Origin of the sequence: Brevibacillus sp. HB2.2 (assembly GCF_013284275.1) — a bacterium.
In the GTDB taxonomy this organism is placed as follows: Bacteria; Bacillota; Bacilli; order Brevibacillales; family Brevibacillaceae; genus Brevibacillus; species Brevibacillus brevis_D.
The window spans coordinates 57,672-165,469 of record NZ_JABSUV010000009.1 but is presented as its reverse complement, the minus strand read 5'-3'; the positions used below and the strand labels follow the sequence as shown (position 1 = coordinate 165,469).

General features: G+C 47.5%; 117 protein-coding genes and 1 riboswitch (1 of these 118 only partly in view). Of the genes, 25 read left to right on the top strand and 92 right to left on the bottom strand.

Features of this window, described 5'->3' with window-relative positions; translation table 11 throughout:
* The coding region (locus tag HP401_RS09050) for a YifB family Mg chelatase-like AAA ATPase (RefSeq protein ID WP_173604791.1) at positions 1-1,140 on the bottom strand (1,140 nt) is incomplete at its 3' end.
* Positions 1,141-1,446: 306 nt separating this feature from the next.
* Here HP401_RS09050 and HP401_RS09045 point away from each other — a divergent pair.
* Positions 1,447-1,755, top strand: a complete 309-nt coding sequence (locus HP401_RS09045) for a hypothetical protein (RefSeq protein WP_173604790.1) — start codon at positions 1,447-1,449, stop codon at positions 1,753-1,755.
* A 292-nt stretch (positions 1,756-2,047) separates the two neighbouring features.
* Here the strand turns inward: HP401_RS09045 and HP401_RS09040 are convergent, their stop codons facing one another.
* From HP401_RS09040 to HP401_RS08850, 39 genes are all read right to left on the bottom strand, one after another.
* Positions 2,048-2,194 (bottom strand): hypothetical protein, encoded by a 147-nt coding sequence (locus tag HP401_RS09040; RefSeq protein WP_173604789.1) that lies wholly within the window; start codon positions 2,192-2,194, stop codon positions 2,048-2,050.
* Positions 2,195-2,295: 101 nt separating this feature from the next.
* Positions 2,296-2,841, bottom strand: a complete 546-nt coding sequence (locus HP401_RS09035; RefSeq protein WP_173604788.1) for an RNA 2'-phosphotransferase — start codon at positions 2,839-2,841, stop codon at positions 2,296-2,298.
* A gap of 35 nt (positions 2,842-2,876) precedes the next feature.
* Positions 2,877-3,032, bottom strand: a complete 156-nt coding sequence (locus HP401_RS09030) for a hypothetical protein (protein WP_173604787.1) — start codon at positions 3,030-3,032, stop codon at positions 2,877-2,879.
* Positions 3,033-3,049: 17 nt separating this feature from the next.
* On the bottom strand, positions 3,050-3,241 hold the full coding sequence (locus HP401_RS09025) for a hypothetical protein (protein ID WP_015891874.1): 192 nt from the start codon (positions 3,239-3,241) through the stop codon (positions 3,050-3,052).
* Between the two features lie 175 nt (positions 3,242-3,416).
* Complete coding sequence (locus HP401_RS09020; RefSeq protein WP_173604786.1) at positions 3,417-3,971, bottom strand: NADAR family protein; 555 nt, start codon at positions 3,969-3,971, stop codon at positions 3,417-3,419.
* 40 nt (positions 3,972-4,011) lie between these two features.
* A complete protein-coding gene (locus HP401_RS09015) occupies positions 4,012-4,788 on the bottom strand; it encodes a nucleotidyltransferase domain-containing protein (protein ID WP_173604785.1) in 777 nt (258 codons plus the stop codon).
* Between the two features lie 96 nt (positions 4,789-4,884).
* Positions 4,885-6,735 (bottom strand): Ig-like domain-containing protein, encoded by a 1,851-nt coding sequence (locus HP401_RS09010; protein ID WP_173604784.1) that lies wholly within the window; start codon positions 6,733-6,735, stop codon positions 4,885-4,887.
* Positions 6,736-7,069: 334 nt separating this feature from the next.
* The gene (locus HP401_RS09005) at positions 7,070-7,447 is read right to left on the bottom strand and encodes a YraN family protein (protein WP_016743292.1); all 378 of its coding nucleotides are present in this window, start codon (positions 7,445-7,447) and stop codon (positions 7,070-7,072) included.
* A complete protein-coding gene (locus tag HP401_RS09000; protein ID WP_015891881.1) occupies positions 7,447-7,737 on the bottom strand; it encodes an EscU/YscU/HrcU family type III secretion system export apparatus switch protein in 291 nt (96 codons plus the stop codon). Before HP401_RS09000 ends, HP401_RS09005 begins: the two co-directional genes overlap by 1 nt.
* Positions 7,734-9,626 (bottom strand): hypothetical protein, encoded by a 1,893-nt coding sequence (locus HP401_RS08995; protein ID WP_173604783.1) that lies wholly within the window; start codon positions 9,624-9,626, stop codon positions 7,734-7,736. The genes HP401_RS09000 and HP401_RS08995 overlap by 4 nt, the downstream gene beginning before the upstream one ends.
* A 40-nt stretch (positions 9,627-9,666) precedes the next feature.
* A complete protein-coding gene (locus HP401_RS08990) occupies positions 9,667-10,443 on the bottom strand; it encodes a ribonuclease HII (RefSeq protein WP_173604782.1) in 777 nt (258 codons plus the stop codon).
* A gap of 86 nt (positions 10,444-10,529) precedes the next feature.
* Positions 10,530-11,423, bottom strand: coding sequence for a ribosome biogenesis GTPase YlqF (gene ylqF, locus HP401_RS08985; RefSeq protein ID WP_173604781.1), 894 nt, complete (start codon positions 11,421-11,423; stop codon positions 10,530-10,532).
* Positions 11,424-11,451: 28 nt separating this feature from the next.
* Entirely contained in the window at positions 11,452-12,015 is a 564-nt protein-coding gene (gene lepB / locus HP401_RS08980) for a signal peptidase I (protein ID WP_173604780.1), read from the bottom strand.
* A gap of 135 nt (positions 12,016-12,150) precedes the next feature.
* Positions 12,151-12,498 (bottom strand): 50S ribosomal protein L19, encoded by a 348-nt coding sequence (rplS, locus tag HP401_RS08975; protein ID WP_015891886.1) that lies wholly within the window; start codon positions 12,496-12,498, stop codon positions 12,151-12,153.
* Positions 12,499-12,664: 166 nt separating this feature from the next.
* Entirely contained in the window at positions 12,665-13,396 is a 732-nt protein-coding gene (gene trmD, locus HP401_RS08970) for a tRNA (guanosine(37)-N1)-methyltransferase TrmD (protein ID WP_173604779.1), read from the bottom strand.
* Positions 13,397-13,408: 12 nt separating this feature from the next.
* Positions 13,409-13,936, bottom strand: a complete 528-nt coding sequence (gene rimM, locus HP401_RS08965; RefSeq protein WP_173604778.1) for a ribosome maturation factor RimM — start codon at positions 13,934-13,936, stop codon at positions 13,409-13,411.
* Positions 13,914-14,369, bottom strand: a complete 456-nt coding sequence (locus tag HP401_RS08960) for a YlqD family protein (protein ID WP_015891889.1) — start codon at positions 14,367-14,369, stop codon at positions 13,914-13,916. The genes rimM and HP401_RS08960 overlap by 23 nt, the downstream gene beginning before the upstream one ends.
* Before the next feature lie 86 nt (positions 14,370-14,455).
* Complete coding sequence (locus HP401_RS08955; RefSeq protein ID WP_007719711.1) at positions 14,456-14,683, bottom strand: KH domain-containing protein; 228 nt, start codon at positions 14,681-14,683, stop codon at positions 14,456-14,458.
* A 23-nt stretch (positions 14,684-14,706) separates the two neighbouring features.
* Positions 14,707-14,979, bottom strand: a complete 273-nt coding sequence (gene rpsP, locus HP401_RS08950) for a 30S ribosomal protein S16 (protein ID WP_007719713.1) — start codon at positions 14,977-14,979, stop codon at positions 14,707-14,709.
* 112 nt (positions 14,980-15,091) lie between these two features.
* Positions 15,092-16,504 carry a signal recognition particle protein gene (gene ffh / locus HP401_RS08945; RefSeq protein ID WP_015891890.1) on the bottom strand — a complete coding sequence of 471 codons (1,413 nt, stop codon included), beginning with the start codon at positions 16,502-16,504 and terminating at the stop codon, positions 15,092-15,094.
* A gap of 10 nt (positions 16,505-16,514) precedes the next feature.
* A complete protein-coding gene (locus HP401_RS08940) occupies positions 16,515-16,853 on the bottom strand; it encodes a putative DNA-binding protein (RefSeq protein WP_016743283.1) in 339 nt (112 codons plus the stop codon).
* A 143-nt stretch (positions 16,854-16,996) separates the two neighbouring features.
* Complete coding sequence (ftsY, locus tag HP401_RS08935) at positions 16,997-18,004, bottom strand: signal recognition particle-docking protein FtsY (RefSeq protein WP_016743282.1); 1,008 nt, start codon at positions 18,002-18,004, stop codon at positions 16,997-16,999.
* A 45-nt stretch (positions 18,005-18,049) separates the two neighbouring features.
* Entirely contained in the window at positions 18,050-21,622 is a 3,573-nt protein-coding gene (gene smc, locus HP401_RS08930; RefSeq protein ID WP_173604777.1) for a chromosome segregation protein SMC, read from the bottom strand.
* Positions 21,623-21,882: 260 nt separating this feature from the next.
* Entirely contained in the window at positions 21,883-22,569 is a 687-nt protein-coding gene (gene rnc, locus HP401_RS08925; RefSeq protein WP_269446205.1) for a ribonuclease III, read from the bottom strand.
* 54 nt (positions 22,570-22,623) lie between these two features.
* Positions 22,624-23,865 carry a beta-ketoacyl-ACP synthase II gene (gene fabF / locus HP401_RS08920; protein ID WP_015891895.1) on the bottom strand — a complete coding sequence of 414 codons (1,242 nt, stop codon included), beginning with the start codon at positions 23,863-23,865 and terminating at the stop codon, positions 22,624-22,626.
* Between the two features lie 136 nt (positions 23,866-24,001).
* Positions 24,002-24,235 carry an acyl carrier protein gene (gene acpP, locus HP401_RS08915; RefSeq protein ID WP_005834336.1) on the bottom strand — a complete coding sequence of 78 codons (234 nt, stop codon included), beginning with the start codon at positions 24,233-24,235 and terminating at the stop codon, positions 24,002-24,004.
* 85 nt (positions 24,236-24,320) lie between these two features.
* Positions 24,321-25,061 carry a 3-oxoacyl-[acyl-carrier-protein] reductase gene (gene fabG, locus HP401_RS08910; protein ID WP_015891896.1) on the bottom strand — a complete coding sequence of 247 codons (741 nt, stop codon included), beginning with the start codon at positions 25,059-25,061 and terminating at the stop codon, positions 24,321-24,323.
* Entirely contained in the window at positions 25,055-26,005 is a 951-nt protein-coding gene (gene fabD / locus HP401_RS08905; protein WP_015891897.1) for an ACP S-malonyltransferase, read from the bottom strand. Before fabD ends, fabG begins: the two co-directional genes overlap by 7 nt.
* Positions 26,006-26,007: 2 nt before the next feature.
* Positions 26,008-27,024: a beta-ketoacyl-ACP synthase III gene (locus tag HP401_RS08900; RefSeq protein ID WP_173604799.1), complete on the bottom strand. Its 1,017-nt coding sequence runs from the start codon at positions 27,022-27,024 to the stop codon at positions 26,008-26,010.
* Between the two features lie 5 nt (positions 27,025-27,029).
* Positions 27,030-28,037 (bottom strand): phosphate acyltransferase PlsX, encoded by a 1,008-nt coding sequence (gene plsX, locus HP401_RS08895; protein ID WP_015891899.1) that lies wholly within the window; start codon positions 28,035-28,037, stop codon positions 27,030-27,032.
* A gap of 13 nt (positions 28,038-28,050) precedes the next feature.
* Positions 28,051-28,641, bottom strand: a complete 591-nt coding sequence (fapR, locus tag HP401_RS08890; protein WP_016743276.1) for a transcription factor FapR — start codon at positions 28,639-28,641, stop codon at positions 28,051-28,053.
* Positions 28,642-28,768: 127 nt separating this feature from the next.
* On the bottom strand, positions 28,769-29,737 hold the full coding sequence (locus tag HP401_RS08885) for an ABC transporter ATP-binding protein (RefSeq protein ID WP_173604776.1): 969 nt from the start codon (positions 29,735-29,737) through the stop codon (positions 28,769-28,771).
* A gap of 11 nt (positions 29,738-29,748) precedes the next feature.
* Positions 29,749-30,537: an ABC transporter permease gene (locus HP401_RS08880; RefSeq protein WP_173604775.1), complete on the bottom strand. Its 789-nt coding sequence runs from the start codon at positions 30,535-30,537 to the stop codon at positions 29,749-29,751.
* 4 nt (positions 30,538-30,541) lie between these two features.
* The gene (locus tag HP401_RS08875) at positions 30,542-31,321 is read right to left on the bottom strand and encodes an ABC transporter permease (protein WP_173604774.1); all 780 of its coding nucleotides are present in this window, start codon (positions 31,319-31,321) and stop codon (positions 30,542-30,544) included.
* Between the two features lie 184 nt (positions 31,322-31,505).
* Positions 31,506-32,267 carry a DeoR/GlpR family DNA-binding transcription regulator gene (locus tag HP401_RS08870; protein WP_173604773.1) on the bottom strand — a complete coding sequence of 254 codons (762 nt, stop codon included), beginning with the start codon at positions 32,265-32,267 and terminating at the stop codon, positions 31,506-31,508.
* A 151-nt stretch (positions 32,268-32,418) separates the two neighbouring features.
* The gene (rpmF, locus tag HP401_RS08865) at positions 32,419-32,589 is read right to left on the bottom strand and encodes a 50S ribosomal protein L32 (protein ID WP_005834357.1); all 171 of its coding nucleotides are present in this window, start codon (positions 32,587-32,589) and stop codon (positions 32,419-32,421) included.
* Between the two features lie 140 nt (positions 32,590-32,729).
* Positions 32,730-33,248: a YceD family protein gene (locus HP401_RS08860; protein WP_087346950.1), complete on the bottom strand. Its 519-nt coding sequence runs from the start codon at positions 33,246-33,248 to the stop codon at positions 32,730-32,732.
* An 84-nt stretch (positions 33,249-33,332) separates the two neighbouring features.
* Positions 33,333-34,400 carry a SepM family pheromone-processing serine protease gene (locus HP401_RS08855; RefSeq protein WP_173604772.1) on the bottom strand — a complete coding sequence of 356 codons (1,068 nt, stop codon included), beginning with the start codon at positions 34,398-34,400 and terminating at the stop codon, positions 33,333-33,335.
* Complete coding sequence (locus HP401_RS08850) at positions 34,397-35,191, bottom strand: patatin-like phospholipase family protein (protein WP_173604771.1); 795 nt, start codon at positions 35,189-35,191, stop codon at positions 34,397-34,399. The genes HP401_RS08855 and HP401_RS08850 overlap by 4 nt, the downstream gene beginning before the upstream one ends.
* Positions 35,192-35,338: 147 nt before the next feature.
* On the opposite strand from HP401_RS08850, the gene ylbJ reads away from it, so the two are divergent.
* The gene (gene ylbJ, locus HP401_RS08845) at positions 35,339-36,571 is read left to right on the top strand and encodes a sporulation integral membrane protein YlbJ (protein ID WP_173604770.1); all 1,233 of its coding nucleotides are present in this window, start codon (positions 35,339-35,341) and stop codon (positions 36,569-36,571) included.
* Position 36,572: 1 nt separating this feature from the next.
* Here ylbJ and coaD read toward each other — a convergent pair whose 3' ends face one another.
* Positions 36,573-37,052: a pantetheine-phosphate adenylyltransferase gene (gene coaD, locus HP401_RS08840; RefSeq protein ID WP_064200670.1), complete on the bottom strand. Its 480-nt coding sequence runs from the start codon at positions 37,050-37,052 to the stop codon at positions 36,573-36,575.
* A 47-nt stretch (positions 37,053-37,099) separates the two neighbouring features.
* The gene (gene rsmD, locus HP401_RS08835) at positions 37,100-37,666 is read right to left on the bottom strand and encodes a 16S rRNA (guanine(966)-N(2))-methyltransferase RsmD (RefSeq protein ID WP_015891910.1); all 567 of its coding nucleotides are present in this window, start codon (positions 37,664-37,666) and stop codon (positions 37,100-37,102) included.
* A gap of 444 nt (positions 37,667-38,110) precedes the next feature.
* On the opposite strand from rsmD, the gene HP401_RS08830 reads away from it, so the two are divergent.
* The gene (locus HP401_RS08830) at positions 38,111-38,254 is read left to right on the top strand and encodes a hypothetical protein (RefSeq protein ID WP_016743266.1); all 144 of its coding nucleotides are present in this window, start codon (positions 38,111-38,113) and stop codon (positions 38,252-38,254) included.
* Between the two features lie 123 nt (positions 38,255-38,377).
* The gene (ku, locus tag HP401_RS08825; RefSeq protein ID WP_173604769.1) at positions 38,378-39,337 is read left to right on the top strand and encodes a non-homologous end joining protein Ku; all 960 of its coding nucleotides are present in this window, start codon (positions 38,378-38,380) and stop codon (positions 39,335-39,337) included.
* 61 nt (positions 39,338-39,398) lie between these two features.
* Here the strand turns inward: ku and HP401_RS08820 are convergent, their stop codons facing one another.
* Positions 39,399-40,280, bottom strand: a complete 882-nt coding sequence (locus HP401_RS08820) for a cation diffusion facilitator family transporter (protein ID WP_087346970.1) — start codon at positions 40,278-40,280, stop codon at positions 39,399-39,401.
* A 247-nt stretch (positions 40,281-40,527) separates the two neighbouring features.
* A riboswitch (TPP riboswitch) is annotated at positions 40,528-40,640 on the top strand.
* A gap of 147 nt (positions 40,641-40,787) precedes the next feature.
* Between HP401_RS08820 and thiC the strand changes: the two genes are divergently transcribed.
* Positions 40,788-42,542 (top strand): phosphomethylpyrimidine synthase ThiC, encoded by a 1,755-nt coding sequence (gene thiC / locus HP401_RS08815; protein ID WP_173604768.1) that lies wholly within the window; start codon positions 40,788-40,790, stop codon positions 42,540-42,542.
* A gap of 15 nt (positions 42,543-42,557) precedes the next feature.
* Entirely contained in the window at positions 42,558-42,728 is a 171-nt protein-coding gene (locus HP401_RS08810) for a hypothetical protein (RefSeq protein WP_173362204.1), read from the top strand.
* Positions 42,729-42,777: 49 nt separating this feature from the next.
* Here the strand turns inward: HP401_RS08810 and HP401_RS08805 are convergent, their stop codons facing one another.
* Positions 42,778-43,107 carry a DUF1904 family protein gene (locus HP401_RS08805; RefSeq protein WP_064200666.1) on the bottom strand — a complete coding sequence of 110 codons (330 nt, stop codon included), beginning with the start codon at positions 43,105-43,107 and terminating at the stop codon, positions 42,778-42,780.
* A gap of 442 nt (positions 43,108-43,549) precedes the next feature.
* Positions 43,550-44,485 (bottom strand): ATP-dependent DNA ligase, encoded by a 936-nt coding sequence (locus HP401_RS08800; RefSeq protein WP_173604767.1) that lies wholly within the window; start codon positions 44,483-44,485, stop codon positions 43,550-43,552.
* 368 nt (positions 44,486-44,853) lie between these two features.
* Between HP401_RS08800 and HP401_RS08795 the strand changes: the two genes are divergently transcribed.
* Positions 44,854-45,738 carry a carboxylesterase gene (locus tag HP401_RS08795; RefSeq protein WP_173604766.1) on the top strand — a complete coding sequence of 295 codons (885 nt, stop codon included), beginning with the start codon at positions 44,854-44,856 and terminating at the stop codon, positions 45,736-45,738.
* 43 nt (positions 45,739-45,781) lie between these two features.
* Here HP401_RS08795 and HP401_RS08790 read toward each other — a convergent pair whose 3' ends face one another.
* The 4 genes from HP401_RS08790 to HP401_RS08775 are packed head-to-tail and all read right to left on the bottom strand — an operon-like array spanning position 45,782 to position 50,125.
* Positions 45,782-47,140 (bottom strand): GerAB/ArcD/ProY family transporter, encoded by a 1,359-nt coding sequence (locus HP401_RS08790; protein ID WP_173604765.1) that lies wholly within the window; start codon positions 47,138-47,140, stop codon positions 45,782-45,784.
* A 12-nt stretch (positions 47,141-47,152) separates the two neighbouring features.
* A complete protein-coding gene (locus HP401_RS08785) occupies positions 47,153-47,389 on the bottom strand; it encodes a hypothetical protein (RefSeq protein WP_064200662.1) in 237 nt (78 codons plus the stop codon).
* The gene (locus HP401_RS08780) at positions 47,382-48,548 is read right to left on the bottom strand and encodes a Ger(x)C family spore germination protein (protein ID WP_173604764.1); all 1,167 of its coding nucleotides are present in this window, start codon (positions 48,546-48,548) and stop codon (positions 47,382-47,384) included. Before HP401_RS08780 ends, HP401_RS08785 begins: the two co-directional genes overlap by 8 nt.
* A complete protein-coding gene (locus HP401_RS08775; protein ID WP_375140431.1) occupies positions 48,545-50,125 on the bottom strand; it encodes a spore germination protein in 1,581 nt (526 codons plus the stop codon). The genes HP401_RS08780 and HP401_RS08775 overlap by 4 nt, the downstream gene beginning before the upstream one ends.
* A 169-nt stretch (positions 50,126-50,294) precedes the next feature.
* Here HP401_RS08775 and ligD point away from each other — a divergent pair, with 169 nt between their 5' ends.
* The 3 genes from ligD to HP401_RS08760 all read left to right on the top strand — a co-directional run bounded on the left by ligD (position 50,295) and on the right by HP401_RS08760 (position 52,432).
* Positions 50,295-51,197: a non-homologous end-joining DNA ligase gene (gene ligD, locus HP401_RS08770; protein WP_173604798.1), complete on the top strand. Its 903-nt coding sequence runs from the start codon at positions 50,295-50,297 to the stop codon at positions 51,195-51,197.
* Between the two features lie 73 nt (positions 51,198-51,270).
* Positions 51,271-52,068 carry a prolipoprotein diacylglyceryl transferase gene (lgt, locus tag HP401_RS08765; protein ID WP_173604762.1) on the top strand — a complete coding sequence of 266 codons (798 nt, stop codon included), beginning with the start codon at positions 51,271-51,273 and terminating at the stop codon, positions 52,066-52,068.
* A 124-nt stretch (positions 52,069-52,192) separates the two neighbouring features.
* Entirely contained in the window at positions 52,193-52,432 is a 240-nt protein-coding gene (locus tag HP401_RS08760) for a hypothetical protein (RefSeq protein ID WP_173604761.1), read from the top strand.
* A 70-nt stretch (positions 52,433-52,502) separates the two neighbouring features.
* Here HP401_RS08760 and HP401_RS08755 read toward each other — a convergent pair whose 3' ends face one another.
* From HP401_RS08755 to HP401_RS08745, 3 genes are all read right to left on the bottom strand, one after another.
* Positions 52,503-53,522 (bottom strand): inorganic phosphate transporter, encoded by a 1,020-nt coding sequence (locus tag HP401_RS08755; RefSeq protein ID WP_087347000.1) that lies wholly within the window; start codon positions 53,520-53,522, stop codon positions 52,503-52,505.
* Positions 53,515-54,132, bottom strand: a complete 618-nt coding sequence (locus HP401_RS08750) for a DUF47 domain-containing protein (protein WP_007728239.1) — start codon at positions 54,130-54,132, stop codon at positions 53,515-53,517. The genes HP401_RS08755 and HP401_RS08750 overlap by 8 nt, the downstream gene beginning before the upstream one ends.
* Positions 54,133-54,291: 159 nt before the next feature.
* Positions 54,292-54,978 (bottom strand): GGDEF domain-containing protein, encoded by a 687-nt coding sequence (locus HP401_RS08745; protein ID WP_173604760.1) that lies wholly within the window; start codon positions 54,976-54,978, stop codon positions 54,292-54,294.
* 274 nt (positions 54,979-55,252) lie between these two features.
* Between HP401_RS08745 and HP401_RS08740 the strand changes: the two genes are divergently transcribed.
* The 3 genes from HP401_RS08740 to HP401_RS08730 all read left to right on the top strand — a co-directional run bounded on the left by HP401_RS08740 (position 55,253) and on the right by HP401_RS08730 (position 57,300).
* Positions 55,253-56,329: a type III polyketide synthase gene (locus tag HP401_RS08740; protein ID WP_173604759.1), complete on the top strand. Its 1,077-nt coding sequence runs from the start codon at positions 55,253-55,255 to the stop codon at positions 56,327-56,329.
* 2 nt (positions 56,330-56,331) lie between these two features.
* Positions 56,332-56,859 carry an isoprenylcysteine carboxyl methyltransferase family protein gene (locus tag HP401_RS08735; protein ID WP_173604758.1) on the top strand — a complete coding sequence of 176 codons (528 nt, stop codon included), beginning with the start codon at positions 56,332-56,334 and terminating at the stop codon, positions 56,857-56,859.
* Positions 56,860-56,979: 120 nt separating this feature from the next.
* The gene (locus HP401_RS08730) at positions 56,980-57,300 is read left to right on the top strand and encodes a hypothetical protein (protein ID WP_173604757.1); all 321 of its coding nucleotides are present in this window, start codon (positions 56,980-56,982) and stop codon (positions 57,298-57,300) included.
* Positions 57,301-57,316: 16 nt separating this feature from the next.
* On the opposite strand, the gene HP401_RS08725 is transcribed toward HP401_RS08730, so the two are convergent.
* The 4 genes from HP401_RS08725 to HP401_RS08710 all read right to left on the bottom strand — a co-directional run bounded on the left by HP401_RS08725 (position 57,317) and on the right by HP401_RS08710 (position 59,885).
* A complete protein-coding gene (locus HP401_RS08725; RefSeq protein ID WP_015891937.1) occupies positions 57,317-58,432 on the bottom strand; it encodes an aminopeptidase in 1,116 nt (371 codons plus the stop codon).
* A gap of 146 nt (positions 58,433-58,578) precedes the next feature.
* Entirely contained in the window at positions 58,579-58,761 is a 183-nt protein-coding gene (locus HP401_RS08720; protein ID WP_173604756.1) for a YozQ family protein, read from the bottom strand.
* Between the two features lie 120 nt (positions 58,762-58,881).
* Positions 58,882-59,385 (bottom strand): hypothetical protein, encoded by a 504-nt coding sequence (locus HP401_RS08715; RefSeq protein ID WP_173604755.1) that lies wholly within the window; start codon positions 59,383-59,385, stop codon positions 58,882-58,884.
* A gap of 74 nt (positions 59,386-59,459) precedes the next feature.
* Positions 59,460-59,885: a MarR family winged helix-turn-helix transcriptional regulator gene (locus HP401_RS08710; protein ID WP_015891940.1), complete on the bottom strand. Its 426-nt coding sequence runs from the start codon at positions 59,883-59,885 to the stop codon at positions 59,460-59,462.
* 387 nt (positions 59,886-60,272) lie between these two features.
* On the opposite strand from HP401_RS08710, the gene lepB (HP401_RS08705) reads away from it, so the two are divergent.
* Positions 60,273-60,833 carry a signal peptidase I gene (lepB, locus tag HP401_RS08705; RefSeq protein ID WP_173604754.1) on the top strand — a complete coding sequence of 187 codons (561 nt, stop codon included), beginning with the start codon at positions 60,273-60,275 and terminating at the stop codon, positions 60,831-60,833.
* A gap of 61 nt (positions 60,834-60,894) precedes the next feature.
* Here lepB (HP401_RS08705) and HP401_RS08700 read toward each other — a convergent pair whose 3' ends face one another.
* The 6 genes from HP401_RS08700 to HP401_RS08675 all read right to left on the bottom strand — a co-directional run bounded on the left by HP401_RS08700 (position 60,895) and on the right by HP401_RS08675 (position 67,448).
* The gene (locus tag HP401_RS08700; protein ID WP_173604753.1) at positions 60,895-61,716 is read right to left on the bottom strand and encodes a M15 family metallopeptidase; all 822 of its coding nucleotides are present in this window, start codon (positions 61,714-61,716) and stop codon (positions 60,895-60,897) included.
* Positions 61,717-61,798: 82 nt separating this feature from the next.
* Positions 61,799-62,689 (bottom strand): NAD-dependent epimerase/dehydratase family protein, encoded by an 891-nt coding sequence (locus HP401_RS08695; RefSeq protein ID WP_173604752.1) that lies wholly within the window; start codon positions 62,687-62,689, stop codon positions 61,799-61,801.
* Between the two features lie 26 nt (positions 62,690-62,715).
* On the bottom strand, positions 62,716-64,749 hold the full coding sequence (ggt, locus tag HP401_RS08690; protein ID WP_173604751.1) for a gamma-glutamyltransferase: 2,034 nt from the start codon (positions 64,747-64,749) through the stop codon (positions 62,716-62,718).
* Between the two features lie 168 nt (positions 64,750-64,917).
* Positions 64,918-65,997 (bottom strand): phosphodiester glycosidase family protein, encoded by a 1,080-nt coding sequence (locus tag HP401_RS08685; RefSeq protein WP_173604750.1) that lies wholly within the window; start codon positions 65,995-65,997, stop codon positions 64,918-64,920.
* Positions 65,978-66,484, bottom strand: coding sequence for a hypothetical protein (locus tag HP401_RS08680; RefSeq protein ID WP_173604749.1), 507 nt, complete (start codon positions 66,482-66,484; stop codon positions 65,978-65,980). The genes HP401_RS08685 and HP401_RS08680 overlap by 20 nt, the downstream gene beginning before the upstream one ends.
* Before the next feature lie 139 nt (positions 66,485-66,623).
* Entirely contained in the window at positions 66,624-67,448 is an 825-nt protein-coding gene (locus tag HP401_RS08675) for an RDD family protein (protein WP_173604748.1), read from the bottom strand.
* Positions 67,449-67,525: 77 nt separating this feature from the next.
* On the opposite strand from HP401_RS08675, the gene HP401_RS08670 reads away from it, so the two are divergent.
* Complete coding sequence (locus tag HP401_RS08670; RefSeq protein ID WP_173604747.1) at positions 67,526-68,506, top strand: stage II sporulation protein M; 981 nt, start codon at positions 67,526-67,528, stop codon at positions 68,504-68,506.
* Here HP401_RS08670 and HP401_RS08665 read toward each other — a convergent pair.
* Genes HP401_RS08665 through HP401_RS08645 form a run of 5 tightly spaced genes read right to left on the bottom strand, consistent with a single transcriptional unit; the run spans position 68,473 to position 73,496 of the window.
* On the bottom strand, positions 68,473-69,843 hold the full coding sequence (locus HP401_RS08665) for a DUF58 domain-containing protein (protein ID WP_173604746.1): 1,371 nt from the start codon (positions 69,841-69,843) through the stop codon (positions 68,473-68,475). The genes HP401_RS08670 and HP401_RS08665 overlap by 34 nt on opposite strands.
* Positions 69,794-70,714, bottom strand: coding sequence for an AAA family ATPase (locus HP401_RS08660; protein WP_173604745.1), 921 nt, complete (start codon positions 70,712-70,714; stop codon positions 69,794-69,796). Before HP401_RS08660 ends, HP401_RS08665 begins: the two co-directional genes overlap by 50 nt.
* Positions 70,715-70,722: 8 nt before the next feature.
* Entirely contained in the window at positions 70,723-71,847 is a 1,125-nt protein-coding gene (locus HP401_RS08655; RefSeq protein ID WP_173604744.1) for a DUF4350 domain-containing protein, read from the bottom strand.
* Complete coding sequence (locus HP401_RS08650; protein ID WP_015891952.1) at positions 71,840-72,466, bottom strand: DUF4129 domain-containing protein; 627 nt, start codon at positions 72,464-72,466, stop codon at positions 71,840-71,842. The genes HP401_RS08655 and HP401_RS08650 overlap by 8 nt, the downstream gene beginning before the upstream one ends.
* Complete coding sequence (locus tag HP401_RS08645) at positions 72,459-73,496, bottom strand: ABC transporter ATP-binding protein (protein WP_173604743.1); 1,038 nt, start codon at positions 73,494-73,496, stop codon at positions 72,459-72,461. Before HP401_RS08645 ends, HP401_RS08650 begins: the two co-directional genes overlap by 8 nt.
* Before the next feature lie 176 nt (positions 73,497-73,672).
* Between HP401_RS08645 and HP401_RS08640 the strand changes: the two genes are divergently transcribed.
* Complete coding sequence (locus HP401_RS08640) at positions 73,673-74,224, top strand: hypothetical protein (protein WP_309145118.1); 552 nt, start codon at positions 73,673-73,675, stop codon at positions 74,222-74,224.
* Between the two features lie 247 nt (positions 74,225-74,471).
* On the opposite strand, the gene HP401_RS08635 is transcribed toward HP401_RS08640, so the two are convergent.
* From HP401_RS08635 to HP401_RS08620, 4 genes are all read right to left on the bottom strand, one after another.
* Positions 74,472-75,620, bottom strand: coding sequence for a glycosyltransferase family 4 protein (locus tag HP401_RS08635; protein ID WP_173604741.1), 1,149 nt, complete (start codon positions 75,618-75,620; stop codon positions 74,472-74,474).
* 33 nt (positions 75,621-75,653) lie between these two features.
* Positions 75,654-77,483: a CotS family spore coat protein gene (locus tag HP401_RS08630; protein ID WP_173604740.1), complete on the bottom strand. Its 1,830-nt coding sequence runs from the start codon at positions 77,481-77,483 to the stop codon at positions 75,654-75,656.
* 182 nt (positions 77,484-77,665) lie between these two features.
* Positions 77,666-80,938 (bottom strand): DEAD/DEAH box helicase, encoded by a 3,273-nt coding sequence (locus HP401_RS08625; RefSeq protein WP_173604739.1) that lies wholly within the window; start codon positions 80,936-80,938, stop codon positions 77,666-77,668.
* A 100-nt stretch (positions 80,939-81,038) separates the two neighbouring features.
* The gene (locus tag HP401_RS08620; RefSeq protein WP_064200637.1) at positions 81,039-81,260 is read right to left on the bottom strand and encodes a hypothetical protein; all 222 of its coding nucleotides are present in this window, start codon (positions 81,258-81,260) and stop codon (positions 81,039-81,041) included.
* A 282-nt stretch (positions 81,261-81,542) separates the two neighbouring features.
* Between HP401_RS08620 and pdaA the strand changes: the two genes are divergently transcribed.
* Positions 81,543-82,328 carry a delta-lactam-biosynthetic de-N-acetylase gene (gene pdaA / locus HP401_RS08615; RefSeq protein WP_173604738.1) on the top strand — a complete coding sequence of 262 codons (786 nt, stop codon included), beginning with the start codon at positions 81,543-81,545 and terminating at the stop codon, positions 82,326-82,328.
* Between the two features lie 69 nt (positions 82,329-82,397).
* Here the strand turns inward: pdaA and aspA are convergent, their stop codons facing one another.
* The gene (gene aspA, locus HP401_RS08610) at positions 82,398-83,822 is read right to left on the bottom strand and encodes an aspartate ammonia-lyase (protein ID WP_015891960.1); all 1,425 of its coding nucleotides are present in this window, start codon (positions 83,820-83,822) and stop codon (positions 82,398-82,400) included.
* 159 nt (positions 83,823-83,981) lie between these two features.
* Here aspA and HP401_RS08605 point away from each other — a divergent pair, with 159 nt between their 5' ends.
* Together HP401_RS08605 and HP401_RS08600 are read left to right on the top strand one after the other, a co-directional pair.
* Positions 83,982-84,488 (top strand): Gmad2 immunoglobulin-like domain-containing protein, encoded by a 507-nt coding sequence (locus HP401_RS08605; protein WP_173604737.1) that lies wholly within the window; start codon positions 83,982-83,984, stop codon positions 84,486-84,488.
* Between the two features lie 361 nt (positions 84,489-84,849).
* Positions 84,850-85,596, top strand: a complete 747-nt coding sequence (locus tag HP401_RS08600; RefSeq protein WP_173604736.1) for a YwaF family protein — start codon at positions 84,850-84,852, stop codon at positions 85,594-85,596.
* Position 85,597: 1 nt separating this feature from the next.
* Here HP401_RS08600 and HP401_RS08595 read toward each other — a convergent pair whose 3' ends face one another.
* Positions 85,598-86,476, bottom strand: a complete 879-nt coding sequence (locus HP401_RS08595) for a LysR family transcriptional regulator (protein ID WP_173604735.1) — start codon at positions 86,474-86,476, stop codon at positions 85,598-85,600.
* A 145-nt stretch (positions 86,477-86,621) separates the two neighbouring features.
* On the opposite strand from HP401_RS08595, the gene HP401_RS08590 reads away from it, so the two are divergent.
* Positions 86,622-87,518 carry a DMT family transporter gene (locus HP401_RS08590; RefSeq protein WP_173604734.1) on the top strand — a complete coding sequence of 299 codons (897 nt, stop codon included), beginning with the start codon at positions 86,622-86,624 and terminating at the stop codon, positions 87,516-87,518.
* 123 nt (positions 87,519-87,641) lie between these two features.
* The gene (locus tag HP401_RS08585; protein WP_173604733.1) at positions 87,642-88,115 is read left to right on the top strand and encodes an SRPBCC family protein; all 474 of its coding nucleotides are present in this window, start codon (positions 87,642-87,644) and stop codon (positions 88,113-88,115) included.
* An 88-nt stretch (positions 88,116-88,203) separates the two neighbouring features.
* Here the strand turns inward: HP401_RS08585 and HP401_RS08580 are convergent, their stop codons facing one another.
* Positions 88,204-89,802: an amidohydrolase gene (locus HP401_RS08580; RefSeq protein WP_173604732.1), complete on the bottom strand. Its 1,599-nt coding sequence runs from the start codon at positions 89,800-89,802 to the stop codon at positions 88,204-88,206.
* Between the two features lie 222 nt (positions 89,803-90,024).
* On the opposite strand from HP401_RS08580, the gene HP401_RS08575 reads away from it, so the two are divergent.
* Positions 90,025-91,335 carry an MFS transporter gene (locus tag HP401_RS08575; RefSeq protein ID WP_173604731.1) on the top strand — a complete coding sequence of 437 codons (1,311 nt, stop codon included), beginning with the start codon at positions 90,025-90,027 and terminating at the stop codon, positions 91,333-91,335.
* Between the two features lie 174 nt (positions 91,336-91,509).
* Here HP401_RS08575 and HP401_RS08570 read toward each other — a convergent pair whose 3' ends face one another.
* From HP401_RS08570 to HP401_RS08550, 5 genes are all read right to left on the bottom strand, one after another.
* Positions 91,510-91,791: a hypothetical protein gene (locus HP401_RS08570; protein WP_015891969.1), complete on the bottom strand. Its 282-nt coding sequence runs from the start codon at positions 91,789-91,791 to the stop codon at positions 91,510-91,512.
* A gap of 281 nt (positions 91,792-92,072) precedes the next feature.
* Complete coding sequence (locus HP401_RS08565; RefSeq protein ID WP_015891970.1) at positions 92,073-92,423, bottom strand: YolD-like family protein; 351 nt, start codon at positions 92,421-92,423, stop codon at positions 92,073-92,075.
* Positions 92,420-92,791, bottom strand: coding sequence for a YhjD family protein (locus HP401_RS08560; RefSeq protein WP_173604730.1), 372 nt, complete (start codon positions 92,789-92,791; stop codon positions 92,420-92,422). The genes HP401_RS08565 and HP401_RS08560 overlap by 4 nt, the downstream gene beginning before the upstream one ends.
* The gene (locus tag HP401_RS08555; protein ID WP_173604729.1) at positions 92,788-94,029 is read right to left on the bottom strand and encodes a DNA polymerase IV; all 1,242 of its coding nucleotides are present in this window, start codon (positions 94,027-94,029) and stop codon (positions 92,788-92,790) included. Before HP401_RS08555 ends, HP401_RS08560 begins: the two co-directional genes overlap by 4 nt.
* Before the next feature lie 172 nt (positions 94,030-94,201).
* The gene (locus HP401_RS08550) at positions 94,202-95,071 is read right to left on the bottom strand and encodes an AraC family transcriptional regulator (protein WP_173604728.1); all 870 of its coding nucleotides are present in this window, start codon (positions 95,069-95,071) and stop codon (positions 94,202-94,204) included.
* A gap of 120 nt (positions 95,072-95,191) precedes the next feature.
* Between HP401_RS08550 and HP401_RS08545 the strand changes: the two genes are divergently transcribed.
* Together HP401_RS08545 and HP401_RS08540 are read left to right on the top strand one after the other, a co-directional pair.
* On the top strand, positions 95,192-95,554 hold the full coding sequence (locus HP401_RS08545; protein ID WP_173604727.1) for a VOC family protein: 363 nt from the start codon (positions 95,192-95,194) through the stop codon (positions 95,552-95,554).
* A gap of 5 nt (positions 95,555-95,559) precedes the next feature.
* On the top strand, positions 95,560-96,072 hold the full coding sequence (locus HP401_RS08540) for a GNAT family N-acetyltransferase (RefSeq protein WP_173604796.1): 513 nt from the start codon (positions 95,560-95,562) through the stop codon (positions 96,070-96,072).
* On the opposite strand, the gene HP401_RS08535 is transcribed toward HP401_RS08540, so the two are convergent.
* The 8 genes from HP401_RS08535 to HP401_RS08500 form a co-directional block, all read right to left on the bottom strand.
* Positions 96,044-97,543 carry a hypothetical protein gene (locus HP401_RS08535; protein ID WP_173604797.1) on the bottom strand — a complete coding sequence of 500 codons (1,500 nt, stop codon included), beginning with the start codon at positions 97,541-97,543 and terminating at the stop codon, positions 96,044-96,046. The genes HP401_RS08540 and HP401_RS08535 overlap by 29 nt on opposite strands.
* Positions 97,544-97,697: 154 nt before the next feature.
* On the bottom strand, positions 97,698-99,752 hold the full coding sequence (recG, locus tag HP401_RS08530; RefSeq protein WP_173604726.1) for an ATP-dependent DNA helicase RecG: 2,055 nt from the start codon (positions 99,750-99,752) through the stop codon (positions 97,698-97,700).
* Position 99,753: 1 nt separating this feature from the next.
* On the bottom strand, positions 99,754-100,638 hold the full coding sequence (sdaAA, locus tag HP401_RS08525) for an L-serine ammonia-lyase, iron-sulfur-dependent, subunit alpha (RefSeq protein WP_007728344.1): 885 nt from the start codon (positions 100,636-100,638) through the stop codon (positions 99,754-99,756).
* Positions 100,639-100,676: 38 nt separating this feature from the next.
* Positions 100,677-101,342 carry an L-serine ammonia-lyase, iron-sulfur-dependent subunit beta gene (gene sdaAB / locus HP401_RS08520; protein WP_173604725.1) on the bottom strand — a complete coding sequence of 222 codons (666 nt, stop codon included), beginning with the start codon at positions 101,340-101,342 and terminating at the stop codon, positions 100,677-100,679.
* A 190-nt stretch (positions 101,343-101,532) separates the two neighbouring features.
* Positions 101,533-102,024 (bottom strand): hypothetical protein, encoded by a 492-nt coding sequence (locus tag HP401_RS08515; RefSeq protein ID WP_309145117.1) that lies wholly within the window; start codon positions 102,022-102,024, stop codon positions 101,533-101,535.
* A 79-nt stretch (positions 102,025-102,103) separates the two neighbouring features.
* Positions 102,104-102,961: a DegV family protein gene (locus HP401_RS08510; RefSeq protein ID WP_173604723.1), complete on the bottom strand. Its 858-nt coding sequence runs from the start codon at positions 102,959-102,961 to the stop codon at positions 102,104-102,106.
* Positions 102,962-103,008: 47 nt separating this feature from the next.
* Positions 103,009-104,715 (bottom strand): DAK2 domain-containing protein, encoded by a 1,707-nt coding sequence (locus HP401_RS08505; RefSeq protein WP_173604722.1) that lies wholly within the window; start codon positions 104,713-104,715, stop codon positions 103,009-103,011.
* Positions 104,716-104,728: 13 nt separating this feature from the next.
* Positions 104,729-105,094: an Asp23/Gls24 family envelope stress response protein gene (locus HP401_RS08500; protein ID WP_007728362.1), complete on the bottom strand. Its 366-nt coding sequence runs from the start codon at positions 105,092-105,094 to the stop codon at positions 104,729-104,731.
* 249 nt (positions 105,095-105,343) lie between these two features.
* On the opposite strand from HP401_RS08500, the gene rpmB reads away from it, so the two are divergent.
* A complete protein-coding gene (rpmB, locus tag HP401_RS08495) occupies positions 105,344-105,532 on the top strand; it encodes a 50S ribosomal protein L28 (protein ID WP_005831020.1) in 189 nt (62 codons plus the stop codon).
* A gap of 99 nt (positions 105,533-105,631) precedes the next feature.
* On the opposite strand, the gene spoVM is transcribed toward rpmB, so the two are convergent.
* From spoVM to HP401_RS08470, 5 genes are all read right to left on the bottom strand, one after another.
* Positions 105,632-105,715 (bottom strand): stage V sporulation protein SpoVM, encoded by an 84-nt coding sequence (spoVM, locus tag HP401_RS08490; protein ID WP_005831022.1) that lies wholly within the window; start codon positions 105,713-105,715, stop codon positions 105,632-105,634.
* A gap of 23 nt (positions 105,716-105,738) precedes the next feature.
* Positions 105,739-105,912 (bottom strand): hypothetical protein, encoded by a 174-nt coding sequence (locus tag HP401_RS08485; protein WP_007728365.1) that lies wholly within the window; start codon positions 105,910-105,912, stop codon positions 105,739-105,741.
* A 189-nt stretch (positions 105,913-106,101) separates the two neighbouring features.
* Complete coding sequence (gene thiT, locus HP401_RS08480) at positions 106,102-106,662, bottom strand: energy-coupled thiamine transporter ThiT (protein WP_015891981.1); 561 nt, start codon at positions 106,660-106,662, stop codon at positions 106,102-106,104.
* A gap of 128 nt (positions 106,663-106,790) precedes the next feature.
* A complete protein-coding gene (locus HP401_RS08475) occupies positions 106,791-107,513 on the bottom strand; it encodes an amino acid ABC transporter ATP-binding protein (RefSeq protein WP_015891982.1) in 723 nt (240 codons plus the stop codon).
* Positions 107,506-107,798 carry the 3' portion of an amino acid ABC transporter permease gene (locus HP401_RS08470; protein WP_015891983.1) on the bottom strand. Its footprint extends 367 nt past the window's final position, so the window shows 293 of its 660 coding nt (coding positions 368-660); its start codon lies off the right edge, out of view — the gene reads right to left on this strand; it ends in the stop codon at positions 107,506-107,508. The genes HP401_RS08475 and HP401_RS08470 overlap by 8 nt, the downstream gene beginning before the upstream one ends.

Genomic DNA, 107,798 nt, shown 5'->3' with positions numbered 1-107,798 from the left:
TTTTGAGCGGTATTTGTAAATTTGTTGAGGAGAGCAAGAGCAGGTTTGCTTCTCTCGAGTACCAAAGAATCCACAAGGGCAAGGATTGCACGAACCGATTAACAGAATCCGAGCAGGAAAGGTAAAAACCTGCTTAGATCGTCCAATCGTGACAACCCCTGATTCCAGCGGCTGGCGTAGTACCTCTAATACATGTCGAGAAAACTCGGGCATCTCATCAAGGAAGAGGATCCCACCGTGAGACAAACTACATTCTCCCGGACGCGGGATTTGCGCACCACCGCCAATTAGTGCAGTAGCGGTAATCGTATGGTGCGGGGCACGAAAAGGTCTCTCCTCGATAAGCCCACTCTCCCGCTTCAATTGACCAGCAATACTGTATATTTTCGTCACTTCGTAAGATTCATGAATAGTCATGTTCGGCATGATACCAGGCAGGCAAGTAGCTAAAAGAGTTTTCCCTGAACCTGGTGGCCCCACCAATATTACATTATGAAATCCAGCTGCTGCGATCTCCAAGCCACGTTTTACAAATTGCTGTCCGTAAACATTGGCAAAGTCTGGGGGCAGCTGGTTGCCATTTGTCTTGCCTATCTCTAATTCTGGAAAAATCAAGTCTGATTTCTTACTATCAAGTCCTTCTTTCCAATAGTTCACTGCCTCCTCCAGATTGCTAGCAGGCAATACGGTAATGTCGACGAGCCGTGCTTCCGCTGCATTTTGTTCGGGGAGAATCACGTGAGTAAATCCTGCATTTTTAGCTTCTAGCAGAATCGGGAGTACACCCGTTACAGCGCGAAGAGAGCCGTCTAATGCCAACTCTCCTAGAACGAGGATTCTTTCTGGTCTAGGGAGCATTTGCTTCGAGGCTAGTAAAATTCCAAACGCTATAGCAAGGTCGAAACCTGAGCCTTCCTTGCGCTGGTCTGCTGGTGCTAGGTTGACGGTGATTCGCTGCATTGGGTAGTCGTAGCCTGCGTTGCGCAAGGCAGCACGAACTCGATCTCTCGCTTCTTTTACTGCGGAACCGCCAAGTCCGACCAAATCGAATTGAGGCAAGCCATTGGCTATGTCTGTTTCTACAGTGACGACCATTCCATCTATGCCGAGCACCGTGCCTGAATAACTGCATGCGTACATGTCCTCTCCCCCTCTAGTTATAGGGTAGGAAAAGATAGAGGGGGTGGGCAAGTAAATTGAGCTTTTGACCAAAGCATTTATGAAAATTTGTCTAAAGTCTTTATTTATGGACCTTCATTTGTATTGAGTATAGAACAGTAAAATGCTTTTATTGATGCAGACCACATCGTCACAGAATTATCCCGTAATTTTTCCCAAACTTGATGTACCCTCGCCCCAAACACCCGCCACTCCCCCATACCTTTCTGGAAAACTTTCACTCCAACAGGTATACTGCAAATAAACGGATAAGGAGTTGTTTCTATATTGATTTTTACTATTGATCCCCATCAAATTTCCATCCACTACGAGCACGCTGAACCTGTTCAGATCGACTGGGACGACGTTTACAGTGTCTCTTACTATAAAATCGATTGCATTGAGTACGAGATGGGTTACCTCGTTTTTGACTTGGTATTCGGCGAGTTCATTGAGATAAATGATAGTGATCAAAATTGGGAAAAAATCGTAAATGATCTCGAAAAATACTTACCCTCGCAAACAAGCGATTGGAGACATTCTTTGCAAAGTTGGTCGATCGACGACGGCATATTATATCTTTATGAAAAAGTGTGAAACGAAGGTGAACTGGATTGACCTGGAATTCATCACTTTATCGAACGATTTTGAACGTGTCTTATTGCTGAAACCATTTGAATACGATGGGGAAAACGATAATCGCTGGTCCTCGACATATAATGGGACGTCACCGTGCCAGATGGTTGTAATTACAGTTTACTCCTAATCAATGATTTTCCACTCATCGACTACGAACAAGACAAATACAATACATATTTTGTCATCTCGGTTCTGATTTCAAAATATGTAGCCGTCTTACGAAACGTCGTTGGAGAAGTTTACCTCACCCTCACTGCTTTTTCTTCAACTCATTCAGGAGTTCAATGATTCGTTGGTTTTGATCCACTTGCCTTACTATGTTCTGGTTCAGCTTCCGAATCGCGTCGTAGATTGCAAAAAGTCCTGCCAACAGTAGAAAGGCAAACATCCATTCCATGCGCTTTTTCCTCCTTATGATTATCATTGATACAAGAAAGACCCGCGTTCCGAATGCGAGTCTTTTCTCATGCTGTGTTGTTTCTTTTTTAGTAAATCCGTCTACTTCTGATAGACAGAGATGTATTCTTTTTGCACGTGATCTGCCAACCAAACGAGCTCATTTCCATGGTAAAACTTCACACCATCTTGCCAAGCTCGCCTCGCATCGATTCGCAAAAGGACGGGATGATCGTCTCGTCTTTTCCCAACCTGCTGTGCTGTTTGAACGTCTTCTGACAGATGCACGTACTGTCTTCCTTTTGGAACAAGGCCGCTAGCCAAAATAGAATCGAGGAATCTTTGCGGCGTGCCATGAAAAAGATACGCAGGCGGTTCTTTTTCTTCCTTGTGAATCTTTTGCGGCACTGAATGTCCATACAGGGCGCGAATTTTGCCTTGATTGATCTCATGACGCTTTTTTTCCGATAACGCAATCATCTTATGTAAATCTTCTTCGGTAACCGCTCGCCACTTGCGCTGTTCATGAAGTGACAAAAGCAATTGCTTGATAGGTACCCATCCTTGTTCGTCTAACTCAAGCTCATATTCATGAGGGGCATGACGAAGCGCATAGGACAATTCTTTACTCAATTTTTGATAATCCATCCACTCATCTCCCCTTACAGGTCATAGCTACTTCTTTACGTAAAAAAGTAACCGAGACTCACGATTGTAGCAATAAATAGGTGTACGATGAAATTTCCTGTCAGTCGAACCCAGAGCTGTTGGCTTTTCATCGTCCAAAATCCATAAAGGAAAGCAACGATGAGATACACCAGTACATAAAAGAAAAACACAAGACTGCTCTCCTTTTTTAGGACATTTCTTTCTTTATGTTCGCAATTAGCTTGTCAGCATTGTTTTCATCGTTATCAAACATAACCAGGTCTTGCAAGGCAATCCCATCAACGGATTGAATGGCTGTGGACATAGAATCGGCCAGTTGCTGCATATCAGCTTTGTCTGCTACTTCAACATCTAGAACCAGTACAAGTTTTTTCTTCATGGTGAAAATCCTCGCTTTACGATAAGTATGGATAGTGCGATTGAGTCATATCATCCCCATTATACAATAATAATCCGGTATACTTCGACCATGTCCAATAACAGCTTAATCCGGTATTTCTATATTTCTGCCGTCAAGCTCCTCCATTTATTTCTGCTGCAAACGAACAGTAGCTTCATTCGTCCTCCTCATCCAATTCTTCAAACTGCCATTCCTCTGGTACCGGAAAATAAGCGTCATACTCTTTCCGGGCATCCACACTCATTTCCTCTAGCCATGGCCAATAATGCATGAGATAGTCCTCACCAAATCCCATCCGCCAATACAAATTATAAGGATGCTCTTCTGGAAACACAATCCATGGCGGCAAGTAGAAATGCGGTTGGTACCCATCTAAGCTTTCACGCAATTCCATCCATAATCTTCCTAGTACGTCTGAATCGTTGCTCGTACAATCGATTAAGGTGGCATCCCCAGTAGAGAGCAGAATTTCACGGATGACAGGGTACTGTTCTACTTTTGCTTGTAATGCCTTGCGCATGATCTCTTTTTCTTGGGTAGTCCCTAAAAATTTCTTGGCTTGCAGATAGTGTTCCAAAGTTGTCCAAAGTTCCCCTTCCAACTCTATTGGGTGACTAGAGAAATTGGAGAAACAGCCGTAAGGTTTATCTGGTTGATCAAAGTGAATTTCGAGAGGTTGCTGTATACGTTTTCGAATATGATCCTTCATGAATATGTCCTCCCCCTCTATCATAACGAGCCCATCATGACTAACTGATTATCCACGCCTTCTGCAAATACTTCCGAAATATCTCATCCAGCTTTTCTGTTGGGTCCTCCAGATCATTTGTATATTGACTAGCCAGTGCAGTCAGATGCTCAATTTGTTCCTCAATAAAATGGTGCAGCTCTCCTATTCTTGGCTCCAAGTTCAACTCATCCCCAGCTATTTTTCTTTGGAGCAGCTCAGAAATTTTACTTTTTAATGTAGAATCGGTTATCAGCTCTGCAACCAGCTGATCAAATCCAATGGGGGGATTCGTATGATACTTTTCGATCCAGATGCACGCGAGGATCGGGCGTAACACATAGAAATATTTTTTGATTTTGACTTGCTCACCTTGCAGATAGTCCCGAAAATTCCCTTTGGCCATACTGAGGTAATGATGCAAGGAAGCCTTTGGCGAAAATACTTCTCCTTGCAACCTCGCCAGCTCATCTCGAAAGCCTAGTGTATCGAGATAAACGATGTCCGACACAAGCCATTCTTGTAGGGGTGGATTCGACTTTCGAAATAGCTTGAGCGCTTTTCGAATATCCCAGCCGTTTATATCTAAGAGGTCATTGATTGGTTCTTCCACTACATCCCGTTTGTCCTCAATGGACAAATACCATTCCGGTTTCTTCACATAGACAAAACGTACATCATAATCGCTATCCTTGGACGGAAATCCCCATGCCCGGCTCCCCGATTCAACAGCGAACAATACTTTTAAGTCATGCACTTGCTCGATTTCTTTTAACTTTTCCAAGATGATCTCTCTCAAGATTCATTCCTCCTCCACAACAAATGAAATGCTTTCCTTCCTCTTGGAAAAAAACTCGCTGAACCAGTTACGATTCAGCGAGTTTTTTGTCATCTATTATTTTACCGTTACTTCGATTTCCACTTCATAGCCTTTGTATTCAGCTGTAATAGTGGCCTTACCTTTCTTTTTAGCTTTTACCACACCGCTGCTGGATACGGAAGCTACGGAAGTTTTATCTGACTTCCATTTAGCTTTCGTGCTGCTGATGTCATCGCCATCATAGGTGAGCGTGATCTTTTCGGAGTCACCCTTTTTCATGGAAAGGCTAGTGTCATCTGCTTCCAGCTTGCCTGAGCTCTTGGTGCCAACTTTTACTTCAATTTCTACTTTTTCGCCTTTATACGTAGCTGTAATCGTTGCCGTACCTTTACCTTTTGCTGTAATTGTACCGCTGCTGCTAACTGTTGCTACGGAAGATTTAGAAGTCTTCCAGGTTGCTTTTGAATTGCTAATGGTGTCGCCATCATATCTCAGTTTTACAGTTTCTTTCTCGCCTTTTTTCAAGGTGATGCTCGTATCGTCTGCTTCCAGATCTCCTGAGGAGGAGCTATCGACACTCACGTCAATTTCTACTTTTTCGCCTTTGTATTGAGCAGTAATGGTCGCTTTACCTTTACCTGTTGCTGTAATCGTACCAGAGCTGCTTACTGTTGCAACTGAGGATTTGGATGTAGACCAAGATGCATTCGAGTTGCTAATGGTGGAGCCATCATATTTCAATGTTAATGTTTCTCTTTCCCCTTTTTTCAAGGAGATCGAGCTGTCGTTTACTTCCAGTTTACCGGAGTTGTTGTAATCAACCTTTACACGAATTTCGACCTTATCGCCCTTGTATGATGCTGTAATGGTAGCTGTTCCTTGGCCTTTTGCCGTAACGACACCATCATCAACTGTTGCCACGCTGGAGTTGGATGTTTTCCAAGTTGCTTTTGATCCAGACAATTTATCATCATCATATCTTAGCTGAATCGTGTCTCTGTCGCCTTTTTTCAGGGAGATGCTGGTTTCATCTGCTTCCAGTTTACCAGAACTGTCTGTATCTACGTAAACCTCAATTTCTACTTCGTAGCCTTTGTATTTTGCAGTGATCGTTGCTGTACCTTTGCTTTTTGCAGTAACGACACCATCATCGTTTACGGTTGCTACAGAGGACTTTGAAGTTTTCCAGGTTGCTTTTGAACCAGAAAGTTTATCGTCGTCATAAGTCAACTTAATGGTTTCTTTATCGCCTTTTTCCAATTTCAGTTTGGTAACATCTGCTTCCAGTTTACCGTCTGAATTTCCGCCGCCTTCAACATCAACGCGGATTTCTACCTCTTGGTCTTTGTAGCTCGCAGTAATAACTGTGCTTCCTTCGCCTACACCTTTAATGTCACCATCGTCAACAGTTGCTACAGTTTTATCCGCGGTTTTCCAAGTTGCTTTTGATCCAGGGATACTGCTGCCCGCAAATTTCAAACTAACGTTTGTCTTTTTACCTTTTTTAACAGAAACCTCTGTTTTCGTTGCTTCGAGAGTCTGCGCTCTGTCAACAGTCACTCTTACTGTAGCGCGATAACCGTTGTATTTAGCAGTAACAACAGTCGTTCCTATTTTCTTACCGTACACAATCCCATTGCTAACAGAAGCGATGCTGGAGCTGCCAATTTCCCAATCAACCAATGCGTTATCGATAGGGCTGCCATTATAAGTAAGGCGAATGGTTTCTGTATCTCCAATCGTGAGGTTCAAAGAGCCTGCGCTTGCTTTCAACCCATTAGTGCTTGCTACCATGCTATAAGCTTGAATAGATTGTGGTGTCGCAACTTGTGCAGAAGCAATGCCAGTAACTGAAAACTGAACAGTACAAATAGCTGCTACTGCTAAGGAGACGTTTTTCATTAGATTGTTCTTAATCTTTTTCATGTTTTTTACCTCCAAATTATTTCCTATACTTCTATTGACGAATGAGATGGAAAAATGTCACACCAAATCAGCTTTTTTTTGAAAAATATTTGTTTTTCTTTTAAACAACTGTTTATACCCCGGATTCATAAGCAAAATTGACACGAGTTATGGGCTTGTCTGTACGAATCGATCCTTTTCATCAAAAAAAATGCTTCCCAGCTTTTGAGCCGGAAAGCGGATATTGATGCTTGGAGGAGTTTCATCGCGTCGAGTACAGTACATAGTACGCTGGCTCTGCGACTGATGCTGTAGACGTATCCCCAATATATCCGTGGTCAAGAGCCCGTTTTTCCTAGAAAGCACTCTCATAATGCTCAATGACAGGCTTCATGAAGTCTTCACCTTGCGTTGATGCACCGGTGTAAATTGCGATGACATCAAAACGAAAGGTCGGGATTGGCTGTGCGCTTTTTTGCAAGTATTCGATGGCAAGCTCACGCAGCTTCTGTTTCTTCTTCCAAGTAATGGACTCGCCTGCCGTTCCAAAAGATTGGCTGCTCCTCGTTCGAACCTCAATGAAAACCAAGCATTTTCCGTCTAGAGCAATCAAATCCATTTCCCCACGTTTTGTTCGAACATTTCGATCGACAATGCGGAAACCCTTGTTCACTAAATATCCTTCTGCAAGCTGTTCTCCTCTTTGACCAAGAAGACGACGGCGATCACTCATTATTTGGTTCCTCCGCCTTTATCGATCCGATAGACAAAAGCAAGGATTTCTGCCACAACTTGATACAGCTCCGGCGGTATTTGTTGATCCAAATCCAGCTTGCCCAAAACCTCTACAAGTGATGGATCCTCCTGTACCGGTATATCATGCTCCTTCGCTGTCTTCAGTATATTATCAGCCACGTACCCTTTTCCTTTTGCCACGACCTTTGGCGCTTCCATGGTACCCGCCTGATATTTTAGTGCAACTGCCTGTTTGCGTTTTTGCTCTGAAGGGGATGGCGGCATCATACGCGAAGGTCAACCCCTTTATAGTCAGCCAGGATGGGGCCTTTGGTTTGAATCGGACTTGTCGACTTCACGCGCTCGGCCGGGACTGCCTGGACTCGCATAGCCGATAGATGGTAGCCAACGTCCTGTAATTGGTCAGCAAAACGATCCTTGGCCCCTTGAATGAGTGCTTCCACCCATGGCGTATCGTTAAAAATTTGCAGGTTAACGATTCGATTCACGATGCTTACATCAATCATCGTTGTCCCCATACTTTGGAGTTCCAAATGAAAGAAAAGACGACAGTTCTCCGGATCAAGCTGTCCAGAGCCTTTCTTTTTCGATTCGATTTGGACAAAAGCCGTCTCATCCCCTTCACTTTGGCGAATCGGAATTTGCATGACGATTTGAGACAAAGCTTGGTTAGAAGGCTGTACCATCATCAATTGTTGTCCGGTCACTTGTTGCAGCAATTGATCTGCTGCTTCACGCAAGCCGGATGGCATTGCCTGAGCTGGCGCTTGACTGATTTGCAGCAAGAGGGATTTAACTGTATCCATCTGCTTTAATGAATGCGAATCGATCGCTCCCTGTGAAAATGCCTGGCCCATCAATTCTCTCTCGTGGGTTACGCCTAAATGACGAAACAATTCAGCAATCGGGTTAGCAGCTGTGGCTCCATTCGCTGCACCAGCTGCTTGAGACATCATTTGTGGTACGACTTTTTGCCCCGCGTCGTTCACTACGGCCCTTTGCTCAGCCATCTGCTTGTTTTGGACCCGGTCCTGATTCATCTGTAATGACTGAGGAGTAGGCAAGGGCTCGTTTCGAGCAATCTTTGAATCGATGCTTGGACCACTGGTCTGGTTAGGCAGCAACTGATTACTCTTTCGGGTCATGGCGTTTTGCTGCGAGTCTACCTGTTTAGCGGCAGTGTTTGGTGTAGACACTGTCTCAGTAGAAACAGTTGACGAACCAGGTTGTGATGGCGTTGGTATGTTACTTGGAGCTACCATTGATGGTTGAGGCGATGTCTGAACTTGCGACGAAGGTTGACCACTCAGTGCAGGCAGTGGCTGTGTCTGGCTTGCCCCATTCGTGTTCTGCGAAGCACCTTGATTGGGCTGATTCCCTTGTGGCATTTGTCTGACTGCCAGTCCCTCGTCTGTTCCATCGTTGCCCGTGATAAGGAAAGGGAGTCCCGTCAACTTTTCTTTTAACTGACTAACAAGCTGTTTGACATCTCCCGTTGCTACATTAGCTTGTCCGGGGACCTGCTGTGATTGGCTTTGAGGCACCTGCCCTGTCATCTGCGAAGGCTGGCCCTCCCCTTCTAAAAAGAGCGAGGCTTGCTGAAGCAGGTTTTGTATGAGCTGCCCCATTGGCTTGTCCGATAAAAAAGCTTTGAGCCCTGCAATTGTATCAGGGGTCAGTGGCAAATTTCGTTTCATAGCAGTCATGAATGCCTCAATAGTGGCATTGTCTACGCCTAATCGCCCAGCAACGGCTGAAAACGCTTGTATGGTCTCCTTATTCACAGGAAGATTGGCACCAAGCAGCGCTTGCATGATCGCTTTGTTCTCTTTTGTATCGGCAATCCCTAGTGATCGCATTAGCCCTTCTAGAGATGCGTCTTTGCCAGCTCCTTCACCGGCACTATCCAAAACCTTCAACGTGACGACACCTGTTGATGGCTGGACTTGCAGCCAAGCTTTTTGGCCCGGTTCCAGACTTGCCTCCATTTTAGCCTGAACCTGCATTCCCCCGACTTGTACGAGCGCCATATTGTCCGGGTAATTCTTGATTACCGTGCCTTTAAACACTTGTCCGGGAGTAAGCTCAACCGGCTTCGGAGCGGATATGGGTGCTTTTTGCACGAATGATTGAATAAGTTGCGACGGGGAAAACATGCAGATCCTCCTCCTGTAGCTAGTATGTAACTAGCACTTGTTAGGCGTGTTCTCTTACACCAGTGAAAGTCTTGCGATGAATCGGTGTAGGTCCAAATCGAGCGATTGCTGCCAGATGCTCTGGGGTGCCGTAGCCTGCGTGTTTGTCAAAGCCATAGGCTGGATACTCTTCGGCATACTGGGCCATTAATCGATCACGGGTGACTTTCGCTACAATCGATGCGGCTGCAATTGAAACGCTTTTGGCATCTCCCCCGATAATCGGAACCTGCTCGCAATTCATTCCAGTTAGCTGTACGGCGTCAATCAGTAATACGTCTGGCGCGATACCTGCCTGTTGGATCGCCAGCTTCATCGCCTCTTTTGTAGCAGCTAGTATATTGATCGCATCGATTCTTGCTGCATCGACAATTCCGATTCCCACAGCAAGTGCATCTCTTTGAATGATTTCGCAAAATGCCTCCCGAGTAGATACGGGTATCTTCTTCGAGTCATTCAGGCCAGGCAAGTAAAAATCTTTTGGCAGACACACGGCACATGCAACAACTGGACCAGCCAATGGACCTCTCCCAACCTCATCAATCCCGAATATGTATTGAAGCCCCTTATCAAACATGGCTTTCTCATAGACGGTCATGTCCGTCCACATCTGTGCGAGCTTTTCTTGACGTGCAATCGCTGCCTCCGCCTGCTTCGCCAAAGCCTGTACACCTGCTCTTTTATCTTCTTTAAGCAATTGTAAAAAATCTTTGGGTACCTCGTCCAACTTTTCCATCGTCACTCGTATTTCTTTTATCGACATATCCGCTAGATTCATTGACTCATTTCTCCTTACCGATCCTCATAGTAAAAAACCTGCCTACCGTATATGTCGATAGACAGGTTTTTGATGGCTGGAAAGTTTTATTCTGGAAAAGATATTGGCTTACCAATCGGTTCGTCCATTTCCCAGTCAATCGGGCGCTCGACAGAGACCGTTCCCAGCTTGCCGGAACGCAGCTCACGCAGGAAAATTTCCGCTGCCTTGTCATAGTCGATATTTCCGCCAGAAACGAGGCATCCGCGCTTCTTCCCGATTTCTTCGAGCATTTCTACTCGATCCTCAGGCAATTCTTTTAGCTTGAAGCGTTCGATCAGGCGTTCCGGATAGTAGTGCATCATGTAGCTGATAACAAATAATGCTACCTCCGTAAAATCGATGAGCTCGTCTTTAATTGCCCCACTTGCCGCCAATCGCAGACCTACCATCTGATCTTCAAATTTCGGCCAAAGAATACCAGGCGTATCGAGAAGCTCCAGTGTATCGCCCATTTTCACCCATTGTTGCGCCTTGGTTACCGCCGGACGATCACCTGTTGCCGCTACCGAGCGTTTGGACAGGCGGTTAATGAGGGAAGACTTGCCGACATTGGGAATCCCCAAGATCATAATGCGAATGGCACGACCTTGCATCCCCCGCTCACTGCGCTTTGCCAGCATGTCAGCAGCTAGCTCCTTACACATTTCTGGCAGCTTGCTGACGCCTTTTCCACTCAGGGCATCAATCGGCAATGTGCGAATGCCTTGCTTGCGAAAATAAGCAATCCACTCATCTGTTGCCCGTTCATCCGCCAAATCTGCTTTATTAAGTAATATCAAACGTGGTTTATCACTGACAATCTCGTCAATCATCGGATTGCGGCTGGAAAGCGGCAGACGTGCATCGAGAAGCTCGATGACTACATCAATTAATTTCAGCTTTTCCGTTACTTGACGACGTGCTTTAGCCATATGGCCAGGAAACCATTGGATCGTCATGATGTCTCACCTACCTTGAAGCTTTACGTTATCTTGTCAAGCGAATTCCCGCAACCGGCCAAAAAGTAAATTCAGCTCTACCAACAACCGTACTGACGGCAACAGGACCGATGGCTCTGCTGTCATGACTGTTCAACCTGTTGTCGCCCATCACAAAGATATGGTCTGCTGGTATTTGGACCGGGGGAAAATCGTGGGTAAAGAACGGCTCTCCCTGCTGCTTCGCTTGTTCTTTTGATTGTGCAAGATACGGTTCCTCTATCACTTTGCCATTGACAAGCAGCTGATCGTTTTTGACCTCTACTGTATCACCCTCAACAGCAATGACTCTTTTGATGTAATCTCGCTCCTTTTCCGCATGGAACACGATGATTTCACCAGGCTTCGGATCTTGCAAAAAATAAATAGCCTTGTTCACAACTAATTTTTCGCTGTTATGTAATGTACTTTCCATGGATTCGCCTTCTACAATAAACGGGGCGAACAAAAAGGTACGAATGAAAAACGCCAAGATTAAAGCGATCCCAAGTGCCTTTATCCATTCCCATAGTTCATTTTTCTTCTTATGACTGGAGGTAATTTCTTCGCTCATGACTTACGATCCTCCCATGAAAGCTCGTCCAACCTTAGCTGTAACATATGTCAAGATGAACTATTTTATTTCAAGATCGTTAAATGGAAAAAAGAGGCCTGGCAAGCAGGCCAGTCCTCTTTCTAAGCGTTACGCTTATCGACGAATTTCTTTAATACGAGCTGCTTTACCTACGCGATCGCGCAGATAGTACAGTTTCGCACGACGTACTTTACCATGACGCACGATTTCGATCTTGTCGATCTTAGGCGTGTGTACTGGGAATGTACGCTCAACACCTACGCCGTAAGAAATCTTACGAGCTGTAAATGTTTCGCTGATACCTGTACCGCGACGGCGAATGCATACGCCTTCGAACAGCTGGATACGCTCACGCTGACCCTCGATAACCTTAACGTGTACACGAACAGTGTCACCAGGTCGGAACGCAGGAATGTCCTGTTTCAATTGCGCTTTTTCCAGTTCACGGATAATTTGGTTCATTTGAATTTCCTCCTTCCGATAGACGTTCTTACTCGTCTAACCCGTAGGTCCAGCTGCTTAGGCTGCGTTACGAGTAGCGGACCGCCTTAGTCAGCGGGCAAAATTGCCACAAGAAATATATTAACACAGCGGGCACAAAACTACAAGACTCTTCTCCTATTGTTCCCTACTTTTTTTCCTGTTCCAATTCAGCCAATAGCTTTTTCATTTCATCTGTCAGCGCCAGCTTTTCTAACAAATCTGGACGCCGTGCTTTTGTTCGACGCAGTGATTCTTTTAACCGCCAGCTTTCAATATTGGCGTGATGCCCTGACAACAGTACATCTGGCACTTTCCAGCCGCGAAATTCTGCCGGTCTTGTGTAATGAGGGTACTCGAGCAATCCTGTTGAAAAGGAATCCTCAACGGCTGATGTCTGGTTTCCCAACGCTCCTGGTTGCAAACGAACGACACTGTCAATGACGACCATCGCCGCAAGCTCTCCCCCAGTCAGAACGTAGTCACCAATCGAGATCTCATCCGTCACGAGATGCTCACGAATTCGCTCGTCGTACCCTTCATAATGACCGCAAATGAAGACAAGATGCTCCTCTTGCGCTAACTCTTCTGCCAGCTTCTGATGATAAGGCACACCCTGTGGACACATCAGAATCACTCGCGGTTTTTTCTCTCCCGTCAAGCCTTCTACGGCCCGGAACAACGGCTCAGGCTTCAAGACCATTCCTCCGCCACCGCCATAAGGGGTGTCATCTACCGTACCGTGCTTGCTCTCAGAGAAATCGCGAAAATTGGTGACGTGAAAATCAACCAGTTCTTTTTCGCTTGCCTTTCCCAAAATGCTGCCGGACAAAACACCTGTAAACATTTCGGGAAAGAGCGTAAAAATATCGATCCGCATCTGAAGTTCCTCCTACAACAAGCCTTCCATCAGATGGCAGACCACACGTTTGTTCGCGATGTCCACTTCCTTGATGCATTCATCGATATACGGCAGCAAGATTTCTCCGCGTTTTCCCTTCACTACCCACACATCGTTTGCTCCTGGCTGCATGACATCCACGATTTTCCCCAGTTCTTCGCCCTCGTCAGTTACTACGACGCAGCCGACGAGCTGATGAATGTAGAACTCGTCCTCTTCTAATTCCATCAGCGCTTCCGCTGGAATCTTCAACTCTCCGCCCTTGTACTTTTCGATATCGTTAATATGCTCATAGCCGTGAAAGCTCACAATCTCAAAATTTTTATGCGAGCGACGAGAAGCGATTTTCAATTTTAGTGGCTCACTGAGTGTCGGGTGGAACAAGTACAGCTCATTTCCTTTGCGAAAACGCTGGTCTGGAAAGTCAGTCGTTGGTGTTACACGCACTTCACCACGCAGGCCATGCGTATTAACCAGTTTGCCTACTCCGTAAAAGCTATTTTGGCTCAACGTGTTCATTCCCCTTTTCTTTGATCCCATTTTTCGTTTGTAACCGAATCTCATGTACCAGGCCATCTTTTATCATGATTTCCGTTCCGGACATCATTTCATCCCAGACATCGCCCTCTTGGATCGTGACAGGGCTTTGAACAGTCTGGTAATCGATCTCGCTTCCCTCCGGGAGATTTTCTACCTGCTGGAGGGTATATGTCAGGTGATCTATCTTTTCCTTGCGTCGACGCTCTTCCTGCGCGATTTTTTCCTGCGCCAACGCATATGTATCCGCAGACTTTTTCTTCGCCTCGGTTAATAGCTTTTTGGATTGAAACTGCCACTGCTCCCACTCTTTACGCTGCAAACGAAGTCGTTGGCTATACTGATCAATGAGAGCAGCCCGTGATGCTTCCGTAATAATCAGTTTAACCTGTACCGTCCGAAATATAGTAAGCACCTTCGCCACTCCTTTCGGAAAAACCATCATGGGTTATGAGCATCTTGGATACTAGAAAAAAGACTGGGAATGCTCCCAGCCTTTTCTCATACAATTTCAACCGTGACACGCTTGTCCGTTTCCACGGATGCGGCGATCACGACCGTGCGCAGGGCTTTCGCGATTCGACCTTGCTTGCCAATAATCTTCCCCATATCATCAGGGTGTACCGACAATTCAAAGACGAGAGTTCGCTCTTTGTCCACTGCGTTAACACGAACCTCATTCGGATGATCGACGAGAGCTTTAGCGATCGTTTCGACCAGCGCTTTCATCATCAAACCTCCAGATGACCGACTTATTTGCCGTATTTGGTTTCGTGCACTTTAGCCATAACGCCTTCTTTGGAGAGAAGGTTACGAACGGTGTCAGTTGGAGCTGCACCATTCAGGATCCATTGTACCGCTTTGTCGGTATCAATTTTCACCACTGCCGGTTGTGCAACCGGATTGTAGTAACCGATTTCTTCAATGAAACGGCCATCGCGTGGGGAACGGGAGTCAGCTACTACTACACGGTAGAAAGGAGCTTTCTTGGAACCCATACGCTTCAGACGGATTTTTACTGCCATGTTGTGTCACCTCCTGTATTAATCAACGCGAGAAGAACATCTGCGTTGGTGCTACTATATCTGAACCATCGCGTCCAGCTGACAAGTCAGTGTCGCGAGAGATCATGCCTACTTACTTGAACGGTGGCTTGAAGTTAAAAGGTAAGTTCATCCCGCCCTGGTTGTTGCCTCCGCCTTTTCCCATGAAAGGTAATCCGAAGCCTTTTTTCTTCGACTTCTTGACCATCTTATCAGCAGCGCCTGAGAATTGCTTCATCATCTTTTTCATTTCCTCGAACTGCTTGAGGAAGCGATTGACTTCTTGAATACTCGTTCCGCTTCCGCTTGCGATACGCTTGCGACGGCTGGCATTCAATAAATCAGGATTCGCGCGCTCTTGTTTGGTCATGGATTTGGCGATCGCTTCAACGCGGGCAATCTGTTTTTCATCCACGTTCATTTTGCCCTTCATCTTGTTCATTCCTGGCAGCATGCCGAGAATGTCTTCAAAAGGACCCAGGTTGCGAAGCTGCTGCATGGAATCCAAGAACATGTCGAAGGTAAACTCACCTTGACGCATTTGGCGTTCCATATCGCGTGCTTTGTCTTCATCCACGGATGCCTGTGCTTTTTCAATCAGGCTGAGTACGTCCCCCATACCCAAAATACGGGAAGCCATACGATCCGGATGGAACGGTTCGAGCGCATCCAGCTTTTCACCCATGGCCGCGAATTTAATCGGCTTGCCAGTGACAGCTTTGACGGATAGTGCCGCACCGCCTCGGGTATCACCGTCGAGCTTTGTGAGAACCACACCAGTTAGTTCGAGCTGGCTATTAAAGCTCTCTGCTACATTGACGGCATCTTGACCTGTCATCGCGTCCACGACGAGCAAAATCTCATCGGGCTTGGTTACCTCGCGAATCTGTTTCAACTCGTCCATCAGCGCTTCGTCAATATGCAGGCGACCTGCGGTATCGATGAGGACTACGTCGAGATGATTCGTCTTCGCGTGTTCAATCGCTTGGCGAGCGATTTCGACAGGACTGACTTGATCACCGAGAGTGAAGACGGGAACATTGAGTTGCTCCCCTAAAACCTGAAGCTGCTTGATCGCAGCAGGACGGTAAATGTCTCCCGCTACCAGAAGCGGCTTGCGGTTTTGCTTTTGCAAATACTTGGCCAGCTTACCGGTTGTGGTTGTTTTACCTGCCCCTTGCAGACCTGCCATCATGATGACGGTCGGCGGGCGGTGCGCCATCGTGAGCTGAGCGACGTTGCCACCCATCAGAGCGACCAGCTCTTCATTCACGATCTTGATCACCATTTGACCAGGCGTCAGGCTTTTCATAACTTCCTGACCGACTGCGCGCTCCTTGACACGAGCAACGAAGTCTTTTACTACTTTAAAGTTAACGTCTGCTTCCAGCAGGGCCAGACGAACTTCACGCATCGCTTCATTCACGATGGTCTCGTCTATTTTCCCTCTGCCGCGCAGTTTGTCAAACGCGTTTTGCAGCCGATTGGCTAAGCTCTCAAACGCCATGCGAGCCCTCCTAATCCATCTCTGACAGTTGGTGGAGCAAAGTGTTCAGCTCGTCTCTTGTCTCGCTCTCCGAAAGCTCATTTACAAGTTCGTTCATGCGATTCAACACGTCCATGCGTTTTTCATGACGTTCAGCGAGGCGAAGCTTCTGATCATATTCAAACAGTTGCTTCTCTGCCCGCTTGATATGATCATAAACAGCTTGGCGGCTGACCTCATGCATCTCGGCAATTTCTCCGAGCGATAAATCGTCCAGATAATACAGCTCAAGATATTCTCGCTGCTTGCCCTTGAGTAGCGGCGCGTAAAAGTCAAACAAGAGATTGACTTGATTGGTCTTTTCTAACATGAAACCAATCCTTTGCTATGAGGTACTCGTTTCAAACTGTAAAGACTTTTTCTTTACAGCACGTAGATTATAGTACCTAATTCCACACCTAGTGTCAAGGTTTTTTATTGACATCATTTTTTTATCTTTGAAACACTATGTTTTTACGCATTTTCCTGCTCTTCTGTTTCATCTTTTTGAATCAATCCAGCGAATAACGCATGAACAAATTGCTCAGGATCAAACTGCTGCAAGTCATCCATTCTTTCACCCAACCCTACGTATTTCACCGGAATGTTTAGCTCGTTGCGAATCGCAATGACGATACCGCCCTTTGCTGTACCATCCAGCTTGGTCAGGACTAAACCTGTTACTCCAGCAGACTGTCCAAACGTTTTCGCCTGCGAAAGCGCATTTTGCCCTGTCGTAGCGTCCAAAACTAGCAAAACCTCGTGCGGAGCTCCTGGCAATTCGCGTTGCAATACGCGGTGTACCTTCGCCAGCTCTTCCATCAGATTGACTTTATTTTGCAAGCGGCCTGCGGTATCGCACAACAGCACATCAACCTGTCGGGATTTCGCTGCCTGAATCGCATCGTAGATCACTGCAGCTGGATCAGAGCCTTGCTGCTGCTTGATTACGTCAACTCCTACACGCTCTCCCCAAACCTCTAGCTGTTCAATCGCTGCTGCACGGAACGTGTCACCTGCTGCCAACAGCACTTTTTTATTTTGCTGCTTGAACATATGTGCCATTTTACCGATTGTGGTCGTTTTCCCTACTCCGTTTACCCCTACGAACAAAATGACGTTCAGACGACCGTCCTCTACGTTCAGAGTCGTATCCGCAGCATCATCATTTTTCAAAAGGGCAACCAGTTTTTCTGAGAGAATCGGCTGCAGGTCGATCGCATTCTCAATTTTTTGCTTGCGCACCTCAGTCCGCAGGTCGTCAATGAGCTCCATTACGGTATTGACGCCCACATCAGATGTAATCAAAATTTCTTCTAATTCATCGAAAAAGTCATCGTCGATCTTTTTGTAGCGACGTACCAGATCCTCTACTTTTTCTACTAGCAGGTCTCTCGTTTTCGCCAAACCATCCGTAAACTTCTGGGTGACCTCTTCGGATTTTTGGACAATAGCATCACGAAGGCGCTTGAAAAAACTCATGTTCATCTTCCTTTGCGGGTAGTATCAATTGAATGGCAAATCCGTTTAAGAGGCTGATTCGATAAATTTGTCACTGTCCTCCAGTTTCACGGAGACGAGTTTGGACACGCCGCCCTCCTGCATCGTGATACCGTATAGCACGTCTGCGCTCTCCATTGTGCCTTTTCTGTGTGTGACGCAAATAAACTGCGTCTGGTTGCTGAAATGGTGCATGTACTCGGCGAAACGATTAACGTTTGCCTCATCCAAAGCGGCTTCTACCTCATCCAATACACAGAATGGCACTGGCTTCACACGCAGGATGGCAAATAGCAAGGCCATTGCAGTCAAAGCACGTTCGCCCCCGGATAAGAGCGCAAGATTTTGCAGCTTCTTACCAGGTGGCTGCGCCACGATATCGATGCCCGTCTCAAGCAGATTATCTGGGTTGGAGAGGACAAGATCTGCACGTCCTCCGCCAAACAGTTGGACAAACACATCGCGGAACTGCTCTGAGATCGCATCAAATGTTTCTTTGAAGCGGCGCGACATCTCTGCGTCCATTTCTTGGATCACTTGATAGAGCATGTCTTTTGCTTCATTCAAATCAGCTTCCTGCGAGCTTAAGAACTGCTGACGCTCTGACAAGCGCTCATATTCCTCAATCGCACCAAGATTCACAGTGCCAAGTGCCCCAATCTGCTTTTTCAAACGATTGACCACTTGTGTCTCTTCCTGAATCTCGCCACGTGCCGGATATTTTTGCTTCGCCAGGTCGTAGCTCATTTCGTATTCTTCGGAGAGTTTATTCAACAGATGATCAAGCTCTACCTCGTTACGATTGACTTTTACTTCTTCCTGATGAAGCTTTTCCTCGAGCGATTTGACCTCGCGGCGGATTTCCTTGACCTGCTGTTCCACTTGCTCCTGTTTGTAAAAGAGAGTGGCCCGCTCACTTCGCCGCTCTTGAATCAAGCCAGCTACACGGTCTTTATCCTGACGCAATTCGCTAATGCGCTGATCCAGCTCAAGCCCGGACGATTCGTTCGTACGCTCCAGTTCATCAAGAGATGCCAAGTTCGCGTTTTGCTCTTCCCATTCGTGCTGCAATTGGCTTTTTTGCTCCAGCAAGCGTTCTGTTTGCTCCAAGCGTGATTGATACTCTTGCTTGACCTGCGCATTCAGCACTTTGAGACTCGTTATTTTTTGATTCATTTCTTCTTTGGATTCGAGCTGCTCTTGGCGTTTCGCCTCAGCTTCTGCGATCTGCTCACTGAGCTCTTTTTCCTCTTGCTCCATGGCAGTCAAAGAAGCTTGCAGCTGCTCTTGCTTGCGTTTGGCTTCTTCCATCTCGCGGCGATAGCTTTCAATATCTTGCTCAACTAGCTTTGCTCGCTCGCCCAAGGATCTGCCTTCCGATTCTTTTTGCTGCAAGAGCCCTTTTACTTCCTGTTCTTTCAGTCGCAGGCTTTCGCCCTCTGTCCGCAGAGCTTCTTGCTCCTGCTGCATTTGCGCCAGTTCCTTCGTCAGCTGCTCCATAAGGGTAGTATGCCCAGAAATTGCCTGGTCGATTTCTACCAGCTGTGCTTCCAGCTCTTCTGATTGACGGTTGCGTCCAAGCAGGTTCGTGCTGTTCTTTTTCAAGGCACCCCCTGTCATGGAACCGCCAGCATTCACGATATCGCCTTCCAGCGTCACGACGCGGTAGCGGTAGCCAAGCGTACGGGCCACACGGTTTGCCTGCTCCAGCTTTTCCGTAATAATGACATTGCCCAATAGACTTTCGAGGATGGGTCGATACGCTTCCTCAAAGGTCACGAGCTCACTCGCGATTCCGACGACTCCACTTTCTTCCTCCAGCTGGCGCTTATCGCTTGCCTGCAAGGTGCGAGGACGGATGACATCAAGCGGTAGAAATGTTGCCCTACCTGCATTATGCTGCTTCAAGTGAGCAATGGCTGCACGACCAGATGCTTCGTTGTCCACGACGACGTTTTGCAGTGCGCCACCCAATGCGACTTCCATCGCTGTCTCGTATTGCTGTGGCACGACAACGAGCTCAGCGACTGCTCCATGGATCCCTTTGAAGCCCCGCTCGCGTGCTTTCAAAATTTCTTTTACCCCTTGCTGAAACCCTGCGAACTCCGACTGCATTTCTTTTAACAGGTCAAAACGGGACTTCGCTGCTTCCCGCTTTTGTTCCCAGTGGCGCAGCTCTCGACGGGCTGTTTCAAGGCGGGCTTGTCCTTCTCGCATGCCCTCGACTAGCTCTTTGTATCTAACGCCGGTATCTTGAATGGTAGAAACGATCTTCTCCAGCTGATCCTGGAGTTGGCTCAACTGATTTAGACGCTGCTCTTCTTCTTCATCGAGCTGTTTTTTTCCAGACAATTGACGTTCGACTCTGGCCTCGCTTGTCTTGAGAAGCTGCTCTTGATGACGATTTTCGTTGCGCAGATTCGCCATTTCGTTGAGCTTTTCGAAGTAATCACTCTTCAAACGCTCTACGTCATCTGTCAGTGATTGCACCATGGAAAAAAATTGACCTTCTGCTTCTTGCAGCGAAGCGTGGGCTTCAGTCATGCGACGATCCGCTTCCTTGGCCCGCTCTTGTTCTTCTGCCAGTTCGGCCTCAAGACCGTGCTGCTTCTCAGTAATCCGATGCATCTGCTCCATCGTCTGCTGGCGATTGGCATTGAGATTACGCATACGCTCCCGCAATACCTCACGTTGTCCTTCGACTTTCTCGGTCTCTTCACTAACTGTCAAAAGCACTTGTTGCAGTTCTTCGATCGATTGGTCGATTTGGGTGACATGAAAACGCGCCTGCTCCAAATCAGCTTCTTGCTTGGATGCTTCGGTCGTTTGTCCGATTAACAGATGCTTGAGTTCCTCTACGCGTCCAGTTGCTGCTTCCCACTTCGTATGAGCTACTTCAATTTGCTGCACGTAAAGAGCTACTTCATGCTCAACCAGCTTGCGATGAAGCTCCTTGTACGTCTTGGCTGTTTCTGCTTGCTCTTGCAAAGGTCCGATTTGCTCCGTAATTTCACTGACGATATCGTGAATACGCACGAGATTTTGTTCGGTGTCATCGAGCTTTTTCTCCGCCTCGCGCTTGCGTGTTTTGTATTTGACGATTCCGGCTGCTTCTTCAAATATTCCACGGCGATCCTCGGACTTGGTACTGAGAATTTCCTCAATTTTACCTTGGCCGATAATCGAATACGCTTCTTTCCCCAGCCCGGTATCCATGAACATCTCCATAATGTCTTTTAGACGGCAGGATCTGTTGTTTATGTAGTACTCACTATCACCAGAACGATACACTCTGCGGGTAACGGATACCTCCGAATATTCCACATCGAGCGAACGATCTGTATTGTCCAAGGTGAGTGTCACTTCTGCGAAATTCACTGGCTTGCGCTTGTCACTGCCCGCGAAAATAATGTCTTCCATTTTCGCCCCACGCAACGACTTCGCGCTCTGTTCCCCCAGCACCCAGCGGATCGAGTCAGAAACGTTACTTTTCCCACTTCCATTCGGTCCCACTACGGCTGTTACCCCTGGTACAAATTCCAATTCCGTGCGATCGGCAAAGGATTTGAATCCAGCCAGCTCCAGGCGTTTCAAATACATACGTACGGTCCTCCTTAAGAAACCATCCAAGACTGCCTGCCAAATGGACAGGCTTACAAACATGCAAGGATCGGATGGTACCCGAAAAGAAGCCCCTGCATTGAACAGGAGCTACCTACTACGAGCCTACATGGTCATCTGTAGGTAAGTGTATCATAGATAGCGGTCATCTCGCAGTATTTTCCCTCTGTTTCCCACCGGAAAGAAAAAAGCTGCACCATCTTGTAGCAGATGATGCAGCCCTTCTCGCTGACGAGTGATTATTTATCCCCCAGCTTGACCAATGCTCGTGCAGCAGCTTGCTGTTCCGCTTCTTTTTTGGAGCGGCCAGAGCCGATGCCAAGCGAACGATTGTTCAATAGCACCTCAGATACGAACTCTCGATTATGAGCTGGTCCTTTTTCTTCTACAATTCGGTAATGGATGTCTCCCAGATTGTCTTGTTGAACAAATTCCTGCAACTGGCTCTTGAAGTCGGTTACCTGGGCAAACTCTCCTTTGTCAATGCGCGGGTAGACGTATTTTTCCATAAAGGAAAAGACTGCTTCCAACCCCTGATCCAAGTAAAGCGCACCTACAAACGCCTCAAAAACGTCCGCTAGCAAGGCTGGTCGCTGACGTCCACCTGTCAGCTCTTCCCCTTTTCCCAGCAATACGAGATCGCCAAAATTCAACAGTTCAGCAAACTTGACGAGAGAAGGCTCACAGACAATGGCTGCACGCAGCTTTGTCATTTCCCCTTCGCTCATCTTCGGAAAAGTTTTATACAAAAACTGGGAGACGGTCAACTCCAACACAGCATCCCCCAAAAACTCTAGCCGCTCATTGTCTGATATTCGTTTGCCGCGTTGCTCGTTCACGTAGGAAGAATGGGTGAATGCCTGCCGCAAAACACTTTCATCGCGAAAGCGAAAGCCTATCGTTTCTTGCAGCTGTGCAAAATTCATCACCCTCACCACCATTCCAGGAGACTGCCTACTTTTTCTATCAGTAGGGCTCATTTATGCTTCGTATCGCTTCAGGATTACCGTTGCGTTGTGACCGCCGAATCCAAATGTATTGGAAACAGCCACATTGACGGTCGCCTTACGCGCATGGTTCGGAACATAGTCCAGATCACATTCTGGATCCGGGTTTTCCAAGTTGATTGTTGGAGGCAGTATTTGATCACGTAGCGCATATGCCGTCGCGATTGCCTCGACGCCACCAGTAGCACCCAGCAAATGGCCTGTCATCGATTTGGTCGAGCTGACAGCCAATTTGTATGCGTGCTCGCCAAATACAGTCTTGATCGCTTGTGTTTCTGCGATATCTCCTTGGCCAGTAGAAGTACCATGTGCATTAATATATTGGACTTCTGTTGGGTCAACGCCAGCGTCTTTCAGTGCGCTTGCCATGCAACGCGCAGCTCCTTCGCCACCAGGAGATGGAGAAGTAATATGATGCGCATCTGCACTCATCCCGTAGCCAATGAGTTCCGCGATGATCGTTGCTCCACGTTTTTTCGCATGCTCGAGCTCTTCCAGAATCAGAACACCAGCACCTTCGCCCATTACAAAGCCATCGCGATCCTTATCAAACGGACGGCTTGCTTTTTGTGGCTCATCGTTTCTGGTGGACATCGCTTTCGCTGAGCAAAAGCCTGCAAATCCCATTGGACGCACGGTTGCTTCTGCTCCACCTGCGATCATGACATCTGCGTGATCGAACTGGATCAAACGCAGTGCTTCACCGATTGCGTTTGTACCTGTCGCACAAGCGGTAATCGCACTGGAGGTTGGTCCTTTTGCACCGTATTGAATGGATACTGCACCAGACGCCATGTTCGCAATTAGCATCGGAATAAAGAATGGACTCACACGACGTGGTCCTTTTTCCAACAAGACGGAATGCTGTTCTTCCCATGTAGTCAGACCACCGATTCCGGACCCGATGTATACACCCACTCGTTCCGCATTTTCTGGCGTGATCTCCAGTTTTGCATCTTCTACAGCCATTTTGGCAGCAGCTAATCCAAACTGAACGAATCGGTCTGTACGTCGGATTTCTTTCTTGTCCATATACTGCTCAGGATCGAAGTTTTTCACTTCGCCTGCAATTTGTGTTGGATAATCAGAAGCGTCAAAGGCAGCCACACGGTCAATGCCTGATTTTCCTTCCAGCAAGCTGTTCCAAAAAGTCTGTGCGTCATTCCCTACTGGAGAAACGACACCAACGCCAGTAATCACCACTCTGCGTTTCATTGCAATCACCTCTATATGAAAGTCAGCAGTCAGCTTCTAACATTCACTGCATGCAAAACGTGTATTTATTTGGATTATGTACAGGTGACTATTGAAGGAGAAGTCCCGTATGGTACGGGACTTCCAACAGATCAACCTACTTGTGAGATTCTATGTATTTAACAACCTCACCAACAGAAGTGATCTTTTCAGCATCTTCGTCGGAAATCTCTAAATCAAACTCATCTTCGAGTTCCATTACGAGTTCAACCACATCCAGGGAGTCAGCGCCCAGGTCTTCTTTGAAAGAAGCTTCCAAAGTAATTTTGGACTCATCTACACCCAGACGATCGACGATGATTTTCTTTACACGCTCCAAAGTATCTGCCATCTTGCTTCACCCCCTCTCCCGTATTATAGTGGATGAGCTTTCAAAAAACCAGTTCTCGTAAAAACGCTCGTTTGAGGTTTTCTTCCTACATGTACATTCCGCCGTCTACGTGCAGGGTCTGCCCTGTCATGTAGTTGGCTGCGTCGGATGCCAGGAACAGCACGACAGATGCGATATCATCTGTTTGTCCCAAACGGGCAAGCGGAATTTGGCTTGTGAGCCCTGCTTTGACATCTTCCGGCAATACAGCAGTCATTTCTGTATCGATAAATCCTGGCGCAACAGCATTCACCGTAATATTACGGCTAGCCAGCTCACGAGCAGCCGTCTTCGTCAAGCCGATAACCCCAGCTTTTGCCGCCACGTAGTTTGCTTGTCCTGCGTTCCCCAAAACACCTACCACAGAAGTGATGTTGATAATTTTGCCTGAACGCTGCTTCATCATCGGGCGAGTCGCTGCTTTTACACAGTTGAATACACCCTTCAGATTCGTCGCAATCACATCATCCCACTCGTCTTCTTTCATACGCATGATCAGGTTATCGCGAGTAATTCCCGCATTGTTCACGAGAATATCGATCACACCAAAATGTTCCAAAGCTGCTTTGAACATCTCGTTGACATCTTCTGTAGAAGAAACGTTCGCGCGAATCATAATGGCATCGCGGCCCATTTCTTTAATAAGGGCAACAGTTTCACTCGCTGCCGCTTCACTACCTGCGTAATTGACAACTACATTCGCGCCAGCTTCTGCCAGCTTCAATGCAATCGCACGCCCGATACCACGGGAAGCCCCTGTGACCAGTGCTGTTTTTCCAGTTAACATAGTACCCCTCCGTTCAAAAGCTCAGTAAGTGAATCCATGTCCTGCACAGAGATAATCGTCGTATCCGCTGGTGCGATTTTCTTGATTAAACCGGCCAAAACTTTTCCTGGACCGATTTCTACAAAAGTGGTCACACCTGCTTCGACCATCCATTGTACAGAATCCTCCCACAAAACTGGAGCGGAAACTTGTTGAACCAATTGATCTACAATGATTGTAGCCTCAGATACTGGCCTAGCTGTTACGTTTGCCACGACAGGCACTGCCGCTTCTTGTACCGTAACGCCAGCCAAAACAGCTTGCAGTTTATCTGCTGCCGGCTGCATCAAGCTCGAGTGGAACGGCCCGCTTACATTCAATGGAAGGACGCGCTTTGCGCCAGCTTCCTTCGCTTTTTCACCGGCCAGCTTCACACCTTCAGCTGAACCAGAGATGACAATTTGGCCTGGGCAGTTCATGTTCGCTAATTGAACAGGATGTCCAGATGCCGTTACTTCTTCGCAAACCGCATGCAGTGCTGCGCGATCCATGTTCAAGACAGCAGCCATCGCACCTTGTCCCGCTGGCACTGCCTCTTCCATGAACTGACCACGAGCTCGCACAGTTTTGACTGCATCTGCAAAGGACAAGGCCCCAGCTGCAACCAAAGCGGAATACTCACCCAAGCTGTGACCTGCGACGAACGCAGGCTTATAGTCAGGCAACTTTTCGTTCAATGCTGCCATAACAGCGATGCTTGCTGTCAAAATAGCTGGCTGTGTGTTTGCTGTCAGCTTCAATTCCTCTTCTGGTCCTGCAAAACACAGTCCCGACAAGGAAAAGCCGAGCGCTTCATCAGCCTGCTCAAATATGTGACGGGCCGCTTCCGATTGTTCGGAGAGCGCTTGCCCCATTCCTACAAATTGTGAACCTTGCCCTGGAAAAACAAAGGCTACCTTTCCCATTCCTACTTGCTCCCTTCTGCCGGGGTTGTGCACCACTTCAAGAGCGTCGCTCCCCAAGTCAAGCCGCCACCAAACCCAACCAGAATCAGGTTATCGCCTTCTTTTACGCGACCAGCCTTTACTGCTTCATCCAGTGCTACAGGAATAGAAGCAGAGGACATGTTTCCATAGCGATCTAGATTGATCGCAACTTTATCCTCAGACAGACCAAAACGCTGTACAGCAGAGTCGATAATGCGTTTGTTTGCTTGATGAGGCACTAACAGGTCGATCTCATCCTTCGATACGCCCGCTTTGGACAAGACAGCCTCTGTTGCAGAATTCATCACGCGAACGGCGAATTTGAAAACTTCTCCGCCTGCCATGTAGAGATAATGCAGTCCTTGTTCCACAGACTCAGCAGATGCAGGCGTTCTGGAGCCACCTGCCGGCATGCACAAGAGTGAACCGCCTGATCCATCTGCGCCGAGCTCAAAGGACTGGAAGCCGTAGCCCTCGGTAACTTCACCGATAACAGCCGCACCCGCACCGTCTCCGAACAACACACATGTATTTCGATCTTTGTAATTCGTAATTTTGGACAAGGTCTCAACGCCTACGACCAACACTTTTTTATACAAACCGTTTTGGATGAACTGAGTCGCTGTTGTAATTCCGTACAAAAAGCCTGTGCAAGCCGCGGAAAGATCCATTGCAGCGGCGCGTGTAGCACCCAGCTTTTCTTGCAACAAGCAAGCAGTAGACGGGAACGACATGTCAGGTGTTACGGTAGCGACAATGATCATATCCAGCTGTTCCGCACTGATGTTTGCTTTTTCGAGAGCAGCTTTGGCAGCCTCGTAAGCCAAGTCGGAAGAAGCTTGCTCCGGTGAGCTAATGCGGCGTTCTCTGATTCCAGTACGGGAAACAATCCACTCATCAGAAGTTTCCACCATTTTCTCCAGATCAAAGTTCGTCAATACCCGCTCCGGTGTATAAGAGCCTGTAGACAAAATCCCTACTGAACGCTTTGCACTCATCTGCTTCACTCGCTTTCTCCCAAAGTATTTTTCTGTAATGATTGCTGGATAACCTCGTTCACGTCCTGCTGAACAAACCGCGTAGCACTGACGATCGCGTTTTTCATTGCACGCTCATTTGAGGAACCGTGAGCCTTGATCACAGGGGATTTCAATCCCAACAAGGGAGCTCCACCGTATTCCGCATAGTCCATTTTCTTTTTAAAACGAACCAATCCAGGTTTCAGAATGGCCGCTCCTAGCTTATTAATCAGGCTGGAAGTAAACTCCTGCTTCAACTGCGAAAAGATTGTGGAGGCAGCACCCTCTACGGCTTTTAACAAAACATTTCCTACAAAGCCGTCGCATACGAGCACATCACAGGCTCCTTGCATAACATCGCGTGCTTCCACATTTCCTACAAAATTCAAGTCAGCTTCTTGAAGGAGAGGAAAAACAGCTTTCGTCAATTCGTTTCCTTTTCCTTCTTCCGTCCCGACATTGAGCAAGCCTACTGTCGGACGCTCAAAGCCCAACACTTTCTCAGCATACAAGCTCCCCATCACCGCGTATTGTACAAGCTGATGTGGCTTGGCATCCATATTGGCTCCGACGTCTAGCGTCAGTGTTACGCGGCCTTTTGAATTCGGGATATAGGCACAAAGCGCCGGGCGCTCGATTCCATCCATGCGACCTGCGTACAGCAAGCCCGCTGTCATTAATGCGCCCGTATTTCCTGCCGATATCATCGCGTCGACTTTTTTCTCGCGAGCCATCTCAACTGCTACGACCAGCGAAGAATTTTTCTTACGCCGAACAGCTCGAACCGGTTCATCATCTGGCAAAATCACTTCCGCTGCAGGAACGATTTCAATGTTTGCCGGAATATCCTGCGGCAAATGGTTCCGAATAGCCTGTTCATCTCCCACCAATACAACTGTAATGGCCGGGTTTTCCTTGATGGCAGCAAGCGCCCCTAATACGGTACTCTTCGGTGCGTGATCGCCGCCCATCGCATCCACTGCAATTCGCAACCGTGATTCCTCCTTACTCCTCATCCATGCTGTTATGGTAGCTCGACATTTCAACTACCCGGAAGGTTGCGGTAAAGACCAGTTCACCTTGGACCTTCGTCTCTACGCGCACCTTGCATTCGTCGCCGTTACGGCTTCTCACCACTGCTTTGGCAACCAGCTTTTCCCCTGTTCGTACAGGACGGACAAAGCGGATCCTCGCCGTAGCTGTCAACGCTACGTCTGCGTTAATTACTGCTACTGCCAATGAGTTGGCCTGAGCAAATATATAATGCCCTCTGGCAATTTGTGTTTTGGAGAAAACGTGTTCTTCTTTTATTTCCAATACGGAAATAGCCTGTGAATCAAGCTGCAAATCAACCATTTCACCTATGATTTCATCGATGCCCAATGATTTTACAGGATCAAGACTTTTCTCTGCGACTGTCTTGATACGCTCACGCAGCTCCGGTATTCCTAATTCCAGTCGGTCTAAACGTATGGTTTGAATACTGACATGAAATAACTCAGCCAGATCTTCGTCCGTCGCAAATGGGTTATCCGCCAGATACTGCACCAAGCGAGACTGGCGATCTTTTTTTGGCAAGCGGGCGATGCCGAACACCCCCTTAAGCAGGATTCAGTTGTACTATGTATGATTGCGATCTGTTTTTAATACCTGGTACCAAAACACAGTATAAGGGAGAAGATGTGGAATTACAAGTATGGATCGCGAAATTAGGTAGCCGTCCCTACCGATAAATGAGACGAATGATCTCCTCAATCCCCGGTTCTTTCATCTGGATGTCCAAAGGTTCACCCCACCCCGCCACTTCGGCAAGGATTCGCGGCGAAGAAATTTTTCCTTTGTCGAAGTAAATCGAAAGTACGTTCTCTGAAAGCTCCATCCGCTCGATTCCCTCTAGGTCGTAAAGCTTTTTGGGCGGTTGTCGAAATTCAATTCGTATGAGGCTTGGCAGCCCTATCTGTTGCCGCAATTCAGTCAAGCTCGTATCCATCATCTTTTTGCCATGATTAATCACGATAATCCGATTACAGAGTTGTTCAATATCGTCCATATCATGAGTTGTCAATAGAATGGTCTTCTTCTGGGTCTGATTCACTCCCTTCAAAAAAGCTCTGATGCGCGTCTTCGCAACCACATCCAACCCAATCGTAGGCTCGTCTAAAAACAGGACAGGCGGATCATGCAGAAGTGCCGCCGCTAAATCTGCTCTCATCCTTTGACCTAACGACAACTTACGCACTGGTGTATCAAGGAATTCATGGAGATCCAGCAGTTCCTGATACACCTCCATTGATCGCCGATATGCTTGGTTGTCAATCTTGTACATCGCTTGCAAAATCTCGAAGGAATCTCTGACTGGCAAATCCCACCACAGTTGTGTTCGCTGTCCGAACACCACTCCGATCTGTGAGGCTACTTGAATTCTTTCCCGCTGTGGACTATATCCACCTATTCGTATTTCCCCCTGACTGGGATGAAGAATGCCTGCCAGCATTTTGATTGTCGTCGATTTTCCTGCGCCATTCGGCCCGATATATCCTACGAACTCGCCTCTGCCAATGGAAAAGGAGATATCATGGACGGCTTTGACTTCCCTTCGTTCACGAGAAAAGAGTGTTCGTAGAGAAGCAAAGCGCCCCTCTTTGGCTTGATTCAGGAAAAATGATTTTTCGATGTGCTTTGCTTCAATCATGTTACCCCTCCTTAGCTCCCTGTACTATGGTAGTGTCGAATCCCGACATTCCACAGCATATGAGCGGAATAAAAAGCAAACGCTGCGGCTACCGGGGTGAGTATTGGATAAAACCATTCGCCCCCTTTGCCCAAAAGCGTCAACATTGGCAAATAATTCATGTACGCGATCGGTATCGCTGAGAAAAACAGCCATTTGAGCCAGTTTGGATATAGCCCGATCGGATAATTGGAAGCATTGGCCGGCGCATAAATGGTAAAGGTCAGCATGTCTTTCATCTGATGCGTCCAAAAAGCGACCCCAGCCGTAGCAAGTCCAATCGAGAAATAAATCACGCCGCCAGACAAAATAGCAACCGGTGAAAATAGCACCAACCCTATGATCGATTTCCCGTCCGCCGCAAGACCCGACAAGGAGATGACCAAAACAGACACCCCTTGTACCAACCCTCCCACTCTCGACAAATCAAGATTGCGTGTCAATAGCAGAAGCAAAGGCGAAACAGGACGGATGAGCAATTGATCGAGCTCCCCTTGTACGATGTACTTCTCAAAGTCGTTAATTTCCGGGGCAAACAGCCGATACAAGGAGACAGATGCCGAGGAAATCCCGTAAAGCATCCCAACCTCGTAAATATTCCAGCCGACCACATCGTGAAATCGATACAAAATCGCAGAGAGAATAATAAAATCAAGCACCATAATCATTCCGGTCGTGGCAGCGCTCGTGACAAAATTTATCTTGTATTGCATTTGCGAGCGAATGCTGGCCGCAATCAGTTTGCGATAGAGGGCAAACATGTGGTTATCCTCCTTGAATTTCTAGCTTTCTTCTTGCCATATTCGTCACCAATAAAGCAACTGCCGTTAAAACAAGCGCCCAGCCAACTTGTACAAGCATGCCATAAGGAGGTGCAAGCTCTAGCAAAGTCATGACTGGATAATAAATCATTGCCGAAAAGGGCAAATAAGGCGCTACCTTTCCAATGACGCCGGGCATCAAGTCTATTGGAATCATTTGTCCGCCTAACCCAAAGATCAATGACAAAAGGATGAGGTGTACCCAGCGAATTTCTGTCGTCCAGAAGGAAGAAATGCCCGCGAGATAAAAGAGCAGCATGCCTATGTACGTTCCTAGTAGAAGCGAGAGGATAAACCAGAAGTAAGTAAACGGCTGGGAGGGAAAAAAGAAGCCCACCGCTAATCCTAGCAGCAAGCCAATCGGAACACTTCGGTAACAAGCGTTGTACAGAAGTCGTCCAAACTCCTGGCTGAGCATGTACCAGAGATAGTGAACAGGCTTGATCATATCCAGACTGACAGCCCCGCTTCTAACCGCGATTTGCACATTCAGACCTGGGGACAAAAATGTTGTCATCCAGAGAACACTTTGACAAATCGCGATGTAAAACCCCATCGTTTTTACATCATAGGGGCCGTAAACTTGTTTTCCAGAAAGGACCCCCGTCCAAATGGCAATAAAAACAAGCCCAAAAATCGAGCTTGCGACATTGTTGACGACATGCGATAAACGATACTGAAGATTTCGACGATAACTCTTGCTTATAATCCGCCAATAGACCATAAAACCCTCCTCTTGGAAAAGTCAGGATTACCAGAATAGCAGGGGCCGTACACAAATGCAAGAAAAAAAGAAAGAGCCCTTCCCATTTGAAGGACTCTCCCTGATAAATCCATTTGCTGTCACGCTGGTCACCCATTCACGCCAGCCAAATGGAACTTATCCTCTTCTTTATGGATCAATAGCTTCATGTGGAAGCTACAATCACCTCTACATCGTTGGCGTGCAAGGCCTCAGCTATTTCCTTTTCAGGCAGCTTATCGGTCACGATAATATCGATCTGGTCAAAACCTGCAACGCGATACAGCATGCTTTTTCCAAACTTGGTATGGTCAGTGAGTATGATCACTTGATCGGCCCGCTTGATCATTTCTTTAATCAGAAAGCCGTGATCCTCCTGCGTGGACATGAGCCCTTCCTTTGTAAGACCGCATGCACCAACCAGTACTTTATCGACATGAAAATCAGCGAGGTTTTGAATCACGCGTGTACCGAGCACACATTGATCCTCTGCATGTACGTCTCCGCCCAGTAGCTTGACAAGAACGCCTTCTTTTCGGGACATACTGGCGGCAGTGGCTAATGAATTCGTAATGATGACATGGTCGCTGGTCTGCAACGATTCCACTGTGAGCTGAACAGTTGTGGAAGCATCGAGCAGCATGTAATCGCCGTCTTTGATCAGACGTGCCGCTGCTGCCGCAATACTGCGCTTTCCTGTCAAATCAAGCTGCATTCGTTCCTGATGGGAGTAGTTCTTTTTGTTAAGGCTGGGCAGTACCGCTCCTCCTCTGGTCCGCAGGATTTGCCCCTGCTCCTCCAGCTTGACGATATCACGCCTCGCTGTGTCACGGGAAACACCAAACTGCTCAACTACCTCCAGCACACTGATACGCTGGTGCTCCTGCAAATACGCAAGAATTGCAGCGAGCCTCTCCTCTTGAAACACGAAGCCTCAACCCCATCCTTATCTTGCCTTCATTATAAGTCATTTAAGCAAAAGTTACAAGCGATAATAAGCATTTATAAGTAATTATAAGCAATAAGAAGGAACAAAAAAAGCAAGGCGATTTCTCACCTTGCTTTCTTAGCAGCGAATATTACTTCGCTACTTTCACGCCTTTGTAGTGACCGCAGCTTGGGCAAACACGATGCGCAAGCTTGTATTCGCTGCAATTATCGCATTTGATCATGCCTGGAATCTCTAATTTGAAGTGCGTACGACGCATTCTTTTACGGGTTTTGGAAGTTCTCCGTTGAGGTACTGCCATCTTCCTTACACCTCCTTCAACTGACAAATGCTAAGAAGCTCTATTGGGTGGACAGTATAGGCAAAATGCTTATGCCATCCTTCAAAAATGAGACGCTGCCACGAATGGTCGGCGAATCATCTTGAATACGGTAAGAATACTTATTTGCTGTCTTTGAAAAAGTCAGCCAACCCAGCCAATCGCGGGTCAACACGCTCATTCTTGCAGCTGCATGCCACTTCATTACGGTTTACACCGCAAGTCGGGCACAGACCTTTACAATCCTCCTCGCAAAGCGGGAAGGTCGGCATAGCCAGTAAGAAATCCTCTTGAAGCAGTGAGTCCAGCTCGATTTCATCGCCTTCCAGAGGAAGAATATCGCTGTCCTCGTCGTCTTGCAGGATCGGATCATCCGCAAGCGCAAATGTCTCAGAGAAATCTACTGTTGCCTGATCGACAAAAGGATTCAAGCATCTCGCGCAGACAAAATTCACATCTGCCTTCATGCTTCCTTTTACGTAATAGAGATTGCCCAGCTGTACGGCTTCACCACTCGCAGTCACAGGAGTAATCCCACGAATCTCATGATGGCGCTTCTTCAGCTCATCTGCATCCAGAGTTACCTGGAATGGCAACGGCTCTCCTTTTCGGTGCTCTAACTCTGCTAACTTAATGTTCATAGCATTTCACCTCATGCACAACAAAGATGATTATAGACCCTGCCCAAAGCTTTGTCAACCATTTTTGCTTGACAGCTAGTTTGCTCAGGTAGATTTCGGTTTTTGAGCATTCAAGTAGGTAATCGCTTCTTCTACCGTCTTGATCGGAACCACTTTCATTGACGTTCCAATCCGCTTGGCAGTTGCTAACGCCTCCTCGTAATTGGAGCTCGTATCTGGCGTATCCTGTGGAGCAAAGAAGATCTCTGCACCCGCTTTGTCCGCTGCGATTACCTTTAAATTAATGCCACCGATCCTGCCTACTTTTCCGTCTAACGAAATCGTGCCTGTTCCTGCAATTTTATAGCCTTTTGTCAAATCCGTCTCCGTATTTAACTGGTCATAAATCTCCAGCGTCATCATCAATCCCGCAGAAGGACCACCAATCCCTTGAGAGGCAATGGTTACTTCTTTTGGAATGATGATTTCCTGTTTGTTGTCAGGGCGTACACCAATTCCAACTGACTTGGATTCAGGTAGTGGTTCCAAGGTTAACATCGTTTTGGCCTCTTGTCCATCTCTTGTGTACGTAATTTCGACTTGATCGCCTGCTTTTTTTGCAGAGAGGGCTGTCAGCAAATCTTTTGCTTCAGATGTGCGAACCCCGTCTACATACGTAATGACATCACCGATTTGCAACGTTTTATGGGCAGGGAAGCCTTCCAAGGTACCCATCACCCACACGCCCTGCTTTTCGATTTTCACTTCGAAATCAGCAAGACGGAATGCGACTGCCTCCGCAATTTTTTGTGAATGGTCCATGACTGCTTGTTCTCGACGGATAAAATCTTCGCTGTCCTCGCCCTTGCTGACAACCAGTTCCTTGGGCAACAGCTCAACATCCTGCGCCATTTTTGCATACCAATACCACGGCAAATTCGCTTCGCCCATTCGAACTGTCGTTAGCATGAAGGAGCCGGTCTCGTCCTTCTTGCCGCCCTCCACTTGGATCATCGGCCCCAACTCAATCGCTGAACCCGGACGGCTCACGTAATAATTCGTCGGTACAAAAAAAGAAATACCCAACAAGACAAAAACCAAGGCAAGTATCCAGCTAAAGCCTCTGGTTCCTGAAGATCTGCGTCTGTTGGCATAAAGCTGTTCCTCACTCATTCTTGTGCCTCCCAATTTGCAATTCGTTCCTGAATGCGTTCGATATGTTCAGTACCCGCACGTTCGCCTAGCTCGATTATTTCTTCGACACCCGTATATGCGATACTGCTATAGTGTCCAACATCCGGCCTGATTACGATGTCTGCCGCAATGATTCGATGTCGCAGAATTTCCCTTTCCATGACATCAATGGTTTGGGCGATGACATCAAAAATACTTTTGACCTCCACCCGCGTATCGAATTGGGCGACATCTACCGCAATCACGATATCGGCACCCATTTCACGCAGTACTGTCACCGGCACACGATCAATGACTCCTCCGTCGACTAAAAGCCGCCCCCCTACTTTTTCAGGGACGAAGATGCCTGGAATGGATATGCTCGCTCTCACTGCTTGATCAATTGGGCCTTTCCGAAATACCACTCGCTCCCCTGTTTCAATATCCGTCGCGACAATGGCAAGCGGCTTGTTCAGCTCTTCCAGGCGCTTCCCGTGCGTTAACAGGCGAATCAATTGCTTGATCTTTTCCCCCGTAACAAAGCCCATGCTGGGTACAGTTAAATCGAGCCAATGCTTTCGTTTTAAATTCATGGCAAGCTTTCCCATCATGCTCGGTTCAATCCCGTTGGCATAGACGGCCCCAATCAGACTGCCCATACTCGAGCCAGCCAGCATGTCAATCTGAATACCATGTGCTTCTAACGCATTCAATACACCAATATGTGCAAAACCGCGAGCACCCCCAGAACCCAGGGCTACACCCACGATTGGTTTACGCTTTGTCTGCATGGAAAAACCCCTCCCTGTAACCAGCCTATGTGGTAACTCGCTGAACCTTTCACACTTGGGAGAGATTCGTCGACCAAGCTTACGCATAGTTCTCCCGCCTGCCACGTAGACATGTACTACTACTTTTCTTCGATTCAGGAGGAATCCATGTCACGCCACTCACCCGTACTTACCTTGTTGCTCGCCATCTCGACCGTTTTCATTGTTATTGCGTTGATTGCTTACTCGCAGATATCTTTTGAAGCTGCCGTACGCGGTCTAAAGATATGGTGGGAGGTAGTTTTTCCCTCTACCCTTCCCTTTATTGTGCTGTCTGAGGTGTTGATGGGTCTTGGTGTCGTCCATTTCGTCGGCGTGTTACTGGAACCACTGATGCGCCCACTGTTTAACGTTCCGGGTACTGGAGGGTTCGTATTGGCTATGGGCTTCTCGTCCGGCTATCCGGTAGCCGCAAAGCTGACTACACGCCTGCGTCTGCAAGGCAATGTAACGAAGGCTGAGGGTGAACGTCTCGTCTCTTTTACAACAACAGGAGACCCCTTATTCGTCATGGGGGCAGTGGCAATCGGCTTTTTCCACAGCGAGCAAATGGGCGTCATTTTAGCCCTGACTCATTATTTGTCAGCTGTACTCATGGGCGTAATCTATCGTTTTCATGCGCCTTTTGCGATTACTTCAGCCCCATTGGAGAAAAATTCACTACCTCTTCCTTTACGGGCCTTGCAAGCGATGCATCGGGCACGTATCCGCGATCGTCGTCCGTTCGGAAAATTAATGGGAGAAGCCGTGCAATCCGCTCTGAATACACTGCTTATGATCGGTGGCTTCATCATTGTTTTTTCGGTATTAATCCAACTTTTCTCCACCATTCATCTGACGCAAATCATCAGTACACTTCTCTCGATTTTTCTTGGTCCCTTTGGTTTTCCACCAGCCTTCTCCCAAGCAATCGTGGCTGGATTGTTCGAAGTAACCCTTGGCGCACAGGCAGCGAGCATTGTGCCTAATGATGTTTCCTTGGTCTGGAAAGCAGCCATTGCCAGTGCGATATTGTCCTGGGGCGGTCTGAGTGTTCACGCACAGGTCGCAAGTATCTTGAGTGAAACAGATATTCGTGTCGCCCCTTACTTGATTGCCAGATCCCTGCATGCTTTGCTAGCTGCGATTTTGACCTTTGTCCTTTGGGGGCCACTTGCCACAGTCAGTTCCTGGTTCGTCGAGAAAGCCGTCCCTGTATTTGTGCATGCGAAATCTGAGATTCCTGCGACGAGTTGGTGGGAGACCTTCCTATTATCAGGGGGACTCGCCATCGGCGTCGGTGCGATTCTCTTGTGTACCAGCCTGACCCTTTCGCACATGAACCGCAGCAAGACGCGATAATCTACTCCGCCATTTTTCGCTTCAGTGCCTCTTCTACGATGGGCGGCACTAAATCGGCAACACTCGCCTTGTACTTCGCAACTTCCTTTACAATACTTGAGCTCAAGTATGAATATTGATTGTTCGTCATCATGAAAAACGTTTCAATATTTTCGTCGAGCTTTTTATTAATCGAGGCGACTTGCATCTCATATTCAAAATCAGAAACAGCACGAAGGCCACGAATGATCACCTGTGCGCCCTTTTTGTTCATATAGTCAATTAACAAGCCGTCAAAAGAGTCCACTTCTACATTTTTCATGTCAGACGTTGCCTGACGAAGCAATTCGACACGCTCTTCTACGCTGAACAATGAGTTTTTCTTTGAATTGATCAAGACGGCGACAATGACCTTATCAAAAACGTTGGCACCCCGCGCAATAATGTCGAGATGCCCATAAGTAACAGGGTCAAAGCTTCCTGAACATACGGCAATTGCCATAGCGGGTTATCCTCCCTTAGTGCTCTTTTCGCACCTTGATTTAAAAATTAGGCGTGTGGCTCCAAATCGTAATAATACACGGTAACGGCCGTATCCCCATACTTTGCCGCTCGATCCTTCACACAATGACCAATCGCATCCGGAAAGGAGTCTGCGATATCATGCTCAGCCACGATCCACGCTCCGTCTGCCAACATTCCCAGCTCCTGCAACATCTCAATTTCTTCTACGATCTTTTGCTGGGCGTATGGCGGGTCCAAAAAGACGAGGTCAAATTTTTGATTGCGGGTACTCAGTGTGCGAATAGCTCGCTCCGCATCCATTCGATATAGCTCGGCATAATCGTCTAGCCTGCAAGTGCTGACGTTTTCCTTTACCACGGCAAATGCTTTTTGATCTCGCTCCACGAAAACAGCTCGATCCGCACCCCTACTCAATGCCTCGATCCCGAGACCACCTGTTCCTGCGTATAGGTCCAATGCCCATCCGCCATCGAAATACGGGCCAATCATATTAAAAATCGATTCTTTGACTTTATCGGTTGTCGGTCTCGTTCCTTTTCCCGGAACAGCTGCCAACCGTCTTCCTCTGTGTTCTCCAGCGATGACTCGCATACTCATTTCACCTGTCTGCTTTCCTAATATGTATGTTTTAAGACGCGATTTTCTAAGACTGAGAATGATATCATACTATCACAACTGCATACACCCGTAAAATTAGCAACTGGAAAAATTTATCGCAAGAAAGGTATATAACCCCATTCAATTGGAAAAGATGTTGAATAGCGACGCAACGGTGTCGCTGACAACCGCGGAGAAGACTTACGTTTCCCCATAAGCTCTTCCTCCGGTTTCTCCTCTCCCATAATTGAAAGGCTGTTCACTTAGGCGCACGACGTGTCTGATAGGAGCATTTCGTGCCATCGCTCCCTTCACCGGGAGGAGTTGAACGGTCGCCCCTCGTCATTTGGCGATGGGGTATTTTTTTGTGTCCAGCACATACTACATATACCTGCAACACCTTCTTCATGTAGTTTGCCTGAAAGGAGTGAGTCATTCATGGCAGAAAAGCGACCGTCCGCACAAAAGCTGAAGGCGTCCAAAGCCCAGTCCATTGCAGACCGCACAGGCAAAGACGTCGAGCTGGCGCGTGACATGCAATCGCGTGCAGATCAATCGGACATCGTCAAACATGGACAGTAGCTGCATACAATAGCCAGCCGCATCGATCGGCTGGCTTTTTACTTTTCCACCTTCAATTCCCTCGGCACTTCTTTTAAGCGGATACAGATACTATACAAAAATAACTGTGAAGGAGGTATCCGCATGCATACGGTGTGGAAGGGCTCAATCAGCTTCGGCCTCGTCAATATACCTGTTCGTATGTTTACTGCAACGGAAGAGCGCGATATTCGCTTTCGTCAACTGCATAAAGAGTGCAATACCCCGATCAAGTACACGAAAATGTGCCCGCACTGTCAACGCGAGGTCGATACGAGCGAAATCGTCCGTGGCTTCGAATACGAAAAAGGACATTTTGTCATGATCGACGATGACGATCTGGAAGCCATTACGCCAGAAACACGCAGAGCCATTGAAATTATCGACTTCGTAGACTTGTCGGAGGTCGATCCCGTTTATTTTCATAAGAGCTATTTCCTATCTCCACAGGACACTGGCGAAAAAGCATACGCCTTGCTGCGGTCCGCTATGGAACAGACAGGAAAAATCGGCGTTGCACAGGTGACGATGCGTAATCGGCAAAGCCTGGCCGTTATCCGACTGTATGAACATTGCATCATGCTGGAGACGATCTTCTATCCAGATGAGGTACGTCCCGTCAGTCAAGTACCTGCCTTGCCTGAAGCCACTGTACAGTTGGCCGAAAACGAACTAAAGATGGCAACTGAGCTCATTAGCAATATGACGATCCCTTTTGATCCGGCAAAATATACGGATGAATATCGATCCGATCTGCAAAAACTGATTGAGAAAAAATTGGAGGGTCAGGAGATCGCCACTGCACCTACCGTGGCAAGAACCAATGTTATCGATCTCATGCAGGCCCTAAAAGAAAGCTTGGAATCTACAGCTGGTCAAGCCGCTATGCCCATCAAAATCGAGCCCGAACCAACTCCGTCAAAGCCTGCGCGAAAACGCACCACCGCTGCCTCCTCGTCCGAAAAAGAGCAGGCATCGAAAAAGGCGGCACCAGCCAGTCCGAAAAAGACTACGACTACTTCTACAACCAAAGCACTCCGCAAAAAGAAGGCTACTTCTGGTTAGCTGCACACACAAAAAAACCTGCCCACACTGGACAGGTTTTTTTGTATTCCCATGACGAAATCTAGCTAGGCGCCATTTTTCTACACGGTTCAATATGGATATGAACGGCGTTAATGCGGTGAATCTTGCGCATCTGTTCTTCAATTTTTTCGGTGATGGTGTGACTCTCCACCACATTCAGACCGGGATCTACATGGATCACAACATCAACCAGTACGCTGCTCCCATGGTAGCGAGCTTTGATGTCACTGATATCCCTTACCCCTGAAATCGAGGAAATCGTAGCCCGCAGGTCCGCAAGCTCGCTCTCGTCAAACCCATCTGTTAAACGGTGGGTTGCTTCCCTGAAAATGTCCCACGCAGTCTTCAAAATGATGAGACCAACAACAAAAGCAGCTAACGGATCGAGCCAATGCAATTGAAACTGTGCGCCAGCCACCCCGATAAACGTCCCGATACTGACGAATGCGTCTGAACGGTTGTCAGCGGCCGCTGCATCTAGTGCTTGGCTGTTTGTTTTGATAGCGAGCTTTTTATTGTAGCGATAGACGAAAAGCATAATGACCGCAGTCGCAAGTGCTGTCCACCCTGCCAACAGGTCAGGAGCCGAATGTTTAGGATCAAACAAGGATGGTACAGCATTCGTAATGACCTGAACTCCAACAAATAGCATAATAAATGATGCGACAAGTGCTGAAATCGTCTCGGCCCGGAAATGGCCATACGGGTGATCTTTATCAGGTGGTTTCCTTGCGATACGCAGCCCGATCAAAACAGCAATCGATGCGACAACATCTGTTGAGTTGTTAAGACCGTCGGCCATTAAAGCTTCTGACGCAGTGACATACGCAACTCCTATTTTTAATACAGAGCAGAAAATGTAGGCGAAAATACTCACCCACGCTCCACGTTCTCCTTGTTTTAGATCCGAATAAACATCCATACCTCATCACCTCAAAATACTTCTCCATCCTGCTTCGACAACGATGAATATCAAAGCGCTGGAAGCAGTTGCTTTTTTTCGAACTTCATCGTAACAGATCGGAATCATGTGGGTCTACAGAAACAGTTTTAGTCCGATTCACGAGAATAGGGGGGAGGAAAATGTGTTGCACACCTGCAATTTCCCTGCTGGAAAATTTCCCTTGAATTTAAATGGACTTCCCGTTATCCTATTCTTGCAATCCAAAATAAAAAAGCACGGGAGCTTGGGATTCACCAGGCTGAGAGGATGGTACTGTGCCATCGACCGTTGAACCTGAACTGGGTAATGCCAGCGGAGGAATGTCATATACGACACGAAAAGATGCGCGTATTTTTAGGATACCCGTTTCTTCTCTACTCTCGCGTTGGCGTCGCATATTGTTTATGCGGCGCTTTTTCGCGGAAGTTTCTTTCGCCTCCCTAAACGGTTCTCACTTTCGTGCAACCAAAACAAGGAGGTTTTTTTATGTCATTGGTGTCATCTTTTCCAGGCAGTCGCAAAGTATACGAAACAGGTAGTCGTGCGGACATCCGTGTCCCGATGCGCGAGATTTCCCTTCATCCTACCGAAGGATTGTCTGGCCCCACACCCAATCCTCCTCTTCGCGTGTACGATACGAGTGGCGAGTATACCGCAACGGGTTACGTTCCTGACATTCAAGCCGGACTGCCCTCCATTCGCCATCAGTGGATCGATGAGCGAAATGATGCAGAAACGTATGTCGGTCGCAAACCACAACTAGTCGACGACGGAATCCGAAACGAAGAAAAGGCTGCCACCCTCCCCACTTTCCCTCGAGAGGACTACAAACCAAAACGGGCAAAGTCAGGGAAAAATGTTACCCAGCTTCATTATGCCCGAAAAAATATCATCACACCGGAAATGGAATACGTTGCCATTCGCGAGGGTGTCTCCCCTGAATTTGTACGGGCAGAAATCGCCGCTGGACGTGCGATCCTTCCTTCTAACGTCAATCATCCGGAAAGCGAGCCGATGATCATTGGCCGCAACTTTCATGTCAAAATCAACGCCAACATCGGAACGTCAGCCGTCAGCTCTTCGATGGAAGAAGAGGTCGAAAAAATGATTTGGTCTGTTCGTTGGGGTGCCGACACCATTATGGACCTCTCGACGGGAAAACATATACATACCACGCGGGAGTGGATTATCCGCAACAGCCCCGTTCCAATCGGAACTGTCCCGATTTATCAAGCACTTGAAAAAGTAAATGGGAAAGCCGAGGATTTGACATGGGAGGTTTATCGAGACACCTTGATTGAGCAGGCGGAACAAGGTGTCGATTACTTCACGATTCATGCTGGCGTTCTTTTGCGCTACATCCCCATGACGGCTAAGCGTGTTACCGGTATCGTCTCTCGCGGCGGGTCCATTTTGGCCGCATGGTGCCTGGCCCATCATGAGGAAAACTTTTTGTATACGCATTTCGCTGAAATTTGTGAAATTCTGAAGGCCTATGACATTTGTGTATCCCTCGGGGATGGACTGCGTCCTGGCTCTATCGCGGATGCGAATGACGAGGCACAGTTCGCGGAGCTTGAAACATTGGGAGAACTCACAAAAATTGCGTGGGAACACGACGTACAGGTCATGATTGAAGGCCCCGGTCACGTCCCTATGCATCTTATTCGCGAAAATATGGATAAACAGTTATCTATTTGCCATGAAGCCCCTTTTTACACACTCGGACCGCTCACGACAGACATTGCACCCGGCTATGACCACATTACTTCAGCGATTGGCGCTGCCATGATTGGATGGTTTGGAACAGCGATGCTCTGCTACGTAACGCCCAAGGAGCATCTCGGCCTTCCTAATAAAGAGGATGTTCGCAACGGTTTAATCGCATACAAAATCGCAGCGCATGCCGCTGATCTCGCAAAAGGACATCCGCGGGCAAAACAGCGAGATGACGCCTTATCCAAAGCTCGTTTTGATTTTCGCTGGAACGATCAATTCAATTTGTCCCTGGACCCAGAGCGCGCCCGCGAATATCACGATGAAACGTTGCCAGCAGAAGCCGCCAAATCCGCCCATTTTTGTTCCATGTGCGGGCCTAAATTTTGTAGCATGAAAATATCGCACGACATTCGTCACATTGCTAATGAACAAGGATCTGCCCAAGATCCCGCTATCCTTGCAGGGATGCAGGAAAAATCGCGTGAGTTCCGCGAACAAGGAAGCCGTTTGTACCAGTCGTAATCAAGGGGGATGCCTATGGAGGAAGCCAGTCGTTTACGCGAAAAGATCATTCGACTAGAGGCTGAGCTAGAGCAATTTAAACAACAATTGCGGCTCATTCAACAAGACTGCAGCCACGTCTATATCGAAACTCCACTTACGCGAACATGCTCCAAGTGCCTACAATCCGAAAGCCTCTATTATTAATAGAAAAAGGTCGAAATCCTTTCTGGAGGATCTCGACCTTTTTTCTTGCTTATTTCGCTATCCCGACCTGCAACGGAAGTCCTTCCTTATAATAGAGAGTAGGCGATAGCAGGATGAAGAAAATATGGACATGCAAAAAGCCTTGCTTCTTCAAAATACCGTGTACGGCGCTTGCAATCGCATCATGTTGCTTTTGTTCGCGGGGGAACATCATGATCTCTACAGACAAAGGACTGTTTGTTAATTGCTCTACCTGAAGCAGCTCCAATTTCACCTTTTCCTGAGCGACTTCAGCATTTTTAGAAAACTCTTCTATAAGAATCTGAGAAATGGGCTCTATGTCTTGCTTCGCAAAGCCTTTAAACCGAAGAAACGGCAAGTCAATTCCTTCTTTCGTAAATGAATTCGCACAGTCATTATAAACAAGTCTCTAATCGTATATCAATGAAAAAAGGATTAAAGAAAGTGAACAACTAACATTCCCACCTGGAGCAAGAGACGCAAAGAGGGCCATATCAGAGAGCAGCTCCCTTCCCATGAGGTGTGGTGGACGTACCACGGAAGGAGGAAACAGCTCAACCAGATACAGCCCAAATCCGCTAAACCGATCAGTTACTTTATACAGAGTAGTATAGCTCGAATTCAATACTTAATCAATAAAAAAGTTTCATAAAATTCCAACAAGAATCCATCCACTCACACCGAATGATCGCCAGGTGAATTTTCAACTTTCGGAATCAAAGGATAGTTTCATAGAAAAACATCCCACCATTTAAGATGAGGGATATTTTTTATGTTCCATTGTGTTGCACCATGAGATTCTACTCCAAGACACAGTAATCAACAGGTATATCAACAACTGCTTGAATACTCGGTTGCCGTAACGTATAGCCTTCTGTCCATTCAGCAAATTGTACCTTAACCGTGACACTTGGTCTCAGCCACACAGCACCTTTGAACCTTGCTGGGGTATTTACAAAGGGCCTATCATTTTGTATCAAAGGTACAATCTTTTCCGTCAGAGTCACCCAGTCATTTCGAGTTAATTTACCTGTTCCTGCGTGGCCTATATAAAATAAGCGCCCTTGGGGATCATACAGCCCTAACAAGAGAGAATTCACAACATTATCACGCAGCGTAACTCCCCCAACGACAGCTATGGTGTCCCGATAGTATTTTTTCTTTTGCCACTGCTTCTCTTTCCCACCAATGACGTATTTGCTGTTTAGATTCTTCACAACAATACCTTCCATACCATGCTGTTTGATGACCTCATACATAGCGTTTCCATCATTATGACCGGTCACCAATTGTACATGGTCGTTTGGAATAATGATTTCTGATAACAAGTTGAGACGTTCTCTCAATGTAAGATCGTTTATCCACTCATTATTTGTAAATAGGACATCAAATATCATGTAGGTAATGGGGACAGCCTTCTGTGCCTGGCTGACTTTCTCCAATCGTCTAATCCCATCCCGCCGCATCACTTCATGAAATGACGGTTTTCCGTCAGCTCCTAGTGCAATCACTTCTCCATCTAAGATCACCGAGCGAGCATTGCAATATGTCTGTATTTCAGCTAACTCTGGGTATTGGTGAGTCCGCTCATTTATTCTCCGATTGTATAAACGAGTCCCCTGACCATCAAAGTAAGTTAGGATTCGAACTCCATCCCATTTAACTTGGGCCATCCAGTCGTCGCCTTGGGGTATTACCTCACAGCTAATCGGCTCCATAGGTATAATTGGATTCATTTTTCACCTCTGAAAAGGGAAGTGTAGTATTGCTCTTATACTCCTCTTTATGGGAGTATTTGTTGTTCTTCATACCAAATTCGATTTCAGAAATTAACGTTTTCAAAAAACAAGTGGCACCCTTGGACCTGAGGTCTTGAACATCCCGGGTGGATTAGTCGCTGTAGTATCTGGAGTTCCCACGATATACCCATCTGTTATACTTTAATTTAAATACTGTATTAATAAATAAATCCCTCATATTTATTGTATTATTGACGAGTTTTCTAATCTGTATTATATTAAATACTGGTATTGTATCACTTAAGATTCAGATTTCCCTCATGTTTTTTCACATCAACATAAACAGGATTGGGAGGAAGCCTTGTATGTCTAACCATGAATCGTTCATTTCATCACCAAATGACAGTGGCATTCACTATTTTCAAACCTATGAAGAAAGCCTTACTCTTTGGCCAGTTCCCTACGAAGCATTTTATGTATCTACCCGGTTCGGACAAACGCATATTATTGCAAGTGGACCAAAGGATGCACCACCACTCGTATTGCTACACGGAGCCTTGTTTAGTTCGACCATGTGGTATCCAAATATGGCTGATTGGAGCCGCAAATACCGGACATATGCCATTGATATCATGGGCGATAAGAACAAAAGTGTTCCTGAGGATTTAAACGGTACGAGAGCGGGTTACGCCGAATGGCTTCTCGATGTGTTTGACAATCTTGGTATCAAAAAGGCGAATATAGTTGGACTTTCGCTTGGTGGGCTTCATGTTATGAATTTTGTTTTACGTGCAGCCGAGAGAGTGGAAAAGGCTGTTTTACTTAGTCCTGCGGAAACATTCGTATCATTTCATCCAGATTTCTACAAATATGCACTTGGCCTTGCTCTGCCTAACGGCGTTGAGAATTTCTTAAAGTGGATGATGGGTGATCGTTACGTGTTACACCCAAATTTTGCAAAGCAGTTTCATGCTGGAGTTATGTGGGAGGATGAATTACGAAATCCAAAACCTAAAGCTGATGGATTCCCGTATGTTTTCACTGACGACGAATTAAAATCAGTAAAAGTTCCGATTCTCTTATTGCTTAGCGAGCAAGAAGTCATTTATGACCCACAATCGGCGTTACATCGTGCTTCGAGTTTTGTTCCCGGTATAGAAGCGGAAATCGTAAAAAATGCTGGCCACGTTTTGTCGATGGAACAACCAGCATACGTTAATGGACGTGTATTGAGATTTTTAGATGTATGAAGGCTGGCGCGCTTTCACGGAGAGAATCCCTTGGCTTTCGACCTTATTGTCGAAACGTTCCTGCCTGTTTTGCTTTTCCCAGCCTTTGCTTGCCATGATTAAGAGCCTGCATTTCCCCGTAGCTCGTAAACAGCGCTGTCAGTAAGAGGGCAATGTACACGAGAGCTGTCACAATCCCACCTATCGCTGATTTATCTTTTAAAAAGTCACCAATCAAAATGACTATCACGCAACCAATCAAACAGACTGTCGTGCCCCACACCATCGACCGGTAAAATCGATAAAGCTTCGTTCCTTCGGGAATGAGGCTTTGCTCTCTTCCTTTATTCTTTCTTCTCACATGAATAAGCAAAAAGAGCGCCAACGGCAATTGGAAGCCGAGCACGATCATCGGCAAGCTATAACTAATAAACTGATCATTTTGTACGACATTTGGAAACCCGAGTATGGACGATACAACCATAAACCATCCGCATGGAGCATTGAATGTATTATAATGCCGCTGTCCCCCAAACGATCCAACCCCCACTAAAAATGCCAAGTAAGTGACAGTGACCTTGGTTGTAAAAGCAGGGAACCACACGCTAAACAGAATTATCTCGACCCTGTCCAAAAAATCTGTAACGTGGATTTGCTGGACGAGAATATGGATGGGGAAATTCAGTCGACCAACGATAATGAAGCCCAACACGCCAAGCAAGACGAGCAACAAAATTGTCGTCATAAAGCCAACGATGATGATCCCGTGCTTCATCGCAGCATGAAATAGTCGTGGCTCTACAATGGCATGTAAGAATGCCCCAAACAAAAAAATATCCCCATACACACCCAACGGAAACAAATTACTGATTACGATCCGGTCCAAGCTACTCGTCAGGATTGGCTCCAAACGCTCTACGTTGTATTCATTCATCAGCAGGAAATATAGCGATATCCACATGATGAAAAAAAGTGGAAAGTAAAACTCATTTACTCGTGCCGCCACCTCAAGACTTGTTTTGCCATAGTACATTAACAGCAGCACGAAGACGAGTAGAATGATCTCCATTGGTGTGGTTGGCAATAACGAGATATGTAAAAAATCAGCAGCCACTTTGATATCGAGCGCCAAGATGATCCAAATATAAAACAAAATGAGCAGATTGATCGTTCCACCAATCCACTTTCCACCAATAATAAACAAAATTTCAAAGATGTTTTTCCCCGGATACGCCTCAACCAGTCCACTCAAAACGAAAGCGATCAAAAATGCATAGAAAATCGGTAAAATTTGTGAGAACCAAGCGTCCATCCTTGCTACCTGCACAATAGATCGCAATAAACTGATCATCATTCCTGTCATCAAGACACTACCGACCAGCCAGGCAATTTGTCGATGATTGACAACTTGCTTGTGAATCATACTTGGGCCTCCTTATATAAACTGTTCCACCCATCGCTTCACATAGGGAGAGAACATGTTCATGATACGACTCGTGGGGAGCACTTGATAATACTGGAATTGCAAGGCGATCAGACAAACAATGGTTAGGGTGTAGAAAATAACAATGACTCCCTGCTGTCTTCCATCCATGCCTTTTCGCTTCAGGATGAATTCTCCAAAGGAAAGAATCAGCATGAGGACAAAAAAGACCAGAAATATTCTATTCATGATTATCTTCACCTTGGGTAATATTTTTCGTTGTCTGTCCGATATTGGCCATGTTCACTTTTGTTCGGATTTCATAAGTGATTTTCGGAAGAACTTCATTCCATCTGTTCCGATATCGCTCTTGCCACTCTTGCGGATAATTCCTTGATAATGTAATTCCTAACCCAATGAAGTCTGATCGATAATGTTGGATCGTTTGCATTATATGTTTCACACCGCTATTGATTTGTTCGTCAAGCTTCGCTTGCAGCATTCTGATATTTTTCTCTTTCTCGAGATCGAGGTTTGACATATTTTCCACCACTACGGCAGAAGCATAGAGGTCAATTTTGTAATGAATGCGGCCTTTCCTGATCTCGGGCTTGATTTTCGCCCTTCCTTTCGAAAGACTAATCGTAAGCCGTTCTTTCTTGTTAAGGGGAAGAATAAACGAAAACGGTGTAAAATCGCGTTGGAACAAGCGCAAACCAAGCAGCTCTCTCGGCTTAATGATGGCAACGAGCTTGTCGCTCCGAAACAGACCTACCCCCGTCGTCTCGACTTCTTTTGACTTCCCTTTCGGATGGGAATCCACTGCTGCCAGAACGGGTAAAATGGCATCAAGCCCTGGAGTACTGAGCATTTGGGCCACGTCCTTCAACGTTACCGAAATGCCCCCCATCTTTACCAGCTCACGCATCGCTTCACCTGAAAAACGTTCAAATTGCGGCTGTGCGGTTAATAATTCAATTCCTTTGCCTTTCGTCATGACAATATAAGCTGTCAATCGGTTTTCGGGAAAACGTGTGACAATATCCAGCACATCCGACATTCCGTCCTTCGCCAGTTCTTCGCCTATAACGATCATCCTGTGATGGGAGTAGTAAATTTGCCGAGACATTCTTGATTGGATAAATCCATTCGCTTCCCGAATTGTCCTGCCTACAGCGGAATCTACGTAATAACTCTTATCACCACTCGTCCCCCCACCACCTCCGGACTGTGCACCAAGGCTGCTGACCAGCGGGACCTGAATAGATAACCGATACCTGCCGTCACCTTCCTTATCCATCGCCATTGCAATGACGATAGCCATATCATTGACTTCACGCCGATCCCAACAGCCAGATACCAAGAACATACAGACCGCCACAACCAACATGCGGGTTACAGTCTTCACGATTCCCCCTCCTCGTTTGGATGACGGTTGCCTGTCACCCCTGATTGCCCTCCTCTTTGCTGAATAGAATTAGCAAACTCATCATTCATACGCCTTGCATTTTGTACGCCCAAAAAGCTCGGGCGTTCTTCCATCATCGACCATGGAGCTCTCATCAGTACATCTTTGAGATCGCCGATCGACATCGGTCCTAACGGCGATAAATAAGGGACACCAAAAGAGCGCAGGTTGGCCATATGCCCGAGGATTAGCAATAACAATACCAGCATCCCATAGATGCCGAGGATTGAAGCGGCTATCATGATCGGAAAGCGCAGCATTCGCAATGAAATCGCTGCATTAAAATGCGGGACGGTAAATGAGGCTATCCCTGTGAGCGATACGACGATAACCATGGGGGCAGAAACAATCCCTGCCTGCACGGCTGCCTGACCAACGACCAGCGCACCTAAAATACTGACGGCTTGCCCAACCGTTTTCGGGAGACGAATCCCCGCTTCACGCAAGGCCTCAAAGGAAATTTCCATGATTAAAGCCTCTACAATTGCTGGAAAAGGAATAGACTCGCGTGCCGCCGCAATACTTAAAAGGAGCGTGGTTGGTAGCATCTGCTGGTGATAGGTCGTAATGGCCACATATAAAGCAGGGGTAATGAGCGAGATAATGAGAAAAACATAACGCAGCAATCGAACAAGGGTTGCCATTTGAAATCGCTCGTAGTAATCCTCGCTTGCCTGCATCATCATCCAAAACGTTACCGGCACGATTAAAACCATCGGTGTCCCATCCACAAATATCGCGACACGCCCCTCCAGCAATGCCGCAGCAACCGTGTCTGGGCGCTCCGTATACATAACCTGAGGGAAAGGCGAGTATGTGTTATCCTCGATCATCTCTTCGATATATCCGCTTTCCAGGACAGCATCTAAATTGATCTTACTGATTCGACCAGTGACCTCCTGTACGATCTCTGGATCAGCTATCCCATCTAGAAAAGCAACCACCAGATTGGTATTTGTCTCACGTCCAACTACCAAGGACTTCATTTTCAAACGAGGTGTTCGCAATTTTCGCCGCAGCATCGACGTGTTCGTGCGAATATTTTCGATAAAACCCTCACGCGGCCCCCGTACGACGGCTTCTCCTTCTGGTTCATTAACCGAGCGTTTTTCTGCTCCACGAATGCCGAGTGTAAGCGCTTCTGTATTTCCCTCTACAAGAATGCCTGTATCACCTGAAAGCACAGCCTGTAGCAGCTTTTTATAATCGTCTACTCTTCCCATCTGGGAAACAGGCAAACGTGACTCTTCTATCACTTTTATATCTTTATCGCCATCTTCAAGCACCATTAACGATTTCAGTGCGGAATTGACCTCTTTGGTATCAATGAGCCCATCGACGAAGACAGCAATCGCACGGACACTGTTTTTTTGGCAGAAATCTCGTATGACAAAATCGGAGCAATCAGCGAACATTTTTTTCAATAGCTCAATGTTCTCTTCCAATTTAGGAGAAATCGGTATACCCTCCAGCTCAATCAAGCTGCAGGCATTCATTGTCTCAATCAGTTCCTTCATTTTATCTTTCTTCTTGAATTTCATTTTCATCACCAACCGTTGGAAAGCTACCCGTATTATGGTTGATTGGCAGGAAATATATGCAAAGAGGTATTCCCATCACATAGAGAATCGTGGATGGGAGATAGTAGGAACACCTATACCGTTTCAAAAGAAGGTGAACATGTCATTGTGTCCTGCAACAAAAGAGTACGAGCTGACGATCGACAATCACACATTGTCCATCACAAACCCTGACAAGCCTCTTTGGCCAGAGGCGGAGGTAACCAAGCTAGATTACTTGCGCTATTTGCTGATTGTTGCAGCCCCACTACTCCGGTATAGCAAGGATCGGCTCTTAACGGTCATTCGCTACCCTCACGGAATCGGTGACAAGCACTTCTATCAAAAGAACGCCCCGGACTATGCACCCGACTGGATACAAACACATATGTGGGAAAACGTACGTTACGTGCTGTGCAATGACCGAGCGACACTCGTATGGATGGCGAATCAAGCGGCATTGGAGTGGCACGTCTCCTTTCACCTCGCCAAGGATGAGACTCCGACAGAGCTCGTGTTTGACCTCGACCCTTCCACAGATGACTTTGCTGTTGTGATAGAGTCTGCCCTCTTATTGAAACAGCTGCTCGATGAATTACAGCTGCCTTCATGGGTCAAGACATCTGGTTCCAGCGGCTTGCAAATCTATGTTCCGATCGAGCTCCGCTATACGTTTGAACAGACGCGCCAAGTCGGCCATTTCATCGCATCCTATTTAGTCAGCAAGCATCCCTCCCTTTTAACCATCGAGCGCTTAGTGAAGAATCGGGGTGATAAGCTGTACATTGACTATTTGCAGCACTGGCGCGGAAAGACATTACCAGCCCCTTATTCAACCCGTGCAAAAGAACAGGCAACCGTATCAACGCCACTCCTGTGGGAAGAAGTTCCCGATTGTCATCCCACAGATTTCACCGTTTATACGGTACCCAAACGTCTGGAAACATTTGGGGATTTATTCTCCTCCATATCTGCCCCGACAAAACGGGCCTCTCTTGATGCCATCCTCGGCTTTTTGCAGTCTCAGTAAGCCGTTAGTTGGAATCATGCTGCCTATTTGTGCTATACTTGGCACAGATGTTTTGAGGCAAGGAGGCACATTCATGATTGATCCGATCGCAATTGCAATCGGCCCCTTAAAGATTCACTGGTATGGCATTATAATGGGGCTCGCGTTTTTCTTGGGTACTTATCTCGCTCGCTACAATTCCAAACGTTCTGGCATTGATCCCGATCACGTCTTGAACATGGTGGTTCTGATCATTCCAGCAGCCATCGTTTGTGCAAGATTGTATTATGTAACGTTTGAATGGCAGCAGTACAAAGACAACCCACTGGACATCTTCGCAGTTTGGCAAGGCGGCTTGGCTATTCACGGTGGTTTAATCGGTGGTGTTCTGGCAGGAGCCTGGTATATTCGAAAACATAAACTGCCGTTCCTTCGTTTGGCTGACATTTTTATGCCGAGTGTTATTTTGGGTCAAGCCATCGGACGTTGGGGAAACTTTATCAACCAGGAAGCACATGGTGGTCCCGTCTCTGCTGAGTTTATGGAAAAGTTCCCTGCGTTCATCCGCGAACAAATGTTTATCGGTGGACAATATTACCACCCTACATTCTTGTATGAATCGATGTGGAACCTTGTTGTTTTCGCCATTCTCATGCTCATGCTGTACCGATTCAAAAAATTCGATGGACAGGTCTTGTTTAGCTACATGATCCTGTATTCGATTGGACGCTTCTTCATTGAGGGCATGCGTACAGACAGTTTGTTGATAGCCGATACCCTGCGTGTCGCTCAATTAGTCAGTCTGTGCTTAGTTGCTGCCGGTGTCATCTTGATGCTCGTGTTTGCACGGAAAAGCAAGCAGGCCGGACATTCCCAAAACTCGATCGAATAACATCTATATGCCATATCCATTGCCACTCAGGTCAGTCCGACCGGGTGGTTTTTTCTTTGCCTCGTCTGAATTGTCGCAATGCAGGCAATAACTAGGAGAAAGAATGAAAAAGGAGGGAAATAGGATGGATGACGAAATTTTGGAAGAGTATCTTGATCACTACGTACGTATTCATTTTGCTCCTGATAGGATCGGCCAAGGATTATCCGCGTATGCAGAAGGCAAATTGTATGATTACAGCCCAAATGGCATATTAATTGAAGAACGGGATGGCTCGCTTGACTATATCCCATTCTCTGCCGTACGCCTCGTGCAAATTAAACCCAAGCCGGGCTTATGGGAGCGTTTAACGGGATCAAGTTAATGAAAAAGACACCTTCCCGCGTACTTTACAACGGAAAGGTGTCTGTTGTCTGTTGGATAAAGATGTAGCTCTACAGGAATACGTCAAACACGACGTAGCATGCAGCAGCCAAAAGTCCGGTAATCGGAAGGGTAATGACCCATGTGACCAATATTCGGCCAGCCAGGCCCCATTTTACAGCGTTCAGCTTTTGCGATGCCCCAACCCCCAAGATGGCGGATGTGATCACATGCGTTGTACTCACTGGCAGTTTCAAAGCTGTAAAGATTGTGATAATCAAGGCAGAAGACAGGTCTGCTGAGAAACCGGAAATTGGCTTGATTTTCATAATCTTACCACCCAAGGTCTTGATGATCCGCCATCCACCAAAGGCTGTTCCTAATGCCATTGCAAGAGCAGCTGAAAGTTTTACCCACAGTGGAATAACGAATTCGCCCGGTGCTTGTACCAAGAATCCTCCAGAAATCAGAGCAAGGGTGATTACGCCCATTGTTTTTTGCGCATCGTTGGCTCCATGGCTGAAAGCCTGCCAAGAAGCTGACAATACTTGCATCGAACGGAAACCTTTATTGGTTTTGTGATACGCAGAGTTACGAACAAACCAAGACACAAGCTTGATCACCACAAAACCAACAGCAAAGGCAACAAGCGGTGATATGATCAACGCCTGGATAATGCTAATGAAACCTGACCAGTTAATGGCACCACTTCCTGCGGCACCAAAAGCGGCACCTGCAACGCCTCCGATAATCGCGTGCGAGGACGAGCTAGGAATTCCGAACCACCAGGTGATTAGGTTCCACAAAATCGCAGATGTCAACGCCGCCAAAACGACGACCAATCCATTTTCCAGCTTGAATGGATCGGTAATGCTTCCCCCGATTGTCTTCGCTACCCCCGTATACGAGAGTGCACCAATCAAATTACACAGGGATGCAATAATAATCGCGGTTTTCGGACTTAATGCGCGTGTCGAAACAGAAGTAGCAATCGCGTTCGCCGTATCATGAAAACCATTGATAAAGTCAAATGCTAGCGCCATGATGACGACGAGTACGAGAATAATCACCTCTGGCGAAAGATCAGGCATTCTTTAACACGATCCCTTCTACCAGGTTGGAGACGTCCTCAGCGAAGTCAGCACAGTCTTCGAGCTTATCGTAAATCTCTTTGAGTTTGATCGCTTCCATTGGGTTGGTATCAGGAGAATTCAACAAATCAGATACCATTTTGCGGTAGTTGGAGTCAGATTCATGCTCCAAATCTTTGATTTCCCCAGCGATTTGTGTAACGACTTTATGATCCAGCTTGCGCAGTGTGCGAATCAGCTCGATCAGCTTAGCCGAGCATTTCACCAAAATATTGGCTTGTGCCAATACACGTGGATCTGGTTGAGTCACTTGGTACAGATACATACGATCAGCGACACCGTCAATGTAGTCGATCATCGAGTCCATTGTATGAGCGAGTTGGTGAATGTCTTCACGCTCAAGCGGAGTGATAAAAGTAGAGTTCAACTCGTTCATGATGCGACGAACGATTTCGTCTCCTTCTTTCTCGACAGCCTTGATTGCCTTAACCTTTGTTTCTAGATCTTGATAGTTTCCTATCATTTCATAGAAAAGATGAGTTCCTTTGTGTACCGTGGCAATCTGCTGTTCGAACAGATCAAAGAAGATATACTTGTTTGATTTCAACATACGGGACTTCTTCACTCCTTTGAATAAATGGCACCTACAAGATTATATCGAATGTTATTGTTTCCGTAAATTTAAAATCAAGGTCAAATGTGTATATTTTTCTTTAAGGAATTATTAAGTTTTTGTAAATGCTCTTTACAATAAAAGAAAACACTCGTGTCAAGAGAGAGGACGAGTGTTAGCCTTGCCAATATTTATCATTTCACTCGAAGCGACCATCATGCAATCTTTCCTTTTTTTCGCTTCATACATAAGCATATCTGCTTTTTTCGCTAACTCTTCCGCTGTCGCGGCATGGTGTGGATACGAGGCTACTCCGATGCTGACAGTGACCCCTGAAAGTGCGTCTCGCACTTGATTTTGAATTCGTTCCCCGATTGCCAGTGCTCTTCTTGTGTCTGTCTGCGTTAACAAAACGACGAATTCTTCCCCGCCCCACCTTCCAACAACGTCTTGTTTCCGTACACTTGCTTGCAAGATTCTTGCAAATTGGCAAAGGAGTCTGTCGCCTTCCATATGGCCAAATGAATCATTGAATATTTTGAAATTATCCAAATCAATAAACAATAACGTAACAGATTGATGATTGCTTTTTGCCAACTCTACTTCTGCGACCAACTTGTCCAGAAATCTGCGATTGACGAGAACGCCTGTGAGTGAATCGTGATAAGCCATCTGCCGCAGCTGATCTATATATTTCCCTATACGATAGGCAGCAAGCGTCTGAATGACAGCCACAAGAAAAAGAAAGACAACCATACTCTCATCCGATGGCAATCCGTATCCAATCAGCCAAACCGAAATGATTCCACAGGACACACCCAAGCTAATCCAGCGTGAGCCCAAAGTACACTACCCCCGATCTATCCGATGTTCCCCTCTTTTCATTCATACATTAGACCTATCTATCGAAATCTATAGTAGGTCTTTTTTCATATAATCAGGAATATTTTACCTATCTTTTTTTATAAGTTCAAGCAAATCCACGAAACTGCCACTTATTCATTCAAACGAATCATGGAAAAATCCTGACAATCAGCCTGCGGCCTTCGCTCGTGGTGCTGCATGAATTGGAACCAATTGGAAGGGATAAGCTAAGGGCTAATCAAAATAGACGGGAGTGAATGAATGGGTGCCCCGTATAGAAGCAGTAGCTACAGCAGTACCTTCCCACGAGATTACACAAGAGGATTCCATGAAGCTGGCACGCCTATTTTTTCAAGATGCTTTTCCCGACATAGACCGTTTGTTACACGTGTTTGCACATAGTCACATTCAGAAGCGATATTTTAGTATGCCAATGGATTGGTTTTTGGAAGACCGACCATTTGCGGAGAAAAATCAATTGTATATCGAGCATGCGGAAGCCTTGGCAGAGGAAGCAGCCCGAAAGTGTTTGACAAAAGCTGGGGTCGAGCCGTCATCCATCGATTGTCTGATGTTTGTATCAAGCACTGGCATTGCGACCCCAAGCCTTGATTCCCGCTTACTCCACCGTTTAGGACTCCGTTCACAAGCAACCCGTGTCCCGTTGTGGGGTCTTGGCTGTGCTGGTGGAGCGATGGGATTGTCGCGTGCATGCGAGTACACCCAGGCTTATCCCTCCCGACGAGTATTGCTTGTGAGCGTAGAGCTGTGCGGCTTGACCTTCATCCGACAAGATTTGTCCAAAAGCAATTTGGTTGCAACTTGCCTCTTTGGAGATGGAGCCGCAGCCGTATTAATAGAAGGAGATCAAGTCTCGTCCTCTTCGGACACACCTAAGGTTCAATTCTGTGATGCGCGAACGACAACATGGCCGGACACAGTAGATATTATGGGATGGGAATTGACCGATCCAGGGTTAAAAGTCATTTTCTCTCGTGACATCCCTACTCTCATCCGTTCTTCCATGCGAGAAAACGTGGAGAGCTTTTTGTCACCGCACGGGATGTCTATTGACCATCTACGCCATTTCATTTTCCATCCAGGTGGCGCCAAGGTACTAACGGCTTATCAGCGGTCCCTGGGCATTGACACAGAAGCCACTCGGTTTTCTGAAGATGTCCTAACCAATTTCGGAAACATGTCCTCCCCTACGGTTCTGTTCGTCCTGGAAAAAAGCATGGAGAAGGCGTGGGAGCCAGGAGATCGCGGATTGGTCGCTGCGCTTGGACCTGGGTTTAGCTCCGAGCTCTTACTTCTGGAGGCGAGATAGTCATGTTGCTCTTTTTTGGATTTGTCATGGCTGGAGTCGTGTTACAACGGCTGGTCGAGCTTCTCATTGCCATGAGGAATGCTCGCTATATCCGCTCAAAAGGGGGCTACGAAGTTGGGGCGAGTCATTACAAATACATCGTCCTTCTTCATTTTCTCTTTTTTCTCTCGCTCCTTTTCGAAGTGGTGGGAAAAGGCAGCGCAATGGTTCTGCCCTCTTGGTGGGCAATTCCGTTCAGCCTGTTTTTAATCGCGCAAGGACTTCGTTATTGGTGTATTCGCAGCTTGGGCAAACGGTGGAATACCCGCATCTTCATCCTCCCGGGCGAGGCTCCAATCAAGCGAGGTCCTTATCGGTTCATTCGTCACCCCAACTACGTGGTCGTATCGCTTGAGCTGCTGCTACTCCCGCTGACATTTTCCGCTGTGGCAACTGCCCTAGCGTTTTCTCTCTTAAATGCCTGGTTGCTCCTGCGCATTCGGATACCTATGGAAGAAGCAAGCGTCTACGATGGTCATCGTGAGTCATAAAAACGAAAAGTCTTTGGCACACGCACATGCCAAAGACTTTTTATCAGACAAAAGGTTTATCACTTATCATTCAACGGGTAAAGAAAAGAAGCTGTTACTCTTTCCCGTGAGGTGGATCAAGTGAATCGTACAACCATAGTGGAGCCTCAGGAGACGAAGCGGATCATCATCCGAGACTTTTTCGCTTTGATTGAAGCGGTACCGAACAAGGATGACCAGACTAGTATTCAAACATTTCTCCGCTATTTGCAAAGCCTGCTAAGAATCAAACAAGTCATTCCACCGGTTGTGGAAATCATGACGGTCGTCAAACAAAACAAGCCACTTCTCTACCACGCGGCACGCAGAATTACTCTTCCTTCAAGCAATCTGCACATGCTATTTCAGCTAGAAATGGATATTATGCTTGCCCACGAAAGGCTCCGACAGTACGACAAATGATGGGGTAGGCTATACCTTACCCTTTCAAGTTTTCTGGATTCAGACATTCAAGCTCTGCAATGACAAAACGACCATCTTTGCGAATCAGGACGTCATCAAACCAGATTTCCCCTCCGCCCCAATCCGGACGCTGGATGGAAACCATGTCCCAGTGCACAGACGATTTGTTGCCATTGTAAGCTTCGTCATAGCATTGACCAGGCGTGAAGTGGAAGCTTCCGTCTATTTTTTCGTCAAACAAGATATCTTTCATCGGGTTGCGAATGTAAGGATTCACACCGATGGCGAATTCTCCAATGAAGCGCGCTCCCTCGTCTGTATCCAAAATTTGATTCAAGCGTTCGGTATCGTTCGCTGTTGCTTCGACAATTTTGCCGTCCTTGAAGGTCAGGCGAACATTTTCGAATGTGAAGCCGTGGTATGGTGTTGGCGCATTATGAGTGATAACACCATTTACAGAATTCTTCACAGGTGCTGTATACACTTCACCATCTGGAATATTGCGCAGGCCAGCACATTTCACAGCAGGGATGTCCTTGATTGAGAAGGTGAGATCTGTTTCAGGTCCTACCAAGCGTACCTTGTCTGTGCGATTCATCAAGTCAACCAAACTGTCCATTGCTTTGTCCATTTTCGCGTAATCCAGGTTACATACTTGGAAGTAAAAATCTTCAAAAGCTGCTGTAGACATGTTCGCAAGCTGTGCCATGGAAGGATTCGGATAACGGAGAACAACCCACTTCGTTTTTGGCACGCGCACGTTCATCACTGGCAGCTCATACAGGCGAGAATAGATACTCAGCTTGTCACTTGGAACATCAGCCATCTCATTGATGTTGCTCGCTGCACGAATCCCGATATAACCTTGCATTTTCTCCATGAGTTCAACTTCATGTTGAGCCATGGTCTTCAACTGCTCTTCATTGCAATTCATTGCGATTTCTCGGCTTACGGCGGGATCAATCAATTGAACATAAGGACTGCCGCCTGCTTTGTAAATCTCACGCACGAGGGCTTGCACCAAATCCGGTGTGTCCCCTTTCGCGTTGATCAAAATGTTTTCCCCTGGCTGTACTCGTACAGAATAGTTAACCAGATTGTACGCTAATTGATCTAATCGTGAGTCTCTCATTCGTGGCACACCCTTTTTAAATTTTCTGATTCCTCTTGTATTCTTACCGATACAACCTACTAAGTCAATAAAAAATTTTTTATCAACGGAATAAAAAGCGGCCAGCCTCCTTGTATCCGGGCTGGCCTTGCTCTTTTCCTGTGCTTTTACATCGTCTGTTCTCTGTCCTCAATGGTTCCCATCTTGTACATGTCACTGACCTGCTCCTGCGTCGTAGCCAGACCAGCCGTATGTTCGTCTGCCTCTTGATAGTAGACAGCTGTGCCAGCATCTTCAGCCCCCAACTCTCTCGCCCTGGACTGAGCCTGCTCCTTATCATAACCTGCCATTTTCGTTCCTCCTTCCATTTGATTTCTATCCACTTTAGTTTGTACGGGAATCTCCAAATTTAGCAAAAAAAAGACGCCTTGCCCAATCGAGGGACAAAGCGCCTTTATATTCAGCTATGCTTATTTTTCGTTATCAGATTCTGGAGCGATCATTGCCCAACCAGCTGCTGGAGCACTCACAGGAGTTACGCCACCAGTGATAACATATTGATCTGCTCCTGGCATCATTGCCCAGCCAGCTACGTTAGAGATGACTGGAACATATTGACCACTCACCCATACATACTCATCTTTACCTGGCATGATGACCCAGCCACCTTGTTGAGTCAAACCTTGAATTGGAGTAACGGTTTGTGGAGTCGCAGGTTTTACTTCAGGTTTAGTTGCTGGTGCAGTTGTAGTTGCTTCAGTTGCTGGCTTCTCTTCAGTAGTTGCAGGCTTTTCTTCTGTAGTTGCTGGTTTTTCTTCTGTAGTTGCTGGTTTTTCTTCAGTTGCAGTTGTTTTTGCTTCTGTTGCAGAAGTCGTTTCAGTAGCTTTTACTGCCTCTTCAGCAAATGCAGCTTGTGTGAAGAGAGCTGCTCCTAAGATACAAGAACTCATGATCAGTGTGCTTTTCTTTTTCATATGTGTACACTCCCATTCCGCGGTACACACTTTTGTCTTACACGAATGTCCCCAAACCCGAACTTGAAGGCATGCTATATGCACTGCTGCATTTTCCTGAGAAAATACGTAAACTGCTCTAACTCGTCGTCAGTCAGATTCTCCAGCAGCTTTCCTACTAGTGCTCTCCTGTGGCACAGAAGTCCCTCCAGAGTTGGAACGGCTTGTTGTGACAAAGTGACCCACACGACACGTCGATCCTGTTCATCTCGAACCCGGTCAATAAAACCGGCCTTGACCAACCGATTGAGTGCGATCGTGGTGGCACTATTGGATAACTTCAAAATAGTCGCCAGCTCAGAAACTGTGCTTCGTCCTTTTTGATGTAGCACACGTAGCAAGATAAACTGCTTGGGACTGATTGACTCTTCCTCTAGCCAATTATTAATAAAGAAACGAGCAATCTCGACAAAAACTCGATCCAGTTCCTCAAGTTTACTGGCACGGGACATATTGCTCACGACATCACCTATTTTCGGAAAATTAATAATATAAGTACTTTTACTATAAAACTATATAGCCTAAGTACCGGAAGATCAATAGGACTCCCGAAATTATTTCTTTTCACGAAAGATATGTATGAGCCAGACAAAGTGTTTACCACTTAATATTTTTATTGTAAAACTTATTTCAAGAACATCTTAACTCAAACAGGAAAAACTGACAATAGGTAAGCTAGCAAAATAATGTTTCGACTTTTTTTAGCTTCATCCTCGAGCCAATTATTTCCTTGAATCATCTTTCGTATCTATTCGTATAGCATGTATAATGGGAAGACAGCCTTACACACACGAGGCAATTGACTCAGGCATATTTGCCACAGAAATCACATACATAGGAGAATTTCAATGGAACAAACCAACCCTACACCAAAATGGAAAGTGGAATTGCTTGATTGGTTAAAATCGTTTGTCTTGATTGGTGGATTGACAGCCTTCATCTACGTATTTGTCATGGCTCCCTACGTCGTCCAAGGGCGCTCCATGGAAAGTACGTTGCATGATCGCGAGCGTGTCATCGTAAACAAAGCGATTTACTACCTCAAAGAACCGCAGCCTGGTGATATCGTCATCATTCATCCAGATGCTACTGGCGACAACTGGATCAAGCGCGTGGTCGCAGTTGCTGGTGACACCGTTGAAGCCAAAAATAATCAAGTGTACGTCAATGGCAAACCGCTCAGCGAAGAGTATTTGGTCGAAAACAAGCTAAAAACCTCTGCGGCAGGTGTGACGTTAACCGAAGATTTTGATCCTGTGAAGATTCCTGAGGGCAGTGTGTTTGTCATGGGGGATAATCGCAACAACAGTATGGACAGCCGCGTCATTGGCCCTGTTCAACTGGATCATGTAGTAGGACGTGCAGAAGCTGTATACTGGCCGCTGTCCCAGATTCGCCTTCCACGTTAACATGGATCCAGGCAGCAAAAAGCCGCTCCTTATCGGGGCGGCTCTTTTCGTTTTGATGACGTTATTTGTGGGCAATTGCCGCTTCAGAAAAATAATCCTCCAAAGTAAGGCCACCTGCCATAATCTCTTTTGCCATTTCCTTCCCTACATAACGCAAATGCCAAGGCTCATACGCATATCCAGTCGTATCTTCCTTACCCTTCAAATAACGAATGACGAACCCAGAGTCTGCACAGTTGGCTGCCAGCCATAACCCTTCAGGTGTCTCAGCAAACGATTCTTCCAGGCGTGTACTAGCATCATGTCCGGACACATCCATAGCCAAGCCAGTCTGATGCTCGCTCTTTCCAGGCACGGCACTGTAGGCAGCGGCATGTTCTGCACCTTGCGTCCTTACATACGTTTCGTACAGCGATTTTTGAGTCTTATATGAGCGATAGCCAGAAACGGCATACAGTTCAATACCTTCTGTCTTTGCTTTGGCAAACAGTTCTTCTAATGCTTGTGCGGCTTCTGCTCGCAGCAATCGCTTCTCCACTTTTTCATCAAAAGGAAACGGAACATTCGGCTCTACCAAATCCGGTGGAATATAATCGCCTGGCAATGCCCGCTGTTTATTTACGACAACCGAGAGATCTGTTGCATTCGTAACGGTTGGCACTCCATCCACATCTTTTATCGTCTCTGCAAGCGTTGCCCGTTGGGGACGTGTCGTCTCCTCTTTATTCGGCTCAACTGTCGTTGCTTGCGTGCCCTCACCTGCGGGCTGTCCATTCGACTCGCTGGAAAGCAATCCACTTAATGAGGGAGGTTCACATCCACTGAGTAGTGCTACTGATAGCGCTGCGATGATCGCAAGGCTGCTGGTGCGATTTTTGTTCATGATCGATCCTCCTGGTTCCTTACAGACACATACGTTCTGCTCTACCTTACCACGGAGTAGTACGAAAAAAAAGGTAGATAGGTCACGCTTTTTCAGCGGTATATTTCTCGTTTAGGTGTTTGACAAGCGCTGGAAACCATTCATTCAGCACCCAAAATGGAAAGCCCGCAGCCTTAGCCTTTCCGTTATCCATGTACAGGGATGCTAAAAATCCAAAGGGAGACGCGTCAGAAGCATCTGTCGTTTGTTCGATCCGGGCAGGTTTTCCGACTGTTTGCGCAATGGTCTCCATTAGCTTAGCAAGCGAAACAGTCCCATCCGAGCACGCATTCACTGGCCCTGTGATGGACGTTGTCGTCAGCCATGCCAAAAATTGAGCTGCTTCCTGTGCATGTATGAAGCCCATCTGTGCAGCGGGATTCGTGATACCAATCGGCCGTTCCTCTTGGACATGCTCAATATGAAACCATAGCCGCTGTGTGTAATCGTCTTCCGCCAGTACGATTGGAAAACGAACGGCTACGACAGGAAAGGCCTTTTCTTGAAAAAAGACGGCTTCTGCTTGACGCTTTCCCTCTTGATAGGTTGTCTCGTCTCTCGTTTTCAGGTTGATTGCATACGTGTATGGATCAAAGGCTTCTTCCTGTAGTGGTTCCTCGGCATAATCGTAGACGGACAAGGTAGAGGTCAAGACGTACTTCCCCACTTTCCCCCGAAAAACCGTACACGCATCCAGTGCATTTTGAGAGGAATAACAGATGTTATCGTACACCACGTCCCACTGCTCTTCCCCTGCAGCCGCTAGCGAGTGGACGTTATCTCGGTCAAGCGTCATTCTTTTGACAGCGGTAGGCAACTCCACTTGGGTAAGCCCCCTTGTTGCCACGGTAACGTCTGCCCCCGCTTCAACGAGAAGCTGGACTAATCGCTTTCCAAAAAATCGCGTTCCGCCGAGTACAAGTACTTTCTTCATTTTTGCTACATCCTTTCCTTATCAGCCTACTTTTTGCTATTCAACTCGATGGACCGCTCTCCTTCCTTCCACATAACCGTATAGCCCAGCTTCTCGCCAACTTTTTTGACAGGCAAGCAAGGAACTCCCTTCACCATGACCACATCAGACTGGAAGGACGTCACTTTTTGTCCCAGCCCTAACAGCAACTTGTTAGCGTGGACATACGCTACTCCATCTATCATCACTTTTTGATCTGCCGTGTATGGATAGACCTTACCGTTTACTCGTAAATGAAAGGGCCCATCTTTTTCTTTTGGGGACTGGATTGGCTGAGCAGCCGTATACGCAATGGCATCGACCCCGAGTACAGTACCCTCGCGTGTGTTATCTGCTCCGCCGTACATTTTTCCCGTTTCAAAATCGTACACAATCGCTTGGACGTTGCCAATGTTTGTCGGTTCCTCAGCAAAGACGTGACCTTTTGCCATCAATTGCAGGATGACATCTTGGTCAATGCCCGCTTCCCACGTTACATTCGGATAGCTGCTAGAAAAAATGCGTGGTGCACGGATGGCATCCTCAATTTCCATTCCATGATCGATCACATTGAGAATCGTCTGCGATACAGAGGCGATAATGGTTGAGCCACCAGGTGAGCCAATTGCTAAAAAGGGCTTCCCGTCTTTAAGCACCATGGTTGGCGTCATGCTCGAACGTGGACGCTTGCCGGGCTCGACCTGATTGACTCCGCCAGGAATCGCGTCAAAATCTGTCAGCTCATTATTGAGCATGAAGCCATAACCAGGAACCATCACACCACTGCCAAAAATATCTTCGATCGTGGTTGTATACGCAACGATATTCCCCCATTTGTCCATCACAGAGAAGTGCGTGGTCTGCTTGACCGGAGATTGATCTCTCAGTTTCATGGACACCACTGGCTTTTTGCCAGGATCGTACTTCCAAGGATCTCCTGCCATTACATTGGCATTCGCTGTCTCTTCACGAATGAGCTGGCGCCGCTCCTTGATGTATTCGTCCGCAATCAGCCCCTTTTTCGGTACTGGATAAACATCCGCGTCCGCCATAAACGCCGCCCGATCTGCGTAGGCAAGGTGATTGGCTTCGATCAGATGATGCAAATAGGCTACCGACCCAATGCCGTCCTTTTGGTTATCGTAGCCTTCCATCAGCTTCAAAATCTGAATGAGTGTCAAGCCGCCAGAGCTGGGGGGTGCCATCGAAATCACTTCATACCCGCGATACATGCCGCGGACCGGTTCACGCTCTTTTACTTGATACGCCTGCAAATCATCGAGAGTCATAGAGCCTCCCGTCCTTTGTACTTCCTTGACGAGTGCCTTGCCAATTTCCCCTTCATACAAGGCATCAGAGCCTTTGTCGCGGATGATCTTCAACGTTTTCGCCAATTCGGGCTGAACCAGCATCTCGCCCTCTTTGAGTGGAACGCCATTTGGCGCAAACACCTGTGCAGCAGCCCCGTGCTTTTTCAGCTTTTCCATGGAATTGGCAATAAATTGAGCGGACACCCAGTTGACGCGAACGCCTTTTTCCGCCAATTCAATCGAGGGTTCTATCACTTTTCCCAAATCCCATGTCCCATACGATTCCAACGCCTGCTCTACTCCCAGTAATGTGCCTGGGACACCTACGGCCTGACCACTCGTATGTCTCTCCTCAAATGGGATCGGCGTACCATCTGTCTGTAAAAACATATCGGGAGTCACCTTGGAAGGAGCCACTTCTCGACTATCTATCACCGTCACTTTGTTTTGATCCTTCATATAAATCATCATAAAGCCACCGCCGCCGATACCGGACATATACGGTTCTGCTACATTTAGCGCAAATTGGATCCCAGCCGCAGCGTCAATCGCATTGCCGCCTTTTGCCAAGATATCTCTACCGACCTGTGCCGCTGCTGGATGAGAGACCGCGACAATTCCTTTTGTAGCTCCTTGCACGCCTGCTGGCACACCCGGGACTTTCCCCACTGCCAAATGAGGAAACGAAAGCACGGTAACAATCGAGAGGGTAACCATCATCCCTTTTTTCATGCGATCCCTCCTATTCCATTTCATTAACTCCTCCTATTATTATAATTTTCAGCATTTTTCAAGGTCAACCCACATTCACAGTTGCCTAGTCAAACTTTTCTCTACAGAAAAAAACACTCTTCTGCAACAAGACTTGTCGTCTTCGCAGAAGAGTGTTGCGATTTTTGCTTAAGGCATGACGACCAAATTGCTCACCACGCGTCGTTCTTTGCCGCCAGAAGGCTTGTTCAACAGCTTGCCGTTGTAATAAAACGCACTGGAGCCGCCGCCGTCGAGGTTATACGCATCCACGACATGCCACTCTTGTAGCTTTCTTTGCGCTTCCTCCAGCGTAACACCATTACTCCAGCCATCTCGTCTTCCATCAATGACAATCAGCAGCAAATCGCCGTTGTCGAAATGTCCGATCAGTGTCCGTGGTTGACGCGCATTCGCCCATTCACGCGGAATAGGCAATCGTTTTCCACCTTGCAAAAGACGAGGCAAGAAGCTCGCTCCCTGCAATATCCCTTGTTGCGTAATTTGCGCCTGGGTCTTGATGCTTGTTCCGACCAGATGACCTTTATTATTGAAACCGACAAAGCTCAGCTTCGCATTATTGGAAAAGGTTCGAATCTTGCCGTCAACAACCGTAATGCCTAACGGAGTCAAATTGCCCTGCTTGTCCGACATAAAGCCGCCTGCATTGATCGCAAGAATGGAGCCTGTACGCTTACCAGCTTGACTTGTTGTTTCTCCCTTACTTTTTACAGAGTTGTTGGCCAGCACCATTTTCAGCGCGTTTGGATCATTGAGGCGAACTTTTGCCATATAGCCGCGGTATCCGCCTTCTTGCAGGGAATATACCTTCACTGTCGAGTTTTTCCCGAAGTGTTGACCGATCGGCTTGCCAAGCATGTTGGACAAAATCGTGTCCAATACATCCGCAGATTTTTGTGTCTGGGATTTGCTCGCTTCAAGTGCGCTGCTGATCTTCTTGTTTTGTTGCTCGTAATCTTTCTGTTCCTTTTTCGAGCGATCCCGGATGTCTTCGATGACGATTTCTACGTTTCGAAGCTGCACCTTGGTATCGTTGAGCCGTTCCCCCAGCTCATCTGCTTGGCTCTTCGCTACGGCAGAAGAAAGCTTCAGTCCTTCTGTCTGGAGCTTGTCCACTGGATTGTCCAGCGCAAAAGCGACCAAAAAACCGAGCGCTGGCGCCAACAGAAAGAGAAAGAAACGGTTTATCTTACCAAGCACGGGCAGCATCCTCCAATTTTTTCAGAGATGCTTTCAAATCAACCAGCTGTTTGTTGAGTTGGTCAACCCGATCCTGCAGGGCTTCTTTGGTCTTGTTGGTGCCACCAATGGTTTCACCCGTCAAAGCCAAATCTTCTTCCAGATTTCCTAGACCCTTCTGGACATTTTGCATTTCTTCCTGCACGAGAGTCAATTGATCTCCCAATGCCTTCATCTGCTTTTGATTATTTTCCTGAATTTGATCAATTCGTTGGTTTACAGATTGTTGCTGCTTGTCCAACGTATAAACAGCAAAGGCATATCCAGCATAGGCAAGTCCTACCCAGACCAGAACGGCCAAAACGATCGGTAGTAAAGGGCGCTTGCCTTCTGTCTGGGAGGGAATCAATGCCTGAAAAAGACTGCCTCTTCTGCGTCTTCCTTTCTGCTTCCCGTTTGCCGGGAGTGGCAGTGTGGGTGACGAAGTCGATGACGCTCCCATGTATTTGTCGTCCATCGGCTCCCTCCTCCTTTCTGTGGCATAGAGTGAGGTTTCATTATAACATAGAAAGTTTTTGAAGCAGCATTTTGCTGAATAATGGGAAAATACGTCGAGAAAAGAAAATACCGCCACTATTTTTTGGCGGTACTTCGCTTTATTTTCGGAGTTGAAATTCGTTTTGTAGCTGATTGTGCAGCCTTTGCAAAAACAGGATCGGGTCTTCCTTGTTGGTCTGTTCGTCAACAAGCTCTAATTTTTTGCGCAGGATGCTGGCTATTTGATTCCCCAGTTCATATTTTTTCGCTTGAGATAAAGAAGATACTCTGCTAATGAAGGAGGAAAGCAGCTGCCAATCCTCTCGGGTAATCGCCTGTTTTTGTCGCTCATCAAGCACGAGTAGCGCATGATTCAAATCAAAGCCGTTTGGCTGTTTGTCTTTCTTTTTCTGAAAAAGAGTCGATCGCTGTCCTGACTCCACTACGACAATTGTGCCCGCTACCATATCGCCAATTCGCTTATCACGGGGGTGAAAAAAGCAGATGAGCGCCCCGAGAAAATAACCAGTCGGCATTGCGTCAATGATGCGAAACAGATTCCGGATCGTCGAGGAAACAAACGTCGCAGGCTGTCCGTTATCACGGATGACCCGGATTCCCACCAGCCTTTTGCCAACGGTCTGTCCACCCCAGAATGCTTCCTGTAACCAATAGTAGCCAAAATTTATTACGAAGGTCACCAGGAGAACGATGGCCAACGTGTAGTTGCCAGAATCCGGGAAAAAATCATCTTCATTTCCAAATAAAACTATACCAAACAATATAAATACAGTAAGATTAACCAGGAACAAAATTCCTGTATCAATCAGCATCGCAGTGGCGCGACTGCCTAAACCTGCCGTCTGAAATCGCAGCATAACATGCTCGGGTGTCACGACAGACGCTTCTCGATTTGACCCACTGACGTATGTCGGTTCATTCATGATGTTTTTCTTCCCCCCTCGAAACTATGAGTTTTTTTCGAGTGATTACACACACGCTAATGAAGGAGGCATTATACATGGATATTACCTCGTTTTGGCACAAGCATAAGGCCTCTTGGGCCGAACTGGAACAATTAGTGGAGCGTTTTACCCGACAACCTCGGCACATCAGTGCTACCGATATTGATCGACTGACACAGCTATACAAAAAGACGTCTGCACATTTGGCCTATGTACGCTCCTACCATCCTGCGGACGAGATTACCCTCTACTTAAACCAACTTGTCTTACGTGCACACAATTTGGCTTACAAGCAGCGAATAGGCAGCTGGCAGCAGCTCAAGCATTTCTTTGGTAGCTACTTGATGGGTCTCGTACATATGCGAATGAGCTTCATTGGTGTGGCAGCGCTTCTTTTCATCATCGGTGGCATTTCTGGTTTTGCCGCCGTCATGGTCGATCCACTCAACCTGTATTATGTATTGCCACAAGGGATGGCGGAGCAGATCGATCCATCCAGGCTGGGAGAAGGGCACGAATCACTCGACAGTCCGGTCATTTCCACGATGATTATGACCAACAACATCAAAGTCGCGATGCTGGCCTTTGTCAGTGGAATTACGTTTGGAATCGTTCCCATCTACCTTCTCTTATTCAATGGCCTTCTGGTTGGAGCTTTGGCAGCCGTCTACTATCAGGCAGATAGCAGCTATGCGTTTTGGGCCTACATTTTGCCGCACGGCGTGATTGAGCTGACTGCCATCTTTATTGCGGGCGGAGCAGGTCTTCACATGGGATACCGCCTGCTTGTGCCCGGTCGCTACGCACGAAGACATCAATTTTTGGAGGCGGCAAAAGAGTCTGCGCATCTGCTGTTGGCTACCATCCCGCTTTTGTTCATCGCGGGAATCATCGAGGGCTATATTACTCCCTCGAGTCTCTCTCTCGAAGCCAAGTACATCGTAGCTGTTGGCACATTGCTTTTGCTGATTGCCTGGTACCTCCTCGGATACAAGTCCGATTCTCACAAAGCTTCTCTTGATTTGATGTCCAAATAAGTATTGATAACCGTCAGCGTCAATTGATCGGCCGGAACGTCCAGTACCTGGATACCCGCGCCGATCATTTTTTGTTGAAACGCCCTGCGCTCGAGCTGGAACCGTTGAGCTACCGCCTTCGTAAACGCCAAGCTGCTGTTGCTCGTGTCTATATGGCTCCATTCATGCAGCAGCGGATCTGCCAAAGACAGCAACAGGAGCAAATGCGAACGGCGCATCCGCCACAAATAATTGCTCAACTGATCTTCGACGAGGTAGTTTTCCATATCTGAAAAAAGAACGACCAAGCTCCTTCTCTTCTGCTGGCGATTCAAAAATTCAAGCGCCTTCGCTGGATCAGCCTCTACAAAATCACTCGTCAGGTTGTAGGTCGCCTCCAAAAGGGTGTGCAAGTGGCGCAGTCCTCTGCCTGGAGGTATGTACGTCTTGATTTCATGCGAATAGGCTAGTAGCGCTACCTGATCTCCTTGACGCAATGCCACTGCCGCTAACGTGAGAGCAGACTCCAGCGATCGATCCAGCCTCGTCTGATTATCCAGCTCGACGCCCATCAACCTGCCACAATCGATCAGAATGGTAATCACCTTGCCATGCTCTGGTCGATATTGGTTCGTCATCAGACGTCGGGAGCGTGCAGAAGCGGACCAGTTAATCATCCGAGGATCATCGTCTGGCACGTAATCGCGGATCGCATGGAATTCCGTACCCGCTTTCTCCCTGCGCATGATTTTTTTCCCGTCGACGATCAAGCTCTCCTGCAATGAAGCCAAATAGCCACGAACGGCTGAAAGGTCGGGGTATACCTTGATCGTTTGTTCACACGCAAAGCGGCTTTGGCGATACCACAAGCCGAGCTTGCCATGCCAGCGCATATACAGCCAGCGGAACACATACTCTCCGCGTTCTTTTCCTCTTGTTTCAAAACGGATATTGGTTAAGGGTTGCTCCATCACGCCTGTGATTGGTCCGGTTTCTTCAAAAGTCAGCGGAAGATCTTCCACGATGGAGTACGAAACGGATTGCCCGCTATTATTGGCAAGCTCAAGCTCGATCGAAACCGATTGTCCGATATCCGTCTGCTCAGGCAAGATACGCCGGATCGACAAGTCTCGGCGTTTGGGTATGGTAACCCAATCCAAGATACTAGCGATCAGGAGTAAACCGTTGTACAAAAAGAATGTCGAATAGCCAATCTCCAGCAGAAAACCGACGATCGCGATGGGCGTCCCTAGCAAAACTGCCACGAGTAGTCGCTTGGATGGCAAGACAAAACGGTCTGCCAAAAAATCAGCGAGGAACTGGAATAGCCGCCAGCGTCTCTTCGATGATGTGGTCACTGGTACCCCCCTCCAATTCTACCTGCGGTGACAGAATGAGTCGGTGCCGCAAAGCAGGGCGGGCTACCATCTTCACATCATCAGGCGTCACGAACTTGCGATTGTCCAAAAGGGCCCAGGCCTTACTCGCCATCAACACGGCAATTCCAGCACGAGAGCTGGCACCTAAGAGCAATCGTTTCGTTTCACGTGTATTGCGAATCAGTGTCGTAATGTACTCCAGAATCGAATCATCCACAACCACTTCTTCTAATTGGCGTCGCTTCTCCAAAATCGCCTCCCATGTAAAGAGCGGCTCTTGATCACGCTCGTGGCTGCGCTTGTTGGGAATATGTTTGGCGAGGATTTGCTTTTCATTTTCATGGGAAGGATACGACATCGTTAGCTTGAACAAAAAGCGATCGAGCTGTGCCTCCGGCAACACATACGTTCCTTCATACTCCACCGGGTTTTGCGTAGCGACGACAAAAAACGGGTCGGGTAAAGGATAGGTGACACCATGAATCGTCACTTGCCCCTCCTCCATTGCTTCTAAAAGGGCCGCTTGGGTTTTCGGCGGAGTCCGGTTAATCTCATCCGCCAGCAATAAGTTAGCGAAAACAGGACCTTTGATTGTCTCAAACTGGTTTTGCTGCATATTGAACACCACATGACCAATAATGTCCGATGGCATCATGTCAGGCGTAAACTGGACGCGCTTACTCTCGCCCCCCATCAACTCCGATAAGGTCTTTACCATTTTTGTCTTTCCGATACCGGGTACACCTTCTAGCAAAACATGTCCACCGGCAACCAAAGCGGTTAGCAGCAGCCGAATATTTTGTCGTTGACCAACCAGCTCTTTTTCCATTTGTTGCAACAATTGCTCCACCGTAGTTGTCACTCCTTCTCCAGACGCTTCGTAATCTCATCCAATAAGAGACTGTCTGCAAGTAAGCCCTTGGACGAGTATTGCCCTTCGTTTTTTGCCTGCTCCAATCGTTCCAGTAGATGAGCGAATTTCTCTACCTCTTGATTTGTCCATCTTGTTTTGGCATATCGCACGATTTCTACACGATCAGCTCGTTGGTGCACTCCCCACCGATCGTACAACAACTGCCGCATGTATGCTTCTCGATGTCGTAACGCATCCTTTGCCAGCCCTCTTCGCTCATACCAACTAGATACGGCGAGCAACGTCTCATCACCACGTCGTACTGTCCATTCCCTAAGCGTATAGACTGGTCCGAAACGTTTTCCTCTCCACCACACATACAGCAAAAGCAGGATACCGAGTTGCATGCAAGCGGCTATGAGCCATCCTGGATAGATCGCCAAAAAACCTGGTTTTTCTTGCAAGCCATGGTGGTATTCGTCTACCCAAAGAACAGACCACTCTCCTTGTACATACGGCCAGATCGCTTCAAAGTGGGACAGTCGATCAATTTTTTGATTGGTTAGCCATTCCGGTACAAGAAAAAACGTGACACTGCCATCTCCTACCTCTGTTCTTCCCCCGAGTATCCCCTGGTCGTCATAGAGAAGTGGCTCCATGTCGTCATCTTCTAAAAATCGCAATGGGGTCTCTGCTTTGCCCATGAACCTGCCTAAAACGAGAGGTCCCTGAATGTTTCGCTCCTGATTTTCTTTACCCCGGATGTACTCCGTCTGAAAGGGAAGGTCTTCCCACTCTGGTCTCGATTGAAAGAGAATCAAGTCATTGCCTTCACTGACCCAATCCAGAATGTCTATCTGTTCCTCTGGAAGCAGTCTTTCTGGCTCTACTACAAGCATGGCCTGCCCTGTTGCTGTTGGTAAAAAACGCATAGGCTGGCGCCATTCCTTTACCTGCTTGCCTTTTTCCTCCAGTAGTACGAGCACAGCCTTGATTCCGCTCGACTGTGCAGATGAAGCCAGATACGGCGGGAGAGGTTCAGCTGTAGGCTTGACGATCAACCAGCCCACGATGACGAGCAACAAGCTAGTCACAATGATTCCGACACGATAGGTGCGCAAACTATCCATGCTGTCCCTCCTCGCGCCAGATGCCTTCCAGTTCGTTCACACGCTGCCAGAACGACCCTTCATCTACAAGCGCCTGCCCGTACCAAACAGCGTCGAATTCTCGTGCGAAGCTGCCAAACACATCGCGTAAGCTCGGCTGATTTGCCTCAATTTCTTCTGCGTATTCCCAATTCGTTTTCCATTTCTCCACACGAACCCATGACTTCATTTGCAAATAAACCAACAACGCCAAAAACAACGAGCGTTCTCCTTCCCGCCATTCTCCTCGCGCTGCTTTTTCTTTCGCATCACGCAAATAGTCTACATGAGAACGTATTTTTTCACCGTCCATAAACAGCGGTCGATGCTTCTTCTGTTCCCAAATCATTCTGCGGAACAACCAGTAAATGATGCCGACCAGTCCCAGTACTGCCAGAATGAGCACGAGTGTAGATACGGTATTAGCCGCACCCGATGGAATGTGGGTCCACTGAAATAGCTCGGCGATCAACTCGATCACATACTCCACCGCTCTTTGAATCCAGTTCTCTCCACTTCCTTGGGGCAAATTGAACTCGTCTCTGGCTAGAATCTCTTGTAAATGCTCCTTGTCATCTACCCAAGGACTCGTGCTAATCATGTGTAACTCCCGGCTCTTGTGCAGGGGTAGGATTTGCTGGTTCTACTGGTGCGGATGTAGCAAGCTGACGGCTTACTAGCTCTTGTAAATCTGTCCCTTCTTTTCTCACACGCAGATCAAAGTAAGCCAAAGCGTAAACAATGGCCATCCAAGGGGTCAAGAGGCAGGTAAGTACAACTAGAATCAATTGCGTGAGGATCGATGTACCCAAGACGCCAGTGAGTACTAATTGGATGCCGCTAGAGAACATCGAGTAGATCACACTCAGAACAACAAAAATACCGAATAAGCGCCAAAAGCTTCCTTTTGTCATATTCCAGCTCTGACCAATTCCGACACCATCGCGTTCGAACAGAACGAGCGGCATATAAAAACCCCAACGAATTAAGAAAAAGCCTGGTACGAGCATCATCCCAGCAATTAAAAATAAATAGCCAAATAAAACCAGAATGATCATAAGCACAATGCTGCCTTCCTCTGACGGATTAAACATGGATTCCAATGTCATACCACCAGCGAAGGCGATCAGAAAGAAAATCAATCCATATACGATGACAAATGCTGTCGATACTGCAAATGCGATGACTCCATATAGGAAAGTACTACCTGCGAGCGGCCAAAATCGGCGAAGTGCCCCCTTCAACGCATCTTTTAAGCTCAAGATCTCTCCCTCGAGGGCAGCCTTCGTCAGTAAAATCGAACCGGAAATCATTTGCGGATAGGCGATAATCCAAAGGATCGGTGCGACAAGGAAGAAGAATATGAGCAACATAGGCAGGCTTTGTGTCATAAATTCTTCTTGTCCGGCAAATCTTGCGCCTAACGATTCTGCAAAGTCCAGACCTTCTGTATCTTGTGCGAGCAAAGGCACTCTGGTAAAGTCAACCAGAAGCAGTTGCTGCAGGAGTAATAATGGACCGAACCAAATTAAAGCCAACAAAAAGAATGCTCCAAAATGCTGGCGATACACTGAAAAGCTCTTGTCCAACAGCTTCCCCACTCCCATGGGGGCAATCGGCGTACGATTCATGAGAAACCTCCATCTTTCTTTTTGAGATTACCTGATAAGTATACACGATTTTCCTGTTTTTTTAAAAAAATCATCTAATTTTGCTAATGTTTCCCTGCCTGATTTTGTCAAATCAGGTGTTAGTCCAATGCGGTCATCCCCCTGTTGAATATGATATTGCATGCATAGTTAGGAGGGTGTTGCCTTTGAAAGCATTGAGAAAGAAGAAGCTAAAAGCAAAGCAAGCCCGTTGCCGCTGCAAGAAGCGATCTACCAAACGCAAAAACAATAGTCTGCTCAGGAAACTACGACGTTTTGTGCGTATCCACGTTCGCGCACCTCAAGTGAATGTGACCACCCCCACACCTCAAGTAGAAGCGCCTGTCGTGCAAGTAGAAGCACCTGTTGTACAAGTAGAATCGCCTGTTGTACAAGTAGAGGCACCTTATGTACAAGTAGAAGCTCCGAAGCCAATCGTCATCCCGGCACCATTCGTTAAGGTTGATGTCGAAAAGGAAGAATCAGCGGATCAAGCATCTATAGAGGGGCTTCGCCAAGAGCTCAGCAAATGCATGAGAAACGATCAACGTGTGGAAGTCTTACTGACGACAGAATGGGGACCCGAGAGTCGTTCTTACCGAGTCGGCAAGCTTCTTAGAGTGGAAGAAGGAATCATTGAATTACAGACATCTTCACGATCAATCGTTATTCCTATCACCCATATCGTCGCGATTGTTCCAAATGCATAAATCCAATTGAACAAGCTGATATTCTGCGAGGCTTTAGGATGGCCTAAAGATGCGGGGAGTCTGTGCGTAGTAGATTCCCCGCATCCCCTCATTTCGTTCAAACACATGCGGGACTAGCCCTTTTGTTCAGACAGGCCAGTCCACTCTGGCGGGACATTGCATGACTCTTTGTCCTAAAGGTATGAATAAACGCCCACTTCTCCGTTCTCTCTTTAGGGAAGTGGGCTGTAGCATTCACTTTTTGGTTTTACCTACCCCTGTTATTCCATACGTCTAGCACATCTCTTGCGACTCGATCCCATGTAAATCTCTGTTCGGCGAGCTGGCGTCCATTTCTCCCCATTTGACGTTGGAGGTCGCGGCTAGACAATAGTTGTTTCAGTTGTACTGCAAACGCTAGAGGGTCTTCCGGCTGCTCGACCAACAGACCATTGTCTCCGATGATCACCTCAGCATTTCCACCCCGCTTGGTCGTGACAAAGGGCAGTCCGGCAGCCATCGCTTCATAATGAACACGTGCCAGTGGTTCCTCCCATTGCGATGGACAGACAAAAACGTCCCCCGCCCAGAACCAGTGGTGAATCTGATCTGCTGGAACAAATCCCGTTGTAATAACCGGAACTGGCGAACGATTTGCTAATGAGCGTACATATGCTGCATAGTCACTGATTTTATTTTCTCCGTACCAGGACCCTCCAACCAAGACGAGGGCGATGTTGGAATGATAGGAGCGGAGTTCATTCATTGCACGAACCAGAATGTCGGCCCCTTTTTTCGGTGTCAGTCGTCCTACAAACAAGATCACTTGTTTGTTGCCAAGATTGTGCGTCGCCCGCAATTCCTGCCGAATCTTTTGCGCCGTCTTGGACCCTTCCACCGGAACGAACGTTTCCAAGTTCACACCTGAATAAATCGTGCGAAGTTTATTTGCGGCTTCAGGATACAACGAGGCAATGACCCGACCGACATAATCACTAATAGTGATGATCTGTTCTGTTTCAGCAACGGCTCTAGCAGCTTCTGCCTGCCCTATTTTTACTGGATCAAACATATCATTGTGCATACTTAGAATGATACGTGCGTTCGGGCATACCTCACGAATGATGGGCACCATCCGCGGTCGGTTAAAAACATGGATGACATCATAGTTGTTCGCACTCAGAAAAGCGGCTACCTCGCTCGCATAGATCTCGAACACCCCTTGACCATCTACCCGGACATAACGCGCATTACGAACCATTTCATCCTTCGGTAGCGTGGGATCCGATGTTCCCAGGATAGTTAGCTCATGATGCCTCCCTAGAATATCTGCAATCCCCGCAATATATGTCTGAATCGCTCCCCCTCGTATAGGAGGGACTGGCAATTTTTCTGTACAGACCATAATAACTTTCATCCGTATTCTCCTTTCCCGTACCGACTTCTCACATTAGTTGCCTTTCGATTTCTTTGATTTTTGACGCTGCTTCTTTATCTGCGTATTTCGGATTGGTTTCGCTGTCTTGGCAACCTTCTTACTTTTATTGGAAGTGACGGTCCGGGACTGCTGTTTAGATGTCCACACAGTTTCTTTTTTGTTTTTCCCAGCTTGACTTGCGGGTTTTACTTTTGGTGATTTGTTCTTTACTTCGATAGAGACCCGTACTTTGCTTAGAGGCTTGCTTGACTTTTTGCTGCTTTTTGAGACAGCAGAGCTCATTGCCCGCTTCTTGTTTTGACGGACGAGTTTTCGTACGTTACTTGGAGCAAATGGTGCTGACGGTGTGAACGGAGCACTTCCCGAAAATGAGATTGGACCTCTGCGGGTTGTGCTGCTATTTTCCGCACTTGCCCCATCCTGGCTTTCTTGCGGTTTATTTAGCGCTTTCTCGGAAGTCGGACGGGAACTGGCTACCTTGTCACTTACAGGCTTTTTGTCTTTGGACTCCTTGAGTTTGGGCTCTTTGAGTTTGGACTCTTTGTCTTTGGATCCCTTGACCTTTGACTCTTTATCCTTAGACACTTTGATCTTCGTAGACTTTTTGTCTTTCGGTTCCTCGACGAAAGCCTCTGTTGTTGGTGGTGTGGACAACGCAACAGGTAACAATTCCTTGATACCGGATGCCAACCTTTGCGGTTCAACCACTTCTGTTATTTGATCATAGTTGCCCGGTTCGTACTTACTAATGTCTTTCGCGAGCTCTGCCAATGCCGCATCTTTTGTTTGATCCCCCGTCAGTACTCGTTGCAGGATGCCTTCCGCCTCAGTCGACAAGAAGGTCGCTGGATCATAAAACATCTCTTTGAGATGCTTATAAAATTCGTTTGGTACTGCCATGTCATTCAAGAGCACTTCGAACGATTCGCGATCCAGTGGATTTGCCTTATGGTAGGCTTCGATCATGCCTCGCATCCAGGTAACATCCCAGACGCCCATATCATCCATCGTACTGGTGATGAGCTTTCGCAAATCCCGAAATGGCAAATCGTACGACACGCCATCCAGGTCGATGACCCATAGCCCTCCAGGTCCATTTTGACCATTTGACCAGCCGTAATCTTGGTGCACCAATCCCCAGTGCGCCTCTCCCATTTTGATCATTTTCGGATAGGCAGACGCTTTTAATTTCTCTAAGGCTGCCCATGCTCGCTGTTCATAGTGATCGACGACGGCCAAAATGGATTTACTTGTTGGGGTTTCACTGTAGGCTTTTGCTATTTCCCGCATCCACCCGATTTTTTTGGCAATCTTTTGATAATGATTGGGCCAACGATATAAACGGGAGGAGTTTTTGGCTCCAGCGGGCGGAACATAGCCTTTCGAATGGCGATGGAATTCACCAAGACCGTAGCAAAGCTCTTGCGCGCCTACCAAATCTACTTTTGTTGCCGGCTGCAAAGCAATCCAATCGGTAACAATCCATAATTTCCCGCCTTTTTCCACGTAAAGACTTCCGTTTCGGGCAGGAATCAGTGCTGGGACCCTTGCCCCCTGTTTGACAACGTATTCTTGGAAAGCCACACTATAGAGACTCCGTTCTGGCGTACGGTGCAGTACCTTTAGGCTGCGCGGACCTTTATCTGTCTCGATGCGCCAAATAGCCCCGCCTTTGTCTGGCTTGGAAGTAATGAGTGTACGACTCTTTACCGACATGTCATACTCTTTGATCACTTGTTCTGCGATCGCATCTACTTCTGGTGGCACTGTCAAATCCCAGTTAGCCGGCGTTTCCACATTCCCTTCTCGGGTATCCCATGGCTTAATCACATATTGTTCCATTCCATTCCCCCCACACTTCTGTGGTGATGCTTCGTCCTTCTCCATAAGCTATTCGCTATGTCCTGATCTCGAACCGGACAAATATCATTGGGAGTCTGCCAATTCGTTATTCGCACAGGGATAAGGTCTCGCAAAAAAACAGCTTGACCCCTCGCTTGGTAGCGACAGTCAAGCTGTTTATGTTAAATCATCAGCAATTCGCGTATTTCTTGCTCGGTTAAAGAAGAGATTGCCTCTTGTCCCGGTGTAATGATTTCTTCGATCAAGTTTTTCTTTTTTTGTTGCAGCTCGTACATCTTCTCTTCGACCGTCCCCTCTGCAACAAGCCTAATCACTTGGACGACGTTCTTTTGTCCGATGCGATGGGCACGATCAGCTGCTTGTTGTTCGACGGCGGGATTCCACCACAGATCATACAAGATCACGGTGTCCGCCCCCGTCACATTCAATCCTGTTCCCCCCGCTTTCAACGACATGAGGAACAAATCACGCTCCCCCTCGTTAAACCGGTTGCACAAATCTAGCCTCTCTGCTACTGGCGTCTGTCCATCCAAATAGAAAAACGGGACACCGTGATAGCCCAGCTCACGTCCGATCATCCCCAACATCTCCGTGAATTGAGAAAAGAGTAAAACGCGCTTTCCAGCGTTTTTGCATTCACCGAGGATCTCGAATAGCTGTTCGAGCTTGGCTGACCCTCCGTCATACTCTTTGACGAACAGCGCTGGGTGGCAACATATCTGGCGCAGTCTGGTCAAGCCTGCGAGAATTTTGATCCGATTTTTTTGAAAGCCTTTATTGTACAGATGCTTCACTGTTTCCTGTTGGAGCTGCGCCAAATAGGCGACATACAGCTTTTTCTGCTCGGGCAACAGCTTTGCGCTTTGCAGTGTTTCAATTTTTGGTGGCAATTCCTTTAAAACTTCCGTCTTGAGCCTGCGCAATAAAAATGGACGCGTTCGCTTCGCAATCGTTTCTCTCGACAAGTCGAGGAATTCCTTTCGTGCCGGAAAAAGCTCTGGGAAAACAGCATCGTAGATGGACCACAGCTCCTCTACCCTGTTTTCCACAGGTGTTCCCGTAAGCGCAAAGCGGTGCTTGGCTTTTATCCGTTTGACTGTCTGAGCGGTTTGGGTGACATAGTTTTTGAAGGTCTGTGCTTCATCCAAGATCAAGGTGTGGAAGGAATGCTCCTCGAACTGTTCATGGTCACGACGCAAGAGTGGATACGATGTAATAAGCACATCGATTTCTGACTGCTCGTTTACGATTTGATTCCGCTCTTCCTTCGTGCCATCCACAATAACGCTCCGAATCATTGGCGCAAACTTTTTGATTTCGTTGTGCCAATTGTATAAAAGAGAGGCAGGAGCCACAATAATCGCTGGTAGCTTTTGTTCTCGGATTTCGGGCAAAACAGAGAGGAGGAAGGTCATGCTTTGCAATGTCTTCCCCAGACCCATATCATCTGCGAGAATTCCCCCAAAGCCGTAGTGTGCCAGTGTTTTCATCCACTGATAGCCGTACTTCTGGTAATCACGAAGTGTCCCCTGCAAAGATTCGGGTACAGGAAAGTCCAGATTATCAGGGTTTCGCATATTCTCCAAAAACTGACGCAGCGATTTTCCTAACTGAACAGACTGTCCCTGCATGGGTATATCCATCAAACGCAGTCCGTAAATAGCAGGCAGTTGAAAGCCACTCCCCATTTGATCAGCGTATTGCATGCCTATCTCGTCCAAGAAACGATTGATTTGCTCAAATTCTTTTGTTTCAAGCGGCAGAAGCGCTCCATTCGACAGCCGATGATATCTGCGCTTTTCTTCTACCGATTGGATGATGCCTCGAATCTCAGACTCGGGTATGCCATCCATATCAAAACGAAAATCCAACCAATTTGTTCGCTCATTCACATCCACTTTGACTTTAGGGGGGATGTGGAGAGGCTGAATCCTGATTTTTACGGAGGTTGTCGCGTATACCTTTAACAGCTTTTCCAGCTTAGGGACGACATGATAAAGGAAGTCATACTCTGCCTCCTCATCATCTAGAAAATACCCCTCTTCCGTGCGGGTAAAGGCACTTTCCTCCATCAGCTCTAAAATCTGCCGCTCCTTCTCCCCGTCACGCATCAAAATCAGCTCACTGCCACGTTGCCCTCCCCCTTCATGGCCTTCCAGCGGATTGATGACGATATCACCGTATTGAAACTCCAGTCCCGCCAGCAGTCTGTCTCTTACTCGATCCAGATACAGCTTGGCTTTTAACTGGAATTGCACGACGCGTTCGGAGACAGCTTTTGCAATATGCACGTTCCCCAGTTTCATCAAGGCCGGGACAATCTGCACCATGAATGGTTCGATTTTTTCAGCGGGAATGTGAATCCGCTCACTGCTATGGGATTCCAACAAGTGCTTGAGCTCCGCCAAACTGTGGCATTGTTCCTTGGGCAGTCTGTGCCATTTTCCATCTACGAGCAGCAGGCCGTAAGCTTCCAAGACAGTAATGTGCTTGAAGCCTTGCACTTCCAGCTGATATTGATCTGTTTTTGTCTGATCAAATTCGAAGTGGAGTGGCGGTCGATCATCTAGACATACGAACGTTGGATATATTTGCTCATGATCCTGAATGTGAACAGACGGAGCACTGAGTAGTAAGGTAAATAATCGCTCCCAGGTAAACGACGGAACGAGAAGAATTCGTTCTCCGCCCACATGCTTCTGTTCCTGATAACGATCGCTCGCAGTCTCCCGATACAGTTTCTCCGCTCGGTAAATTTGCAGGAGTTCGCGAAGGATAGCTTCGTGCTCTGGCAAAAAACGATGCAAATTCGGATCATAGGTAAATTGGCTGGAGAATTGATACACCTGTTGCTTATCCACCCGTTCTAAAAATGCGCGAATGTCCTTTACGATGTACAACCTCTTTGGCCCTAGCTTCAGCTCTATTCCGATCATGCTTTTGCGAAAGCCATACCGAACGATTTTACATATGATTTCCAAGGCAAGCGTTGTTCGTGAATCCAGCAACACACGATGATGGCTTGTCCGAAGCGGGCGGTCCACAAATAAACCGAACAGTCCCTCTGTTAGCTGGGAATCAGGCTGATCTGTCATGCCTGCTTGTTTCGTTGTAATGGAAGTGGAAAAGCTGCCAGGATGCTCGTCTACTAGTAGATCGCGCATGGTTAACAACGAGGCTGCGATATGTTGGCAGTACTGATCGTACGACGCCAAAGTCGGGCAGCTGCACACTGCTGCCATACCAGACTCGTCCAGTTCAATTGTGACCTGATAATTATTTTTTCCGGCGTTCACTGTCGTTCTGATCCACGCAGGTTCCGGTTGAAAATGCTCCACAAGCACGTTCCCAGAACGGTAAAAAGTCTTTCCTCTCTCATAAGAAAGACGCCCACACCATTCTTTTATCATTTGATGGCTCACTTGAAAGCTCATTTTCTGTTCCATCCTCATTTTGAAATATGTTTAATATTACAGAATGCAACTGAAAAAAGATACGCATGAAAGCGTATCTTTTTCCCCATATAAAAATCAATTAGGCGTCATCGGAATCTTCGTCGTCAGAATCTTCTTCATCGGAATCGTCTGCATCAGAATCTTCTCCGGCATTGTCTTCTTCATCTTCTTCATCGTCATCGTCGTCATTATTGCCGAAGTATAATTTTTTCGTAGTGCCATCTTCGTATTCGATTTTTACTTCCATTTCTTCTGCACCTTCACCAAGTGCCTCACGTAATTGCTCTAACCATTCGTTCATGTTAACTACACCTCCTGGTTATAGATGATCTCTTGGCAGCATTTGCCAACAGGTTTACTGTCGACATTGATACTATATGAAGAGTTTCTTTTTCATGTATGGACAGTTGTCCCCGTCCTCACAGTAGACTTTTACACAGCTTGACCTTGCAAGTAACACATGTACTTAACAAGCTATTGTTGCATACGTACCGGTTACATATTTGGAAGTAGACTGGACAAACTTTTGATGGAATCGACTTCAATACATCACGACTTTCACAACAGAAGGGAGAGCTCATTGTTGGGCAGACGATGGATCAAAAGCTTGTTGGTCGGGATTAGCTTGTTGCTTACAAGTGCCTTGCCAGTTGACTCGATTATGGCCTCACCAGATCACCCGTACCATTTTGGATTTAAAAAGAGCAAGAATGGTCAGTTACCCTCTATCAACGAGGAGGGCTTTAAAAGTATTGTGGATCGTCACGGTGCGGTTTTTTTAGGGGATACCACGAAAAAAGAGCTTTATTTGACGTTTGATAACGGTTATGAGAATGGCTTTACACCAAAGATTTTAGATACCCTTCTCGCCAAAAAAGTCCCTGCCATTTTCTTTGTGACAGGGCACTTTGTGAAGGAACAGCCCGAGTTGTTAAAGCGAATGGCAAAAGAAGGGCATCTGATCGGTAATCATTCCTGGAGCCACCCCGATATGACAACCGTACCGAATCAGAAAATCAAAGACGAACTAACGAAAGTAAGTGATGCCGTCCAGCAAGTGATCGGGCAAGCGAACATGCGTTACTTGCGACCTCCCAGAGGAATTTTCAGCGATCGCACACTTGCTGTAACCAAAGATTTGGGCTACACCAATGTTTTCTGGTCTGTCGCCTATAGAGATTGGGATACCAAAGTCCAGCGTGGGGCAAAATACGCTTATGATAATGTGATGGCCCAATTGCATCCCGGTGCCGTTATTCTGCTCCATTCTGTCTCCAAAGACAATGCAGAGGCTCTCGGGACGATAATCGATGAAGCACGCAAGCAAGGCTATGAATTCAAGAGCTTGGATCAGCTTCCGAAAAAGTAGCGCAAGCCTCCCTTTTGCAAGCAAAAACTCCCGCTGCTTCGCATGTGCAAAGCGCGGGAGTTTTTGGGTTTAGTCGCGATCCAGCAAGGATGCTCCAGCAATTCCTGGATGCGTCATTTCAAATGGATCGAGAATCAGATCCAGTTCTTCTTCTGTCAGTACATTGTGTTGCAAGCACAGCTCACGTACAGACTTTCCTGTCAAAATAGCTTCGCGGGCAATGCGTGCAGCAGTCTCATAACCGAGATGAGGATTCACCGCTGTGATGACGCCTACGCTTTTTTCCACGTATTCTTTCATGCGCTCGCGGTTTGCCTCGATTCCTTCCAAGCAGTGACGCGTAAAGACATCGAATGCATTGTCCATAATGCTGATCGATTGCAGCAAGTTGAAGACAAGCACAGGCTCCATCACGTTCAGTTCTAGCTGACCTGCTTCAGATGCCAAACAAATCGTATGGTCATTTCCGATGACCTGAAACGCTACTTGGTTGATGAGTTCTGCCATGACCGGATTGACTTTTCCTGGCATGATCGAGGAGCCTGGTTGACGTGCTGGCAAGGAGATTTCCCCCAGTCCAGCTCGAGGTCCGGATGCCATCAAACGCAAGTCATTCGCGATTTTAGACATATTCATCATGCAAACTTTCAGTGCTGCTGATACTTCTGTATACGCATCCGTGTTTTGTGTAGCATCCACGAGATGCTCTGCACCTGTCAGCGGGAAGCCTGTGATATCGGCAAGATGCTTGACTACTGTTGTAATGTAACGAGGGTCAGCATTCAAACCCGTTCCTACCGCAGTCGCTCCCATATTTACTTCGTATAAATGCTGACGAGATTGCTTAATACGCTTGATGTCGCGTTCAAGCACTCGACGGTATGCTTCGAATTCTTGGCCCAAGCGAATCGGAACCGCATCCTGCAAATGCGTTCTGCCCATTTTAATGACATCATCGAATTCTTTTGCTTTTTGGCCAAATGCATCATGCATCTTATCCATCGTCACGAGCAGCTTTTCCAACAGGGTGAGTGTTGCAATATGAATCGCTGTTGGGAAGGCATCGTTGGTAGACTGAGACATGTTGACATGTGTATTTGGGCTTAAGTGGAAATAATCTCCTTTTTTCTCACCAAGCATCTCAAGACCACGGTTCGCGATCACTTCGTTGGCATTCATATTAATCGAAGTACCTGCTCCACCCTGGATCGGATCGACGATAAATTGATCATGCCATTTTCCTTGCATGATTTCTTCCGCCGCAGCAACAATCGCATTTCCTAACCGCGGATTCAATCTGGAAACTTCCATATTTGCCATTGCAGCTGCTTTTTTTACCATTGCCATTGCATTGATGAGGGAAAAATGAAGACGGTACCCGGTGATTGGGAAGTTTTCCGTTGCTCGCATCGTTTGCACGCCATAATAAGCATCTACTGGAATTTGCTTCTCGCCAAGAAAGTCTTTTTCCACTCGAAACGTCTGTTGTTCCATTGTTATCAGACCAGCCTTCTAGGAATAATGGTTGCTACTTCCCCTCCATTCTACCATAGTTTCATGCAGGAAGACTCATCCACCTGAAACTCTATTATTTGTTTTTACGTCTTACTATTTGTAGGTACCATTTCATACCAGACAGAATCGAGGGATACCATGAAAAAAATGCTTTTGCTGCTGTTGACGATCGGCTTGCTGCAAGGATGCTCGAGTGGCACAGATAGCCCTTCCACTCCAACAGAACAACAGAAGCCACCTGTTGCAACGAAGCCCGAGACACCTGCTTCTGAGCCACCCGCAAGCACCCAACCTACAACGCCTGAAAAGCCACCAACGAATCAAACAGGTCAACAGGAGACTGTCTATGGCAATGATATTTTCCGCAATGTCACTGTGAAGAAAACCGCCCAAGACACGTTTGAAATCAAAGGACAGGCGAGCGTGTTCGAAGCTGTACTCAATTATGTCGTAGAAGATGGTCACAACGAGCTGACGCAAGGTTCCGTGCAGGCTTCTACTGCTGCTCCTGACTGGGGAGATTTTACCCATACACTGAAAGTGAAAAAAGCGGAACCGAACAGCACACTGACACTCATCTTGTTTGAAACAAGTATGAAAGACGGCAGCCGAAGAATGGAACTGATCATTCCTCTCCCGGAATAAGGCCTGCAAAAAATCAGACCCTCTCTATGAAAAGAGAGGGCCTGATTGAAAGGGTCTATTATTAGATAGCAGTAGACAGTCAGTTGCCGTATGCCTTGCTGTTACTTTTACTCGCCTTGTTCTTCCTTGAAGCATTCCATGCAGAGTGCACCATTGTTATCGATTTCATACTCGGTCAAGCGAGCTTGACAAGACTTGCATGTTTTTTCCGTGAGCACTAAGTTCAAGACTATATCTCCTCTCAATGATGTAAACTAGTCTATTTATATTATAACCAAAGATTTATATCAGAAAAACTTCTATCTGTTAAAATTTCGTGAATTTTCAAATATAAAAAATAATAAACAAAGAGGAGCCCATCATGACCTCACCCTATTTTTCACTTTTCCTGACAGGAGAGCCGTTTCGGCTGTTTTCCTCTTCTCACGTTATTACCTTGATTCTTGTGCTCTGTCTGGTCATGCTCACCTATTTATTTCGGCAAAAGCTCAAAGCCCCGACACATCGACTCACTACCCGTTACGTACTTGCAGGTGTCTTGCTTTTATCAGAGGTTTGTTATCAGCTTTGGCATGTTTATACCGAGAGCTGGACGGCTGCTTACACATTACCCTTGCAGCTATGTAGCGTGACTCTCCTGCTTTCTACCGTGATGCTGATGATGAGAAGCTACCGACTGTATGAGATTACGTTTTTTGCCGGGATAGGCGGCGCGATGCAGGCATTGCTTACCCCCGAGTTGTTTTATCCATTTCCGCATTTTCGCTTTGTGCATTTTTTTGTAGCCCACGCGGGAATCGTCCTTGCTTGCTTGTACATGACATGGGTAGAAGGCTACCGCCCGACAGTCCGTTCGATCTGGAAAACGATGGGCTTTTTAAACCTGCTTTTGCTCGTCGCACTTTTCGTCAACCAATGGACCGGTGGAAATTACTTATTTGTCTCGCGCAAACCGGACAATCCTAGTCTGATTGACTTTTTGGGTCCGTATCCGTGGTACATCGTTTCGTTGGAAGGAGTAGCTCTCGCGTTGTTTTTTTTGTTGTACCTGCCCTTTGTCCGAAAGCAGCCGCTGGCGAAGGAAGTCAAGAGCGATTTGTCTGTCTGAATTACGCTTGCTGTTCTTTCACCCAATCGGTTACACACTGCAAGAAGCGTTTGGCAGCCGGTGACTGCTTGGAAAAAGAGGTTGCTGCCACCCCCAGCGAACGGTAATGCTCCCCTTCCAGCGGAATCATCCGAATATTGGCTGGCAAGCGAAACAAAATCATTTCCGGGAGAATGCTGATCCCAAGCCCATTTTGCACCATGGCAATAATTGCGTGATCATCCCCTACTTCATATTTGATTCGCGGCTCAATCTGATACTGCGCCAACAAACGCTGTATATCATTGTCACAGCCCGTCTTCGGCATGATAAATGTCTCTTCGGCCAGTCGGCTAACATGCACCCGCTCCTCTTTGTAGAGCGGGTGTTCCTCTGTCACCAGCAAAAACATCTGATCCTTTTTTAAGGGAATCCATTCCAAATCCTCTGTTGTTGGTAAGGAGACGAAGCCAAAATCAATCTCTCCGGTTTGAATCCAGCTTTCAATTCCATCGTAATACCCTTCCATCAGCTTAATCTCGATCGCCGGATACTGGTCTTGGAACCGCTTGAGGATTCCTGGAAGCCATTGTGTTGATACACTCGTGAAGGTTCCAATTCTCACCGTCCCGACCTCCAACCCATTGATCGCAAACACCTCTTGTTTCATCCGCTCATGACAGCGCAAGGTCTCACGCATGTACGGAAGCAGTCGCTCCCCATTACTCGTAAGGCTGATACCTGACCGTCTTCTGGTCAAAAGCGAAAACCCAAATTCCCGTTCCAGACTCGCAATCGTATGGCTGATCGCTGATTGTGTTAGACCTAGTATTTCTCCAGCTTTAGTTAAGCTCCCTGACTCAATAACGGTGATCACTACCTCAAACTTGTTTAAACTCACCCTTCTTCGTCCCCTTTACATGAATCCGATTCATGAAAATCATCACAAACATTCATTTTTCTTATTCAAACGATACTCGTATACTGTTTATGGCGCAACACTGATTAGGACCCGCTTTTTCCCGGGCAAGGAGGCTTATTTCATCATGAAACCGCAAGTGAAAGCCGATTTGGCAATGATTTTGGTCACCCTGTTTTGGGGAACCTCGTATGTGTTTATGCAAATGGGATTAAAGGATTTGGAGACTTTCAATCTGATTGGTATCCGCTTTGGTATTGCTTTTCTACTGGCAGCCGCCTTGTTTCATAAACGATTACGTGGCACGAATCGAAAAACAATGCTTCATGCATTCATACTCGGCGCGCTCCTTTTCGGGGTTTTTGCCACCATCACGAACGGAGTGAAATCAACGACAGCTTCCCAAGCAGGTTTTCTCGTTAGCTTGACCGTTATCTTTGTTCCGCTCTTATCTATTCTTTTGCGAAACCGTCCGGAAAAAAGAGTCTTTATCGGTGCTGGACTGGCCATGATCGGTATCGGCCTGCTCACACTAAGCGCTGAATTTCGCATCAGCCAAGGAGACCTATTGTGCATCGCTGGTGCCCTCTTTTACGCTACACATATTACCGTAACAGGCCGATGGGCCAATCAATCGGATACGATCCAGTTGGGAATTTACCAGCTTGGCTTTACGGCGCTGCTGGGCATTGTTTTTTCATTTACACTGGAGACCCCAACATTACCGCAGACTACAGAGGCTTGGATCGCCGTGCTCGCCCTTAGCGTACTGTGCAGCGCAATTGGCTTTGTCGTTCAAACGGTGGCCCAAAAATATACGACGGCTACGCACACGGGTGTTATTTTTTCCTTGGAGCCAGTCTTCGCTGCCTTGTTTGCCTTCCTGGTCACAGGCGAAACACTGTCTCTACGCGGGTACATTGGCGCAGGTCTCGTTTTGATCAGTGTGCTGATTGCAGAAATCGATGTGAAGAGCTTGCTGCGCCCAAAGCAGCTGACAAAAAACCCGACTCACTTATCCTGAGTCGGGTTTTGCGTATGGGTCATGCAAGAGAGCAATCTGAAAGAAATCCATACCTGATTTATTTGCTATGATGGAAAAAATGAGTGTATCCTTGACGACACTACTTAGTATGGAGGGCTGGACATGAATCAAAACAATGAAGCAAATAAAATCGCAACGCAAGTAGGCGAATGCGAGATTGTGATCACCCGCGTATTTGATACTCCACGCGATCTTGTGTTTGATGCTTGGACGAAAGAGGAGAACCTGTCGAAGTGGTGGGGGCCTCGGGGTTTTACGATGACTTCAGAGAAGTTTGATCTAAAACCGGGCGGTACATGGCAGTTTATCATGCACGGTCCTGATGGCGTTGATTTTCCCAACACCAACGTCTTTGTCGAGGTCGTTCAACTTGAGCGAATCGTTTTCAAACATACTGTGTTTCCTCATTTTCTAGCGACAGCCATCTTTGAGGATCTGGATGGCAAGACCAAACTTACTTATCGCACCGTTTTTGAAGAAACTACGGCTGTATTCGATAAGGTGAAAACATACGCCGTTCCAGGTGCCGAACAGACCATGGATCGTCTTGAGGAGCATCTGGCAAGTATGTCTTAACAGTAGATCGTTCCATAAAACAGCGACATTCCAGGACTTTCCTTTCTTGTCCAGGGCTGCCGCTGCTCTGATTTTTCGGGTTATTTTTTCAAGACGTGTAGCACACTTTTCCACCAATGATGGTCATCATGACCTTTGTCGAGAGCAGCTCGTCTGGATCGATGGTAAACAGGTCTTTGGAATAGACGGTCAGATCCGCATATTTTCCTCGAGACAGCGTGCCTTTGACATGATCCTCGTTGGTCACCTGTGCACTGCCCAATGTAAACAGATGAATGGCTTCCTCCATCGTCAGTTTTTCTTGCGGGAAGTATCCATCGTGCGTTTCTCCCGGTGCTTTGCGCGTGACGGCTGCGTGTATCCCTAACAGCGGATCGATTGGTTCTACCGGTGTATCCGAGCCCGCCGCGCAAATGATTCCGTACTCCATCATCGTTTTCCAGATGTACGAGTGTTGAATCCGCTCCTGTCCTACCCGATCCATTACCCACGGGAAGTCTCCTGCGAGAAAACGCGGTTGGATATCTGCGATCCGATGAGGATGCTTCAAGCGTTCCAGCAGGTCCGGCCGCAGGATTTGTGTGTGTATGAGGCGATCCCGATAGGCGACTGCCGGAAACTGATCCAAGCTGTCCAGCACCATTTCCAGAGCTTTGTCGCCAATGGTGTGTACAGCAATAGGCATCCCGAGTCCACGTGCTTGTCGAACCAGCTCTGTCAGTTCGTCTTGCTCATGCACAGGATAACCGCTGGTACTCGGATCATCAGCGTACGGAGCTGACAGGTAAGCTGTCCTACGTCCTAATGCTCCATCTGCAAAAATTTTCACCGCACCGATTTGCACATGAGCGTTGCCGTAACCTGCCGTCATTTTTAAGTCGCGCAGCTCATGCATATGTGGATAGTAGACAAGCAGGTTACTGCGCAGCGCAAGCTCTTCACCATTAATGAGCTCATCATAGAGCCGATACGTTTGCGCAAGTCCGCCCAATTCACGCAAATCCTCCGTATGTGCCCCTGTCAATCCATGCGCCATTGCATAGCGAATCGAGCTGCGCAGGCTTTGCTTCAACTGATCGTAGTCAGGTCTTGGAATATGCTTCGTAATCAGGTTGGAGGCCGTTTCCAACAACATGCCCGTTGGCTTTCCACTCACAGGATCATGTACAATGACTCCCCCCGCTGGCACCTCTATGTCACGATGATAGCCACATAGCTCCAATGCCTTGCTGTTGACCAAATTTGCATGTCCACATATTCGTGCCAGAAGAATCGGGCAATGTGGAGCAACTTGATCAAGCTCGTCGATAGTAGGAATGCCGCCACCATCCGCGAATAAATTCTCATCCCAGCCGTAGCCTTGTATCCACGCATTTTCAGGTGTGGCTTGTGCTTTTTCTTTCAAGAGAAGCAGCATCTCGTCCTTGGAACGAGCTTTACTTAAATCCAGCTGCAAAAAGGTGAGACCGAGCCATCCCAAGTGCAGATGGCTGTCAATCAATCCCGGAGTAGCAGTATATCCTTGCAGATCTATGACGGTTGCATCACTGCCTCCGTATTGAAGAAGCATATCCGCATCGCTGCCCAAGTCATGCACAATTCCATCTCGAACGACTAATGCTTGTACGAACAAATGCTGGGAATCTCCTGTGTAAATGCGCCCATTTCTGAAAATGGTTATCGTCATCTCGTGACCTCTTTTCTGTTCGCTTCTGTATTTTTCGTATGCCTATCCCCTCTTAATTTGTTTGCTGCTAGTCTTTTTCCTCCCTAAAATGAAATAACGTTCAAAAAATTGCGACCTTCGCTTTTCTATTTGGGAAAACATGGTGTTTCATTGCTTCCCTGTTGAAAGCAGCAATGGTAGGGTACGTTATGTTCATGTCCTATTTTTACGCGGAGGGAACGTATGCAACAAAAAACAAAAAAACGCCTTCCATCCTTCCTTCAAATGCAGGAGTCCACTGGTCTAAAAATGACGCGCCATGAGCCTTCTGTGCAAAAGCCATCCGGTCGGCTGGACAATCAAGCCAAGCTGCTGCTCCTGGTCAACGCTGTATTTATTGCCGCCGGCTCCCTTTCTGGCACGTTTGTAAACGTCTATTTGTGGAAGGTAAAAAGTCAATTTGCACCGATCGCTTGGTTTACTTTTGCCGCCCATCTCGCGGGTGCTCTGACCTTCTGGCTTGCGGGCTGGTACGTGAAGCGTCTGAACAAAATGAATGTCCTGCGTGCCGGAATGGCCGTTTCTGCCCTTTTTTATTTGCTTGTTCTTCTGGCAGGTCCCAAAGCTGTCTCTTATGCCGTACCACTTGGGCTCGTTCAGGGTATAGCGAGTGGTTTTTTCTGGCTTTCGTTTAATGTGGTGTACTTCGAAATCACGAATGCCGATAACCGCGACCTTTTCAACGGTTGGGCAGGGTTGCTTGCTTCCATTGGCGGTATGCTCGCTCCATGGATATCGGGCTTGCTCATTACGCGGCTTCCGGGCAACAGCGGCTACTCCCTAATTTTCGGGATCTCTCTTGCCTTATTTGTCGTCGGCGTGTTCATCAGCTTTTTTCTAAAAAAACGTCAATCGGAAGGGACGTATTCCTGGAGCTTTTCCTTACGTTGTTTGCGAGAGGAGCCCGAGTGGCGCTGGGCGGCAGGGGCTTTGGCTGGTCAAGGACTCCGTGAAGGTGTATTCGGCTTTGTGATCGGTCTACTCGTCTACATTTCCACGAGAAGCGAGATGACTCTCGGCAACTACTGGTTGACTACATCTGCTGTCGGACTTGTGAGCTACTTTCTGATCGCCAAATGGTTCGCTCCTCGCTATCGCAAGTGGGGAATGCTCACTGGCTCTGTCATCATGTGGGGGATTCTCTTCGTATTTTTTTGGCAGGTGAGCTTTACGACTCTGCTTATTTTCGGGATTGCCGTGTCCATCGCTTATCCGCTGTTTTCTGTGCCCATGCTCTCCACGATTTTTGATCTGATTGGCACGAACGAAGAGAGCGCACGCAATCGGGTCGAGTATGTCGTGCTCCGAGAGTTTGCTCTGGACGTTGGTCGGCTGGTGGGGATCTTGATCTTTCTACTAGTAACTTCCTTGAGCGTCTCTCCTCTTACACTGAACTGGTTGATTCTGTGTATCGGAATTGGCCCACTCATCGCGTGGGTGTGCATGACCAAGCTATTCCGTCACGTCCCTTCGACTAAAAAAGCAGACAACTGAACGAAGTTTGCGCCCATACCTAAACAAAACCCGCTTTAGCTGACTTTCCTAGCGGGTTTTGTCACTGATACTGATGTCCACCTTTATGAAAAACGTCGAGACGTTTTTCACACAAAAAAACCTTTCCGACTTGGAAGCTTGCTCCTACAGGAAAGGTTGCGTTGTTTTTTACGATTATGGTTGGACTACTTTTTCTTTCGCTTTCGTTACGATGTGGTGACCGAGCGGCAAGCCACGCTGCTCCAGCTCATTAGCTGTCACAATATGGAGCGTCTCACTTTTACACGGCATGGGCATCAATCCGCCCAATGGACTCATCACTCTTCCGATCGTGTCTGTCTCAATGAGCACGTACAGGCCTTTTTCCTCCAATTGTTGCATGAATTCTCCCCAACGCTTGGAAGTAATCTGATCGGCGTGCTTGGTGAATATGACACCCATTTCTTGTGCTAGCATGTAAAATCTCCTTTGTTCTATCCGTCAAATATATGCTTCAAAAGATAATCTAACAATACAGGGAAACCTCCCTTCTGGCAAAATCCGTGTAAGCCAAAAAAACACGAAAAACGGCTGTTTTTGACCGCTTTTCGTTTCAGGAATCTCACATCTTCCTCGCACACACCGTTTCAACGCGGCACGCTGTTTTTTGCCGCTTGCTTTTGAAAAAGGGGCCTATTTTTGCCGATTTCTTGAGTAATTCTCATGTCTTGCCCATCATGTACCTGTATTTCCTCGATTTAGAAGCTCGCTGCCAGCTCCACATGCAGCAGTCGGGCAAAAGGAACCCAGTGAATATCGGAGCCTGCCCGAAGCTTGAGGCGTCTTGCCGCTTGATCAATATGGATAATGTGGGCAGACAGACGTCGCGGCTCTCGCCCGTCATAATAGGTCAACGTCAGGATGCTCTCTGTCTGGAACGCCTGCCATACCAGTTCGCTCAAGGCGCTGAGCTGCTCCTGATCCAGCTCGGGTGGTACATAGCGGCGCTCTTCTTCCTTGATGCGCAAATACATTTCCCGATGCTCCGGCAGCACAAACCGACTGGCCACGAATACATTTTCCTTTTTGGACACGCGTTTTTCCCTCATTGCTTGCTCTCTCCTCGCTGTTCATATCGGGTCCACAAATGGACGAGCTCTTGACACTCTGCCCGCAATACCTCAATCGTATAGATCGCTTCTCGCGCATACCCGCGTTGTCGATAGTGGACGACATACATATGTCCCTGACGTCGTGAACTGACGACCGTGCACCCTCTCTGCTGCAGGATGCGACGTAGCTGGTGATGCTGCCGCTCCGCCCACCGCGAGAGCTCATCGAACATCATCTGATAAGAAAACTTCAACGGCACAATCCGTATCTGCCCCAGATCGGCCATGACTGCCCGAAACAAAATGCCAAATAAAATATACTGGCGTATCAATTCCTGCTCGTCAGACACCATCGGCTCCGTCACTTGTAGTGTCCTCCGATCTTACGCGCGCGCTCTTTCGCCTGTCCCGCTTCCAACACAGAGGCGGCGCGCAGGATGGCGTCCTGACCGTATCGGCTCCGGATATCATCCATTGCTTGTGCCAACGAACGCCGCTTGTGATTGTCCGTAAAAAGATTGAGTTGTACCACGTTGTCAGGGACAAGCTGCCCCAGATTGACCCCAATACTGCGGACGGGCGTTTCCTGCCAATGACGGTCAAACAGAAAGCAAGTCGCTTCGTACAAAGTCATGGCATCATTCGTCTGTTCCGTGAGCTTCATCTGCCGTCCAAAGCCCGTTCCAGCAGCCAAATCGGCCCCACGACAGCCCACAGACAGAACGGAGCCCATCAGCTCTTTTTTCCGCGCCCGACGGCACACTTCTTCGCACAGCTCTAAAAGCACCACTTTGATTTCCGCTGCTGTATGGTAATCCCGCGGCAACGTCATGTGATGACCGATCCCTTTTTGCGAATCATAGGAATCCAAAGCCACGGGTGAATCGTCGATTCCGTGAGCCGTGCGCCACAGCACTTCCCCGTTCACTCCCCAATGTCGGGTGAGGATGGCTGGCCTCATATCTGCAAGCTGCCCGATCTGATAGACGCCCATTCGATGAAAATGCCGCTTCATGCGTGAGCCTACTCCGAACAGCTTTTCAATCGGAAGCTTCCAAAGCGTATCCGCTAACGTTTCCCGCTTGAGCCAAAAAACGCCTTCTTCCCGTTTCTTGGCGAAATTATCGCAGGCCATCTTGGCCAGTACCTTGTTCTCTCCGATGCCTACCCGACAGTTGATTCCCGTCTCCATCCAAACGCGCTGCCGAATCTGTGCAGCCATCTGCAACGGATCACCAAACAGGTGGACGCTGCCTGTCACGTCGAGAAACTGCTCATCGATCGAGTACGGCTCCACCTTGTCAGTAAATGCCTCGAATATGCGAGTGATTTGCATGGAGATGCGAATGTACATCTCCATGCGCGGCCGAACAACGACGAGCTGGCGACACTTCTGCTGCGCCTGCCACAGCGCTTCGGCCGCGACCACTCCGTATGACTTGGCAATCGGGCACGCTGCCAGCACGACTCCGCTACGCCGCTCTGGATCACCTGCGACGACAATCGGTTTGTTTCGCAGCTCTGGATTGGCCCCTTTCTCGATACTGGCATAAAAGCTCTGCATGTCGATCAAAAACACGATCCGCTTGTTCGCATTGGACACACGATCATCCCCTAAATAAGAACTTATGTTCTCTTGTTTCTTTGTTCTTATTATAACAAACAAACGTTCGCTTTTATGCCTGTCTCGCGCAAAAAAAAGTTGGTAATTATTTCTTTCCAGATAAGCACACGTCGGTAGGTGTTCCGCAAACGAGAGCGAATCCAATAAGGGGTTACTTTTTCACGACAGGAATCCAAATTTCGCTTCGAAATGTTGATGATGAAGTGTCTTTGCTTTCGTTCCACAAAATCTCAGGACCCTCAGCCTGTTCATAACCGGAGGATAAAAACCATTCCGAATAAATCCGGGCCCAGATATCTTGCAGCGTATCAGGAAAAGGACCCACTGCTTCGAAAACCGCCCAGGTGGAAGCAGGAACTTCAAGTACTGCCCAATTGTCTGGATAAGCTTTTGTAGTAGCTACGCCGATATAGTGATCGAGCTCGCCATATTCCAGCCGACCTTCTGAAAAGTTCGTGGACGCACTGATCAGTCCAAGTGGTTCGACATCGGATAGCGATTTTAGTTGCTGAATCATCTCCATATCTAATGAAGCCCACATGGCCGCAATCTCTGGATTGCCTCCACGATAAATCAGCGGAACTCTTTTTTTCAGACCCACAATGCGAAATGCCTCTTTTTCTTCCATACGGTAGTTCATGGCACTGCCTCCTTTAATGGATAGATGAAAGGTCATTCGCGGATAAGCCTTCAAGGAATGGCCGATGTGTCTGGCTTCTGTCGGAGTGACTCCATGCACATTCTGAAAAGCTCTGGCAAAGGAATCAGCCGATCCGTATCCGTATTTGATCGCAATGTCAATGACACGCTCGTTGCTGTCCGCAAGCTCAAAAGCTGCAAGCGTAATGCGTCGGCGCCGGATGTACTCGGATAGCGGAACACCAGCGAGAAAAGAAAACAGCCTTTTGAAGTGATACTCGGAGCAGCAAGCCACCTTGGCGATTTCTTTATAGTCAATCTCGCTTGTCAAATGGTCTTCGATGTAGTCCAGAGCCTCATTCAGCTTCACAAGCAAATCCATGGTAATGACCTCCCTTTCTCCCTTAGAATAGCAGATGCAAAATCGGGCGATCCGACATTTCGTGCACGATTATGACGGGTCGACCTTGTAAAAACGACTATGGAAAGGAGCTTCATCCCAATGACAACGACTTCCCCTCTACTCCCCCAAATCGGAGCTATTTTTGTAGCCGTCAGCGACATTGAGCGCGCACGCGACTGGTACTGCCGTCTCTTGGGCATTCCCGCAGACGGTGAAATTATGTTCGGGCATATATACTGCATTCCTTTACAAAGCGGACTGACGCTCGTTCTGGATAGCAAAATCTTTCCGAAGCGCATCACAGATGATGCCCCCTTGTTTCATTTCAACACACAGGATATCGAAGCCTCTTATGCATTTCTCAAAGAGAGCGGAGTTGAAGTCGTCACTCCTATCCAGCATGGCCACTGGTTCAACTTCCGCGATCCCGACGGCAATCTGATCATGGTAAGCCAATGTTAAAGGGCATAACCATCCACTTGCGCCGCACGACACCGGCAGACATTCCATTCGTATGCGAAGTAGAAAATGCGCCAGAGAATACCCCGTTCATTATTCCGTGGAGCGAAGATCAGCACCATAACGCTCTTGGCGACCCGGACATCCTCCATATGATCGCCGAAAAAAAAGAAACAGGCCACCCCGTCGGCTACGTTATCATCGCCGGGCTGACCAATCCTCATCAAAGTATTGAGCTCATTCGTATTACAATCGCAGTGAAGGGAGAGGGCTACGGACGCAACATCCTGCGTCAGATCAAGCATTGGGCATTCATCGAACAAAAAGCCCATCGCCTCTGGCTGGATGTAAAAGAAACGAACGACCGCGCCCGCGGCCTTTACCTATCGGAAGGGTTTCACATAGAGGGCACCTTACGCGATTGCCTGAAATCGGGCGATACTTACGAATCCTTGATCATTTTATCGATGCTGGCAACGGAATATGACGCGCCTAAGGGGCAAATGCGTCCGGAGTCGTGACATACAGCCATTTGCCGTCGTTGCTCGCTCCCAAAATCGATACGCTTGCTGGCAGTCCCTTCACCAGCACAGCTTGTTGCTTACGATCGGCATCGAACAGGAAGAGCGACGACACAGAGTCTGTTCCTTGCTCAGCTTTTTCCCAATCGATATAAACCAAATGGTGAGTGCCTGGAATCCATATCGCTTCTGGCTTCATTTCCATCAGTTTGACGTCGCCCTTAAACACCCCTGCATTCCAATACATTTGATAGGCGCCATCTGTCGACTGGATATAGCCAGACCAAGCTTCTTTGGGAACGGGTGGATTCCAGCTGATCACTTTGCCTGACTGCCAATCGTAGCGTTGACGAAGCTCTTCAAAGCTATCTTCCTCTGTTCTCATTTCAAACGTCGCGTAACGTCCATCATCCATAAAACGGACGGGCTGGACTTGCCCATTCATCTCATCTGTTGGAACCCATCCTTTGATGACACCTGGGAAGCGCCGTTCTTTTCCAGTCACCAAATCGTACACGACCAGATCGAGATCTTTTTTCTGTTCAGTCTTGCCTACTGCCATCAAAACATGCTTGCGATCATGGCTAAAGCTGGCTCCATGTACGTATCCATCTACCTTAACACGAGTGGCAAACTCGCTTTTCGGTACCTCTGTCCCTTTCGGTGGATGAGCGAAAAAGAAGCCGCGACGATCTGCCATGAAGTCGCCTGCGCCACTATAGTTGTCAGTGAGCTCCACTGGATAAGCAGTCAGTACTTTTGTCTGTGTGTCATAAATCGAGTACAGCATGGGGAAACGGGCATCGCACTCACAATATTCTGTAAATCGCTCCAGCAACACATACCGTTCCAGAGAGTCGATAAACTCCATGGGAGTCCTGACGGCAAAGTCCGTCATTTTTTCTTTCACCTTGCCATCGACTGAGACTCGCCAAATCTGAGCGGGAGCAAACACCACCGCCGAGAAATTGTTCGTATCGTCAAACACGGTTCCCTTTACCGTCTTCGCTCCTGCTACGTTTACAACATACTCCGTCCAGCTTCTGTCTTTGGCAAGCGAATCAGGAAGGGTAGCCAGCATTTGCAGTTGGCGATCGTGCACCCAGTGAAACGTAAAAATCGGCTCCACGAATCCCAAGTTCTCTTTTTTGGTCTCTTCCTGAGCATTTTTGCGGATAGCTGCTTCGACTGTTCCACGGTTCACGGCTTCTTTAAAAAAGAAGGTGTAAGCCTGTGGTGCAGGTCCCACGACCGTTCTTCGAGGAGAGCGGAGCTGTGGAGCATCGTTTAGCTGAATGACCACGTCTTCTTTCATCGCGGCGTAGTCGTAAGGCAGTTCCTTTTGCTTCCATTCCTTTGTCGTTTGGCTGGTCGTATGGGATGGGCCAGTCTGAGCAATCCGACTGTCCGTGGAAGTTGCTTGCGCGAAGTCGGATCCTGTCAAAATAATCAATGCGAACACAATGGACATACTCATTCCCCGAATTTTTCGCAAAGACAAAAAACTCACCTCGCTTCCTAGAAAAATTTACCTTACAGAGGATAGACGTCGAATGCCAGCTTAAGGTTTCACCCCCCAATAGAAAAAGCCTCCCCACCTCTTGAAGTGGGAAGGCCTGCCTTTCTTAATCGAAGACGACACCGTCCAGTACGCCCTCATTCTTCAAATAGTCACGCAGCCAGTGATACTTTTCGTCCCGCCAGAAAGAATCCTCTGCTACCAGCTTGACAGTCTCCTGTCTCGCTACCTCCAACGCTTTGTAATCACTTAATAAATCAGCGACTTTAAACTCTGGCAAGCCGCTCTGCTTGGTTCCGAAAAAATCACCCGGTCCGCGCAATTCCAAATCGCGCTGCGACAGCTCAAATCCATCCGTCGTCTCGCACATGACACGCATCCGCTCTTTTCCGATCTCGGATTTCGGGTCAGCGATCAGCACACAATACGACTGTTCAGAGCCACGTCCTACGCGCCCACGCAATTGGTGAAGCTGAGCAAGACCAAACCGCTCTGCATCATAAATCACCATATAGGTGGCATTCGGAACATTCACACCGACCTCTACGACCGTTGTACTGACCAGGACAGCGTGCTCTGCGGCAAGGAAGGCTTGCATGACGGCATCCTTTTCCTTCGCTGGTAGTCGCCCATGCATCAAGCCTACGCCGAATTCAGGGAAAATGTGTGTGAGCTGAGCATGTACATCAATGGCATTTTGCACATCGAGCTTTTCGGATTCCTCAATAAGCGGACAAATAACGTAGGCCTGTCGTCCTTTGCGCAGCTCGTCCCGCATCTGCTCCAACACAGCCGGAAACTGATCATGCTTTTTCCATGTCGTCTCAATCGGTTTGCGCCCCGCAGGCATTTGATCAATCGTCGAGACGTCCATGTCACCAAATGCCGTAATCGCCAGTGTTCTCGGAATTGGCGTTGCAGTCATGAACAAGACATCAGGCGACAAGCCTTTATTCCGTAAAATTCGCCGTTGCTCCACACCAAATCGGTGCTGCTCGTCCGTAATGACGAGGCCAAGACGGGAGAAAAACACATCCTCCTGAATGAGCGCATGGGTACCAACTACGACATCGATTAACCCCATTTGCAGAGAGCCGATGACTTCGCGTCTACGTTTCGCCGTCAGTGAGCCTGACAAGAGCGCGACCTGAATGCCGTAATCGGACAAAAGCTTCGTCAACGACTGTACATGCTGCTCGGCGAGAATCTCCGTCGGTACCATCAGCGCTCCCTGATAACCTGCTTTCACCGCAGCAATCAGCGCAATGGCAGCTACGACGGTTTTCCCCGAGCCTACGTCCCCTTGCAGCAAACGATTCATCGCATGAGGTGCCCGCATGTCATCCAAAATTTCTTTTACGACTCGTTTCTGGGCATCTGTTAACGGGAACGGTAAGCCTTTGACAAATTCCCGTACCTCTTCCATCGGAATCGCCAGTGCAACGCCTTCCGTTTGCTGCCGATTAATCCTGCGCAATGTTTGCATTTTCAATTGGAATAAGAAAAGTTCCTCGAACATAATCCGTCGCCGCGCTTGACGACCATCTTCCGCATTTTCAGGAAAATGAATCGAATGAAAGGCATGAATCCGCGGCATCAGTCGGTAGCGCTCCACGATATCCGCAGGAAGGATTTCAGGAATTTCCTTTCCGTACTGGCGCAACGCCAGTTGAATGGTTTTGCGCAGCAGTGTATGCGTCACATCGCCGCCAAGTGGATAGACAGGGGCGAGCTCGCCTCGTTTTGTCGCACGTTCGGAGTCTACCTCTGTCATTTCGCTCACAGTTATCTGCAGCTTGTGCTTATCCCATTTTCCTGTGACGAGTATTTCCTTGCCTGGCGACAGTCTGCTTTTGACAAATGTCTGATTGAACCAGACAGCCGTCACTACGACACGGTCCATGACAACCTTGACGGACAGTCGTGATTTTCTTTTACCATAAAAACGAACAGAGGGTTCGCCGTACACCGTACCTGCCAGCGTGACCCTCTCTCCGTCTTTTACTTCTGTCAAATCGCGCACACGGTAATCTTCATAGCGAGACGGGAAATACTCCAGCAAATCACCAATGCTGTTGATTCCCAGTCCTGCAAATGCCTTCGCCCGCTCTTCCCCTACCCCGTGCAAAAGGGAGACGGGCGATTGATATGCACCAGCCATCTTACTTCTCCATCCGTACGCCGAACACTTTGGCTTCGATCATGCGGCCCGTTTGCGTAGCAGCAAGACCACCCTGTGCGGTTTCCTTCAGCGTAGTCGGCATGGCGCAGCCGATTCGGTACATGGCCTCGATGACTTCATCTGTCGGGATCACGCTCTTGATGCCTGCCATTGCCATATCTGCGGCTACCGTCGCAATCGCTGCTCCCATCGCATTTCGTTTCACACATGGTACTTCAACCAGTCCGGCTACGGGGTCACAGACCAGACCGAGCATATTTTTCAATGCGATCGCCACTGCTTGGGCAGATTCCTCAGGCGTACCGCCAGCCATTTCTACAATCGCCGCAGCAGCCATAGCTGTTGCAGAGCCTACCTCTGCCTGGCAACCACCCGCAGCACCCGAAATAAACGCGTTATTGGCAATGCAATACCCGATAGCACCTGCCGTGAACAAATAGTTAACCATTTCCTCACGGGTCGGCTGTAGCTTGTCAGATACGGCAAACAGCGTCCCTGGTACAATGCCGCATGCTCCTGCTGTAGGCGTTGCGACAATCGTACCCATTGCTGCGTTTACTTCGTTCACCGCCACAGACATCGAGACAGCATTCAAAAGTGTAGGACCGGACAAAAATGTCTTGGTCTCCATATATGTTTGCAGCTTCTTCGCATCGCCGCCCGTCAATCCGCTATGCGAGCGAATATCTTCGGTAAGCCCGCGACGCACTGCTTTTTCCATCACATCGAGGTTGGCGTACATATCTTGCATAATGGCATCCCGACTGCGCTGGGAAACTTCCATCTCTGCTTCAATCATCACCTCGGAGATCTTCTTCCCCTGGGATTCGGCCAGCTCAACTAGTTCAGCCACATTACGAAACATCTGGTTGTTCACTCCTCTAATCCTGCTCGTCCTTTTGCTTAGTTCAATGCGAGCAGGGATACGTCAAAGATATGGGGAATTTGACGAATTTCCTCCAGGACTTCCGGAGAGATCGTCGAATCTGTTTCGATTGCCATCAAAGCACGCGAACCGCGTGTGTGTCGAGACACTTCCATGAGTCCCACATTAATGTTGTGCTCCGTCAGTACCTTTGCCACAGCCGCAATCATCCCAAAGCGATCTTCATGTAAAACCAAGAGCGTCGGTGTATCGAAGCCCAACTGAAAGGAAAACCCATTCACTTCCAACACTTCGATTTTCCCGCCACCAATGGAAACACCCACGATTTCGATCTGATGCTCATCATCAGACAGCTTGATCCGCGCCGTGTTCGGGTGCTCTGTCAAAACATCAGAAGTGGACAACTCCACTTGCATGCCAGCTTTTTCTGCAATCACCAGCGAATTTTTCAGACGCAAATCCGACGTGTCAAAGTCAAGAATTCCTGCCACTGTCGCCACATCAGAACCATGTCCTTGATACGTTTTTGCAAATGAGCCGTAAAAAACAATTTCTGCTCGCAAAGGCATTCTGCCAAACAGCTTGCGAGCCACACGACCGATACGAGCTGCACCAGCCGTATGGGAGCTAGATGGCCCAACCATGATTGGACCGATAATATCAAATACGCTTTTGTATTTCAACCGGTTCTCCTCCTGAATCACAAGGGGTTCAACAAGATTCACTTTCATTGTATCCTACAGCCTTTGAAAGCGCTACAGAGGAAACTGTACGTAAGGCAATCATAATCGTTTTACGCAGACAACATGCGGACAAATCAGGATAAATGAAAAAACTCCCAGTGAAAAAAAGGGATCCCATGACCAGCATGTTTTATTTCTTTGGAAGTGAAGTTAGGAATACCTTTACGGGATCTGGTTCTCGGACGAAATCTGCTTGAACATCATTTCCTTCGTTTGCTGTTTCTCTTATTGGAATTCCATCATGATAAGGGAAGTGAATAAACTCGTTAATGATTGGTTCAAGCTCATCAAGGATTTCAATCTTTCCGCTAAAAGGGAGTCTTTCATGAATCTGGGAGATAAGATTAAATCTTAGTTGCGAAGCCTGCCAATCGAACCAAACATATAACAACATTCCATGATCACTATTTGATTTTAAAATTTGCTGTTGTCTATTCTCTACTACTTTATGGAAAAAGTTCATGAAATCAGAAACAGTCAACTGACTAGCTAACTGCATACTTAAAGAAATAGACCACTTATTAGCAGAAATTTCTTTGTTCAAATCATCTACATGACTGCCAATAAATAGAGAGTCATACACAATATCCTCCAACTCGATAAGGAAATCATCCTTATTCACCAAAACCTCCCCCTTATTTTTCACGTATAAAAAAGAAGCCCCCTGCCTCAGGGAAGCTCCTCTCCATACCATATATGCCTTACCTGTCTTTTACCATGACGATCCCGAGTAGACCTGGACCTGTATGCGTACCGATTACGGGACCAATCTCTTCCAACCAAGAGTCCGTTACCGAAAACTCTTGCTTGAGTCGCTCCAAGAGCTCAGCCGCTTGATCTGGAACACTGCTGTGCAGTACAGCGATTTTCACAGGCTCACCTTGCGCGTATTCCTGCAACGCTTCAAATACGCGATTCAGAGCTTTCTTCGTCCCTCGTACCTTGTCAAAAGCAGACACGTACCCGGCAGGATCCAGCGTCAAAATCGGCTTGATATTCAAGAGCGAACCGATGACGGCAGATGCTTTGCCAATTCGACCGCCTTTTTGCAGGAACTCCAGCGTATCCACAATAAAGTATACCTGCACATCATCCAAATAACGATCAATCTGATCCAGAATTTGTTCCTTGTTCTTGCCTGCTTGAGCGGCTTTGGCAGCCTCCACACAGATCATTCCATGAACAAACGAAGCTTTGCGAGAATCGATCACCGTAATGTCGATATTTTCGTCCAACATCGACTTGGCGATCATCGCTGATTGATACGTCCCCGATAAGGAACCAGATAAAAGTATGGCAATGATTTGCACGTCCTTGCCATATTTCTCATGGATCCCTTTGTACGCTTCGGCAAATTCAAGCGGAGACGGCTGCGAGGTCGTCGGCATCACGCTCGATTGCTTCAGCTTATCGAAAAACTCCGAAGACGAGATAGTGACTGCGTCCACATACGTTTCCGCCCCAAACATGATTTTCAACGGGACGGCCACGATCCCCAATGACTGCCTGACAGCTGCATCGATATCAGACGCACTGTCGGTAAGAATCACAATTGGCATTCTCGATCGCTCCTCTCCCTATTCATTCGTGTTCAAAAAATTGGCTTTTACTCGACAGAAAAAATGAATGGATACAACGGTTGACCGCCTGCCTGGATCTCAACTTCCACATCCGGGAATGGATCGGACAATGCTTTTTCCAAAGCATGAGCCTGATCTTCTGTCGCATCTTCTCCTAAGAATATCGTAATGATTTCGGAGTCTTCATCCACCATTCCCAAGAGCAGCGTCGTGGCGCAAGCTAACAAGTCAGGACCTGCTGTGACGATTTCTTTCTCAGCCATGCCGATAAAATCGCCTTCTTTGATTTGTACCTCACCCATTTGTGTGTCGCGAACCGCGTGGGTCACCATCCCTGTTTTCACCTGAGCAATCGCCTTCGTCATCGCTTGCACGTTCGCTTCTGGTTCAACATCCACGCGGAAGCTGATCAGTGCTGCCAATCCCTGTGGAATGCTCTTCGTCGGTATGACAGAAACAGGAACTTCAGCGAGCTCGGAAGCCTGCTGTGCTGCCATGATGATATTGCTGTTGTTTGGCAGGATGATGATGTGCTGGGCATTCAGTCCCGCGACGGCCTTCATGAAGTCCTCTGTGCTCGGGTTCATCGTTTGGCCGCCCTCTACTACCACATGCACACCCATGCTGCGCAGAATCGTAGCGATCCCCTCACCAGCAGCTACCGCGATCAATCCGTAAGGAAGCAGGTCTGCAACAGGTTGAGCAGCTGTTTCTGGCTTCGCCTGTCCTTTGCTCTCTTCCGCTTTGAGAATGTTCGCATGCTGCTCGCGCATGTTTTCTATCTTCAATCGATGCAGGCTACCGAATTGCTGAGCGTACTGCAGGACGCTTCCCGGATGCTCTGCATGAATATGTACCTTGACCACTTCATCATCAGAGACGACGAGCAGTGAATCGCCCATCGTATCCAGATGGTTGCGGAACAGCGCTTCTGAGAACGTTTTTTTGTTCGGCTCGGTGCTATGCGCGACATGAACCATAAACTCCGTACAGTACCCGTACGTGATGTCTTCCGTTTTCATGTGGATTTGCGCATTATGCTGCTCGGAAATGAGCTTGTCCAGCTCTTGCTGACCGATTTTGGGTACTGAACGCTCACGATCAGCAGATAGCTCCTCCCCGCGCAATGCTCGCAAAAACCCTTCATAAATAAACAAGAGACCTTGTCCACCTGAGTCGACTACGCCCACTTCTTTTAGAACAGGCAGCATTTCCGGCGTACGCAATAGCGTAGTTTGTGCCTGCTCGTATGTTTTTTCCATGACAGAGATAATATCATCTGACGTGCGCGCTGCACGCACAGCCATCTCCGCCGCTTCACGGGCAACAGTCAAAATCGTGCCTTCTACCGGCTTCATCACTGCTTGATACGCAGAGTCAACACCAGCTTTCAAGGCATCGGCAAACTGACGGGCGTTAACCTCATCTTTTCCATTGACTGATTTGCTGAAGCCACGGAATAACTGGGACAAAATCACGCCGGAGTTACCGCGCGCGCCCATTAACAGACCTTTTGCCAAAGCAGCTGCCGATTCAGTGATTCGGGGGGATTCTTTTCGAGTTAGCTCCTCCACACCGGAAGAGAAAGTCAAATTCATGTTTGTCCCCGTATCGCCATCCGGCACAGGAAAGACGTTTAATCCATCCACTACTCTGACGTTGTCGGATAAAAGGTTCGCCCCCAGGTAAACCATCCGGCTAAACAGCACGCCATCTAGACGCGTATGTACCAACTGATGTTCCTCCTTACATATCCCTGTCTGTACGAACTCCCTGCACAAAAATATTAACAGCAGTCACATCAATGCCTACCGTTTGCTCCAAGGTATATCGAACACGGCGTTGAACGTTGCCTGCCACCTCGGAAATTTTCACGCCATAGCTGACGATAATGTGCATGTCCAAAACTACTTCGCCATTTGTGTTATGAACGACGACACCTTTGCTCAGGTTGTCTCTTCCTAACAACTCAGCGATTCCATCTTTCAACGCTTTGCGAGAAGCCATGCCCACAAGTCCAAAAACTTCCATGGCCGCGCCTCCAGCAATCCGTGCGATCACGTCTTCGGTAACATCGATCTTTCCTAGCGATGTATTCATTTCCACTGTCATGCAAGGACTCCTCCTCTGTTAAAACAGCTTGACCGTCATAGGTAAGCGTAACCATGCTTCCTTACAATTCTACACTAACACTTAATAGAAATGAAGCGTTTTGTCGATCCTATCAACCCTACGAGAAAGACGGGGGAAATCATCTTGTCAAGTATTGCAATTGACAGCAATGGTGTGCTAATATAGTCGAGTATTTGTATTTCCCACAAAGGAAATCCCGTTTAGATGTAACAAGGGAGGTGGATCTTAATGGCACGTCGTTGCTTTGTAACAGGTAAATCTGCTAAAGCTGGAAACGCTCGCTCCCACTCCATGCGCGCAACTCGCCGCACCTGGGGTGTCAACGTACAAAAAGTGCGCATTCTCGTAAATGGAAAACCGAAGCGCGTTTATGTAAGTACTCGAGCACTGAAATCCGGTCTCGTAACTCGCGTATAGTTGATTTCAGCTATGCGAAAAAAAGCACCCTCGAGGTGCTTTTTTGCATTTCTCCCGTTTCTCCACTCTTCTCCCAAAGGGAGGCTCGGGGCCGAAGCTTCACTTTTTCTTGTTGAACGCCTCGATAATGCCCCGAATCATGCCACCCAGGAACTTCGGCAACTTGATGGTGTAAAACCGCATGCTACCCCTCCTCACCGAAATTACTACACACGATACAAATACACGCCGGCCCCTATGAGTGCTAATGCCAATAGGCTATACCAAACCCACGGAGGTGCCCAATACAGGAAGATGGTGATTCCCCCGACAGCCAACGCAACCCCGAGAACACGTCGCAAGGCGCCCCCCTGTCGCAGGCGATAGGAGCGCAATCCCATTTCGCGTAAGCACCTCCTTTAGGTGTTCTCAAAAACGTGCATATTACATCATATTCTGCTGTCGGATAAACATGTATCCTGCCACATGAAAAAAGTATATGCCTAAGAAGTAAAAAATCAGGCAACGGTAACTCGCTGCCTGATTACAATATGTGGATAGTTTGTACATGATACCGTTTTTGCCCTTTTTTATACAACTCGATCGCGTGCGGGGAGCAGTAGCTGTGATGCACTACTAAGCACAACTGTCAGAACGACTCCCGCGATAATCATTTCTGGCAGCAGATACGTGATGTTATAAATGAGGGAATATTGCCAGACTGGTACACCTTCTGGCGCATAGCTGCCAAACCAGATAATCCCCGATAGAAAATGGCAGACAAATCGCGCAATCACGCCGATGAACAAGCCGCTCCACAGTACCATGATTCGTTGCTTCGTTCCTTCGTAGCCAGACAGACGAAAAAGCCCAGCGAGACCCAGCGCACCAAAAGCAAGCGGATAATCCAGCAACAGCTGAACCGGATGAACAACTGTACTGCCCAAGAGCAATTGAAGAAATCCGACAACAAGCCCTGTCACGACACCAGCAGCGAGTCCACGGCGAACAGCGATCAATGCGATTGGCACCATCACAAGGGACACAGAGCCACCCTGTGGCATTTCGAAAACCTTGATCTGACTAAACACAATTGCAAGAGCCGCCATCATCGCCATTTCCAACAAAATGACCAACCGTTGACGATCCAATATAGTCACTCCTCAAAATAGAATAAATAAAAAATTTTTTGCACCGATAATGTTTCTGATTCTAGCCCAAGTCTATGCTCGTGTCAAAGAAAAAAGCCGCTGCCTCATCGGCACTGCGGCTAGTTGTATTACCGAACTTTCTCCAAAAACTGCTGGGCACGTTCACTTCTTGGCTTTTGGAAAAACTCTTCTGGTGGCGTATCCTCCAAGAGACGACCATCATCGAGGAATAAGATACGGTCTGACACCTCTTCGGCAAAGCGCATTTCATGCGTGACGATTGCCATAGTCATTCCGCTATCAGCCAGCCCCTTCATAACCTCCAAAACCTCCTTGACCATCTCAGGGTCAAGAGCAGAGGTCGGCTCGTCAAAGAGCATGATTTGCGGCTCCATCACAAGCGAACGGGCAATGGCTACACGCTGCTTTTGACCGCCTGACAAGCGCGAAGGAAAGGCATCCGCTTTATCTGCCAGCCCAACACGTGCCAATAGCTCGCGTGCCTTCTGTTCCGCTTCAGCCGCAGACATGCCTTTTACTTTCATCGGAGCATAGGTCAAGTTTTTCAACACCGTCATATGTGGAAACAGGTGAAAATGCTGGAAAACCATCCCGATTTGTTGGCGAATGCCCATCACGTCCGCTTTTGGCGCGGTGATTTCCTGTCCGTTGATCGTAATAGTACCCGTCGTTGGTGTCTCCATCAGGTTAATGCAGCGCAATAGCGTTGACTTACCCGATCCGGATGGACCAATGATGGCGACAACCTCCCCTTTACCGATATTCGTCGTGATACCCTTCAAAACATTCAGTTGTCCAAAGGACTTCGTAATGTTATCAATTTTAATCACTGAGTCTCATCCTCCGTTCCAGTACGCGAGCTACCCAAGTCAGGATCATAACCATGACATAGTACAGGATACCGGCCATCATGTATGGCTCAAAATAGCGGAAGATGGTGCCTTTGACCACATTCGCGTTCTGCATGATGTCTGCAAGACCAATCGTGGAAACGAGTGCGGATTCCTTCAAGAGTGCAATCGTTTCATTGACAAGAGCCGGCAAGATATTTTTGACAGCCTGCGGCAAAATAATGTCGAGCATCATCCGGTGATAAGGTACCCCAAGCGCTTTAG

What these genes read in the sequence shown, in the direction of transcription:
- HP401_RS08570 (WP_015891969.1), bottom strand. Translation starts at nt 91,791, where the DNA reads ATGCTAGCACAAGAAATGGGTGTCATATTCACCAAGCACGCCGATCAG.
- rpsP (WP_007719713.1), bottom strand. Translation starts at nt 14,979, where the DNA reads ATGGCAGTAAAAATCCGTCTGAAGCGTATGGGTTCCAAGAAAGCTCCT.
- HP401_RS08535 (WP_173604797.1), bottom strand. Translation starts at nt 97,543, where the DNA reads ATGTCCATTGTGTTCGCATTGATTATTTTGACAGGATCCGACTTCGCG.
- recG (WP_173604726.1), bottom strand. Translation starts at nt 99,752, where the DNA reads ATGGCTGGTGCATATCAATCGCCCGTCTCCCTTTTGCACGGGGTAGGG.
- HP401_RS09040 (WP_173604789.1), bottom strand. Translation starts at nt 2,194, where the DNA reads ATGGAATGGATGTTTGCCTTTCTACTGTTGGCAGGACTTTTTGCAATC.
- HP401_RS08685 (WP_173604750.1), bottom strand. Translation starts at nt 65,997, where the DNA reads ATGCTGCCCGTGCTTGGTAAGATAAACCGTTTCTTTCTCTTTCTGTTG.
- HP401_RS08510 (WP_173604723.1), bottom strand. Translation starts at nt 102,961, where the DNA reads ATGCCAATTGTGATTCTTACCGACAGTGCGTCTGATATCGATGCAGCT.
- ku (WP_173604769.1), top strand. Translation starts at nt 38,378, where the DNA reads ATGCATACGGTGTGGAAGGGCTCAATCAGCTTCGGCCTCGTCAATATA.
- HP401_RS08650 (WP_015891952.1), bottom strand. Translation starts at nt 72,466, where the DNA reads ATGATTAGCACGAGTCCTTGGGTAGATGACAAGGAGCATTTACAAGAG.
- ylbJ (WP_173604770.1), top strand. Translation starts at nt 35,339, where the DNA reads ATGTCACGCCACTCACCCGTACTTACCTTGTTGCTCGCCATCTCGACC.
- HP401_RS08485 (WP_007728365.1), bottom strand. Translation starts at nt 105,912, where the DNA reads ATGGGATTGCGCTCCTATCGCCTGCGACAGGGGGGCGCCTTGCGACGT.
- trmD (WP_173604779.1), bottom strand. Translation starts at nt 13,396, where the DNA reads ATGCGGATCGATATTTTTACGCTCTTTCCCGAAATGTTTACAGGTGTT.
- HP401_RS09005 (WP_016743292.1), bottom strand. Translation starts at nt 7,447, where the DNA reads ATGAGTGATCGCCGTCGTCTTCTTGGTCAAAGAGGAGAACAGCTTGCA.
- HP401_RS09010 (WP_173604784.1), bottom strand. Translation starts at nt 6,735, where the DNA reads ATGAAAAAGATTAAGAACAATCTAATGAAAAACGTCTCCTTAGCAGTA.
- HP401_RS08785 (WP_064200662.1), bottom strand. Translation starts at nt 47,389, where the DNA reads ATGAATAGAATATTTCTGGTCTTTTTTGTCCTCATGCTGATTCTTTCC.
- HP401_RS08790 (WP_173604765.1), bottom strand. Translation starts at nt 47,140, where the DNA reads ATGATTCACAAGCAAGTTGTCAATCATCGACAAATTGCCTGGCTGGTC.
- ylqF (WP_173604781.1), bottom strand. Translation starts at nt 11,423, where the DNA reads ATGACGATCCAATGGTTTCCTGGCCATATGGCTAAAGCACGTCGTCAA.
- coaD (WP_064200670.1), bottom strand. Translation starts at nt 37,052, where the DNA reads ATGGCAATTGCCGTATGTTCAGGAAGCTTTGACCCTGTTACTTATGGG.
- HP401_RS09025 (WP_015891874.1), bottom strand. Translation starts at nt 3,241, where the DNA reads ATGAAGAAAAAACTTGTACTGGTTCTAGATGTTGAAGTAGCAGACAAA.
- rplS (WP_015891886.1), bottom strand. Translation starts at nt 12,498, where the DNA reads ATGAACCAAATTATCCGTGAACTGGAAAAAGCGCAATTGAAACAGGAC.
- HP401_RS08600 (WP_173604736.1), top strand. Translation starts at nt 84,850, where the DNA reads ATGACCTCACCCTATTTTTCACTTTTCCTGACAGGAGAGCCGTTTCGG.
- HP401_RS08500 (WP_007728362.1), bottom strand. Translation starts at nt 105,094, where the DNA reads ATGACAGTGGAAATGAATACATCGCTAGGAAAGATCGATGTTACCGAA.
- HP401_RS08550 (WP_173604728.1), bottom strand. Translation starts at nt 95,071, where the DNA reads ATGGATTTGCTTGTGAAGCTGAATGAGGCTCTGGACTACATCGAAGAC.
- smc (WP_173604777.1), bottom strand. Translation starts at nt 21,622, where the DNA reads ATGTATTTGAAACGCCTGGAGCTGGCTGGATTCAAATCCTTTGCCGAT.
- HP401_RS08795 (WP_173604766.1), top strand. Translation starts at nt 44,854, where the DNA reads ATGTCTAACCATGAATCGTTCATTTCATCACCAAATGACAGTGGCATT.
- HP401_RS08990 (WP_173604782.1), bottom strand. Translation starts at nt 10,443, where the DNA reads ATGAATCTAGCGGATATGTCGATAAAAGAAATACGAGTGACGATGGAA.
- HP401_RS08575 (WP_173604731.1), top strand. Translation starts at nt 90,025, where the DNA reads ATGCAACAAAAAACAAAAAAACGCCTTCCATCCTTCCTTCAAATGCAG.
- HP401_RS08585 (WP_173604733.1), top strand. Translation starts at nt 87,642, where the DNA reads ATGAATCAAAACAATGAAGCAAATAAAATCGCAACGCAAGTAGGCGAA.
- thiC (WP_173604768.1), top strand. Translation starts at nt 40,788, where the DNA reads ATGTCATTGGTGTCATCTTTTCCAGGCAGTCGCAAAGTATACGAAACA.
- HP401_RS08940 (WP_016743283.1), bottom strand. Translation starts at nt 16,853, where the DNA reads ATGTTAGAAAAGACCAATCAAGTCAATCTCTTGTTTGACTTTTACGCG.
- lepB (WP_173604754.1), top strand. Translation starts at nt 60,273, where the DNA reads ATGGAACAAACCAACCCTACACCAAAATGGAAAGTGGAATTGCTTGAT.
- HP401_RS08875 (WP_173604774.1), bottom strand. Translation starts at nt 31,321, where the DNA reads ATGGTCTATTGGCGGATTATAAGCAAGAGTTATCGTCGAAATCTTCAG.
- HP401_RS08830 (WP_016743266.1), top strand. Translation starts at nt 38,111, where the DNA reads ATGGCAGAAAAGCGACCGTCCGCACAAAAGCTGAAGGCGTCCAAAGCC.
- HP401_RS08720 (WP_173604756.1), bottom strand. Translation starts at nt 58,761, where the DNA reads ATGGCAGGTTATGATAAGGAGCAGGCTCAGTCCAGGGCGAGAGAGTTG.
- rpmB (WP_005831020.1), top strand. Translation starts at nt 105,344, where the DNA reads ATGGCACGTCGTTGCTTTGTAACAGGTAAATCTGCTAAAGCTGGAAAC.
- HP401_RS08735 (WP_173604758.1), top strand. Translation starts at nt 56,332, where the DNA reads ATGTTGCTCTTTTTTGGATTTGTCATGGCTGGAGTCGTGTTACAACGG.
- HP401_RS08995 (WP_173604783.1), bottom strand. Translation starts at nt 9,626, where the DNA reads ATGTTTTCCCCGTCGCAACTTATTCAATCATTCGTGCAAAAAGCACCC.
- HP401_RS09020 (WP_173604786.1), bottom strand. Translation starts at nt 3,971, where the DNA reads ATGAAGGATCATATTCGAAAACGTATACAGCAACCTCTCGAAATTCAC.
- ffh (WP_015891890.1), bottom strand. Translation starts at nt 16,504, where the DNA reads ATGGCGTTTGAGAGCTTAGCCAATCGGCTGCAAAACGCGTTTGACAAA.
- fabF (WP_015891895.1), bottom strand. Translation starts at nt 23,865, where the DNA reads ATGAAACGCAGAGTGGTGATTACTGGCGTTGGTGTCGTTTCTCCAGTA.
- HP401_RS08590 (WP_173604734.1), top strand. Translation starts at nt 86,622, where the DNA reads ATGAAACCGCAAGTGAAAGCCGATTTGGCAATGATTTTGGTCACCCTG.
- sdaAA (WP_007728344.1), bottom strand. Translation starts at nt 100,638, where the DNA reads ATGTTTCGTAATGTGGCTGAACTAGTTGAGCTGGCCGAATCCCAGGGG.
- HP401_RS08855 (WP_173604772.1), bottom strand. Translation starts at nt 34,400, where the DNA reads ATGAGTGAGGAACAGCTTTATGCCAACAGACGCAGATCTTCAGGAACC.
- HP401_RS08850 (WP_173604771.1), bottom strand. Translation starts at nt 35,191, where the DNA reads ATGCAGACAAAGCGTAAACCAATCGTGGGTGTAGCCCTGGGTTCTGGG.
- HP401_RS08760 (WP_173604761.1), top strand. Translation starts at nt 52,193, where the DNA reads ATGGATGACGAAATTTTGGAAGAGTATCTTGATCACTACGTACGTATT.
- HP401_RS08695 (WP_173604752.1), bottom strand. Translation starts at nt 62,689, where the DNA reads ATGAAGAAAGTACTTGTACTCGGCGGAACGCGATTTTTTGGAAAGCGA.
- HP401_RS08880 (WP_173604775.1), bottom strand. Translation starts at nt 30,537, where the DNA reads ATGTTTGCCCTCTATCGCAAACTGATTGCGGCCAGCATTCGCTCGCAA.
- aspA (WP_015891960.1), bottom strand. Translation starts at nt 83,822, where the DNA reads ATGGAACAACAGACGTTTCGAGTGGAAAAAGACTTTCTTGGCGAGAAG.
- HP401_RS08900 (WP_173604799.1), bottom strand. Translation starts at nt 27,024, where the DNA reads ATGAGTGCAAAGCGTTCAGTAGGGATTTTGTCTACAGGCTCTTATACA.
- HP401_RS09000 (WP_015891881.1), bottom strand. Translation starts at nt 7,737, where the DNA reads ATGATGCCGCCATCCCCTTCAGAGCAAAAACGCAAACAGGCAGTTGCA.
- HP401_RS08755 (WP_087347000.1), bottom strand. Translation starts at nt 53,522, where the DNA reads ATGCCTGATCTTTCGCCAGAGGTGATTATTCTCGTACTCGTCGTCATC.
- HP401_RS08700 (WP_173604753.1), bottom strand. Translation starts at nt 61,716, where the DNA reads ATGAACAAAAATCGCACCAGCAGCCTTGCGATCATCGCAGCGCTATCA.
- rimM (WP_173604778.1), bottom strand. Translation starts at nt 13,936, where the DNA reads ATGAACACGTTGAGCCAAAATAGCTTTTACGGAGTAGGCAAACTGGTT.
- rpmF (WP_005834357.1), bottom strand. Translation starts at nt 32,589, where the DNA reads ATGGCAGTACCTCAACGGAGAACTTCCAAAACCCGTAAAAGAATGCGT.
- lgt (WP_173604762.1), top strand. Translation starts at nt 51,271, where the DNA reads ATGATTGATCCGATCGCAATTGCAATCGGCCCCTTAAAGATTCACTGG.
- HP401_RS08820 (WP_087346970.1), bottom strand. Translation starts at nt 40,280, where the DNA reads ATGGATGTTTATTCGGATCTAAAACAAGGAGAACGTGGAGCGTGGGTG.
- HP401_RS08725 (WP_015891937.1), bottom strand. Translation starts at nt 58,432, where the DNA reads ATGAGAGACTCACGATTAGATCAATTAGCGTACAATCTGGTTAACTAT.
- HP401_RS08860 (WP_087346950.1), bottom strand. Translation starts at nt 33,248, where the DNA reads ATGAACATTAAGTTAGCAGAGTTAGAGCACCGAAAAGGAGAGCCGTTG.
- HP401_RS08620 (WP_064200637.1), bottom strand. Translation starts at nt 81,260, where the DNA reads ATGAACGAATGGTTAGAGCAATTACGTGAGGCACTTGGTGAAGGTGCA.
- HP401_RS08605 (WP_173604737.1), top strand. Translation starts at nt 83,982, where the DNA reads ATGAAAAAAATGCTTTTGCTGCTGTTGACGATCGGCTTGCTGCAAGGA.
- ggt (WP_173604751.1), bottom strand. Translation starts at nt 64,749, where the DNA reads ATGAAAAAAGGGATGATGGTTACCCTCTCGATTGTTACCGTGCTTTCG.
- HP401_RS08655 (WP_173604744.1), bottom strand. Translation starts at nt 71,847, where the DNA reads ATGGATAGTTTGCGCACCTATCGTGTCGGAATCATTGTGACTAGCTTG.
- HP401_RS08565 (WP_015891970.1), bottom strand. Translation starts at nt 92,423, where the DNA reads ATGAGGGAAAAACGCGTGTCCAAAAAGGAAAATGTATTCGTGGCCAGT.
- spoVM (WP_005831022.1), bottom strand. Translation starts at nt 105,715, where the DNA reads ATGCGGTTTTACACCATCAAGTTGCCGAAGTTCCTGGGTGGCATGATT.
- HP401_RS08775 (WP_375140431.1), bottom strand. Translation starts at nt 50,125, where the DNA reads ATGAAGGAACTGATTGAGACAATGAATGCCTGCAGCTTGATTGAGCTG.
- HP401_RS08810 (WP_173362204.1), top strand. Translation starts at nt 42,558, where the DNA reads ATGGAGGAAGCCAGTCGTTTACGCGAAAAGATCATTCGACTAGAGGCT.
- HP401_RS08625 (WP_173604739.1), bottom strand. Translation starts at nt 80,938, where the DNA reads ATGAGCTTTCAAGTGAGCCATCAAATGATAAAAGAATGGTGTGGGCGT.
- acpP (WP_005834336.1), bottom strand. Translation starts at nt 24,235, where the DNA reads ATGGCAGATACTTTGGAGCGTGTAAAGAAAATCATCGTCGATCGTCTG.
- fabG (WP_015891896.1), bottom strand. Translation starts at nt 25,061, where the DNA reads ATGTTAACTGGAAAAACAGCACTGGTCACAGGGGCTTCCCGTGGTATC.
- HP401_RS08580 (WP_173604732.1), bottom strand. Translation starts at nt 89,802, where the DNA reads ATGACGATAACCATTTTCAGAAATGGGCGCATTTACACAGGAGATTCC.
- HP401_RS09035 (WP_173604788.1), bottom strand. Translation starts at nt 2,841, where the DNA reads ATGGATTATCAAAAATTGAGTAAAGAATTGTCCTATGCGCTTCGTCAT.
- HP401_RS08715 (WP_173604755.1), bottom strand. Translation starts at nt 59,385, where the DNA reads ATGAAAAAGAAAAGCACACTGATCATGAGTTCTTGTATCTTAGGAGCA.
- HP401_RS08680 (WP_173604749.1), bottom strand. Translation starts at nt 66,484, where the DNA reads ATGGACGACAAATACATGGGAGCGTCATCGACTTCGTCACCCACACTG.
- fabD (WP_015891897.1), bottom strand. Translation starts at nt 26,005, where the DNA reads ATGGGAAAGGTAGCCTTTGTTTTTCCAGGGCAAGGTTCACAATTTGTA.
- HP401_RS08635 (WP_173604741.1), bottom strand. Translation starts at nt 75,620, where the DNA reads ATGAAAGTTATTATGGTCTGTACAGAAAAATTGCCAGTCCCTCCTATA.
- HP401_RS08645 (WP_173604743.1), bottom strand. Translation starts at nt 73,496, where the DNA reads ATGAATCGTACGCCGATTGCCCCCATGGGAGTGGGGAAGCTGTTGGAC.
- ftsY (WP_016743282.1), bottom strand. Translation starts at nt 18,004, where the DNA reads ATGAGTTTTTTCAAGCGCCTTCGTGATGCTATTGTCCAAAAATCCGAA.
- HP401_RS08750 (WP_007728239.1), bottom strand. Translation starts at nt 54,132, where the DNA reads ATGTTGAAATCAAACAAGTATATCTTCTTTGATCTGTTCGAACAGCAG.
- HP401_RS08955 (WP_007719711.1), bottom strand. Translation starts at nt 14,683, where the DNA reads ATGAAAGCGCTGGTCGAAACGATCGCTAAAGCTCTCGTCGATCATCCG.
- HP401_RS08670 (WP_173604747.1), top strand. Translation starts at nt 67,526, where the DNA reads ATGGATATTACCTCGTTTTGGCACAAGCATAAGGCCTCTTGGGCCGAA.
- HP401_RS08885 (WP_173604776.1), bottom strand. Translation starts at nt 29,737, where the DNA reads ATGATTGAAGCAAAGCACATCGAAAAATCATTTTTCCTGAATCAAGCC.
- HP401_RS08545 (WP_173604727.1), top strand. Translation starts at nt 95,192, where the DNA reads ATGACAACGACTTCCCCTCTACTCCCCCAAATCGGAGCTATTTTTGTA.
- rsmD (WP_015891910.1), bottom strand. Translation starts at nt 37,666, where the DNA reads ATGCGAGTCATCGCTGGAGAACACAGAGGAAGACGGTTGGCAGCTGTT.
- lepB (WP_173604780.1), bottom strand. Translation starts at nt 12,015, where the DNA reads ATGAGCGAAGAAATTACCTCCAGTCATAAGAAGAAAAATGAACTATGG.
- HP401_RS08800 (WP_173604767.1), bottom strand. Translation starts at nt 44,485, where the DNA reads ATGAATCCAATTATACCTATGGAGCCGATTAGCTGTGAGGTAATACCC.
- HP401_RS08630 (WP_173604740.1), bottom strand. Translation starts at nt 77,483, where the DNA reads ATGGAACAATATGTGATTAAGCCATGGGATACCCGAGAAGGGAATGTG.
- rnc (WP_269446205.1), bottom strand. Translation starts at nt 22,569, where the DNA reads ATGAATTTTGCACAGCTGCAAGAAACGATAGGCTTTCGCTTTCGCGAT.
- HP401_RS08675 (WP_173604748.1), bottom strand. Translation starts at nt 67,448, where the DNA reads ATGAATGAACCGACATACGTCAGTGGGTCAAATCGAGAAGCGTCTGTC.